The sequence below is a fragment of the Streptomyces sp. WMMB 322 genome (assembly GCF_900090145.1).
Lineage (GTDB): Bacteria > Actinomycetota > Actinomycetes > Streptomycetales > Streptomycetaceae > Streptomyces.
Window position 1 is genome coordinate 1 of record NZ_FMHI01000013.1, and the last position, 113,074, is coordinate 113,074.

Annotated in this window: 96 protein-coding genes and 1 pseudogene (1 of these 97 cut by a window edge); 50 read left to right on the forward strand and 47 right to left on the reverse strand. The window is 71.7% G+C overall.

The features are described from left to right. Nucleotides 1-100: 100 nt before the first annotated feature. Together H180DRAFT_RS19790 and H180DRAFT_RS19795 are read left to right on the forward strand one after the other, a co-directional pair. On the forward strand, nt 101-1,261 hold the full coding sequence (locus H180DRAFT_RS19790) for an acyl-CoA dehydrogenase family protein (protein WP_055487444.1): 1,161 nt from the start codon (nt 101-103) through the stop codon (nt 1,259-1,261). Nucleotides 1,262-1,350: 89 nt separating this feature from the next. Beyond that, nucleotides 1,351-2,157 carry an SAM-dependent methyltransferase gene (locus H180DRAFT_RS19795; RefSeq protein WP_055487445.1) on the forward strand — a complete coding sequence of 269 codons (807 nt, stop codon included), beginning with the start codon at nt 1,351-1,353 and terminating at the stop codon, nt 2,155-2,157. A 75-nt stretch (nt 2,158-2,232) separates the two neighbouring features. Here the strand turns inward: H180DRAFT_RS19795 and H180DRAFT_RS30530 are convergent, their stop codons facing one another. Beyond that, nucleotides 2,233-2,547: a hypothetical protein gene (locus H180DRAFT_RS30530; protein WP_055487446.1), complete on the reverse strand. Its 315-nt coding sequence runs from the start codon at nt 2,545-2,547 to the stop codon at nt 2,233-2,235. A gap of 10 nt (nt 2,548-2,557) precedes the next feature. On the opposite strand from H180DRAFT_RS30530, the gene H180DRAFT_RS30535 reads away from it, so the two are divergent. Further along, nucleotides 2,558-3,055 carry a VanZ family protein gene (locus tag H180DRAFT_RS30535; RefSeq protein WP_254666098.1) on the forward strand — a complete coding sequence of 166 codons (498 nt, stop codon included), beginning with the start codon at nt 2,558-2,560 and terminating at the stop codon, nt 3,053-3,055. On the opposite strand, the gene H180DRAFT_RS19810 is transcribed toward H180DRAFT_RS30535, so the two are convergent. Together H180DRAFT_RS19810 and H180DRAFT_RS19815 are read right to left on the reverse strand one after the other, a co-directional pair. Continuing rightward, complete coding sequence (locus tag H180DRAFT_RS19810) at nt 3,024-3,659, reverse strand: DUF4230 domain-containing protein (RefSeq protein WP_254666099.1); 636 nt, start codon at nt 3,657-3,659, stop codon at nt 3,024-3,026. The genes H180DRAFT_RS30535 and H180DRAFT_RS19810 overlap by 32 nt on opposite strands. Nucleotides 3,660-3,864: 205 nt before the next feature. Then, a complete protein-coding gene (locus tag H180DRAFT_RS19815; protein ID WP_055487447.1) occupies nt 3,865-5,145 on the reverse strand; it encodes an FAD-binding protein in 1,281 nt (426 codons plus the stop codon). 356 nt (nt 5,146-5,501) lie between these two features. On the opposite strand from H180DRAFT_RS19815, the gene H180DRAFT_RS19820 reads away from it, so the two are divergent. Continuing rightward, nucleotides 5,502-6,404 (forward strand): helix-turn-helix domain-containing protein, encoded by a 903-nt coding sequence (locus tag H180DRAFT_RS19820; protein ID WP_055487448.1) that lies wholly within the window; start codon nt 5,502-5,504, stop codon nt 6,402-6,404. Between the two features lie 35 nt (nt 6,405-6,439). Here H180DRAFT_RS19820 and H180DRAFT_RS19825 read toward each other — a convergent pair whose 3' ends face one another. Beyond that, nucleotides 6,440-7,564, reverse strand: coding sequence for an MBL fold metallo-hydrolase (locus H180DRAFT_RS19825; protein ID WP_055487557.1), 1,125 nt, complete (start codon nt 7,562-7,564; stop codon nt 6,440-6,442). 216 nt (nt 7,565-7,780) lie between these two features. Here H180DRAFT_RS19825 and H180DRAFT_RS19830 point away from each other — a divergent pair, with 216 nt between their 5' ends. The 3 genes from H180DRAFT_RS19830 (at nt 7,781) to H180DRAFT_RS19840 (ending at nt 10,609) form a co-directional block, all read left to right on the forward strand. Beyond that, nucleotides 7,781-8,362 (forward strand): TIGR03086 family metal-binding protein, encoded by a 582-nt coding sequence (locus H180DRAFT_RS19830; RefSeq protein WP_055487558.1) that lies wholly within the window; start codon nt 7,781-7,783, stop codon nt 8,360-8,362. Between the two features lie 277 nt (nt 8,363-8,639). Next, a complete protein-coding gene (locus H180DRAFT_RS19835; protein WP_055487449.1) occupies nt 8,640-8,909 on the forward strand; it encodes a family 1 glycosylhydrolase in 270 nt (89 codons plus the stop codon). A gap of 47 nt (nt 8,910-8,956) precedes the next feature. After that, nucleotides 8,957-10,609, forward strand: a complete 1,653-nt coding sequence (locus tag H180DRAFT_RS19840; RefSeq protein WP_055487450.1) for an FGGY-family carbohydrate kinase — start codon at nt 8,957-8,959, stop codon at nt 10,607-10,609. A gap of 383 nt (nt 10,610-10,992) precedes the next feature. Here H180DRAFT_RS19840 and H180DRAFT_RS19845 read toward each other — a convergent pair whose 3' ends face one another. The 5 genes from H180DRAFT_RS19845 to H180DRAFT_RS19865 all read right to left on the reverse strand — a co-directional run bounded on the left by H180DRAFT_RS19845 (nt 10,993) and on the right by H180DRAFT_RS19865 (nt 16,862). Next, the gene (locus H180DRAFT_RS19845) at nt 10,993-11,289 is read right to left on the reverse strand and encodes a hypothetical protein (protein WP_055487451.1); all 297 of its coding nucleotides are present in this window, start codon (nt 11,287-11,289) and stop codon (nt 10,993-10,995) included. Nucleotides 11,290-11,373: 84 nt separating this feature from the next. Further along, nucleotides 11,374-13,242 carry a GMC family oxidoreductase gene (locus H180DRAFT_RS19850; RefSeq protein ID WP_055487452.1) on the reverse strand — a complete coding sequence of 623 codons (1,869 nt, stop codon included), beginning with the start codon at nt 13,240-13,242 and terminating at the stop codon, nt 11,374-11,376. After that, complete coding sequence (locus H180DRAFT_RS19855; RefSeq protein ID WP_254666088.1) at nt 13,239-14,606, reverse strand: hypothetical protein; 1,368 nt, start codon at nt 14,604-14,606, stop codon at nt 13,239-13,241. The genes H180DRAFT_RS19850 and H180DRAFT_RS19855 overlap by 4 nt, the downstream gene beginning before the upstream one ends. A gap of 32 nt (nt 14,607-14,638) precedes the next feature. Then, nucleotides 14,639-15,331 (reverse strand): FadR/GntR family transcriptional regulator, encoded by a 693-nt coding sequence (locus H180DRAFT_RS19860; RefSeq protein WP_055487453.1) that lies wholly within the window; start codon nt 15,329-15,331, stop codon nt 14,639-14,641. A gap of 376 nt (nt 15,332-15,707) precedes the next feature. Next, a complete protein-coding gene (locus H180DRAFT_RS19865; RefSeq protein ID WP_055487454.1) occupies nt 15,708-16,862 on the reverse strand; it encodes an AAA family ATPase in 1,155 nt (384 codons plus the stop codon). Nucleotides 16,863-17,111: 249 nt separating this feature from the next. Between H180DRAFT_RS19865 and H180DRAFT_RS19870 the strand changes: the two genes are divergently transcribed. Then, nucleotides 17,112-17,480, forward strand: coding sequence for an MmcQ/YjbR family DNA-binding protein (locus H180DRAFT_RS19870; protein ID WP_055487455.1), 369 nt, complete (start codon nt 17,112-17,114; stop codon nt 17,478-17,480). 63 nt (nt 17,481-17,543) lie between these two features. Here the strand turns inward: H180DRAFT_RS19870 and H180DRAFT_RS19875 are convergent, their stop codons facing one another. Further along, nucleotides 17,544-17,924, reverse strand: coding sequence for a hypothetical protein (locus tag H180DRAFT_RS19875; protein WP_055487456.1), 381 nt, complete (start codon nt 17,922-17,924; stop codon nt 17,544-17,546). A 12-nt stretch (nt 17,925-17,936) separates the two neighbouring features. Between H180DRAFT_RS19875 and H180DRAFT_RS29910 the strand changes: the two genes are divergently transcribed. Beyond that, on the forward strand, nt 17,937-18,080 hold the full coding sequence (locus tag H180DRAFT_RS29910; protein ID WP_159033589.1) for a hypothetical protein: 144 nt from the start codon (nt 17,937-17,939) through the stop codon (nt 18,078-18,080). A 159-nt stretch (nt 18,081-18,239) separates the two neighbouring features. Here H180DRAFT_RS29910 and H180DRAFT_RS19880 read toward each other — a convergent pair whose 3' ends face one another. Beyond that, nucleotides 18,240-20,396 carry an OmpL47-type beta-barrel domain-containing protein gene (locus H180DRAFT_RS19880; protein WP_254666100.1) on the reverse strand — a complete coding sequence of 719 codons (2,157 nt, stop codon included), beginning with the start codon at nt 20,394-20,396 and terminating at the stop codon, nt 18,240-18,242. 89 nt (nt 20,397-20,485) lie between these two features. Further along, entirely contained in the window at nt 20,486-23,017 is a 2,532-nt protein-coding gene (locus tag H180DRAFT_RS19885; protein ID WP_079100252.1) for a ThuA domain-containing protein, read from the reverse strand. A 223-nt stretch (nt 23,018-23,240) separates the two neighbouring features. Here H180DRAFT_RS19885 and H180DRAFT_RS19890 point away from each other — a divergent pair, with 223 nt between their 5' ends. The 4 genes from H180DRAFT_RS19890 to H180DRAFT_RS19905 all read left to right on the forward strand — a co-directional run bounded on the left by H180DRAFT_RS19890 (nt 23,241) and on the right by H180DRAFT_RS19905 (nt 28,340). After that, a complete protein-coding gene (locus tag H180DRAFT_RS19890) occupies nt 23,241-24,227 on the forward strand; it encodes a multicopper oxidase domain-containing protein (protein ID WP_055487458.1) in 987 nt (328 codons plus the stop codon). A gap of 190 nt (nt 24,228-24,417) precedes the next feature. Then, nucleotides 24,418-24,621 (forward strand): cold-shock protein, encoded by a 204-nt coding sequence (locus tag H180DRAFT_RS19895; protein WP_055487459.1) that lies wholly within the window; start codon nt 24,418-24,420, stop codon nt 24,619-24,621. Between the two features lie 346 nt (nt 24,622-24,967). Beyond that, a complete protein-coding gene (locus tag H180DRAFT_RS19900) occupies nt 24,968-26,227 on the forward strand; it encodes an ATP-grasp domain-containing protein (protein WP_055487561.1) in 1,260 nt (419 codons plus the stop codon). A 73-nt stretch (nt 26,228-26,300) separates the two neighbouring features. Continuing rightward, on the forward strand, nt 26,301-28,340 hold the full coding sequence (locus H180DRAFT_RS19905) for a CocE/NonD family hydrolase (RefSeq protein WP_055487460.1): 2,040 nt from the start codon (nt 26,301-26,303) through the stop codon (nt 28,338-28,340). Between the two features lie 6 nt (nt 28,341-28,346). Here the strand turns inward: H180DRAFT_RS19905 and H180DRAFT_RS19910 are convergent, their stop codons facing one another. Further along, on the reverse strand, nt 28,347-29,870 hold the full coding sequence (locus H180DRAFT_RS19910) for a hypothetical protein (protein ID WP_107097706.1): 1,524 nt from the start codon (nt 29,868-29,870) through the stop codon (nt 28,347-28,349). Nucleotides 29,871-30,015: 145 nt separating this feature from the next. On the opposite strand from H180DRAFT_RS19910, the gene H180DRAFT_RS19915 reads away from it, so the two are divergent. Next, the gene (locus H180DRAFT_RS19915; RefSeq protein ID WP_074466885.1) at nt 30,016-30,924 is read left to right on the forward strand and encodes a 2-dehydropantoate 2-reductase; all 909 of its coding nucleotides are present in this window, start codon (nt 30,016-30,018) and stop codon (nt 30,922-30,924) included. A gap of 118 nt (nt 30,925-31,042) precedes the next feature. Here the strand turns inward: H180DRAFT_RS19915 and H180DRAFT_RS19920 are convergent, their stop codons facing one another. Continuing rightward, on the reverse strand, nt 31,043-31,444 hold the full coding sequence (locus tag H180DRAFT_RS19920; protein ID WP_055487462.1) for an RNA-binding S4 domain-containing protein: 402 nt from the start codon (nt 31,442-31,444) through the stop codon (nt 31,043-31,045). A 208-nt stretch (nt 31,445-31,652) separates the two neighbouring features. After that, on the reverse strand, nt 31,653-32,009 hold the full coding sequence (locus tag H180DRAFT_RS19925; protein ID WP_055487563.1) for a PRC-barrel domain-containing protein: 357 nt from the start codon (nt 32,007-32,009) through the stop codon (nt 31,653-31,655). A 308-nt stretch (nt 32,010-32,317) separates the two neighbouring features. Between H180DRAFT_RS19925 and H180DRAFT_RS19930 the strand changes: the two genes are divergently transcribed. From H180DRAFT_RS19930 to paaK, 3 genes are all read left to right on the forward strand, one after another. Further along, complete coding sequence (locus H180DRAFT_RS19930) at nt 32,318-33,076, forward strand: haloacid dehalogenase type II (RefSeq protein WP_074466886.1); 759 nt, start codon at nt 32,318-32,320, stop codon at nt 33,074-33,076. A 160-nt stretch (nt 33,077-33,236) separates the two neighbouring features. Continuing rightward, on the forward strand, nt 33,237-33,656 hold the full coding sequence (paaI, locus tag H180DRAFT_RS19935; protein ID WP_055487565.1) for a hydroxyphenylacetyl-CoA thioesterase PaaI: 420 nt from the start codon (nt 33,237-33,239) through the stop codon (nt 33,654-33,656). Beyond that, nucleotides 33,653-35,005 carry a phenylacetate--CoA ligase PaaK gene (paaK, locus tag H180DRAFT_RS19940; protein ID WP_254666089.1) on the forward strand — a complete coding sequence of 451 codons (1,353 nt, stop codon included), beginning with the start codon at nt 33,653-33,655 and terminating at the stop codon, nt 35,003-35,005. Before paaI ends, paaK begins: the two co-directional genes overlap by 4 nt. An 18-nt stretch (nt 35,006-35,023) precedes the next feature. Here paaK and H180DRAFT_RS19945 read toward each other — a convergent pair whose 3' ends face one another. From H180DRAFT_RS19945 to H180DRAFT_RS19965, 5 genes are all read right to left on the reverse strand, one after another. Continuing rightward, nucleotides 35,024-35,857, reverse strand: coding sequence for an SDR family oxidoreductase (locus H180DRAFT_RS19945; RefSeq protein ID WP_055487463.1), 834 nt, complete (start codon nt 35,855-35,857; stop codon nt 35,024-35,026). 210 nt (nt 35,858-36,067) lie between these two features. Beyond that, nucleotides 36,068-36,763, reverse strand: coding sequence for a methylated-DNA--[protein]-cysteine S-methyltransferase (locus H180DRAFT_RS19950; RefSeq protein WP_254666090.1), 696 nt, complete (start codon nt 36,761-36,763; stop codon nt 36,068-36,070). Next, nucleotides 36,760-37,278, reverse strand: a complete 519-nt coding sequence (locus H180DRAFT_RS19955) for an RNA polymerase sigma factor (protein ID WP_055487464.1) — start codon at nt 37,276-37,278, stop codon at nt 36,760-36,762. The genes H180DRAFT_RS19950 and H180DRAFT_RS19955 overlap by 4 nt, the downstream gene beginning before the upstream one ends. Nucleotides 37,279-37,342: 64 nt before the next feature. Then, nucleotides 37,343-37,894, reverse strand: a complete 552-nt coding sequence (locus H180DRAFT_RS19960; protein WP_074466887.1) for a methylated-DNA--[protein]-cysteine S-methyltransferase — start codon at nt 37,892-37,894, stop codon at nt 37,343-37,345. 165 nt (nt 37,895-38,059) lie between these two features. Further along, a complete protein-coding gene (locus H180DRAFT_RS19965; RefSeq protein WP_079100253.1) occupies nt 38,060-38,791 on the reverse strand; it encodes a DNA polymerase ligase N-terminal domain-containing protein in 732 nt (243 codons plus the stop codon). A gap of 195 nt (nt 38,792-38,986) precedes the next feature. On the opposite strand from H180DRAFT_RS19965, the gene H180DRAFT_RS19970 reads away from it, so the two are divergent. From H180DRAFT_RS19970 to H180DRAFT_RS19985, 4 genes are all read left to right on the forward strand, one after another. After that, entirely contained in the window at nt 38,987-39,811 is an 825-nt protein-coding gene (locus H180DRAFT_RS19970; RefSeq protein WP_055487465.1) for an LLM class F420-dependent oxidoreductase, read from the forward strand. Nucleotides 39,812-39,824: 13 nt separating this feature from the next. Continuing rightward, on the forward strand, nt 39,825-40,256 hold the full coding sequence (locus H180DRAFT_RS19975) for a TIGR03668 family PPOX class F420-dependent oxidoreductase (protein WP_055487466.1): 432 nt from the start codon (nt 39,825-39,827) through the stop codon (nt 40,254-40,256). A gap of 77 nt (nt 40,257-40,333) precedes the next feature. Continuing rightward, nucleotides 40,334-41,248 (forward strand): PTS sugar transporter subunit IIAB, encoded by a 915-nt coding sequence (locus H180DRAFT_RS19980; protein ID WP_055487467.1) that lies wholly within the window; start codon nt 40,334-40,336, stop codon nt 41,246-41,248. A 26-nt stretch (nt 41,249-41,274) separates the two neighbouring features. Next, nucleotides 41,275-42,876: a PTS ascorbate transporter subunit IIC gene (locus tag H180DRAFT_RS19985; protein WP_055487468.1), complete on the forward strand. Its 1,602-nt coding sequence runs from the start codon at nt 41,275-41,277 to the stop codon at nt 42,874-42,876. Nucleotides 42,877-43,053: 177 nt separating this feature from the next. Here the strand turns inward: H180DRAFT_RS19985 and H180DRAFT_RS19990 are convergent, their stop codons facing one another. Further along, nucleotides 43,054-43,605: a hypothetical protein gene (locus tag H180DRAFT_RS19990; protein WP_254666091.1), complete on the reverse strand. Its 552-nt coding sequence runs from the start codon at nt 43,603-43,605 to the stop codon at nt 43,054-43,056. Between the two features lie 407 nt (nt 43,606-44,012). Here H180DRAFT_RS19990 and H180DRAFT_RS19995 point away from each other — a divergent pair, with 407 nt between their 5' ends. After that, nucleotides 44,013-44,960, forward strand: coding sequence for an SDR family NAD(P)-dependent oxidoreductase (locus tag H180DRAFT_RS19995; RefSeq protein ID WP_055487469.1), 948 nt, complete (start codon nt 44,013-44,015; stop codon nt 44,958-44,960). A gap of 274 nt (nt 44,961-45,234) precedes the next feature. Further along, nucleotides 45,235-45,828 (forward strand): NlpC/P60 family protein, encoded by a 594-nt coding sequence (locus H180DRAFT_RS20000; RefSeq protein ID WP_055487470.1) that lies wholly within the window; start codon nt 45,235-45,237, stop codon nt 45,826-45,828. A gap of 114 nt (nt 45,829-45,942) precedes the next feature. On the opposite strand, the gene H180DRAFT_RS20005 is transcribed toward H180DRAFT_RS20000, so the two are convergent. The 4 genes from H180DRAFT_RS20005 to H180DRAFT_RS20020 form a co-directional block, all read right to left on the reverse strand. Continuing rightward, nucleotides 45,943-46,842, reverse strand: coding sequence for a carbohydrate ABC transporter permease (locus H180DRAFT_RS20005; RefSeq protein WP_175437802.1), 900 nt, complete (start codon nt 46,840-46,842; stop codon nt 45,943-45,945). Further along, on the reverse strand, nt 46,829-48,019 hold the full coding sequence (locus H180DRAFT_RS20010) for a carbohydrate ABC transporter permease (protein ID WP_254666092.1): 1,191 nt from the start codon (nt 48,017-48,019) through the stop codon (nt 46,829-46,831). The genes H180DRAFT_RS20005 and H180DRAFT_RS20010 overlap by 14 nt, the downstream gene beginning before the upstream one ends. 6 nt (nt 48,020-48,025) lie before the next feature. Beyond that, nucleotides 48,026-49,273 carry a sugar ABC transporter substrate-binding protein gene (locus H180DRAFT_RS20015; protein WP_079100255.1) on the reverse strand — a complete coding sequence of 416 codons (1,248 nt, stop codon included), beginning with the start codon at nt 49,271-49,273 and terminating at the stop codon, nt 48,026-48,028. 74 nt (nt 49,274-49,347) lie between these two features. Continuing rightward, on the reverse strand, nt 49,348-50,442 hold the full coding sequence (locus tag H180DRAFT_RS20020) for a LacI family DNA-binding transcriptional regulator (RefSeq protein ID WP_079100256.1): 1,095 nt from the start codon (nt 50,440-50,442) through the stop codon (nt 49,348-49,350). A gap of 128 nt (nt 50,443-50,570) precedes the next feature. On the opposite strand from H180DRAFT_RS20020, the gene H180DRAFT_RS20025 reads away from it, so the two are divergent. Then, on the forward strand, nt 50,571-52,709 hold the full coding sequence (locus H180DRAFT_RS20025) for an amylo-alpha-1,6-glucosidase (protein WP_055487472.1): 2,139 nt from the start codon (nt 50,571-50,573) through the stop codon (nt 52,707-52,709). 110 nt (nt 52,710-52,819) lie between these two features. Further along, entirely contained in the window at nt 52,820-53,041 is a 222-nt protein-coding gene (locus H180DRAFT_RS20030; RefSeq protein ID WP_055487473.1) for a hypothetical protein, read from the forward strand. A 100-nt stretch (nt 53,042-53,141) separates the two neighbouring features. On the opposite strand, the gene H180DRAFT_RS20035 is transcribed toward H180DRAFT_RS20030, so the two are convergent. Next, entirely contained in the window at nt 53,142-54,050 is a 909-nt protein-coding gene (locus tag H180DRAFT_RS20035; RefSeq protein ID WP_055487474.1) for a shikimate dehydrogenase, read from the reverse strand. After that, nucleotides 54,047-54,550: a type II 3-dehydroquinate dehydratase gene (gene aroQ, locus H180DRAFT_RS20040; RefSeq protein WP_055487475.1), complete on the reverse strand. Its 504-nt coding sequence runs from the start codon at nt 54,548-54,550 to the stop codon at nt 54,047-54,049. The genes H180DRAFT_RS20035 and aroQ overlap by 4 nt, the downstream gene beginning before the upstream one ends. A gap of 138 nt (nt 54,551-54,688) precedes the next feature. On the opposite strand from aroQ, the gene H180DRAFT_RS20045 reads away from it, so the two are divergent. Together H180DRAFT_RS20045 and H180DRAFT_RS20050 are read left to right on the forward strand one after the other, a co-directional pair. After that, nucleotides 54,689-55,351, forward strand: a complete 663-nt coding sequence (locus H180DRAFT_RS20045; RefSeq protein ID WP_055487476.1) for a TetR/AcrR family transcriptional regulator — start codon at nt 54,689-54,691, stop codon at nt 55,349-55,351. A gap of 135 nt (nt 55,352-55,486) precedes the next feature. Beyond that, entirely contained in the window at nt 55,487-56,860 is a 1,374-nt protein-coding gene (locus tag H180DRAFT_RS20050) for an MFS transporter (RefSeq protein ID WP_055487477.1), read from the forward strand. A gap of 134 nt (nt 56,861-56,994) precedes the next feature. On the opposite strand, the gene H180DRAFT_RS20055 is transcribed toward H180DRAFT_RS20050, so the two are convergent. Both H180DRAFT_RS20055 and H180DRAFT_RS20060 read right to left on the reverse strand, forming a co-directional pair. Then, nucleotides 56,995-57,708, reverse strand: coding sequence for a response regulator (locus tag H180DRAFT_RS20055; RefSeq protein WP_055487478.1), 714 nt, complete (start codon nt 57,706-57,708; stop codon nt 56,995-56,997). 1 nt (nt 57,709) lies between these two features. Next, nucleotides 57,710-62,212 (reverse strand): hybrid sensor histidine kinase/response regulator, encoded by a 4,503-nt coding sequence (locus H180DRAFT_RS20060; protein ID WP_079100257.1) that lies wholly within the window; start codon nt 62,210-62,212, stop codon nt 57,710-57,712. 170 nt (nt 62,213-62,382) lie between these two features. Here H180DRAFT_RS20060 and H180DRAFT_RS20065 point away from each other — a divergent pair, with 170 nt between their 5' ends. Next, entirely contained in the window at nt 62,383-64,116 is a 1,734-nt protein-coding gene (locus H180DRAFT_RS20065) for a SpoIIE family protein phosphatase (RefSeq protein WP_079100266.1), read from the forward strand. Nucleotides 64,117-64,228: 112 nt separating this feature from the next. On the opposite strand, the gene H180DRAFT_RS20070 is transcribed toward H180DRAFT_RS20065, so the two are convergent. Beyond that, a complete protein-coding gene (locus tag H180DRAFT_RS20070; RefSeq protein WP_055487480.1) occupies nt 64,229-65,068 on the reverse strand; it encodes a helix-turn-helix transcriptional regulator in 840 nt (279 codons plus the stop codon). Between the two features lie 111 nt (nt 65,069-65,179). Between H180DRAFT_RS20070 and H180DRAFT_RS20075 the strand changes: the two genes are divergently transcribed. Beyond that, nucleotides 65,180-66,826, forward strand: coding sequence for an AMP-binding protein (locus H180DRAFT_RS20075; RefSeq protein ID WP_254666093.1), 1,647 nt, complete (start codon nt 65,180-65,182; stop codon nt 66,824-66,826). A 97-nt stretch (nt 66,827-66,923) separates the two neighbouring features. Here the strand turns inward: H180DRAFT_RS20075 and H180DRAFT_RS20080 are convergent, their stop codons facing one another. Continuing rightward, nucleotides 66,924-68,120 (reverse strand): amidase, encoded by a 1,197-nt coding sequence (locus H180DRAFT_RS20080; RefSeq protein WP_055487482.1) that lies wholly within the window; start codon nt 68,118-68,120, stop codon nt 66,924-66,926. A gap of 131 nt (nt 68,121-68,251) precedes the next feature. Next, on the reverse strand, nt 68,252-69,082 hold the full coding sequence (locus H180DRAFT_RS20085; protein WP_055487483.1) for an IclR family transcriptional regulator: 831 nt from the start codon (nt 69,080-69,082) through the stop codon (nt 68,252-68,254). Between the two features lie 257 nt (nt 69,083-69,339). On the opposite strand from H180DRAFT_RS20085, the gene H180DRAFT_RS20090 reads away from it, so the two are divergent. From H180DRAFT_RS20090 to H180DRAFT_RS20110, 5 genes are all read left to right on the forward strand, one after another. After that, nucleotides 69,340-70,896, forward strand: a complete 1,557-nt coding sequence (locus H180DRAFT_RS20090; protein ID WP_055487484.1) for a mannitol dehydrogenase family protein — start codon at nt 69,340-69,342, stop codon at nt 70,894-70,896. Between the two features lie 247 nt (nt 70,897-71,143). After that, nucleotides 71,144-72,310, forward strand: coding sequence for an L-idonate 5-dehydrogenase (locus H180DRAFT_RS20095; protein ID WP_074466888.1), 1,167 nt, complete (start codon nt 71,144-71,146; stop codon nt 72,308-72,310). Next, a complete protein-coding gene (locus tag H180DRAFT_RS20100) occupies nt 72,307-73,560 on the forward strand; it encodes an alpha-hydroxy acid oxidase (protein WP_055487485.1) in 1,254 nt (417 codons plus the stop codon). Before H180DRAFT_RS20095 ends, H180DRAFT_RS20100 begins: the two co-directional genes overlap by 4 nt. Nucleotides 73,561-73,705: 145 nt before the next feature. Next, nucleotides 73,706-74,437, forward strand: a complete 732-nt coding sequence (locus H180DRAFT_RS20105; RefSeq protein WP_055487486.1) for a creatininase family protein — start codon at nt 73,706-73,708, stop codon at nt 74,435-74,437. Further along, on the forward strand, nt 74,434-75,342 hold the full coding sequence (locus H180DRAFT_RS20110) for a RibD family protein (RefSeq protein ID WP_055487487.1): 909 nt from the start codon (nt 74,434-74,436) through the stop codon (nt 75,340-75,342). Before H180DRAFT_RS20105 ends, H180DRAFT_RS20110 begins: the two co-directional genes overlap by 4 nt. 105 nt (nt 75,343-75,447) lie before the next feature. Here the strand turns inward: H180DRAFT_RS20110 and H180DRAFT_RS20115 are convergent. The 5 genes and pseudogenes from H180DRAFT_RS20115 to H180DRAFT_RS20135 form a co-directional block, all read right to left on the reverse strand. Beyond that, nucleotides 75,448-76,269: pseudogene (locus tag H180DRAFT_RS20115) on the reverse strand (lysylphosphatidylglycerol synthase transmembrane domain-containing protein); the annotation flags it as partial. Next, nucleotides 76,266-77,129 (reverse strand): class I SAM-dependent methyltransferase, encoded by an 864-nt coding sequence (locus H180DRAFT_RS20120; RefSeq protein ID WP_055487488.1) that lies wholly within the window; start codon nt 77,127-77,129, stop codon nt 76,266-76,268. The gene H180DRAFT_RS20120 and the pseudogene H180DRAFT_RS20115, both read right to left, overlap by 4 nt. A gap of 11 nt (nt 77,130-77,140) precedes the next feature. Beyond that, the gene (locus H180DRAFT_RS20125) at nt 77,141-78,196 is read right to left on the reverse strand and encodes a glycosyltransferase family 4 protein (protein WP_079100259.1); all 1,056 of its coding nucleotides are present in this window, start codon (nt 78,194-78,196) and stop codon (nt 77,141-77,143) included. A 41-nt stretch (nt 78,197-78,237) separates the two neighbouring features. Continuing rightward, nucleotides 78,238-78,636, reverse strand: coding sequence for a 6-pyruvoyl trahydropterin synthase family protein (locus H180DRAFT_RS20130; protein ID WP_055487490.1), 399 nt, complete (start codon nt 78,634-78,636; stop codon nt 78,238-78,240). An 82-nt stretch (nt 78,637-78,718) separates the two neighbouring features. Continuing rightward, the gene (locus tag H180DRAFT_RS20135; protein ID WP_055487491.1) at nt 78,719-79,735 is read right to left on the reverse strand and encodes a zinc-dependent alcohol dehydrogenase; all 1,017 of its coding nucleotides are present in this window, start codon (nt 79,733-79,735) and stop codon (nt 78,719-78,721) included. Nucleotides 79,736-79,842: 107 nt separating this feature from the next. Between H180DRAFT_RS20135 and H180DRAFT_RS20140 the strand changes: the two genes are divergently transcribed. Both H180DRAFT_RS20140 and ribA read left to right on the forward strand, forming a co-directional pair. Next, complete coding sequence (locus tag H180DRAFT_RS20140) at nt 79,843-80,634, forward strand: CDP-alcohol phosphatidyltransferase family protein (protein ID WP_055487492.1); 792 nt, start codon at nt 79,843-79,845, stop codon at nt 80,632-80,634. Nucleotides 80,635-80,775: 141 nt separating this feature from the next. After that, on the forward strand, nt 80,776-81,432 hold the full coding sequence (ribA, locus tag H180DRAFT_RS20145) for a GTP cyclohydrolase II (protein WP_055487493.1): 657 nt from the start codon (nt 80,776-80,778) through the stop codon (nt 81,430-81,432). 773 nt (nt 81,433-82,205) lie between these two features. Here the strand turns inward: ribA and H180DRAFT_RS20150 are convergent. Further along, nucleotides 82,206-82,892, reverse strand: a complete 687-nt coding sequence (locus H180DRAFT_RS20150; protein WP_254666094.1) for a histone deacetylase — start codon at nt 82,890-82,892, stop codon at nt 82,206-82,208. A 278-nt stretch (nt 82,893-83,170) separates the two neighbouring features. On the opposite strand from H180DRAFT_RS20150, the gene H180DRAFT_RS20155 reads away from it, so the two are divergent. Continuing rightward, nucleotides 83,171-84,025 (forward strand): SAM-dependent methyltransferase, encoded by an 855-nt coding sequence (locus tag H180DRAFT_RS20155; protein WP_055487494.1) that lies wholly within the window; start codon nt 83,171-83,173, stop codon nt 84,023-84,025. Between the two features lie 194 nt (nt 84,026-84,219). Here H180DRAFT_RS20155 and H180DRAFT_RS20160 read toward each other — a convergent pair whose 3' ends face one another. Continuing rightward, nucleotides 84,220-84,654, reverse strand: a complete 435-nt coding sequence (locus H180DRAFT_RS20160; RefSeq protein WP_055487495.1) for a subtilase-type protease inhibitor — start codon at nt 84,652-84,654, stop codon at nt 84,220-84,222. 814 nt (nt 84,655-85,468) lie between these two features. On the opposite strand from H180DRAFT_RS20160, the gene H180DRAFT_RS20165 reads away from it, so the two are divergent. Beyond that, entirely contained in the window at nt 85,469-86,479 is a 1,011-nt protein-coding gene (locus tag H180DRAFT_RS20165) for an RICIN domain-containing protein (RefSeq protein WP_055487496.1), read from the forward strand. 180 nt (nt 86,480-86,659) lie between these two features. Here the strand turns inward: H180DRAFT_RS20165 and H180DRAFT_RS20170 are convergent, their stop codons facing one another. Further along, entirely contained in the window at nt 86,660-87,883 is a 1,224-nt protein-coding gene (locus tag H180DRAFT_RS20170) for an MFS transporter (protein WP_055487497.1), read from the reverse strand. A 214-nt stretch (nt 87,884-88,097) separates the two neighbouring features. On the opposite strand from H180DRAFT_RS20170, the gene H180DRAFT_RS30540 reads away from it, so the two are divergent. From H180DRAFT_RS30540 to H180DRAFT_RS20185, 3 genes are all read left to right on the forward strand, one after another. Continuing rightward, entirely contained in the window at nt 88,098-90,749 is a 2,652-nt protein-coding gene (locus H180DRAFT_RS30540; protein WP_254666095.1) for a glycosyltransferase, read from the forward strand. Next, on the forward strand, nt 90,749-92,212 hold the full coding sequence (locus tag H180DRAFT_RS20180) for a radical SAM protein (protein ID WP_055487498.1): 1,464 nt from the start codon (nt 90,749-90,751) through the stop codon (nt 92,210-92,212). Before H180DRAFT_RS30540 ends, H180DRAFT_RS20180 begins: the two co-directional genes overlap by 1 nt. Before the next feature lie 307 nt (nt 92,213-92,519). Next, on the forward strand, nt 92,520-93,533 hold the full coding sequence (locus tag H180DRAFT_RS20185) for a helix-turn-helix domain-containing protein (protein WP_055487499.1): 1,014 nt from the start codon (nt 92,520-92,522) through the stop codon (nt 93,531-93,533). A gap of 47 nt (nt 93,534-93,580) precedes the next feature. Here H180DRAFT_RS20185 and H180DRAFT_RS20190 read toward each other — a convergent pair whose 3' ends face one another. From H180DRAFT_RS20190 to H180DRAFT_RS20200, 3 genes are all read right to left on the reverse strand, one after another. Further along, nucleotides 93,581-94,624: a pirin family protein gene (locus H180DRAFT_RS20190; protein WP_055487500.1), complete on the reverse strand. Its 1,044-nt coding sequence runs from the start codon at nt 94,622-94,624 to the stop codon at nt 93,581-93,583. Nucleotides 94,625-94,819: 195 nt separating this feature from the next. After that, nucleotides 94,820-96,016 (reverse strand): GDSL-type esterase/lipase family protein, encoded by a 1,197-nt coding sequence (locus H180DRAFT_RS20195; RefSeq protein WP_055487574.1) that lies wholly within the window; start codon nt 96,014-96,016, stop codon nt 94,820-94,822. Nucleotides 96,017-96,135: 119 nt separating this feature from the next. Then, on the reverse strand, nt 96,136-96,705 hold the full coding sequence (locus tag H180DRAFT_RS20200) for a TetR/AcrR family transcriptional regulator (RefSeq protein ID WP_055487501.1): 570 nt from the start codon (nt 96,703-96,705) through the stop codon (nt 96,136-96,138). A gap of 550 nt (nt 96,706-97,255) precedes the next feature. Here H180DRAFT_RS20200 and H180DRAFT_RS20205 point away from each other — a divergent pair. The 4 genes from H180DRAFT_RS20205 to H180DRAFT_RS20220 all read left to right on the forward strand — a co-directional run bounded on the left by H180DRAFT_RS20205 (nt 97,256) and on the right by H180DRAFT_RS20220 (nt 100,874). Continuing rightward, nucleotides 97,256-98,008 (forward strand): GNAT family N-acetyltransferase, encoded by a 753-nt coding sequence (locus H180DRAFT_RS20205; protein ID WP_055487502.1) that lies wholly within the window; start codon nt 97,256-97,258, stop codon nt 98,006-98,008. After that, the gene (locus H180DRAFT_RS20210; RefSeq protein WP_107097709.1) at nt 98,005-98,907 is read left to right on the forward strand and encodes a lysophospholipid acyltransferase family protein; all 903 of its coding nucleotides are present in this window, start codon (nt 98,005-98,007) and stop codon (nt 98,905-98,907) included. Before H180DRAFT_RS20205 ends, H180DRAFT_RS20210 begins: the two co-directional genes overlap by 4 nt. A gap of 318 nt (nt 98,908-99,225) precedes the next feature. Further along, nucleotides 99,226-99,828 (forward strand): TetR/AcrR family transcriptional regulator, encoded by a 603-nt coding sequence (locus tag H180DRAFT_RS20215; RefSeq protein WP_159033590.1) that lies wholly within the window; start codon nt 99,226-99,228, stop codon nt 99,826-99,828. A gap of 95 nt (nt 99,829-99,923) precedes the next feature. Beyond that, complete coding sequence (locus H180DRAFT_RS20220) at nt 99,924-100,874, forward strand: hypothetical protein (RefSeq protein WP_055487504.1); 951 nt, start codon at nt 99,924-99,926, stop codon at nt 100,872-100,874. Between the two features lie 176 nt (nt 100,875-101,050). Here the strand turns inward: H180DRAFT_RS20220 and H180DRAFT_RS20225 are convergent, their stop codons facing one another. From H180DRAFT_RS20225 to H180DRAFT_RS20235, 3 genes are read right to left on the reverse strand one after another with little or no spacing between them, the layout of a single operon-like run. Next, nucleotides 101,051-103,201, reverse strand: coding sequence for a xanthine dehydrogenase family protein molybdopterin-binding subunit (locus H180DRAFT_RS20225; RefSeq protein WP_055487505.1), 2,151 nt, complete (start codon nt 103,199-103,201; stop codon nt 101,051-101,053). Next, the gene (locus H180DRAFT_RS20230; protein WP_055487506.1) at nt 103,198-104,187 is read right to left on the reverse strand and encodes an FAD binding domain-containing protein; all 990 of its coding nucleotides are present in this window, start codon (nt 104,185-104,187) and stop codon (nt 103,198-103,200) included. Before H180DRAFT_RS20230 ends, H180DRAFT_RS20225 begins: the two co-directional genes overlap by 4 nt. Next, complete coding sequence (locus H180DRAFT_RS20235; RefSeq protein WP_055487507.1) at nt 104,184-104,753, reverse strand: 2Fe-2S iron-sulfur cluster-binding protein; 570 nt, start codon at nt 104,751-104,753, stop codon at nt 104,184-104,186. The genes H180DRAFT_RS20230 and H180DRAFT_RS20235 overlap by 4 nt, the downstream gene beginning before the upstream one ends. A gap of 262 nt (nt 104,754-105,015) precedes the next feature. Here H180DRAFT_RS20235 and H180DRAFT_RS20240 point away from each other — a divergent pair, with 262 nt between their 5' ends. The 4 genes from H180DRAFT_RS20240 to H180DRAFT_RS20255 all read left to right on the forward strand — a co-directional run bounded on the left by H180DRAFT_RS20240 (nt 105,016) and on the right by H180DRAFT_RS20255 (nt 109,987). Continuing rightward, nucleotides 105,016-105,597: a TetR/AcrR family transcriptional regulator gene (locus H180DRAFT_RS20240; protein WP_055487508.1), complete on the forward strand. Its 582-nt coding sequence runs from the start codon at nt 105,016-105,018 to the stop codon at nt 105,595-105,597. Between the two features lie 425 nt (nt 105,598-106,022). Then, a complete protein-coding gene (locus tag H180DRAFT_RS20245; protein WP_055487509.1) occupies nt 106,023-107,942 on the forward strand; it encodes a LamG domain-containing protein in 1,920 nt (639 codons plus the stop codon). Between the two features lie 303 nt (nt 107,943-108,245). Continuing rightward, on the forward strand, nt 108,246-108,620 hold the full coding sequence (locus H180DRAFT_RS20250; protein WP_055487510.1) for a PadR family transcriptional regulator: 375 nt from the start codon (nt 108,246-108,248) through the stop codon (nt 108,618-108,620). Next, a complete protein-coding gene (locus tag H180DRAFT_RS20255) occupies nt 108,617-109,987 on the forward strand; it encodes a permease prefix domain 1-containing protein (protein ID WP_055487511.1) in 1,371 nt (456 codons plus the stop codon). Before H180DRAFT_RS20250 ends, H180DRAFT_RS20255 begins: the two co-directional genes overlap by 4 nt. A 124-nt stretch (nt 109,988-110,111) precedes the next feature. On the opposite strand, the gene H180DRAFT_RS20260 is transcribed toward H180DRAFT_RS20255, so the two are convergent. Continuing rightward, nucleotides 110,112-112,238, reverse strand: coding sequence for a beta-glucosidase family protein (locus tag H180DRAFT_RS20260; protein ID WP_055487512.1), 2,127 nt, complete (start codon nt 112,236-112,238; stop codon nt 110,112-110,114). Nucleotides 112,239-112,477: 239 nt separating this feature from the next. Here H180DRAFT_RS20260 and H180DRAFT_RS20265 point away from each other — a divergent pair, with 239 nt between their 5' ends. Then, on the forward strand, nt 112,478-113,074 hold the 5' portion of the coding sequence (locus H180DRAFT_RS20265) for an NAD(P)/FAD-dependent oxidoreductase (protein ID WP_055487513.1). The gene runs 1,041 nt beyond the window's last position; 597 of the gene's 1,638 nt are visible here — the first part of the coding sequence; the start codon lies at nt 112,478-112,480; its stop codon lies beyond the right edge, outside the window.

Below are 113,074 nucleotides of genomic sequence, written 5' to 3' on the forward strand. Positions count from 1 at the left end.
CGGAGGACCGGGCGGCCATTCTCCTGGAGCCATCAGCGGCAACAACCCATCAGCCACACCCGGTCCTCCCGGACCGGCCGACATTCTTAGGGAACTCCCCATGACGAGCCGGGACTTCGGCCTCACCGAGACGCAGCGTGACATCAGGGCGATGGCGGCGGACTTCGCCGACCGCGAGATCGCACCGCATGCCCGCGAATGGGACCGCGCCGAGCGCGTCGATCCGGCCGTCCCCAAGCGCCTGGGCGAACTCGGCTTCCTCGGACTGACGATTCCCGAGCGCTACGGCGGCGTCGAGGCCGACGTGCTCTCCTACGTCCTGGCGACCGAGGAGCTGGGACGCGGCGACTCGTCGGTAAGGGGCATCGTCTCGGTCTCCCTCGGCCTGGTGACGAAGACGATCGCCGCGCACGGCACCGAGGCCCAGTGCGAGGAGTGGATACCGCGGCTGGTCAGCGGTGAGGCCCTGGGCTGCTTCGCGCTGACCGAGCCGGGAACCGGTTCCGACGCCGGATCGCTGACCACACGGGCCACGCCCGACGGCGGCGACTGGATCATCGACGGCGGCAAGATGTTCATCACCAACGGCACCGTCGCCGACGTCGCGCTGACCTTCGCCCGCACCAGCGAGAGAGGCGTCACCGCGTTCCTCGTGCCCACGGCCAGTGACGGTCTGACCGCCACGGAGATCCACGGCAAGCTCGGGCTGCGCGGCCAGGCGACGGCCGAGCTCTCCTTCGAGGGCGTACGGGTCGCGGACTCGGCGCGTCTGGGGCCCGTCGACCGCGGCCTGGGCATCGCGCTCGGCGCGCTCTCCCGCGGCCGCATCTCGGTGGCCGCCGGAGCCGTCGGCCTGGCCCAGGCGGCACTCGACGCCGCCGTCGGATATACGGCGCAGCGCGAGCAGTTCGGCAGGAGCGTGGCCTCGTTCCAGCTGGTGCAGGAGCTGCTGGCGGACTCCGAGGTGGACATACGGGCGTCCCGGCTGCTCACGCACCAGGTGGCGAGGATGGCCGACGCGGGCGTGCCGCCGAAGGAGTACGCGACGGACGCGTCCGTCGCCAAATACCACGCGAGCGAGGCCGCCGTGCGGGTCAGCAACAATTGCCTGCAGACCTTCGGGGGTTACGGCTTCATAGACGAGTACCCCGTCGGCAAGTACCTGCGGGACGCGCGGGTTCTCACGCTCTACGAAGGCACCAGCCAGGTCCAGAAGCTGATCATCGGCCGGAGTCTGACAGGTGTGAACGCGATGACGTGAGACGCGAGTTGCGGCCGGTTCGATAGCTGTCGGGGAGAGCCATCGATGAGAAGGTGTGTCGCCGGCGACCGCGCGCGTAGGGGAGAGCAGTGACCGAGAAGGACGAGATCGACACCAGCAGGCCGCACCCGGCCCGCGTCTACGACTACTGGCTGAACGGCAAGAGCCACTACGAGGCGGACGTCGCCGCCGGCGACCGGGTCGTGGACGTGTGGCCCGGGGTGCTGCTCGGCGCCCGGCTCAACCGCGAGTTCATGCACCGGGCCACCCGCTGGCTCGCGCGGGAGGCGGGCATACGGCAGTTTCTCGACATCGGCTCGGGAATACCGACCGAACCCAACCTCCATCAGGTCGCCCAGGCGGTGGCGCCCGAAACCCGGGTCGTCTACGTCGACAACGACCCGATCGTGCTCCGGTACGCACAGGGACTGCTGAGCGGCACCGCCGAGGGCCGCACCGCCTATGTGCATGCCGACTTCACCGAACCCGAGGCCATCCTCGAGGCCCCCGGACTGCGGGAGACCCTCGACCTCGGCCGTCCCGTCGCGCTGTCGCTGATCGCACTGCTGCACTTCATCACCGACGAGCGGGGCGCGTACGACATCGTCCGCAAGCTGATGGACGCACTGCCGTCCGGCAGTCACCTGGTCGTCTCGCACGCCACCGCGGACTTCGACCCGGATCTGCTCACGCGTGTCGCCGAGGCCTACCAGTCGTCCGTCGCGGAGGGCCAGATCCGCTCCAGCTCCGAGGTGAACCGCTTCTTCGAAGGGCTCGAACTCGTCGAGCCGGGCGTGGTCGTCGCCCACCGGTGGCGCCCCGACGACGGCGAGTCCCAGCCGGACATCACCGACGCGGAGTTCCCCGTCTACGGAGGGGTCGCGCGAAAGCCCTGATTGCGCGGGCCGCGCGGCCGGAACGCGGCGGCGCATGCTTCGCCCTGCCGGGGGTAACTGCTGGCCAGACAGTACCTAGGCCCTCCGGGGGTGCAAGCAGATGGAGAATTTCCTGACTGAGATGAGGAGAAAGGCGAAGTCGTCCGCGAAGGGGAACGGCGGCGGCACTGCGACGAAGAAGACGTCCGGGAAGGCGCCTGGGAGGGCGGCGAGCGGAACGAAAAGCACAGCGAAGAAGACATCGAAAAGCGCCACGAAGCCGAAGAGCACGACGAAGCCGAAAAGTACGTCGAAGCGGTCGTCGGCCGCAGGTCCGAAGAAGAAGACCTCGAAGAGCGCCCCCAGGAAGGCGCCCGCCCGCAAGGCGACCGCCGGCGGGAATGCGCTCACCCAGCACCAGCTGCACGTGGCGTGGCGCGTGCTGATCCTGGCGGTCGCGTTCGTGGCGATGGTCGGCTTCGCGGTCGTGCTCTCGAAGCTGACGCTGGGCCCTTCGGCCGCGTCCGAGTCGCTCACGCACAACAACCTGCGTCCCGGTGACTCGATCCGCAACTACCTCACGCAGCCCGCTCTGCGCGACACCCTCAAGCAGCTCGGCGGGAACATCGTGCTCGGCATGCCCTTCGGTGCGCTCCTGCCGGCCCTGGTGCCCCGCACCCGCGGCCTCCTGCGCGTGATGCTCGCGACGGCCGTGGTCATGCTGGCGGTGGAGCTGGTGCAGGGAGCCCTCATCCAGGGCCGCGCCTTCGACATCGACGACGTCATCCTCAACAGCAGCGGTGCCGTGATCGGTTACCTGATCATCGGGCGCCGCCTCGGACGCGCGGTGCATCCGCGGCGGCCCCACTGGTGGCACCGGTTCACCGTCAGCGGCCGCGCTTCCCGCGGTCGTCCGTGAACTGGACCGAGACCTTCTCGTAGCCCAGCGAGACCAGCAGTTCCCGCAGCATGTTCCGGGTGTTCTTCTCGGCCCGGTCGGTGAGGTCGCTCTTCTTGGCGGCCTGACCGATGTGGCGCACGGCGAGCTTGTGCACCTCGCGCTCGTCGTTCGGGTTGTCGGAGAAGACGTCGGCGAGCCTGTCGAGCAGACCGCGCTGCTTCGTCACCGCGTAGGAACGCTCGGCGTCCAGCGCGGGCTTCTCCAGGCGGGCGTGGGGGAGCTTCACCGTGGCTTCCGTACGGTCGCGGCTGACCTTCACCTGGTCCTCGCCGACGTCCCCCAGGTCGACGAAGGCGCCGACCTCGCCCTTGCCGACGAAGAGGGTGCGGTTGCCGCGCACCGCGTCCGGCAGGAACTTCGCGTCCTTGTCCAGATCGACGACGACCTGGAAGCTGCCGGACGCCGCCTCGTAACGGCTCATGTCCTGAATGGACTTGAGCAGCACGGGCCCGGTGCGGTCCTTGGTCTCGGTCCCGAACGGATTCGTCGCCTTCGGCAGGAGGTTCAGCACTCCCGCGAGCAGCAGGAGCAGGAGAAGAAGGACCAACGCCATGAAGAGCATGACCCACCACGACGGACTCCTGCGGGCATCGCCTGAACGCTGCACGGATGACATATGACCGTCCCTTCGGACAACCGCTGGACGCACGGACACCCTCCGGTTGCCCCCGCTTCCGCCGGTTCATGGTCGCTGCTGCACGGGGCCCGCCCGCAGTACCGGTCGACGGGCAGCCGCGGCCACCCCTCAGCCCGGCGTCAGCCCGGCGTCAGCCCAGTGCGAAGACCCTGTCCACGAAGTCGTTCGCGAAGACGCGCTCCGGATCCCGCTCCAGCACCAGCCGCCGGAAGTCGCCGGCCCGTTCGTACAACGCCGCGATCCGCTCCGGCTCCATGGCGGTCAGCTTGCCCCAGTGCGGCCGGGCCCCGAGCGGCAGCAGCTTCTCCTCGACGGCCGCGACCACCGGCAGCACCGCCTCCGTGTCCTTGACCCAGGTGAAGTGGAAGGCGACGCAGTCACGCTCCCATGCAGGGCTCAGCCACAGGTCGTCCGCGGCCACCGTGCGCATCTCGGAGATCTGCAGCACCGGGGCGACCCGGTCCCCGAGCGCGCGCAGCGCGGCCAGCGCCTCCTGCGCGGCGGCGCGGGGCAGCAGCAGCTCCGACTGGAGCTCTTCGCCGTTGCTGGGCGTGAAGTCGGGCCGGAAGTGCGGCAGCCGCTCGAACCAGGGGCCCGGCACGCCCAGTTGCTCGGTGCAGTGCGTCGCGGGGATCCCGGGGATCGGGTGGTGTGCGGCGTCCGCCGGGGTCCGACCCTCCCAGCCCGGGGGCCGCACGCCACCGTCGCGTTCCGTCGTGCGGCGCTTGACCCACACCCGCGCGCGACCGCTGCGGTAGTCGGTGAACGCGCTGACGCTGTAGGCGCATCCGAAGATCTCGTCGAATCGCGCGGCCAGCTCGGCGAGAGGCACGCCCGTGTAGATGTGCTGGGAGACCTCGAAGGACGGCTCCACGCGGAGCGTCAGCCGGGTGACGATGCCCAGCGCGCCCAGAGCGACGACCGCGCCGGGGAAGCGCCGCGGTTCGTCCTGCCGGCTCAGCAGCGACAGTTCACCGTCCGGGCCGACGATCTCGATTGATGTCACCGCCGCCGCAAGGCATTTCTCCGAGTCGCCCGAGCCGTGGGTCGCGGTCGCGCAGCAACCCGCGACCGAAATGTGCGGCAGCGAGGCGAGGTTGGCGAGGGCGTGACCGGCCTCGTGCAGGATGCCGGCGACTTCCCCGTACCGCATTCCGGCGCCGACGGTGACGGTCGAGGACGCCTCGTCGATCTCGACGGCGGGCGGCAGGCCGTCGAGCCGCACGAGGTCGCCGGAGGTGTCCGCGACGCGGTTGAAGGAGTGGCCGCTGCCCAGTGCCCGCACGCGCCGGGAGGAGGCGACGAGGTGCTGCAACTCCTCCACGGACTGCGGGCGACGGACCCGGCGGGCGGTGAAGACGGTGTTGCCCGCCCAGTTGGTTGCGGGGCTGCCGGACGCGGGAGTGGGCACGCGGGGCTCCAGGGTCGAGGGCCGTTGTCGTCGGGTTCCGGCCGCGCGGGGGCGTCAACACGCCTGCGCGTGACCGGAATCGGCTGGTTGCGGGGAGTGCCTCCCCTGAGGGAATATTTTCGGCCTTCGGGATTGGCCGATCCACGCCACACCACGTACATTCCTTCCCTCGTGCAACTTGCGCAACAGTCCCGCTGCGGGTGACTTCGTGGCGGGGACTGGACAGGGGCATGTGCGGGAATGAGGACGGACAGTGCCGTGGAAACGTACCCCTCGCGCAGCGCGAGGAGGAGACCAGAGCGGACACATGCTCGCCATGGCGAGACCCATGCGTCCACAGCCCGGGGAGCTGAGGCATGCGCATCACTGAGATTCAGGGCGGCGTGCCCGACCGCCGCATCCCGGACCGGCCACCGGGGCCGGCCGTGCCCCGGCTGGTGCTGGGGGAGCGGCTGCGGAAACTGCGGGAGGCCCAGTACATCTCCCGCAAGGAGGCCGGGGAGGCCATCAAGGCCTCAGACGTGAGCATCGCCCAACTGGAGCGTGGCCGCTGCGGTTTCCAGGAGCGGGACGTGACCGACCTGCTCACCATCTACGGAATCACCGACGAGACGGAACACGCCACCCTGCGGGCCCTGGCGGCGCAGACGAACTCCCCGGGCTGGTGGCACGCCTACCGGGACGTCGTGCCCGACTGGTTCCAGACCTTCCTCGGACTGGAACAGGCGGCGGGCGTCATCCGCACCTACGAGGTCCAGTTCGTCCCCGGCCTGCTCCAGACACCCGAGTACGCACGCGCCGTCATCGAACTCGGGCACCAGGGCGCCCCCGAGCCGCAGATCGCGCGCCGCGTCGAACTGCGCATGCTGCGCCAGCGCATCCTCCACAGCACCCGGCCCCCGCATCTGTGGGCCGTCCTCGACGAAGCCGCGCTGCGCCGCGGCGTCGGCGGCACCGAGACGATGCGCGGTCAGCTGGAACACCTCATCGCCGCATGCGAACTCCCGCACGTCACCGTCCACATCATGCCGTTCGCAGCCGGCGGGCACGCGGCCGCAGGCGGACCCGTGACGCTGCTGCGGCTCCCGGAGCGCGAGCTGCCCGACGTCATCTACCTGGAACAGCTCATCGGCGCCACCTACCCGGCGGAGCCGAACGAGGTCGACCACTACCGCCACGTCATCGACCGCCTGGTGACCGACGCGGCACCGGCACGCCGGACCCGCGCCTTCCTGCTCGGCCTCCTCGACGAACTCTGAGACGCCACGGCGCGACGAGCGGGCGGCACGGCCCCTCAGGACCGCCCGAGCTGCGCCCCCATCGGCCCCGACGCCGCGGTGCGCCGCTCGCCCGCGACGCCCCGCCACCAGGCGGCGGTCGGCAGCACGGGCGCGGACGGTTCGAAGCCGGCGCCCGGCACCGGCAGCGCCGCCCGCACACCGGCCCGCTCCGCGGCGGCCAGCAGCCGCTCGCCGGGCTCCGCCCAGGGGTGCGGGGCGAGGTTGAACGTGCCCCAGTGGATCGGCAGCAACGCCCCCGCGTCGCCGGTGAGATCGAGATGGGCGCGCAGCCCTTCCTCGGGCGTCATGTGGATGTCGGGCCAGAACTCGCTGTACGCGCCGATCTGGATCATCGTCGCGTCGAACGGCCCGTGCTGCTCGCCGATCGCGGCGAAGCCGGGGAAATAACCCGTGTCGCCGCTGTGGAAGATCCGGTGCCCGGGGCCCGTCACACTCCAGGACGCCCACAGGGTGCGCTGCTGGTTGCGCAGGCCCCGGCCGCAGAAGTGACGGGCGGGGGTGGCCGTCAGCCGCAGCCCGGCGATCTCCGTGGACTCCTCCCAGTCCAGCTCGGTGAACCGCTCCGGCGGCACGCCCCACCGCTCCAGGTGCGCGCCGACGCCGAGGGGCACGGCGAACGGCACGCCGCTCGCGATGAGCCGGCGGATGGTGGGCAGGTCGAGATGGTCGTAGTGGTCGTGCGAGACGACGACGGCGTCGAGCCGGCCCAGCGCGGCAAGCGGCACGGGAGCCGGGTGCACCCGCTTCGGCCCGATGAACGGGAACGGCGAGCAGCGTTCGCCCCACACCGGGTCGAACAGCACACGCCTTCCGTCGATCTCCGCGAGCACCGTGGCGTGCCCGAGCCACGTCAGCCGCAGCCCGGAGGCGGGCGGCGAGGTCAGGTCGGGACGGGAGAGCGGGACGGGGCCGGTGGGTCTGCGTCCCTCGCGGCTGAAGAGGGCCCGCAGCATCTCACGCCGGCTGCGCACGGCTCTGGGCGTCCGTCCCGCGGGCATGGGGTTGCGGAACGCACCGGCCTGCCTGTCGTAGTTCGGCGACCGCTCGATGCGGGCCAGCCGCTCGCCCGAGGGCTCCGCCCCGAAGGAGAGGGGATTGAAGCCGAGCACGCCGCTCATGGAGTCTCCCGTTCTGCCGATGTCAGCCGCCGTGTGTGCCACCACAACGCCGGTCCTCGTCCGGTTTGTTCCACCGGCGATGAGTTCCCCGGCGCCGCCCGGTCATGACTTCGGCCGGCGGATGAACCGCCGGCCCCCACGGACACCCGGGGCTCCGCGTCCCGGGGCGGGACCGGGGCCCGACGGCCCGGAGGAAGAGGTGCGCAGGTGACGACGATGCTCGATCTGGGACCGCAGACGCGCGAGGTGAAGGCACTGCTCGACGGAGTCGGCGACGACCGGCTCGCGGCGCCCACTCCGTGCGAGGACTACTCCGTGGCGGACCTGCTGAGCCACCTGCTAGGGCTGAGCGTGGCCTTCACCGACGCCGCGGCGAAGAAGCTCGGCGAGGCGACCGGCCAGGACCCCGGCGACGGCCTGCCGCCGCTGCCGGAGGACTGGCGCAGCCGGCTGCCCGCCTCCCTCGACGGACTCGCCGCCGCCTGGCGCAGCGAGTCCGCCTGGGAGGGGGAGACCCAGGCCGGCGGCGTCACCCTGCCCGGCGCCCTCGCCGGAGTGGTCGCACTCAACGAAGTGCTCCTGCACGGCTGGGACCTGGCGCGTGCCACGGGGCAGGACTACCACGGCGACCCGGAGAGTCTGAAGGCGTCGATCGGCATGCTCTCGCAGGCGGAGTCCCAGGAGATGCGGGGAACGATCTTCGGGCCGGTCGTCGAGGTGCCCCGCCATGCGCCCCTCCTGGACCGCGCCGTCGCTCTGAGCGGCCGCCGCCCGGACTGGAGCCCGGCTGCTCGTTGACGCTGCGCCGAGCGGGACGGCGTCGTTCCTACCAGGGCATCCGGCGTCCCGTCACCCTGGAGACGTGCGGGCCGCTGCGGCTGGTGTCCGCGGCGGTGGACGCGGTGCGTCGACGAGGCGGGCGCGGCGGGTGCCGAGGGCCGGATACGTGCCGAGGTGACGCTGGAGGCGGCGGCCGGAGCGCACGGTGTGCTGCACGCCGCCGTCCGGGACCGGGACGGCTCACTCGTCGCCGGGGTCCGGCTGATGATCACCGAGAACGGCGGCGTCTTGGGCGGTGGACGCGGGCGCCGACGGTGCCGTGCACGACGAGCGGCGCATCGGCTTCCTCCGCTCCCATCTCGCCGCCGTGCACCGCGCGTTGGAGGCCGGTGCTCCCGTCGAGGGCTACTACCACTGGTCTCTCGTCGACAACTTCGAATGGGCCATGGGCCACCGGCCGCGCCCCGGACTCGTCCACCTCGACCGGAATACGCAGCGCCGCACCGTCAAGGACAGCGGCCACTGGTACGCGCGCGTCGCACGCACCGGCACGCTCTCGCCCTGACCCGTGGAGAGCGGACCGGCGACGGGTATGGACCGGGAGGAGGTGACATGACAAGCCAATCGAGGCCCCGCAACGGAACCGCCCCCCACCCCGGCGCCGGCACACCGCTCCTCGCCGGCATCGACATCGGCAGCACCCACTGCAAGGCATTGATCTGCACCCCCGACGGCACCGTGCTGGCGCGCGCGCACCGTGCCACACCCCGCAACCCCGATCAACGCTCCCACGACGCCGACGAGTTGATCGGAACCGCACTCGACGCGCTCACCGACTGCGTACGAGCCGCGGGCCGCGCGCCCCACACCGTCGGACTGACCGGCATGGCCGAGACCGGCGTACCGCTCGACCGGCACGGGGCACCTCTCGGCCCCGTCCTCGCGTGGAACGACCCCGCGCCCGCCCCGCACGCCGAGACGCTGCGCCGCAGATGCGGCGCAGCGGAACTGCACGCACGCACCGGAGTGCTGCCCAGCGCCAAGGTCCCCCTTGCCCGCTGGTGCTGGCTGCGCGAACACCACCCGGAAGTGCTGAACCGCATGCGGCAGTGGGCGGGCGCCGCCGACCTCGTGGCGCGCGCACTGACCGGACGCGTCGGCACCGACGCGACGTTCGCCCAGCGCAGCATGGCCTGGGAGCCGGGAACCGACGGCGCCGCACTGGGCCGGTGGAGCCCGGAACTCCTCGACGAGGCCGGACTCACCCCCGCACACATGCCGCACGTCCATCCTCCGGGCCGCCCCGTCGGCCCCGTCACCAGGGCCGCCGCACGCCGCCTGGGACTGCGCGCCGGCACGCACGTCGTCGTCGCCGGGCACGACCACCTCGTCGGCGCGTGGGTCGCGGGCGCACGCCGCGCGGGTCTGGCCGCCGACTCCATGGGTACCGCCGAAGCGGTGCTCACCGTCTCCGCCGAACCTCCGGACCGGGCCGCCGCGGCGGCCGAAGGCATGTCGTGGGGGCGGCACGCGGACGGCGAACACTGGATCACCCTTGCGGGAATGGCGAGTTCGGGCGCGCTCGTCGAGTGGTTCTGCGACCGCTTCCTTCACGGGACCGGAGCGGAGACGGAGCCGGCAGCGAGCGCCGGACCGGCCGCCCGCTACGCGGAGTTCGCCCGCCTCGTCGAACGCTGCGGCCACCGCGTGAACGGTCACGGGCCGGCTCTGCCCAGCGGCATCACCGTCGAGCCCTACCTCCAGGGCCGCAGCGCGCCGCACCCCGATCCGGCCGCACGCCTCGCCGTGCACGGCATGGCCGCCCGCCACGGCCCCGCCGACCTCGCGCTCGCCCTGCTGGAGGGGGCCGCGTACCAGGCCCGCTGGATGGCCGACGTACAGGCCGAGTTGACCGGGGCTCAGCCGCACGCCGTCACACTCCTCGGCGGTTCCACACGCCAGCCCACCTGGACGGCACTGAAGGCCGCCGTCACCCCGTGGACCACCCGGATCTGCACCGAACCGGAGGCGCCGGCCCTGGGAGCGGCAGCCTGGGGCGGCGCCGCCATCGGCACCGACCCGGCCTCCATCCGTCCCGCGGCCACCGCCGTACGGGCCGACGGCCAGGCGGCGGCGGCTCACCGCGACGCCTACCGGGACCGGTTCCTGCCCCGGGTCACGCGGCGGAACGCAGGTCCCGGGCAGCCCGGGCTGCCGCACGCACAGCCGGAGGAGCGGCACGAACAGCAAGCCGCAGAGACCTGAGGGGAGGCAGACCCGCAGGCGAACGCGTGCCCCCGGGGCACTGCGCCCTGCAGCCCCCGACCCGCACCCGACCACCGTCCCCGTCCCAGCCCTTGCCCCCCACCCCACCCCGATCCGGTCCCCGACCCGGACGAGGAAAGGCAACGCGCCCATGAGTGCCACCACGCAGGCCCGGCGGCTCGCCGCCGGGCGCGACGTGCTGGTGCGACGTACTGGTGCTCGCGCAGGCTTCGACGGCCGCCGCCGTCGGCCCGCTCGCCGCGGAGGGGACCGGCATCCCGCTGCTCACCCCCCGCAGCGGCACCGCTCAACTCGCCGCCGTCGCCTGGTGTTTTGGCCCCCGGGGCGCCCGGTCGTCCGCACCCCCGGGGTTCCGCCGGTCCTCAGCCGCCGCAGTTGAGATCCGTCTGGAGCATGTGGCCCAGCGGTTGGCCGGTGTCGGCGCGGGAGACGTGCCAGAGGCGGGACGGGCCTGCGGCGGCGACCTTCTCGCCGGCCCGCATGGTGCCGACGACCTTGCTGTCGGTGTTGTCAGCCGCGTAGCGAGGCGCGTTGTCGTGCACCACCTCGCAGATCGCTCCCGCCCGTGCGGTGCCGCCGCCGGCCGAGGGGATGACGACGGCGGCGACTGCGAGCGCGCAGGGTGCGGCGAGACGAACCGCCAGTTTCCGTTTCTTCATCCTTCTCCCCGTATCGGTACCGCGCAGCGCACATCTTCACCCTATGGTGCCAACTCCCCGCCACGGTAGGCACGTTCGGGGTAATTAGGCACGCTGTGCCACGCTGGCCGCCGCCTCGCTGACGGCCAGGGCCGTGGCCATGATCGTCAGCTGCGGGTTCACCTCCGGGCAGCTGGGCAGCGCGGAACCGTCCGCGATCAGCACTCCCTGCACGCCGCGCAGCCGTCCCTCGGTGTCTGCCGGAGCGGTCTGCGGATCGGCGCCCAGTGCCACCGTCCCCGTCGGGTGGAAGGCTGAAAGATGCAGTTGTCCGGCCGACAACCCCCGCAGCGTTTCCCGCAGTTCGTCCTGCGAGTATGCCTTCGGCGCGGCGGGAATGCCCGTGAGGACCTCCTGCGCCCCCGCGGCGAAGAGGATCCTGCCCATGGCCTCGACCGCCCGCATGAGCCGCTCCCCGTCACGGCGTGCCAGGTCGTAGCGCAGCAGCGTACGGCGGGCTCCCAGGACGCGGCCGGAGGGCAGATCCGCGATCATGGCGCCCAGCGTGGCGAGGGACTCGGCCCCGTCCAGCTCCCGGCGCAGTGCGCGCCCCACCCCGGGAAGCACGAACGAGCCCATGCCGGGCGGCCCGGCGGTCGCCTCGATGAGGATGCCGTCGCTGTGAAGTTCCTCCACGCCGACGCTCTGCAGCACGCCCCGCCACGCGGTGACGGGCTCCTGGAAACGCCCCGCCACGCTCGCAGCCGGATGGATCGCCAGGTTGCGGCCGAGCCGCGGGTGGCCGCCCAGTCCCGAGCGGCGCAGCAGCGGCGGCGAGTGAAGGGCTCCCGCCGCGACCACGACGAGCGGGCTGAGGATCTCCAACTCGCTGCCGTCCGGGCGGCGTACCAGGACGCCGCACGCCCGCGGTCCGCCCGGCCGGTCCTTCTCCACGAGGAGGCGCTGCACATACGCGCCGGTGACGATCCGGGCGCCGGCGGCACACGCGTCGGGCAGCACCGACAGCTGCACGCTCTGCTTCGCGCCCGTGGGGCAGCCCACGACGCACTGGCAGGAGCCCTTGCAGCCGGTCGCGTTGCGGCGCAGCGGTGCCGCCTGCCAGCCGAGCCGCTCGGCGCCGAGCAGCGCGGTGCGGGCGTTGCGGCCCAGGACGTCCAGGGGCGCGGTGGCGACCTGGAGGGTGCGTTCGACCTCGTCGAGGCATTCGCCGAAGGAGTCCGCGTCGGCGAGGCCCAGCCCGAACTCGTCGCGCCAGCGGGTGAGCACATGGTCCGGAGTGCGGTAGCAGGTACCGGAGTTGACGACGGTGGTGCCGCCGACGGCGCGCCCCACGGGCAGCACCACCGGCGGGTTGCCGAGGGCGACGGTGCCGCCACCGTCCCGGTAGAGCTCCCCGAACCGGTCGAGCGGCGTGCGCCGCCCGAACTCGGCGGTGGTGTGCCGGCGCCCCTCCTCCAGCACGAGGACACGCATGCCCGCCCGGGCCAGCGTGCGGGCCGCGACGGCGCCTCCCGCGCCGGAACCGACGACCACGGCGTCGGCGGTCGACCTGTCGGGCCACTCCGCCGACGGCACACAGTCCAGCGGCGGATCCTGCGGCGCGGACACCGGCGGGGGAGCGGGCTCCTCGTGGATCATGCGCTCCGTGCCGGCCGCGAGCATCACCGGCACCTTCACCGCGTCCAGCACCGGCAGCAGCGACCTGCGGGACGCCAGCGAGGCCAGCACCGTCTCCCGCGCGTGCGGGGCCAGTCCGCGCAGGCGGCGGCCGGTGCGGACCACGGCGTAGGCGTCGACGGCGGCGGCCGCCGCCCGGACCCCGGCACGTGCGGGCGCGGGCATCGTGCCGAGCACGGAGCCGAGACGTCCGGGTACGGCACCCGGCCACGTCTTGCTGCCGTCGTCGGCGAGCAGGGCGGCGACGAGGCCGGCGAGAGGTTCCTGACCGCTCATCGGTCACCCACCTCCGCGTGCGCCGTGCCGTCCAGGCTCCACTCCGCCTCGGTGCGCCACCGTCCCCTCCAGCGTTCCAGGACGATCCGCGCGTCCGCCGTCTCGCTGTTGCGGCACACGGCGCCGCTTCCGTCGGGGTCGGTGTAGTCGAGGGCGAGGGTGCGCTCCTCGGGCTGTGTGACCTCCACGCGGATGCGGCGCAGGCCGGCGCGGCCCGTGACCGTCCAGGTCGGCAGCGAGAGACGGGCCTTGAAGCGGCCCAGGCCCGCCCAGCCGACCGCGGTGCGCTCCGCCCGCCGCGGCCACGTGCGGCCGTCCTTGCGCAGCCGCAGGAACACCAGCGGCGGCAGCCGCCGCAGCCCGGGACGCATCGACGTCGCGGCGACGATCTCCAGCACGTCGCCGCCGCCGAGCCCCGCGTGCAGCCACGCCCAGCGGCGCGCGTTGCCGTGCCCGTAGATGCGGGCGGTCGCCCCGGGTGCGCCGTCGAGTTCCAGCTCGCCGCCGTCGTAGGCGAACGTCCCCGTGTACGACGCGCGGGGGGCCGGCACGATCTGCGCCGCGGGAAGCAGCGGGCGGCGCCAGGACCAGCGCGGGAAGGTGAACAGCGGCTCGTCCTGCGGGTGTTCGGCCAGGTCCCAGCTGAACGGGCCCGCCTCACCGCGCAGCCGCCCCGGGCCGGCCTCGATGCCCTCCGAAGCGAAGCCGCGCGCCCCGGGCTGCGACTTCCACGGCTGCGGGCCGAACCGGGCGTGCTCGACGGGGCCTTCGCCGTCGGCGGGGAAGCGGGCGACCCAGCCGTGGGCGTACGCGTCCGATCCGTCGGACGGGGCGACGAGTTCGTGGTGCAGCCACAGACCGCTGCGGGTGGCGGGGTCGGTGACGGTCGTGTACCAGACCTCCGTCCGTCCCGCCGATCCGTCCCAGCGCGGCGCGAGCTGGGCCGCTGCGTCCTCGCGGCGCGGGAAGCGGAAGCCGGCCAGGAAGGGAAGCAGCTGCGTGCTCAGGGGGAAGCGCAGCGTTCCCTTCCCGGCCTCCTCACCGTCCTCGAAGAGGGAGAACGGCAGGACTGTCATCGACTTCACGGGCCGGGCCGGGGAGATGGACTTCCAGCCGTCGAGGGAGTAACGGCGGCCCTCGGCCGTGAAGCCGATGCGGTAGCGGATGCGGCGCCGGGCGAGCGGCGATATCTCCATCGTGCCCGTCGCCTGCGCGTCGTCGGCCCGGCCGGCGATGCGGACCCGTCCGGTCACCGCACCGTCGGTCGTGCGGTGCGGGAGCAGCACCTCGCCCGACCGTACGGTCAGGTCAAGGCGCATCGCCCGCGTCTCGCTCTCCCCGGCCAGACGGACGAAACCGGTCATGACCTCCGAGAATGTCGTGCCCCGGCCGCCCATCAGGCGATCCCGAGACCGTCGAGCATGATGCGCTCCGTGGCGGCGAGGTACGCGTCCGCCGCCTCGCGCGCGGCCTTCGCGTCGCCCGCACTGACCGCCGAGACCACGGGTTCCAGCCGGCCGTGCGCCACCTCGGGGTCCAGGAACGGGCCGACGAGGTGTGTGCGCATCGGCAGGTAGGCGTTGAAGAGGGTGTTGGTCAGCAGCGTGTAGACCCTGTTGCCGGTGGCGCGGGCGAGCGCGCGGTGCACCTCGACGTCCGCGAGCTGCACCTCGCCGCCGCCCTCGGCGCTCCGGACCGCTGCCAGCAGCCGGCGCAGTTCCTCCCGCTGCGCCGCGGTGGCCTTCGTCGCCGCCCGCTCGGCGATCAACGCGCCGATGCTGCGCCGCACTTCGAAGATCTCACCCAGCCAGTCGGGACTGTGCCGCACCAGCATCGGGAGCAGGTCGGCCCCGCCGAGACGGACGAAGTCCCGTACCCGGGTGCCCACTCCGTGACGGGTCTCCAGCAGACCGGACTGCACGAGGCGGCCGAAAGCGTGTTTGAGGGTGGTCCGCGTGACGCCGTAGCCGTCGGCCAGTTCGCGCTCGGGGGGCAGGTAACTCCCCGCGGGATGGGATCCGGTGAGGATCTCCTCGCGGAGTTTGTTCTCCAGTACGTCGACGATCGTCTCTCGGGGCAGAGTCTCCACGCCCGGCACCTTCCTCAGTGACTCAGTGGATGAGCCACTGAATCACGTACCGTCCCGCCCGGCAAGAGCCCTGCGGAACGAGGTGTTGCCGGACGACCCGAGCGCGGCGTCGTCAAGGCGACTCAGCGATCCGCGGCTGCGGCCCCCTCGCCGGCCCCGCCCCGCACCCTAGGAGCCCGATGTGGCCGAACTGCCCCCACGAGCTGCTGATCACGACCCGCAGCGTCCGCAAGCGGCTGGACCTGGAGCGGCCCGTCGACCCCCGCCCTCGTGCGCGGATGCCCGGAGACGGCCCTGCAGGCGCCCGGCGGATCCGGTGCACAGCGGTGGCACCGGCTGGTCCCCTGGGGAATCCGCGCCCGGGGACGCGAGCCCGTCAGCGCTTGGGCCAGTGCCACGCCGGCTGGTCCAGAAGTCCTTCGCGCCCGGCCACCCGGGTCCGGCCGTACTCGTCCTTGACCAGCTCCATCGAGTTCACGTCGAGCCGGTGACGCACCGGGCCGCGCTCCAGCTGCGCAACCAGCTCCGACGCGTGGGTGACCACCACGACCTGCGTGTCCTGAGCGGCTGCGACGATCAACTCCGCCAGCGGCGAGAGCAGTTCGGGGTGGAGGCTGGCCTCCGGTTCGTTCAGGACGAGTAGCGCCGGAGGCCGCGGCGTGAGAAGCGCGGCCGTCCACAGCAGATAGCGCAGCGTGCCGTCGGACAGTTCGGCGGCGGTGAGGGGGCGCAGCATTCCCGGCTGATGCAGCTCCACTTCGAAGCGGCCGCCCCGGCTTGCGACGGTGAGCCGGCTGCCGGGGAACGCGGCGTCCACGGCTTCCTTCAGCCGCTTGCGGTCGCCGGTCTCGTGGATGGTGCGCAGAGCCGCCGCAAGGTCCACGCCGTCATGCGCGAGCACGGGCGTGCGGGTGCCGATCTGTGCGGAACGGGCCGGTGCCTGCGCGTCGGTGCGCACGTGGTCGTAGAACCGCCAGGACCTGATGCGCTCCCGCAGCCTCAGCAGGTCGGGTGCGAGCTGCGGGTCGGCGAACTCGCTCAGCATGCTGTCGTACGGGCGCAGTTCGCCCGCCGAGCGATGCCAGTCACCGGCCGCAGTGCGCGTCCGCACGGCGGGGCCCTTCCGCTCCGAGAGCACCGCGGCGGGGCGCAGCACCGGCCCCGCCCAGGTGCATTCGACCTTGATCTCCGGATCGAGGTCGAACAGTGAATCGGCCGGGACCGGATGCCCGAAGTCGACCGCATAGCCGAACTCGTCCCCGGCGAAGCCGAGTCGCAGCCCCACCGGTCCGCTTCTGCCCGCGCCCTGCGCCGGATTCTCCGAACCGGCCCACAGCGTGGAGCGCAGCCCGCCCTCGCGGGCGAGCGCCGCGACCGCTCCTCCCCGTGCGGCGTCGGCGAGCAGCCGCAGGGCCCGGTACAGGCTGGACTTCCCTGTGCCGTTCGCGCCCGTGACGACGTTCAGCCGCTCCAGCGGCACGACGAGGCTGCTCAGCGACCGGTAGTTCTCGACGGCAAGGGTGGTGATCATGCGGGGCTTCTCCGTGCGCTTCGGCTCGTGGGTGCCTTCAGTGTGGGGGGAGGGTCCGACACCCGCCTCCGTCGCGCGGCACCGGAAGCTTTACGGGCCGGTCCGCCTGACCGGCCTCTGCCGTGCGCGGGAGTGGCCGGCTTGCGGGCGGTCGGCCACCGCCGCGCCCGGGGCGCTGCCGGCACCGCCGTTGACGCGGACGAGCCCGCCGTGAGGGGGCGTACCCGCAGACAGCCGTAGATTGGTGCCATGCCCGACTCGGAGGATGTCCGCCGCATCGCGCTGTCGCTTCCTCAGACGGCGGAGAAGGAGGCGTGGAACATGCCCACGTTCCGCGTCGCCGGGAAGATGTTCGTCACGGTCCCCGACGACGAGACGTCCTTCGCCGTGCGCTGCCCCAGGTACGAGCGGAGCGAACTGATCGCGGCGGAGCCGGAGAAGTTCTGGGTGCCGCCGCACGAGGCGGGAACCCCATGGGTCCGTGTGCGGATCGCCGCTCTGGACGACCTCGGCGAAATGCGCGACATCCTCGTCGACTCCTGGAGGCAGGCAGCTCCGGCCCGGCTGCTCGACGCCTTCGGCGACGGTGATGCCGAAGGGGGCCCGCCCGCCCGCTGAGCCCCGGCGCTCCGGGTACGTGGAACCAGGGTGGCGCCGTGGGCCGTTGGGGTCCCGGCCGGTTCAGGATTCTGCCGACCGGGGGTCCTCTCCCGGCGTCCGGGACGTGCCCGGGCCGGTGACGTGCCCGTCGGGATCACGGGGCCGGCTGCCGCGGCCGAAGAAGAGGTAGCCGCACGTGATGGACGCCGTGATGACGATCATCCACGGAATGTAGTCGGGTGCCCTGTTCAGCACCGTGTGCCAGAGACCGTCGCCGAGCGGCGGCCTGCCGGCGATGTCGCCCGCGGTCATCAGGAGCGCCCCGCTGACGGCGAGGCCGCCGAATATCGTGGTGAGCCTGCCCCGGCCGGGTCTCCTCGCCTCACGTCCGCCCAACTGCATCACGGCGCTGAACGCCGCGGCGTAGAGGACGAAGGCGGCGATGATCAGCGCGGTGTACAAGGAGACTCCGGGGTGACGTGGACGGCGGGGACTTCGGCGACGGCGGTGCGGGCAGCGCCCGGTGCCGGTGCCGGCGCGGCAGCCGACGCGGTCCTCGAATCGGCCGTCGACGTGGCGGCGGGGCCGGGCAGCGGGGGCGTCACGCCGGCAGCGTAGTCCGGGCTCGGGACCGGCACGGGCCGCTTGATGAAACACGACAAGCCGGCGCGGAGGGGCGCCGCCGACGCGGGGGAAGGCGGCCGGGCGACGCGAAGAGGCCCCGCCGCTTTACGGCGGGACCTCTTCATCCGGGCGCGTTCGTCCCCGGTGACCGCGTCAGAGTTCCTTGATCCGCACGTCCCGGTAGGAGATCACGTCCGTGACGCCGTGAACCTGGAGGCCGATGTAGCCCGAGGCGTACCGGCGCCCGTCAGTGCCGGGGTCGTCGTCGCGGGGAGGCTCGAAGACCTGGCCGCCGTCGTTGTCGAACTCGTTGATGAGTTCTCCGTTCCGGTAGACCGAATAGTGCTGGCCCACGACCTTGATCTCGTAGTCGTTCCAGGTGCCCTTCGGGGTGACGCCCGCACCGGCCAGTCCCACGCGGTCGAAGCCGTAGACGGAGCCGGTCTTGTACATGTCGCCGTCGGGCCGGTCGAGGATCTGCAGCTCGTGCCCGAACTTGATGGCGACCCACTCGGGCCGTGACTCCTCCGGGTTGTCGTGGACGTACGGGAAGCGGGCGAAGACACCGGCGTTGGCGTTGCCGTCACCGGGGGCGTCGTCGCGGAACTGCAGCTTCAGCGAATAGTCGGCGTACTTCCGCTTCGGGTACCACAGCATGCCCATGCCCTCGGTCTCGGTGCTGCTGGTCATGCTGCCGTCGCCGCCCAGGGAGAACGCGCCGCCGCCGACGTGCTGCCACCGCGCGAAGGACTCCTCCGTCCCGTCGAACAGCTTCTTGTAGCCCGTCTGCTGACCTGGGGTGCCGATGCCGGACTTTTTCGCGGCCTTGTTGATCAGCTTGTGCTCCCGCGCGTCGAGCACGTTGTCCTTGAGCAGCGCGTCGGTGACCTCCGAGACGTGCTTGAGGAACAGGGCCTGCGAGGACCAGTCCTTCTCGTCCTCGATCAGTTCGCCGACGGTGCAGCGCTGCCGCGTCATCCGGTTCGGGACGCCGGTGTCGATGTCACCGACGAAGACGGTCTCCCGCTCGTCGTACTCGGGGCAGTCGGGCGCGGGGACACCGCCGCCCGGCACGACGTCGAAGGACTCGGCGACGGCCTGCGAGGTGTTGCCCGCCTTGTCGGTCGCCCGGTGCGCGACGCTGTGATGGCCGGTTCGGTCCACCACGACCGGCTCTGTGTAGGCGAGGAACGGGCCGCCGTCGAGGGAGTATTCGACCTTCTCCACTCCCGATCCCTCATCCGTTGCGGTGAGGGTCACCGTGGCCTTGCCGAGATAGTGGCCGTCGGAGTTGGTCCTTCCCTCGGTCCTGGCCGTGGTCCGCGGCGCAGTCGTGTCCTCCTCGGGCTGCTCGACGACGGTGAACTCGACGGACTTGGCCGCGGCGGCGTTGCCCGCCTTGTCCGTCGCCTTGTAGCGGACGGTGTGGGAGCCCGGCTCGTGCACCATCACGGGTGCCGAGTAGGGCTGGAACTCCCCGTCGTCCAGGGCGTATTCGACGGTGTTGACCCCCGACCCCGCGTCGGACGCGGTCACGGTGACGGTGGCCGAGCCCACGTACGCGCCGTCGGCGTCCTGTTCGCCGTCGACCGTCGCGGAGGTCTCCGGCGCAGTGGTGTCGTCCGTCGGCGGTGCGACGACGGTGAACTCCACCGACTTCTCCTCCGCGACGTTGCCCTCCTTGTCGGCGGCTCTGTAGCGGAAGGTGTGCGTACCGGTCTCGTGCACCATCACCGGCCCGGTGTAGGCCTGGTGGCCGCCGTCGCCGAGGGCGTACTCGACGGTCGCGACGCCGCTTCCGCTGTCGGATGCGTTCACGGTGACGGTGGCCATGCCCACGTACGCGCCGTCCGCGTTCTTGTCGCCCTCGACCTTTGCGGAGGTCTCCGGCGGTGTCGTGTCCCCGCCCCCGCCGCCGTCGGTGACGACGAGGGTTCCCTGCATCTGCCCGTGGCCGGGAATGGTGCAGTGGTACTTGTACGTCCCGGGGGTCAGGACGACTTCGACGGAGTGCTTGCCGCCCTGCGCGTCCGAGGGGTTGGCGAGGATGTTGACGTTCACGTCGTCGTTGTAGTCGGGGTCGCCGGTGACGAACGTCAGCGTGTGCGGCATGGACGTGGTGTTGCCCGTCGCCTCGCTGTTCTCGAACTCGATGGTCGCCGGCCCCGCGACCGCCGTCTCGGGCGCCGAGGTGTATCGGGTGATGTCGTCGCCCGCGGTCCACCTCAGCAGCTGTGCGGCCGCCGTGCCGGAGCCGCCTGGCGCCGGCTGCTGCCCGTACGCCGGTGCCGAGGTCAGGCCCAGCACCATCAGCAGCGCCGCGAACAGTGCCGTCACCGCGGTGCCGAGGGCCCGCCGCCGGCGGGCCGCCGGCGTCCGGCGTGTGCGTGCGGACGGGATCATCGTGACGCCCCCTTCGTGCTGTTGCCGACGACGTCGCCGGCGGCGGGAGTGGCCTTGCCGCCCTGGTAAGTGACGTGCCACAAAGCCGACTTGTCGTCGGAGGTGAAGAAGCCCCGTCCGTAGTCGAGGACGTAGAGCGAGCCGTCCGGGGCGAACTTCCAGTCCATGAGATTGCGGATGCCGCCCTCACCGACCGGGATGATCCTGCGAAGGCTCTCGGCGTGCACCGGCAGGGCCCCGGGCTCGTCGCCGTCGGGCATCACCACCGCGTGCCGGGGCTGTTCGGCGTCGTAGAAGTCGCCGACGAACCACTTGCCGTCCCAGTAGGCCGGCCATTTGCCCTTGGACGCGACGGACTTGTCGAAGCGGTAGACCGGGCCGTTCATGGTGGCCTGGCCGCCGCCCTTGAGCCACGGCAGCAGCAGCTTCTGCTCGTCCTTCTTGTAGCTGGGCACGCCGTTCTCGTCACGCGGATAGTCCGGGGCCCCGCCCTGCGGCGAGTACCAGATGTTGTTGGGCTGCGCGGGCGGGATGTTCACCAGCCCGTCGTTGTTGGGGGACTCGTTCTTCAGGTGGTCGCAGTCGTACCAGCCCAGCGGCTTGTCCGGGTCGGGCAGATTGCGGTCCCGGTAGGGCTGCTTGTTGCCCATGCAGTACGGCCATCCGTGGTTGCCTGCCTGCGTGATGCGGGCGAAGGTGTCGTACTTGGCGGGGCCCCACGTGGTGCTGGGTTCGCCGGCGTCCGGTCCGACCCAGCCGGCGTAGAGGACGTCGGTCTCGGGGTCGACGGAGATGCGGGCCGGGTTGCGCACGCCCATCACATAGATCTCGCCCCGGGTCTTGCCGCCGCCCTCGTCGGTCTCCTCGCCGGTGAAGAGGTTCCCTTCGGGGAGGGTGTAGGTGCCGTCGTCCTCGGGGTGGATGCGCAGGATCTTGCCGTTGAGGTTGTTGGTGTTGCCCGCGGTGCGGCGGGCGTCGGCGAACGAGACGCCCTTGAAGGAGGGTTCGGGGTTGTTGCCCGAGTAACCGTCGCTGAAGCGTGAGGAGTTGTTGTCACCTGTGGCGATGTAGAGGTTGCGCTTGGAGTCGAAGGCCATGCCGCCGCCCGCGTGACAGCAACTGTGCACCTGCACGGGCCACTTGAGCAGCACCTTCTCCGAGGACTCGTCCAGCTTCCCGCTCTTCGCGTCCACGGTGAAGCGGGAGACGCGGCGCTCGGCCATGTGCTTGTCCCGGTCCAGCTGCGAGTGCGGCGTGTAGTGCAGGTACAGCCGGCCGTTGTCGGCGAAGTCCGGGTCGAGCGCGATACCCAGCAGGCCCTCCTCGACCTTGACGAGTTCGTCGCCGCCGCCCTTGTTGCCGAACACGGTGAGCGACCCGACCAGGGAGACCTTCTTCGTCTCCGGGTCGTAGACGTGGACCGTGCCCTGGCCCTTGCCGATCTGCGGGTCGTCCCAGTCGGTCACCACGGGCGCGTCTCCGTCGCCGCCGCCCCGCCCGATGTAGAAGACGCGGCCGTCGTCCGCCGTGGCCAGGCCGTGAGGCTCACCGATCTGGTCGGACTCGCCGGGCTTGTTCGGGGAAGTGACCCGCTCCGCCTTGTAGTTGGAGGCGATGGTGGCCTGGCAGTCGGCCCTTGCCAGCCGCGTCGTCCACAGCAGCGCACCACGCAGATGCGTGCGGAAGTCGGCCTCCTGGAAGCTGTCGGCCGTGCCGCCCATGCCGGTGTAGAAGGAACGTCCGCCGTCGTAGTCGCGGCACCAGGAGACGGGGTGGTCCCAGCCCATCGCGCCCTGGCCGGGGTCGTAGCTGCGCTCGCGCACGCGTGCGACGGTGTGCACCGAACCGCTGGGATTCTCCTTCCAGTTGAGCCACTTGTCGGGGCGCTTCCACTCCAGGGGAAGGTCCCTGGCCGCCGGGTTGCGGCGGTCGCCGACCTCCACCGTGGCGCGCTGCACCTTCGCGGTCTGGTCCGCAGCGGGGCGTGCGCCCACCAGACCGGCGAACCAGTCGGAGTACGGCTCCGCCTTCGCAGCGCCGTGGATGCCGAGGAAGCCGCCGCCGGCCTCCATGTAGCTCTCCAGGCCCGCTTCCTGCGCGGGATCGAGGACGTCACCGCCGCCGGTGAGGAAGACGACGGCGTTGTACTTGCCGAGCTTCTCGGAGGTGAACACCGAGGGGTCCGCCGTCGCGGTGATCCTGAAGCGCTGTGCGGCCGGGCCGCTGCGGCCGATCTGCTCGATGGCCTCGATGCCGGCGTCGACAGTGGGCGGCTCCTCTCCGGCGGAGCCGTGGAAGACCAGCACGCGCACGTCCTCCCCGCCCGGCGGGGAGGGGAGTCGGAGCTTCGCGTCGGGCGGGTCCGGCGGCGTGCCCGCCAGGGCCGGGGAGCCGCCCAGCAGGGCGGCCGAGACCGCTCCGGCGAGCAGCGCCGCGAGCCGCCCGCGCCGGGAGAAGCGCCGGAACGCCGGGCGTGACCTGCGCAACCCTCTCAACTGCGAGGGCTTTTGGTGCGGTTCGAGCCGCATGACTGATCCACCCCTCTTAAGTCACAGAAACGCGGAAGAAGTTAGACCTCTTTCGGTGGAACGCCAATAGCTATGACCGCGATTCAACGAACTTTGTCCTGGATATGGATAAACGAGGCCGACGGCGCTACGGTCCTTGTCGGCTTCACTCCAATGTCCAGGCGCGCAGGGGCAGTTCAGGCACGCAGGCAGTGGCGGCCCTCCGGCCGCCGAAGGGAGACCGATGTCCGAGACGTCCGGCAGCAGCCTCGCCCGTCGCAGCTTCAGCAGACGGCTTCTCGCCACTTCCGCGGCGGCGGCGCTCGGCCCCGCGGTCCTCGCGCCGCCCGCGTCCGCCTCGGCGCCCTCCGCCGCACCCTCCGCCGCGGCGGGCGTCCGGCGCGCGGGGCCCGGCGGCGAGGTGCGCCACATGAAGCTCTACGCACAGAAGCTGGCGGACGATCAGATCGGCTACGGCCTGGAGAAGGGCAAGGCGACGGTCCCCGGCCCGCTCATCGAACTGACCGAAGGGGACACGCTCCACATCGAGTTCGAGAACACCACCGACACCACGGTCAGCCTCCACCCGCACGGCGTCGACTACGACCGGGCCAACGACGGCACCAAGATGAACGACAGCGTCGTCGAACCGGGCGGAACGCGCACCTACACCTGGCGCACCCACGCCCCGGGCAAGCGCAAGGACGGCACCTACCGCCCCGGCAGCGCGGGCTACTGGCACTACCACGACCACATCGTCGGCACCGAGCACGGCACCGGCGGCATCCGCGCCGGCCTCTACGGCCCGCTCGTCGTGCGCAGGGAAGGCGACATCCTGCCCGAGAAGCAGATCACCATCGTCTTCAACGACATGACGATCAACAACCAGGCCAAGGGGCCCGACTTCAAGATGACCGTGGGTGACCGGGTCGAGATCATCATGATCACGCACGGTGAGTACTACCACACGTTCCATGTGCACGGGCACCGCTGGGCCGACAACCGGACGGGCCTGCTGGAGGGGCCCGGCGACCCCAGCCGGATCATCGACAACAAGATCACCGGCCCGGCCGACTCGTTCGGATTCCAGATCGTCGCGGGCGAGGAAGCGGGCGCCGGCGCATGGATGTACCACTGCCACGTGCAGAGCCATTCGGACATGGGGATGGCCGGGCTGCTGCTCGTGGCCAAGCCGGACGGGACGGTGCCGGGCCACGACGGCCACCACTGACCACCCGGCGCCCCCGGGACCTGAGGTGTGCTAGGTTGCAGAAGTTGCAGTTTTGGTACCCATTACGTGTGCGCCTGACGGTTGTGACCTCAGGCGCATTTTTGTTTTCCGGTGTTTCTGGATGGGGTCAGGGCGGCGACGGTACCCCGCGAGGTGCGGGGCACCAGATTTGCCTCAGAAGGAGATCGGCATGGCATCCGGCACCGTGAAGTGGTTCAACTCCGAGAAGGGCTTCGGCTTCATCGAGCAGGAGGGCGGCGGCAACGACGTTTTCGCCCACTACTCGAACATCAACAGCCAGGGCTACCGTGAGCTCCACGAGGGCCAGAAGGTGACCTTCGACGTCACCCAGGGCCAGAAGGGCCCGCAGGCGGAGAACATCACCCCGGCCTGATCGCGGCTTCGCCCACGGGGCCCGTACCTGCTCGCAGGTGCGGGCCCCGTGGCATGTCCGCGGCCCCGCCGGTCCTCCCCGTGCCCGGCTGCCCGGTGCCCGCCAACTCCGGCCGGTGCAGCGCAGGTCCGTCCGGTCCGGGGCGGGCCGACGCACTGGTCCGCAGCCGGCGCGGGCGTGCCCGCCGCCGGGCACCGGTGCTGTGAGCAGGGCGGGGAAGCGGCATGGAGATCAGGATCACGTCTGCGGTCGATTGGACGCAGGGGCCACGGGTACCTCGGCCACTCCACACGGAAGGACGAGGAGGAGAAAAGACGTGAGCCGGAAGAACATTTTCGTCCTGGGGATGGACGACGCGAACCACGAGGTCCTGCGCCAGGTGCCGCATGCCGAGGAGTACGCGTTCCACCCCCTTCTGGAGCCCGGCGAGCTCCAGGAGGGCGAGGTGTCCGTGCCGGACCTGCTGGCGAAGGCCCGCAAGACGCTCGGGGACTTCGACGGCGGCGTGGACGCGATCGTCGGCTACTGGGACTTCCCCGTCAGCACGCTCGTGGCGCTCCTCAACCGTGAGTACGGACTCCGCGGAACCAGCCTGGAGTCCATCGTCAAGTGCGAGCACAAGTACTGGAGCCGGCTGGAGCAGCAGAAGGTCATCAGCGAGCACCCCCGCTTCGGCCTGGTCGACCTCGACGAGGAGAACCCGGGCCTTCCGGAGCACATGCGCTTCCCGGTGTGGCTCAAGCCCGTCAAGTCCTACTCCTCCGAGCTCGCCTTCGGCGTGAAGAACGAGGAGGAGTTCGCGAAGGCCGTGGAGGAGATCCGCAACGGCATCTCACGCATCGGGCGGCCCTTCGAGTACATCCTCGAACAGATCGAGCTGCCGCGGGAGATCGCCGAGGCCGGCGGCCAGGCCTGCCTGGCCGAGGAGTCGCTCACCGGCGTGCAGTGCGCCGTCGAAGGCTACGTCCGCGACGGCGAGATCACCGTCTACGGAGCCCTGGACTCGATCGACTACCCGGACAGCTCCAGCTTCCTGCGCCACCAGTACCCCTCGCAGATGCCCGAGCCCGTCCAGCGCAGGCTCAAGGACGTCACGAAGCGTGTCATCTGGCAGATAGGCATGAACAACGCGACGTTCAGCATCGAGTTCTTCTACGACGCGCAGAAGGACGAGATCAATCTGCTGGAGATCAACCCGCGGCACTCCCAGTCCCACGCAGAGCTCTTCGAATACGTCGACGGCGTGCCCAACCACGACTGCATGCTCAGCCTGGCCCTCGGCCGGGAGCCCAGCCTCCTGCCCGGGCACGGCACTTACGCCGTCGCCGCGAAGTGGTACCACCGCTGGTTCACCGACGGCGTGGTGCGGCGCGTCCCCACCCAGGAGGAGATCGCCGAGGTCGAGCGCGAGATCCCCGGCGTGAAGATCGACGTGGTGCCCGAGCAGAACGAACTGCTCTCCGACGCTCCCGAACAGGACAGCTACAGCTACGAACTCGCGCACGTCTTCGTCGGTGCCGACAGCGAGGCGGAGATGGTCGACAAGTACAACCGCTGCCTCGCGGCGCTGCCCTTCCGCGTCGAGGAACCGGCGGACGCAAAGTGACCGGCGGCCGGACACACGTGAGTGGAAGCCCGGCACCCATGAGCCGTCCGCCGTTCAGGGAAGGAGCGCGGGCATGCGTTTCGTGAGCAACCTGCCGCACAAGACCGAGGAAGTGGAGCACCTGTGGATCCCGGTCTCCGACGGCACGCGCCTGGCCGCCCGCATCTGGCGGCCGGCCACCGCGGAGGAGGACCCGGTGCCCGCGGTCCTGGAGTACATCCCGTACCGCAAGCGTGATCTGACGGCCGTCCGCGACTCGATGCACCATCCGTACATCGCCGGTCACGGCTACGCCTGCGTACGCGTCGACGTGCGCGGCACCGGCGAGTCCGAGGGCGTCCTGGAGGACGAGTACCTGGAGCTGGAGCAGACGGACGCCGAGGACGTCCTGGAATGGATCGCCGCGCAGCCCTGGTGCGACGGCAGCACCGGCATGATGGGCATCTCCTGGGGGGCCTTCAGCGCCCTCCAGGTCGCCGCGCGCCGTCCGCCGAGCCTGCGCGCCCTCGTCATCGCGTCCTTCACGGACGACCGCTACGCCGACGACATGCACTACATGGGCGGCTGCCTGCTCTCCGACAACCTGGCGGAGGCCGGCACCATGTTCGCTCACGCCACCTGCCCGCCGGACCCGGCGCTGGTCGGTGAGCGCTGGCGCGAGATGTGGCGGGAACGCCTGGAGAACACCCGGCCCTGGGCACTGGAGTGGCTGCGCCACCAGCGCCGGGACGACTACTGGCGGCACGCCTCGGTGTCGGAGAACTACGAGGACGTGCAGTGCCCGGTGCTCGCCTCCAGCGGGTGGGCCGACGGCTACTCGAACGCGGTCACCCGGCTCCTTGGCAACCTCGACGTCCCCCGCAAGGGCCTCATCGGGCCCTGGTCGCACAAGTTCCCGCACCTGGGGGAGCCCGGCCCGGCCATCGGGTACCTCCAGGAGGTCGTGCGCTGGTGGGACCACTGGCTCAAGGGCGTCGACAACGGCGTCATGGACGGCCCCATGCTCCGTACGTGGATGCAGGAGAGCGTCCCGCCCTCCACCTCCTACGAGGAGCGGCCGGGCCGCTGGGTCGGCGAGCCGGGCTGGCCCTCCCCGGAGATCAGCCCCGTGGTGTACCCGCTGCGCAGGCACCGCGTCGGCGAGCCGGGCGAGCGCGTCGAGGATGAGGAGCTGACGGTCCGCTCCCCGCTGTCCGTCGGCCAGTTCGCCGGGAAGTGGGCCTCCTACAACGCGCCTCCGGACCTGCCCTACGACCAGCGCGAGGAGGACGGCGGGTCGCTCGTCTTCGACACCGACGCCCTCACCGAACGCGTCGAGATCCTCGGATCGCCGACCGTGGAGATCGAGTTCTCGGTCAGCGAGCCCGTGGCGATGGTGGCGGCCCGGATCTCGGACGTCGCACCGGAAGGACCCGCGACCCGCGTCACCTACGGGCTGCTCAACCTCACCCGCAGGGGCGGCGAGGGCGAGGTCGTCGCCTCCGAACCCGAGCCGCTCGAACCGGGGCGGCGCTACCGGGCCGTGATCGAGCTCAACGGTGTCGGGGCGGCGTTCCCGCCGGGCCACCGCATCCGCCTGTCCCTCTCCACGTCGTACTGGCCGCTGGCCTGGCCGCCGCCGAGGCCGGTGACGCTGAGCGTGTACGCGGGCGGCAGCACCCTCACCCTGCCGGTGCGTCCGCCCACCGACGAGGGCGAGATGCGCACCCGGGCCTTCGAGGACCCGGAGGGCACTCCGCCGCTGGAGACCACCCAGACCGGCACCGTCGACTCACGCTGGGAGGTCCACCGCGACCTGGTGAACTACGAGTCGGCGCTCGAGATCGTCAAGGACGCCGGGACGCTGCACTTCGAGGACATCGACCTCGACGTGAGCCGCCGGGCGTACGAGCGTTACTCCTCCGTGGCCGACGACTTCGGTTCGGTGCGGGGCGAGTCCGCGTGGACGATGACGTTCCGGCGTGACCGGTGGAGGGTCCGCACGGAGACCCGCACGGTGCTGCGCTCGACGGAGACGGAGTTCCTGCTGGACGCGACGCTCGACGGCTACGAGGGCGAGGAGCGGGTCTTCTCCCGCACCTGGAACGAACGGGTGCCCCGTGATCATCTCTAGGGCCCGCTAGCGCTGTGCCGCCCGCCCGCCGTGCGGTGTCACATAGACGCGGTAGCCGGGCAGTCTGTGCAGCTCCCGGGATGGCCAGTCCCGGGCCCAGCTGGGCGGCGGGCGGTGGTTCCGGGTGGTCACGGCCATCGGTTCGTTCCGCAGGGCCAGCCGCCGCAGGCCCTCGTCGGTGATGTTCACGTCGTGGCCGTCGGACTGGCGCGAGGTGCACCCCGCGTAGTGGGCCATCGGCACGGCCAGCGGCCCCGTGACCGTGCACGGGGCCCGCAGGCCGAGCCGGTGCATCGTCTGTGCGGCTTCCGTCAGGCGGCCCGTCATCGTGTAGTTGCGTTCCAGCACGGAGCCCAGCACCTGGTACTGCACCCCGAAATGGGCGCCCAGCAGCAGCGCCGGCACGAGGATCAGCAGCAGCGGGCGCCGTCCGTTCGGGCCCTGTGAGAAGGCCCGCCGCACGCACTCGGCGACGGGGAGCGCGAGCAGCGCGTAGGACGGCAGCAGGAAACGGGGCGCGGCGTACCCCATGAGGAAGAGGTAGGGCAGGGCGAGAACCACGGCCGTCACCGTGGCCAGCACGGCCGTGTCCTTCCTGCCCGCGCGCACGGCCGCTGCGATGCCGGCGCCTGCGAGCAGCGGCAGCGCGAACCACCACAGCGCGGTCTGCGGCTCCTCCCACGCCATGTCGCACGGGCGGCACAGCATCCGGCCCTGAAGGGCCCGCACGTGATCGCCGATCGCGATGTTCCAGCCCATCCCGCCCTGGATCTCGCTTCCCCTGTGCAGCCGGGCGAGGAGGCCGCCGTACGACGTGAACGCCTCGACGATCCAGGGCGCGGCCCCCGCCAGCGCGCCTGCGGCGAGCGCCGCGAACATCACCGGGCGCCGCCAGTCGCGAACCGCCAGTGCGGCTGCGCCGAGTGCCAGCACCAGCCAGGCGGCGTCGGGCGGACGCATCAGCGAGACCACGCCGACGGAGACTGCGAGCCCGGCGAGGACGCGGCGGTCCTCCTCGCCGCGTGCGTAGCGCAGGAAGAATCCGGCGGCCGCGAGGGAGCCGAAGGCGCACCACAGGTTCGGCATGGCCTGCGGACCGTAGTAGAGGGAGATCCACAGCCCGGCGAAGAGTGCGCCTCCCCAGGTGAGCACCGGAAGCGGCAGCAGCCGTCGCCACACCCACAGCGCGACGAGCAGCGCCGCGCCGGACAGCACCGCGAGGCAGATGCGCAGGACGGTCGTGGACGAGGTGAAGGAGACGATGGGCGCCACCAGATAGGAGATGCCGCGGGCGCGGGGAGCGCTGAAGTAGGCGGCGGGGTCCGGCCTGTCGACCTGGCTGACGTAGACCGACTCGTCCCATCCGAGTCCCGTGCCCGGCAGCACGAGCAGGATCTGCAGCAGGGTGTAGAGCGCCGAGACCGCCCCGAGACGCAGTAGCGGCCGGCCGGAGGCGCCCGACCCGTAGTCGGGGAGCCGTCTGAGGCGGTCGGTGACCGGTGTGCTCGGAGCTGCAGGCAGCACGTACATGGCCGAACCTCGTCCCGCTTGTGAAACCTGTGAAACCGGCTGAAGATCTGTGGGCGAGCTCTATGCGTAACACCCGTTATGTCGGTTTCGTGGTAATGGCGGCCCCGGCCAGGTCGCTCACCGGCGGGCGCATACGATCGCCCGCATGAGCTCTTCAGTACCGTCCGCACGCATAGCCGTGATCGGCGGCGGCGCCGTCGGCGGCCTCACCGCTGCTTTCGCCCGGGAGGCAGGGCACGACGTCACTCTCTGCCTGCGGAGCCCGCTCGACGAGCTCACGGTGAGCACGGAGGGTGAAGTGCTGCGCCCCGCGCTGCGCTTCGTCACAGCACCGGAGGAAGTGGCGCCTCACGACTGGGTGTTGCTGACCACCAAGGCTCAGGACACCGAGGGCGCCGCGGGCTGGCTGCGCGCCCTGTGCGGGCCGGGGACGGTCGTCGCCGTCATCCAGAACGGCATCGACCACGCCGAGCGCGTCGCGCCGCTGCTGCCGGACGGCGCCGAGGCCATGCCGACGCTCGCCTTCATGGCCGTCGAGCGCGTCGCGCCCGGCCGGATCGTGCACCACTTCTCCAGCGAACTGCACGTCCCCGACGGCCCGTCGGGCGAGCGTTTCGAGGCGCTGCTCGCAGGCAGCCGCCTAACGGTCCGCACCGTGGCGGACTTCCGCACCGCGTCCTGGCGCAAGCTGTTCACCAACGTCGCCGCCAACCCGCTGACCGCGCTCCTCAAGCAGCGCATGCACATACTCCAGGACCCGGAGATGCTCCGGCAGGCCGAGGAGATCCTTCTCGAAGCGCTCGCCGTCGCGCAGGCGGAGGGCGCGCTGGTGGACGAGACGGACGTACGCAGGGCGCTGCGAGGGAACCTCGCGGTGGGACCCGAGGGCGGGACCTCCACCTTCTACGACCGGCTCGCGGGGCGCCCCCTGGAGCACGAACACCTCACCGGCGCCGTGGTGCGCGGCGCCGACCGCCACGGGCTCGCAGTGCCGCGCAACCGGCTGCTGCTGACGATGCTGCGTGCCGCGGACCGCGAACTGCGCGAGGCCTGAAGGGGGGCCACGCCCCGGGATGCGCCGGTCGCCGGCGGGCGGTCACCGACGGGCGGTCACGGGCGCCGTGCGGGCCGGCCGGAGGGCAGTACCGGGACGGGCCGGGCAGTCCGGCGGCTCACGAGGTGCCGCCGCGCGGACCGCCGTCCATCCCGCGCAGCCGCTCCATCTCGCGGCGGTCGCGCTTCGTCGGGCGCCCCGCTCCGCGGTCCCGGCGCCCGGCCGGGGCGACCGCCTCACGCGGCGGCGGGGGCGGGCTGTGATCGGAGTAGCACTCCACGGCGACAGGCGCACCGACCCGCTTGCGGATGATGCGTGAGACCACCACCACCCGTTCACGCCCCGCGTTGCGCACCCGCACCCGGTCGCCCGGGCGCAGCGGATGGGCGGGCTTGACGCGTTCGCCGTTCACGCGGACATGGCCCGCCCGGCAGGCGGACGCGGCCGCCGAGCGGGTCTTGGTGAGCCGTACCGACCAGATCCACACATCGACCCGCACGGTCCCTGCGTCTGCAGCCATGGTCCCGACTCTAGTGCCGCGACCGGCAGGGCCGGCCCGTCAGGGAGCCGCAGCCGGTGCGCGTGATCGCAAGGCGGCCGGAAGTCCTCCTGGCGGACCTGCCGGGGCTTGCGGCCGACACCGCGCGGGGCACCCCGGGCCGGAGGCCGGGGGAGTGCGTGCCGGGTGTCGCGACGGGGGGCGAACCTGCCGGGAGGGGGCACCGGGGTCAGCGGCGTGCGAGCCGGCGCTCGCCGGATGCGCCCGTCTCGTACTCCAGCTCGTAGTGCTCGAAGACGGCGGCCTCGTCCTCCGCCGGCAGCTCGCCGTCCGTCTCGATCGAGGGGGCGGAGCGCACGGCGTTCTTGTCGTAGGCGACCCGTACGTACTCCGGGCCCACCGTCGCCCCGGTCAGCGGCACGAAGACCAGCCTGCGCCGCGTGGGCATCCCCGTGGTGAGGGTGGCGAAGAAGGGCTGATCGGTGCGGGTGTCGACGTAGACGGCCTCGAGCTTGCCGATCTTGCTGCCACCGGGGTCGACCACGTCACGGTCCCGCCACTCGCGGATGTCTCCTGCCTCGAACATCTCCCGCATCCCTTCGCGCCATCGGCCGGCCGGCTCGTCCGCGTGCCGGTCCGTGACCCAAGCGTGCCGTATGAGGCCGGTTTCGCCGCGGTGGCTCTCCGCCCGGAAGGCGCAGGTCGCGTCGCTGCCCGCGAGTCCGTGCTTGCTTCGCGTTCGCGACGAACCCGTCACGCCGGGCGAGTTGGTCCCGTCCTGAAAGGCCCGGCTCCGCCGCAGACGCACCGGGAGGTCCGACCGGCGCGTGCCCGTCACACACGATTCACCCGTGGCGCCCCGCAGTTGGCGGGCCTGCGGGTATCTTGCGGAACATGCCCCCGGAACAATCCGAGCCCCACGAGCCGGACTCGGTCCCCCCGCCGCCGTCCGGCCATCAGCTCAAGGCGATCGTCTTCGACGTCAACGAGACGCTCAGCGACATGACGCCGCTGCAGGAGCGCTTCGAAGAGGTCGGCGCTCCCGCGGGCCTCATGCGGACGTGGTTCGCAGGGGTGCTGCGTGACGGCTTCGCGCTGGCGGCCGCGGGCGCATACGCGGACTTCGCCGACATCGCCCGGGACGGACTGCGCGCGCTGCTCGCCGAGTTGGACGCCCGCGGCCCCGACGAGGCCGACGAGGCGGCCCGGCACATCCTCGACGGCATGGACCGGCTCCCGGTGCATCCCGACGTCCCGGCCGGCGTCCACGCGCTGCGCCGAGCGGGCTTCCGGCTGGTGACGATGACCAACGGTTCGCCGGAAATGACCGACGGGCTGCTCAAACGCGCCGGAGTGCGCGACCAGTTCGACGCGCTGCTGAGCGTGAGCGGCCCGCGCTGCTGGAAGCCGGCGCCCGACGCGTACCGGTACGCAGTGCGCAGGGCGGGCGTGCGGCCGGGCGAGGCGCTGCTCGTCGCGGTGCATCCGTGGGACGTCGACGGGGCGCAGCGCGCCGGGCTCGCCGGTGCCTGGCTGCGGCGCGGCGCCGTCCACTACCCGGAGACGATGTCGCGGCCCAAGTGGGCGGCCGAGGACCTGGAGGAGCTCGCCGCGTCGCTGGCGGAACGGGCAGGCGGCCAGGGCCAGAGTTAGCCGGCGACGCCTCAGCGAAGCCTCCCCCCGCCGCGTCCGCCGGCCCACGGCCGTGCGGGGCCAGGCCCTTGACAGCCGGTCGGCGATGCTGGATTACTGGACCGCGCCTCGATGTGACCGAATGGTCGGTCGGCGGAACGAGTACGAGAGCGTGGAACGCATGACGCAAGCCATGAGCGACGGGGCGGCGCACGCGATGTTCGCCGCGGACCAGGCCTCACGGGGCCTCGGGATCACGCTGATGGAGGCCGCGGACGGCGCCGCGAAGCTGCGCATGACGGTGACCGCGTCCATGGTCAACGGGCACGGCATCGCACACGGCGGCTACATCTTCCTCCTCGCCGACACGGCCTTCGCCTGTGCCTGCAACAGCCACGGTCCGGTCACCGTGGCCTCCGGCGCCGACATCTCCTTCGTCCGGCCGGCCAGGGAAGGCGATACGCTCACGGCGCTCGCCGAGGAGCGCACCACATACGGCCGCAGCGGGATCTACGACGTGAGCGTCCTGCGCGACGGCGAGGTCATAGCCGAATTCCGCGGCCGCAGCCGCACCGTTGGGCGCGTGGAGGACCCCCGATGACGACGAGCCAGATGCCGGCTTCCGGCCGCACACCGCGCGCACCCGGCGAGGCGCTGCCCGCGCGGCTGCTCGACGCCGGCGAGCGGATGGGCGCCGACGAACTGCGCGAGTACCAACTGACCCGGCTCCAGCGGACCTTGCGCACCGCCTACAACGAAGTCGAGCTCTACAGAAGGAAGTTCGACGCCGCCGGCGTGCGTCCTGAGGACTGCCGCAGCCTGGAGGACCTCGCCCGCTTTCCGTTCACCACCAAGGCCGATCTGCGGGAGACGTACCCGTTCGGGATGTTCGCCGTGCCCATGGCGGACGTGCGCCGCATTCACGCCTCCAGCGGCACCACCGGGCGTCCCACCGTGGTGGGTTACACCGAGAACGACATCTCGATGTGGGCGGACATGGTCGCCCGGTCGATCCGTGCGGCGGGCGGCCGGCCCGGCCACAAGGTCCATGTCGCCTACGGATACGGCCTGTTCACCGGAGGGCTCGGCGCGCACTACGGAGCGGAACGCGCCGGCTGCACCGTCATCCCCGTCTCCGGGGGCATGACCGCCCGGCAGGTGCAGCTCATCCAGGACTTCGAACCCGAGATCATCATGGTCACCCCGTCCTACATGCTCACGCTGCTGGACGAGTTCGAGCGCCAGGGCGTCGATCCGCGCAGCACCTCGCTCAGGACGGGCATCTTCGGCGCCGAGCCGTGGACGGAGGAGATGCGCGCCGAGATCGAGGAGCGCCTGGGCATCCACGCCGTCGACATATACGGCCTGTCCGAGGTGATCGGCCCCGGCGTCGCGCAGGAGTGCGTGGAGACCAAGGACGGACTGCACATCTGGGAGGACCAGTTCTTCCCGGAGATCGTCGACCCCGTCACCGACGTGCTCCAAGGAGCCGGCGAGGAAGGGGAGTTGGTCTTCACCTCCCTCAACAAGGAGGCCATGCCGGTCATCCGCTACCGCACCCGGGACCTGACCCGGCTGCTGCCCGGCACCGCACGCCCCGCCTTCCGCCGCATGGAGAAGGTCACCCGTCGCTGCGACGACATGATCATTCTCCGCGGCGTCAACATCTTCCCCAGCCAGGTCGAGGAGATCCTGCTGCGCACCGAGGGGCTCGCACCGCACTTCCAGCTGCGGCTGAGCACCCGCGGACGCCTCGACCACATGACGGTGCGCGTCGAGTCCCGGCCCGGAACGGCGCCGGAACGGTGCGAGGAGGCGGCGCGGTCCGTCGCCAGGGCAGTCAAGGACGGGATCGGGCTGAGCGTCGACGTCGAGACCGTCGAGCCGGAGACACTGGAGCGCTCGGTCGGCAAGATCCGCCGCGTCGTCGACGAACGCTCACGGGGCTGAGCGGACGGGCCCGAAGGCTCACGGTGTGCCTTCGCCGGCGCCGAGGTCGCTGGTCGTGAACTGCGGGTTGGCGATGAGGAATCCGCCGTCGACGGGATACGACTGCCCCGTGGCGTAGGCCGCGGCGTCGGAGGCCAGCCACGCGACGAGGGAGGCGATCTCGCGCGGGTCGCCCGGGCGGGCCACCGGCAGCGCCGCGCGGTGCACGGTGTGCACGTCGGCGCCTTCCAGGCCGGACATGCGGGTGGCGATCAGTCCCGGGGCGACGGCGTTCACCGTGACTCCGTGCTCGGCGAGTTCCAGAGCCATCGACTTCGTCAGCCCGCCCAGACCGTGCTTGGCGGTGTTGTACGCGGCCGACGACGGCAGAGGGGTGTGCTCGTGCACCGAGGTGATGTTGATGATGCGGCCGCCCCTTCCCTGACCGATCATGCGGCGGGCGGCCCGCTGGCTCAGCAGGAACGGCCCCTCCAGGTCCACCTGCATCACATGGCGGAAGTCCTCGAAGGCCATCTCGGTGAAGGGAGCGGCCCGGTTGTCCCCGGCGGCGTTGACGAGCACGTCCAAACCGCCCAGGGCGTCCGCGAATTCGTCGATCACGGACTCCGGTCCGGGCAGCCGCGTCAGGTCCAGGTGGCGCACCTGAGCACTCCGCCCGTGGCCGCGCACCTCCTCGGCCGTGCGCTGCGCGTCCGCCTCGTCCGCGAACCAGGTGACGCCGATGTCGAAGCCGTCCCGCGCCAGTGCCAGGGCCGTGGCCCTGCCGATGCCGGACTCCGACCCGGTGACGACGGCGACCTTGGCGGCGGGCCCGCCCTGCCCGTGCGGGCTGCCGGTGCGCTCCTGAACCATGGTGATGCTGCTCCTCGGGTGTGCGGGGGCGCGGGTGCGACTCCGGCGTCGTGGCCGGTGGTTCAAGGGTGCCCACTGACCCGGCGGTGAGCCATCGGCACGCCGTCCGGGGCACTCGGCGGACACCGCGGAAGCGAACCCGGGATGAGATTCACGGAAGCGGGGAACGGAACGCCCGCCCGGCCCGGCGCCTGCGGAGCACAGGCGCCGTCAGGCCGCCGCCTCCAGACGCAGCAGCGTCGACTTGGCCTCCGGCCCGCCGGCGTAGCCGCCCGCGGAACCGTCCGAACGGACCACCCGGTGACAGGGGATGACGACCGGCAGCGGATTGGTCGCGCACGCGGTGCCGACGGCGCGGACCGCCCGCGGGCTGCCCGCCGCGGCCGCCACCTGTGCGTAGCTCTCGGTGCGGCCGTAGCCGATGCCTGGCAGATGCGTGATCACCTCACGCCGGAATCCCTTCGTCAGCCGCAGGTCCAGGGCGAGTTCGAAGCGGGTGCGCCGCCCGTCGAAGTACTCCTCGATCTGCCGCACGGCCTGCGCCAGGCGGCCGGGCGCCCGCAGCACACGCGGGCTCACCCGCTCGGCGAGGTCCGCCAGCGCGGCGTCGTGGCCCTGCACGTCGTACGCGACGCGGATCAGGCCCTCCTCCGTGGCGGCGAGCAGCAGGGAACCGACGGGGGTCTCCATGGTGCTGTAGGCGACGTCCAGGAGCCGGTCGCGCTCCGCGCGGTCCACCAGACGGGAGTGGAGGCGCTCCTGGGCCGCCGCTCCGGCGTCGACCGCGTCGCCGAGCATTCGGACGAGGCCGCCGTCGCCGGGGGCGGCGGTGCCGGAGGTGCCGGACGCGGTGGACGCGTCGAGTGCGCCAGTCGTGCCCGGCGCCGGGTCCGCGGGAGTCGTCATCGCTTCTCGCCTCTCTCCTCCGTACGGCGTGAACAGCTTCTGCGCAGGGATTTGATGCCGTCGGCCGCGGCCCTGCGTGCCGCATCGGTGCTGCCGCCGGTGATGGCGGCGATCTCCCGGTAGGGCAGACCGGCCAGATAGTGGTACGCGACCGCGGCGCGCTGGCGCTGCGGCAGCGCCTTCAGCGCGTCCCACAACTCCGTCTCGCGCTCCCACTCCTGCACCTCGTCCGCGCCCCCGGTCGCGGAAGCCGTCCCGGGCTCGGGGACCTCTGCGACGGCGACGGGACGGCGTGAGCCGGCCCTCGCCACGTCGATGGCCTTGCGGTGGGCGATGGTGACCAGCCACGCCTCGACGCGGGCGTCCTCCGGCAGCCGCGGATACGCCTTCAGCGCCGCCAGGAACGTCTCCGACCAGGCGTCCTCCGCGTCCACCGGTCCGAGGACGGCCCGGCACACCCGCAGCACCATGGGCCCGTACTCGGTGACGATCTGCTCGAAAGGTCTCAAGGTCACTCTCACACCCCGTAGGCGGTTCGCGGCCCCGGCTCCTGCCGGGGGAGGCCGGGAGGGCAGGCCCTCAGAAGAGCCGCGCCGTCCGCGTGACCGACGCCGCCCCCTCCAGCTCCAGCAGCAGCCGTTTGCGCTCCAGGCCGCCCGCGTAACCCGTCAGGGCGCCGTCGGCACCGACGACGCGGTGGCAGGGCACGATCACCGAGAGCGGATTGCGGCCGTTGGCGGCACCGACGGCCTGTGCGAGCCTCCGGTCGCCCAGCTCACGGGCCAGCACACCGTACGAGCGCGTCTCGCCGTAGGGGATCTCCTTCAGCAGGCCCCACACCCGCTGCTGGAAGGGCTCTCCGCGCGGTGCGAGGGGAAGGTCGAAGCGCCGCCGTTCGCCCGCGAAGTACTCCTCGAGCTGCCGCAGCGCCTCGTCGAAGCCCTCCGCGTCGCGCCGTCCCAGCCGCTCGGGGGACGGGCCGCGCAGATGGTTCTCGAAGTAGACACCGGTCAGTGCCTCGCCGTCGGCGACGAGCGTGAGCGGACCCAGCGGCGAGCTGGCAACGGTGTGCCTGACGTTCCCCGTGCCGGTCGTGCCGCCCGCGTGCCCGGCGCGTGTCTGTGCTGTCATCGTCCCGCTCCCTTCCGTGCGTGGCCGATTCTTCCGGTCCACACGAGGAAGACGTCGCGGGAGCCCCGGACGTGAGACCGGGACGGCGGAAAATTCCCGTACCCGAGAATCTCGTGACCGGTCCGGGGCGCCGCCGCGGTCAGGCCCCCTCCGGCACCGGGCCGCTCAGGCGGTCCCTTCCTCCGCCGCCACCTGCTTCAGCGTGCGCCTGGTGCGCGCCGAGCGCGCCCGGAGCGGATCGGGGGTGCCGCCGTCGTGCGCCGCACGGGCGTCGGCCTCCTTCACCAGCAGCCACGCCTCACGGCCCTCGTCCCCGCCGCCGCGGAAGCGCGTGAGCGCGTAACCGCCGCGCAGCTTCCTGCCCTCCAGCCAGAACGTCGCGTGACCGTGCCGGAGGGCCTCCGCGAAGTTCTCCGAGAGCGGCCGGTAGGTGCCCTCGTCCCAGATGATGACGGTGCCCGCTCCGTACTCTCCGGTCGGGACGACACCCTCGAAGTCCCGGTACTCCAGCGGGTGATCCTCCGTCGGCATCGCCAGGCGCTTCTCGCGCGGGTCGGGCGAGGGGCCCTTCGGGACCGACCAGGACTTCAGCACTCCCTCCACCTCCAGGCGGAAGTCGAAATGCATGGTGCTCGCGTCGTGGATCTGCACGACGAAGCCGCCGCCGCCCCCCGACGGTTCGGTGCCGGCGCCGCGGGGTTCGCCCGTCGTGGCGAAGTGACGCTTCTCCCGGTAGCGCCTGAGCGGATCCGGCCCGCCGCTCGCGCCCCTCTTCCCGGCCTGCCCGCCCTTGCCCGCCGCCGTGCTCCCGCCGCCCCGCGCAGCGTTCTTCCCGGTACCGGAGCCCTTCGTCCTGGTCCTGGCGTCCTTCGTGCTCTTCCTGGGCTTCCCGCTCACCGCGGCTCCTTCCTGCGGACGGACACCGCGCACGGGTGCCCACCACGGCGGAAACAGGCCCGTTCGCGCCTCCGGGAAGATCGCCGCCGCCCGAAGCGCTGTTGTGAACGGCGTGATTGCGGGTACATCCGCCGTCCGAAGGAGTCACCGCACGCGCGCAGCACGAGCGACGCGAACGGAAGGGAAACAACCACCGTGAAATTCGGCGTATCGACCTTCATCACCGATCAGGGAATCGCCCCCGCCGCCCTCGGCCGCGCCGTCGAGGAACGCGGGTTCGACTCGCTGCTCATCGCCGAACACACCCACATCCCCGTGGAGCGCCGCTCGCCCTATCCCGGGGGCGGCGACCTGCCGGAGATCTACTACCGCACCCTCGACCCCTTCGTCGCGCTGAGCGCGGCGGCGGCGGTCACCGACCGGCTGCTGCTGGGCACCGGCATCGCGCTGATCGCGCAGCGGGACCCCATCATCACGGCGAAGGAAGTGGCGTCGCTGGACCTGGTCTCAGCGGGGCGGGCGGTCTTCGGCGTCGGCGTCGGCTGGAACCGCGAGGAGATGGAGAACCACGGGACCGACCCGTCGACTCGGGGCCGCCTCGCCGACGAGCGGCTGCGCGCGATCCGTGAGCTGTGGACGGCCGAAAAGGCCGAATTCCACGGCGAGTTCGTTGACTTCGACCCCGTGTGGTCGTATCCGAAGCCCGTGCAGAAGCCGCACCCGCCCGTCTACGTCGGCGGAGGGGAGGGCGCCTTCGACCGGATCGCCGCCCTGGGAGACGCGTGGCTCGCGAACCGCGTCTCGCCCGAGGAACTCGGCCCGCAGATCCAGCGGATGCGCGCGAAGGCCGGCCGGGAGGTCCCGGTGACGGTGTACGGCGCGGCTGACGACCCGGCGACGGTCGAGGGATACGCGAACGCGGGCGTGGAGCGGCTGCTGCTGTATCTGCCGACGCGTCCGGAAGGGGAGTCGCTCGAGGTGCTCGACCGGCTCGCGGCCCTCGCCGGACGATTCGGCTGAGGGGCCGCGCGGCATGCCGGACATGACGGGTGACGAGGCGCGCGAACGCTTCGCCCAGGCACGGTCGGCCGTCCTGGCCACCGCCGACGCGGGCGGGCGTCCGCACCTCGTCCCCGTCACCTTCGCCATGACGGGAGACGTCGTCGTCTTCGCCGTCGACCACAAGCCGAAGCGGTCCCACCGGCTGAAGCGCCTCGCCAACATCCGGTCCAATCCCGCCGTTTCACTCCTCGTCGATTCATACGGCGAGGACTGGGAGCGGCTGTGGTGGGCGCGGGCCGACGGCAAGGGGCGCGTCCTGCCGCCCGCCGGGGGTTCACCGGCGTCCTCCGCGTACGCGGAGCTGCTCGCGCAGAGGTACGTGCGCCAGTACGGGCCCGCACCGCCGCAGGGGCCGGTCGTGGAGATCGCCGTCGAACGCTGGACGGGCTGGCGGGCCCGCTGAAGCGGCCTCCCGGGAGGGGAGTTCCGTCTGCCGGACCCGCCGCTTCCCCAGTTCGGTGAACGTGCAACCATCCGCTCATGGCGACAGTGAGCGAACTCCTCCCCAGTGACGCCGTGCTGCTGGACGCCGAGGCGGAGGACTGGCGCGCGGCCGTGCGGCTCGCCGGCGAGCTGATGGCACGGACGGGGACAGGCACCGCCGACTACACCGCGGAGATGATCCGGAACGTCGAGGAGAACGGCCCGTACATCGTCATCGCACCCGGCTTCGCGCTCGCGCACGCCCGTCCGTCACCCGCGGTGCTGAGAACCGGGATGTCATGGGTGCGGCTCGCCGGACCCGTGGAGTTCGGGCACGAGTCCAACGACCCCGTGGAGCTGGTCGTCGGACTCGCCGCCGAGGACCAGGACGCCCACCGGGCAGCGCTGGCCGGGCTGGCGAGACTCCTGGCCGACCCGGCGACCGCGCGGGCCCTGAAGGAGGCCGCCACACCGGACGCGCTGCTGGCCGTGCTCGCCGGCCGGCCAGGTGATGCCGGCTCAGAGACCGGGACTTCCGAGAACGGCAGTTCCGAGACCGGCAGCTCCGAGGCCGGGAGTTCCGAGACCGGGAGTTCCGAGACCGGCAGCTCCGAGACCGGCAGCCGCGTGGGCGAGGAGGACGCGGGGGGCGCCGGCACGACGGCACGGCGGAGCGGCGCGGCCGGCGTGCACAAGATCCTCACGGTGTGCGGCAACGGGCTCGGCACGAGCCTGTTCCTGAAGAACACCCTGGAGCAGGTGCTCCAGCACTGGGGCTGGAGCACCCACGTGACCGTCGAGGCGACCGACACCGTCTCGGCGAAGGGCAAGGCGTCCGAGGCCGTCGCCGTCTTCACCTCACGCGAGATCGCCTCGGCCCTGGCGGGCATCAGCGTCCCCGTCCGGATCATCGAGGACTTCACCAGCACCGCCGAGGTCGACGGTGCTCTCCGCGACACCTACGACGTCTGACGACGGGAAGGGAGCAGGCGGCACCCATGGGCCCGCTCATCTCCACCGCTGAGTTCCTCGTGAACGAGATCCTCAGCCGGCCTCCGTTTCTGATCGGGCTGATCACGGCCACCGGCCTCATCGCGCTGCGGAAGCCCGCCGGGCAGGTCGTCGGAGGCGCCATCAAGGCGGCTCTCGGCTTCCTGCTGATCAGCGCCGGCGCCGGCCTCGTCGTCGACTCCCTCGCGCCGCTGGGGGAGATGATCCAGGGCTCGACCGGCGCGCACGGCGTCATCCCGACCAACGAGGCGATCGTCGGAATCGCGCAGGAACAGTTCGGTGCCCGCGTCGCCTGGCTGATGATCACCGGGTTCGCGCTGAGTCTGCTGCTGGCGCGCTTCACGCCGCTGCGCTACGTCTTCCTGACCGGCCATCACATTCTGTTCATGGCCACGCTGATCACGATGGTGCTGGCCACGGCCGGACTCACGTCGCCCGTGGTCGTCCTCGTCGGCGGCGTGCTGCTGGCCGTCATGCTCGTCTCCATGCCGGCCTTCGCGCACCCGTGGACGAAGCGCATCACCGGCAACAACAGCATCGCCATGGGGCACTTCGGCACCGCCGGCTACGTCACCGCGGGCGCGGCCGGTCAGCTCTTCGGGCGGCGCAGCCGCAGCACCGAGGAGATGAACCTGCCCGAGGGACTGCGCTTCCTGCGCGACTCGATGGTCGCCACCGCCCTGTCCATGCTGCTGATCTACGTCGTGATGGCGCTGGTCCACCTGGCGGGGGCGGGCGAGAAGGCCGCGTTCAAGGTGTTCGCGGCCGGCGGGGGAGAGGCGGCGAGCGACGTGGGCAACTATGTGATGAGCGCCGTCATGCAGGGTCTGCAGTTCGGCATCTCCGTCGCCGTCATCCTCTTCGGCGTCCGCACGATCCTCGGCGAACTCGTCCCCGCCTTCCAGGGGATCGCCTCGAAGGTCGTTCCCGGTGCGGTGCCCTCGCTGGACGCGCCGATGGTCTTCCCCTACGCGCAGAACGCCGTACTGATCGGGTTCGTCGCCAGCTTCACCGGGGGCCTCGCCTCGCTCGGACTGCTCACCGCCGTCTTCGGGCCCGCCTTCGGCCTCGCGCTCGTACTGCCGGGCCTCGTGCCGCACTTCTTCACCGGCGGCGCGGCCGGCGTCTACGGCAACGCGACGGGCGGACGCCGCGGAGCGGTCATCGGCGCCTTCCTCAACGGGGTGCTGATCACCTTCCTGCCCGCGCTGCTGCTGAAGGTGCTCGGCGCCTTCGGCGAGGAGAACACGACGTTCGGGGATGCGGACTTCGGGTGGTTCGGAACCCTCATCGGCAACGCCGCCAAGGCGGGCGAGGCCGCCGGCGTCGTGCTGATGCTGCTCATCGGTGGGCTCGTGCTGAGCGGTGCGGTGCTGGTGCAGAAACGGGTCGTCGAACGCGGCTGGGATCCCGGGGCCCGCCGCGACGCCCTGCTGCCGCCGCAGCAGGACGAGGGAGACGCGCCGGCGGCGGACGGAGCCGCCGGGAAGCTCCCGGCACAGTCCACGGGTACCGGCGCGGGCCACGCGAAGATCGCACCTCCCCGGGGCGCACCCGCCCCGCCGCCGCCCCCGGCGAAGCGGGAGTGACACCGCCGGAGAGCCGTCGCCGAAGGCGCGACGCGCCGGCGCGATGCGAGGGCCCAACGCGAGGGCCCAACGCGAGGGCCCAGCACGGCGGTTCGGCCCGTGCGGCGGCCCGGTGGTTGGACCGGGGTCACGGCCGCGACGGGTGAAGCGAATCCGCCGGTGGTCGCGGAGCGGCGTTCAGTACCGGGAGAGAACGTCCGCCGCTGCCCTGAGCCGCAGCTCCTCCAGGGTGGCGGACTGCTCCTGCGCCCGGTCGAGGAGCCGGCTCAGCTGCTCGTCGTCGAGGACGGATGACTGCGGGCCTCCCATCGCGCGCAGCGCCAGCCACATCAGCCGCTTCCCCTCGACCCCGAGGCGCAGGTTCTCCAGTTCGATGACGCTGCTGAGCGGGGCCCGCCGCACGAGGAAGCCGTTCGTCTTGGTTCTGCCCGCCTTCTCCAGCAGCCAGCCGGCGCCCATCTTGTACCGGCGCACCGGTACGCCCAGGTCCCGCATGATCAGCAGCAGTGTGGCCCGGTCCTGTGCGATCTCGTCGGCCAGGCGGACCAGCGTCGCTCCCGCGGCGGACATCGCGTGCTGCTTCGCCACGCGGCGCGCGAGTTCGCTCCCGAGGGTGGCCCCGAAGAGGTGGTCGTTGAGGTAGATCGCCAACGGCGCCCTCATCGGTGCGACTGCGGAGGCGGCACCGGTGCGGGCGTGGCCGGGGGCGCTGCGCGTCGTGTGTGCCATCGGGTGGCTCCCGTCGGGTCCGTGGAACGGGCGGGGAACGGGCTCCTTGCCCGGCCTCTGAGCGGCGTGCCCTGCGGGCACCTCCGGCCGGCCCTGACCGCCCCCGTCCCGGGGCGCACCGGCTCCACCAGGTTCGCACCGGGGGGAGCGCTGTCAATCCGCGGCCGCGCCGCTGCGGCGCCGCGTGGGCGTCGTCGGCACCGGATGGCACCGGCGGGCCGGTGCGTCCCGGCGCCGTGTGGCGACCGGACGGCGCTGATCCGTACAGGTGCGCCTTCGCCCGGCCGGCGGACAGGCCCGTTTGATGATCGGGGTGGGCTCCGGTGAAGTGGTTCCCGAGGAGGTTCCCGGCGTGCCGAAGGCTGCCGGGCCTCCCGTTCCGGACCGCCGCGCGAGACGGGAAGACCATGACCGACACCGCCCCAGTCAGCACTCCCTTCACCGCCGAATCCACCGCCGACGAGGTCGTCGCGGGCATCGACCTGAGCGGACGCCGGGCCGTCGTCACCGGCGGTGCCTCCGGCATCGGCGCGGAGACGGTCCGCACGCTGGCCGGTGCCGGGGCGCAGGTGACCCTCGCCGTGCGCGACGTGGAGGCGGGCCGGCGCGCGGCCGCGGAGATCGTCGCCGCCACCGGCAACGAACACGTCCGCGTCGCCCCGCTCGACCTGACCGACCGCAAGTCCGTCGCGGGGTTCCTGGCGGCGTGGGAGGGACCGCTGAACATTCTGGTGAACAACGCGGGAGTCATGGCCTCGCCCCTGGTGCGTACGCCGGAGGGCTGGGAGCTGCAGTTCGCCACGAACCACCTCGGTCACTTCGCGCTCACCGTGGGACTTCACCGGGCACTGGCGGAGGCGGGCGGTTCACGGGTGGTGTCGGTCACCTCCAGTTCGCATCTGGACTCGCCCGTGTGCTTCGAGGACATCCACTTCCGCAGCCGCGGATACGACCCGTGGGCCGCCTACGCGCAGTCCAAGACGGCCAACGCCCTCTTCGCGGTCGGTGCGTGGGAGCGCTGGGAGAGCGACGGCATCACCGTCAACTCCGCGATGCCGGGCGCCGTGCGCACACGTCTGCGGCGCCACGTCGGTGAGGGCGAGGAGGCCGAGCGGTCGCGGGCCCGCGCCGGCAGCGGGCCAGGGGGCTGGAAGACGCCCGGTCAGGGCGCGGCGACCAGCGTGCTCCTCGCGACGTCCTCACTGCTGGAAGGCGTCGGCGGCCGCTGCTTCGAGGACTGCAACCAGGCACCGGTCAGCGAACCCGGCTCAGCGCGGGGTGTCGCTCCCTTCGCGGTCGATCCGGAGGCGGCCGCGAGGCTGTGGCAGATCTCCGTCGAGACCCTGACGGTCTGAGGCCGAGAACCTGACGGTCTGAAAGGACGCCGGAAGCAGTCGCCCTGGGGCGCTCCCGGCGTCCCTTCGGCTCCACTGGGTCAACCTGCGGAACCTGCGGTGAATGTGTGTCAGTACAAGACGCACTCCTGCTCCGATGCCCGATTCCACTTGTGCTCATCGGGTGAACGTTCGTATGCGGGGGCGGTGTTCGTGAGGAGGACGGCACCAGGATGTGCGTGCTCCGGGCCGGTGGTCCGGAGCACGCACATCTCCCCCCACCCAAAGGAACACAATGTCTTTGACGTCCCTCAGCCGGAGGGCGCGAATATCGCTCGCCGCTGCGGCCGCCGGCAGCGCAGCCGTTCTGGGTTTCGCGGTCATGCCGTCGTCCGCGACGGCGACGCCCGCCGGGAAGCCCGCCGCGGCCGCCCAGAGCGAGAAGTCCGCCAAGGCCGATGCCGTCACACGTGCTCAGATGCTGGAGCGCGCGGCCACCTGGCTGACCGCCAACGGCGGCGCGCAGGTTCCCTACAGCCAGACCGAGGTGTGGTCGGACGGGTACCGGCAGGACTGCTCCGGCTACGTGTCGATGACGCTGGGGCTGTGGAAGTCCGGCCCCAACACCGTCGAACTGGCGGGCAACCGGGACCTGACGACGCCGATCGACCTCGGCGACCTCAAGCCCGGTGACCTGCTCATCGACGCCGACGGTTCCAACACCACGCGCCACGTGGTGATCTTCGAGAAGTGGACCGACGACTCGCACACGGCCTACTCGGCGTTCGAGCAGCGGGGCGGCCACGGCACGGACCACCGTGTCCTGGACTACGGCCTCGACTCCGGCAGCGAGTACAAGCCCTACCGTCCGAACAACCTGACGGACTGAGCCGCAAAGCGGCCCGTACAGCGGCCCGTTGACCACAGCACGGCGCTCCCGCCCCCGCACACGGGGACGGGAGCGCCGTGCGTCGCTCCGCGGTCCGGGCTCCGCGGTCCTCGGTCACTCCTTCACTGAACCGGCGTTCGCCCCGCGGATGAAGTGGCGCTGGAAGCAGAAGAAGAGCACCGCCACCGGAATCGTGGACAGCAGCGCCGCGCCCAGCTTGAGCGGATACTGCGTGCCGGCGCCCAGACTGCCGGAGACGAACCGCGCCAGACCGGTGGTGAGCGTCTCGTATTCGCTGGACTGCGTCGACACCAGGAAGTGCGTGAACTCGTTCCACGACCCCTGGAACGCGAGCAGGGTCACGGTGATCAGCGCGGGCTTCGACATCGGCAGCACCACGTACCAGAAGATCCGCCCGATGCCCGCGCCGTCGATCCGGGCGGCCTCCTCGACCTCCTTCGGTATGGACTCGAAGAACTGCTTCATGATGAAGATGCCGGCCGCGTCGAACAGCAGCGGCACGATCATCCCGGTGTAGGTGTCGAAGATTCCGAAGGTGTTGAGGACCAGGAACTTCGGGATGAGCAGCACGACCGGCGGCACTGCCATCACCGCGATGACGAAGCCGACGAGCAGCGCCCGGCCGCGGAAGTGCAGCCGTGCCAGGGCATATCCGGCCGCCGAGTCGATCAGGACGCGGCCCAGCGTGACGACCACGGTGACCAGGGTGCTGTTGCCAAGCCATCGCGGGAACGGCACACCCTTCCCCGAGTCGTCCGATCCCGTCAGCTGCTCGAAGACGCCGATCGTCGGGGCGTGCGGAATCAGCGACAGCGGGTTGGAGGCGGCCTCCGGGTCGGTCTTGAAGCTCGTTGCGAGCTGCACCAGGAACGGCAGCGCGTACAGCAGGGCGAAGGCGAGCAGCAGGGTGTAGCCGGCCAGCCGTGCGGGACGGGGGAAGCGGGCCAGTACCGGCCGTTCGTCGGTGGAGAGCGGCTTGTCAGCGGTGCGCACCGGGCGCCTCCTTCCCCTCGCCGGCGTCCGGCTGCTTCACGGCGGACGCGGCGATGCGCCGCGCCTCACGGCCCCCGCCGCGTTCGCGCAGCAGGAAACGCTGAACTCCCGTCATCAGCAGCACGATTCCCAGCAGGATGAACGAAATGGCGGCCCCCTGGCCGAACTCGGCGTTGTCGAACCCGTAGGAGTACGAGAGGAACGCGGGCGTGAGCGTGGTGTTGGCGGGCTCGCCCTGCCCCAGCACGTACACCTGGTCGAAGACCTGCCAGGTGGCGATGAGGCCGAGCGTCGTCACCAGGAACAGCACCGGACGGAGCGCGGGCAGCAGCACATGCCGCAGAACGTGCCGCCGCGCGGCTCCGTCCAGGGCCGCCGCCTCCTCCAGTTCGCGCGGGATGTTCTGCAGCGCGGCGAGGAAGATGAGCATGAACGTGCCCGAAGTCGTCCACACGGCAAGGAGGATGAGGGTGCACATGGCGACCGACGGCCCGGCCAGCCACTCCGAGAAGGGCAGCCCCATCATCCGGTGCTCGGCGAGGAAACCGCCCGGACGGCTGCCGTCGATGATGCCCAGCTTGTCCATCAGCACCCACAGGACCCCGCGCGAGTCCTGGAACCAGTTCGGGCCCTTGAGACCGATCCAGCCCAGCATCTGGTTCACCGCGCCGCTGCCCTGGAAGAGGAACAGGAAGACGGTGCACACCGCGATGGAGCTGGTGACGGACGGGAAGTAGAACGTCGTGCGCAGCATGCCCCGGCCGCGCAGCATCCGCTGGTTGACGATGATCGCCAGGGCGAGGGAGAGCGCGGTCTGCAGCGGAACGGTCAGCAGCACGTAGTACGCGTTGTTCCGCAGCGACGTGGCGAGCAGCGAGCGTGCGAGTCCGTCCTCGGCCAGCAGGCTGCGGTAGTTGTCCAGGCCCACGAAGTCGGCGTCCGGGGTGAACGGGTTGGACTGCCCGTTCCAGTTCAGGAGGCTGACCCACGCCGCCATCAGGATCGGCAGTGCCATGAAGAGGCCGAGGCCGACGACCATGGGGCTCACGAAGAACCAGCCCCACAGTCCTTCACGTCCGCGGGTCGTACGGGACCGGGAGCGCCCGGGCACTCCCGGGAGGCCGGGCCGCCGCCTGGCAGGCGGCGGCGCCGGGCGCTCGGTGACAGTGGTCGGCATGCGGGGTCAGTCGCCCTTCTTGATCGCCTGCTCGCCGTTGCGCTGCAGCGTGGAGAGGATGTCCGCGGGGGAGCCGGTGCGCAGCCCCTGCAGGTCGGCGTTGAACTGGTCGAGGACCTTGGTGAATCCGGGGACCGTCACCGGGCTCTGGGAGTAGGAGTTGCCCTCCACCCATCCCTTGGACTCCGGGTGCTCCTCGGCGAAGGTCTTCATGATGCTGTCGCGCGAGGGCATGACGCCGACCGCGTCGGAGGAGGCCAACTGCTCCTTTTTCGAGGTGAGATGGCGGATCATGTCGACGGCCGCCTCGTGGTGCGTGCTCTCCTTCGCCACGCCCCAGCAGTTGCTGAAGGCCAGGGTTGCCTTGCCCTCGGGGCCCGCCGGCAGCGGCAGCACCTTGTAGTCGACGTCGGGGAAGTCGGCCTTCATCGCGCCGGCCAGCCAGTTGCCCTCGATGATCATGGCTGCCTTGCCCTTGCCGAGCGCCTCACCGGCCCAGCCCGTGTCCACCTGCTTGGCGAACTTCATCGACCCGGACCGCAGCAGCTTCCGCGCGAAGCCCAGTCCCTCGGCGTTCTCCTTGCTGTCGGCGGTCATCTTCGACTCGTCGGAGTTGGTGATCCAGCCGCCGGCCTGCTTCATGAACACCCCGAGCCGCTGGTACTCGTTGGTGGTCACCAGGCCGGTGGTCTTGCCGGAAGTCAGCTTGTCGGCCGTCTTCTCCAGCTCGTCCCAGGTGGTGGGGTAGTCCTTGTCCGTCAGCCCGGCGTCCTTCCACTTCTCGGTGTTGATCACGAGACCGAGAGTGGAGGAGTCCTTGGGCAGGCAGACGAGCTTGCCGTCGTAGGTGAAGGCCTTGCGCAGCTCGGGGGAGAAGTCCTCCGCGTCGGGGATCTTGTCTCCGTAGGCGTACAGCGAGCCGCCCTTGGCGTAGTTCGCGAACTGGTCGGAGTTGACGTAGAAGGCGTCCGGCGGCCGGTTCCCCGCGAAGGCCTGTGCCAGCTGCTGGTCCATGTCCTTCGCGAGTTGCACGGTGACCTTGTGGCCGGTCTTCTTCGCCCACGCCGACGTCGCCGACTTCACGGCCTTGGTCTCGGCGTCACCGGAGGTGGCGATCAGGACGCGCAGCGACTGGTTCTTGCCGCTGTCCTGCTCGGGGCCGTCCTTGCTCTTGTCGAAACCGGACGAACACGCGGTCGTGGTGGCGGCCAGCACCGCACAGGCGGTGACTGCCACGGTGGAGCGACGGAACATGCGGGCCTCCTGGAGGAGTTGATGCGGAGATTCGAGGTGACGGTGCGATGGGGTTGCCGCCTTCGGCCGGGGATTCAGCCGGAGGCGGCACCGAGGCTTGCTCGTACGACGAGAGCGGGCGGCAGCAGCACACGCTCGGGAGGTTTCGACGGGTCGGACATGCGGGCCAGCAGCAGACGCATCGCCTCCCTGCCCACGTCGCCCAGCGGCTGCGCCACGCTGGCGAGGGCCGGGGAGAGGAGAGGTGCGACGGCGGAGTCGTCGAAGCCGACCACGGACACCTCGCGGCCGGGCACGCCCCCCGAGTCGGAGACGGCCCGGTAGCAGCCCAGCGCGAGTGTGTCGCTGGCGGCGACCACCGCCGTCACGCCGGCGTCGAGCAGCGGCTGGACGGCGCGGGCGGCGCAGCCGACGTCGTCCACGCTGTCCACGCGCTGCCCGGCCGGCAGGCCGTGAGCCTCAAGTGCGCGGCGCCAGCCCTCCGCGCGGTCGTCGCCGGAACCGGAACCGGGCGGCCAGCCGAGGAACCCGATGCGCCGGTGACCGTCGGCGACGAGCCGCTCGACGGCCGCCTCGGTGCCGGCGGCGCCGTCGACGTCGACCCAGTCGCCCACCTCCTGCTCGGACCACATCCGGCCGAAGGCGACGAACGGGATGCCGCGTTCCTCCAGCCAGACCTGGCGGGGGTCGCCGTGTGCGGTGTTGCTGAGCACGAACGCGTCGACGCCGTGCTCGCCCAGGAGCTCCTCGTAGGCGGCCAGTTCGCGCTCCCCGGACTCCGCGGCGAACAGGAGCAGCCGGTACCCGGCGGCGTCCGCCGTCTCGGACAGCGCGTGCAGGAACCGGTCGAGGACCATGTTGCCGGGGCCCGCCGGTGCTATCCCGAAGCCGATGAGCCTGCTCGCTCGCGTACGCAGTGAACGGGCCGCGCGGTGCGGGCGGTAGCCCATCTCGTCCACGGCGCGCCGCACGCGCTCCAGGGTCTCCGGCCGCAGGAGTTCCGGGGTGTTGAGCGCGTTGGAGACCGTCTGGGTGGAGACTCCGGCCCGCCGCGCGACCATCGCCATCGTGACCGAACCCGAGCCCGTACCGGAGTCCGAACCCGAGCCCGTGCCGGCACCCGAACTCTTACCCGGCTCGGGCGGCGTTGGAGCGGATCGTGACGGCATGAAGCGGTCTCCCGGGGGCGAAGGATGGCAAACATGGACGATCTACCGGGCGTAGAGGGCAATTTGGGCTCTTGACCTCTTTGCTATGGTCGGTTTTATCGATCCAATGGCTGAGAGGTTGCGCCCACGTGGAGACAACTGTCAAGACTCAGGACGGCACAGGTGCCCCGAGCACGTCCGCCCCGGCGGCGGAACTCCAGCCGTTCCTGCAAGACGCGTGCATCACCCTCCGCGCGCCGAGCATGGCGGTCTCCCGCCCTGACGGCCAGATCAGCGAAGGCTGCGACGGCTTCTACCACGGGGACCGCCGCGGCCTGTCGCTGCTGACCGTCCGCGCCGAGGACGTGCCGAACGCCCCCGTCAGCGGCGGACCCGACAGCGCGGAGATGGCCTCGTTCCGTACGGTGCTGCGCGGCCTGGCCGAGCACAGCCCCGATCCTGCGGTCACCCTGGAGCGCCGACGCGCCGTGGAACCGGGCGAGTTGGAAGAGACGATCACTCTCCACAACGCCGGCCTGACCGCCGTGCAGGTGCTGCTGACGCTGCGCGCCGGGAGCGACCTCGCCTCGATGGAGACCATCAAGTCCGGGCGGGGTGTGGCCGAAGTCACCCCCGTACGGGAGGAGGACGGACTCAGCTGGAGCGACGGCGAACTGACCTCGCGCCTGTCGTGCACGCCGGCGCCCGATGCCGTCGAACAGGCGCCCGCAGGGGCGGCCGAGCTGCGCTACAGCATCGAACTCGGCGCACGCGAGAGCTGGCAGGCCACCGTGCGCTGCGTCATCGACGACGAGAAGGGCGCGGCGTTCCTCCCCGCCACCGCACGTGCACGCGCCGACTTCGCCTCCGGTGCCGCTCTGACCACGGCAGACCGCGGGCTCGACCAGTGGTTCGCCCGGTCGTGCTCGGATCTGCGGTCGATGCTGCTCGCCGACCCGCTGGAGGAGAACGACACATTCCTCGCCGCCGGTGCCCCGTGGTTCCTCACCCTCTTCGGACGGGACTCGATCTGGGCGGCCCGCATGCTGCTCCCGCTGGGCACCGGGCTCGCCGCCGGTACGCTGCGGACCCTCGCACGCCGCCAGGGGGCCGTGAGCGACCCGGGGACCGAGGAGCAGCCCGGCAAGATCCTCCACGAAATACGCCGCGACGGGCTGGACTTCGGCAACGGCCTGTCCGTGCCGCCCTGCTACTACGGAACGGTCGACGCCACCCCGCTGTGGGTGACACTGCTGCACGACGCATGGCGCTGGGGCATGCCCGCCGAAGAGGTCGAACGCCTCCTGCCGCACGCCGAGTCGGCGCTGGTGTGGATGGACGAGCACGGTGACGCCGACGGCGACGGATTCCTGGAGTACGTCGACAGCACCGGGCGCGGACTGTCCAACCAGGGCTGGAAGGACTCCGGCGACTCCGTGCGCCACCGCGACGGCCGCCTCGCCGAACCGCCCGTCGCGCTCTGCGAGGTGCAGGCGTACGCACACGAAGCCGCCCTGGCCGCCGCCGAGTTGCTGCGGGCCTTCGGCCGTCCGGACGCCGACCGCTGGGAGGAGTGGGCGCAGCGGATGCGCGGCCGCTTCCGCGAGCGGTTCTGGGTCGAGGACGCCGACGGCCCCTACCCCGCCATCGCGCTCGGCAGCGACAAGCAGCCGCTGGACGCGCTGACCTCCAACATCGGCCACCTGCTGGGCACCGGCCTGCTGGACGCGGAGGAAAGCCGTCTCGTGGCCGCGCGCCTGGCCGGTCCGCACCTCGACTCGGGCTTCGGTCTGCGCACCCTCGCCGCCGACTCCGGCGGCTTCAGCCCCCTCGGCTACCACATCGGCACCGTGTGGCCGCACGACACCGCGATCGCCGTCCAGGGCCTGGTACGCGACGGCCACCACGCGGCCGCCGAGTCGCTGGCGGCCGGGCTGGTGAACGCGTCGGTCTCCTTCGACGGGCGGTTGCCGGAGCTCTTCGCCGGCTATGGCACGGACACCGACACCCGTCCCGTTCCCTACCCGGCGTCCTGCCGGCCGCAGGCGTGGGCCGCGACCTCGGCGGTTGCGGTGCTCCAGGCGGTGCTGGGACTCCAGGCCGATGCGCCCTCCGGCCGGCTCACGGTCCGTCCGCGAATGGCCGGCGGTTACGTGCCGCTGCGGGCACGCGGACTGCGGCTGGGGGAGCGGGAGTTCGAGGTCGCGGTCGACGCGGACGGCACGCCACGGGTGTCCGGCTTCGCGGACGGTGCGGTGACGGTGGAGGCCTCGGCGCCCGCGCCGTAGGCCCCGCGCCCCTGGGAGGACCGCGGGCCGGTAGCGGAAGGCTCCGGTCCTCTGGCGGGCGCCCGTCGTTTGCCGGACAATCGAGGCTCATCCGGACAACGGGGGTTCTGATGGCTTTCTTTCTGGTGGTCGACGCGGTGCTGCTGCTGATCATCGCCTCACTGGTGTGGATCCTGGTCCGCAGGAACCGGCGTCGCGACATCACGAGTGCCGATGGTCTGCGCATCGAGGCGGCCGCCGGCGTTGAGGCGCGGGAGGCCCGGCGCCGTGCCCGTGCCGGCCGCGACATGCACACCGGCTCCACCGCTCCGTACATGGGCGAGCGGCGGTAATGAACGGCCCCTGCCTGCCCGGCGCTTCGGTGCCCGGAATCGGGACAGGGGCCCGTGGCCGTCCGTCCCCGGGCCCGCGCGTCGGGACCGGGGCGGTGCCTCACAGGTGCACGCCGGGGGCCTCCGCCAGCTCCCGGAAGTCCGCGAGCATGCGCTCGCGTTCGGGTTCCAGGCCGGTGAACAGGCGCAGCGCGTCGGCCGCCTGGAAGACCGCCATGCCGCCGCCGTCCAGGACGCGGCAGCCCAGGGCGCGTGCCGCGCCGAGCAGTTCGGTCCGCAGCGGCCGGTAGACGACCTCCGCGACCCAGAGTCCGGGATGCAGCGCCTCGGCGGGAACGGGCAGGCCGGGGTGCGCCGCCATCCCGGTGGGAGTGGCGTGCACCAGACCGTCGGCGTGGGCCAACCGTGCGCCCAGGTCCTGGAGTCCGGCCACGCATGCCCGTCCGTCGCCGAAGTGCCGGGCCAGCGAACCCGCCAGGCCGGAGGCCCGGCCCGGCTCGGTGTCGACGACGGTGAGGCGCTGCGTGCCCAGCCCGAGCATGGCGTGGGCGACGGCGGCACCCGCCCCTCCGGCCCCGAGCAGGACCACGTCGTCGACGGTGGCGTCCGGCAGTCCGCGTGCGAAGGAGGAGGCGAAGCCGGTGACGTCCGTGTTGTGCCCCACGGACCGGCGGCCGTCGAAGACGACCGTGTTGACCGCGCCGAGCGCCTCCGCCTGCGGGGCGAGCGCGTCGAGATGCGGAATGACGGCCTGCTTGCAGGGGTGTGTGATGTTCAGCCCGTCGAAGCCGAGTTCGCGGGCCGCGCGTACGAGTTCGCCCGTCCGGCCGGGGGAGGCGTCCCCTGGGCCCGGCGCCCCGGGAGATGCCCCTGTTCCGTCGAGGTCGATGAGCCGGTACACGTAGCGCAGGCCCAGCCGCTCCGCTTCCCGCTCGTGCAGCGCGGGGCTGAGGGAGGGGCCGATGCCGGAGCCGATGAGGCCGACGAGGTATGTACGGCCGCCGCTCACCGCTTCTCCCGCACCAGCGTGGCCGCGTGGGCCAGCGCCAGGGCGTACCCGTGGGCGCCGGCGCCGCAGATCACGGTGTCGGCGACGGCGGAGATGTAGCTGTGGTGGCGGAACGCCTCCCGCTTGTGGATGTTGGAGAGATGCACCTCGACGACGGGAATAGGGGTATCTCCCGGGCCGCCGGGCCCAGGGGAAGCGACCGCGGCGAGCGCGTCGCGCAGTGCCACGGAGGTGTGGCTGTACCCCGCCGGGTTGATCACGATCGCGCGGTGCGCGGTGCGGGCCTCGTGGATCGCGTCGATGAGCACGCCCTCGTGGTTGCTCTGCCGGCAGTCCGCGCGCATTCCGTGCGCCGCGGCGGTCTCGCGGCACAGCTCCTCGATGCCGGCCAGCGTCTCCTTGCCGTAGATGCCGGGCTCGCGCAGGCCGAGCAGGTTGAGATTCGGGCCGTTCAGGACGAGCACGGGGATCTCGTCCGGGAGGTCGGCGGAGTGGGGCATCGGTCGCTTCCCATCAATGTACGAACTGGTTCGTTAGTGATATCAAGCCGGTGCCCCTGCTGTGAAGCCCGGCAGGACGGCGCGCTCCTCACTCGCCCTACAATCGCTGGACTGCAGTGACCCCCGCCGAGGAGCCGGATGACCACCGCGGAAGACCCGGCGCAGTCCGCCGGACGCGTACGTGACGCCGCCCGTACCCGGGCAGAGATCATGGACGCCGCCACCCAGGAGTTCGCCCGCGTCGGCTACGGGGGAGCCCGGGTCGACGAGATCGCCGCCCGTACGCGCACCACGAAGCGGATGATCTACTACTACTTCGGCGGCAAGGAGCAGCTGTTCACCGCCGTGCTGGAGCGCGCGTACTCGGTCATCCGCGAAGCCGAACAGCAGCTTGACGTCGAGCACCTGGACCCCGTCGCGGCCATCCGCCGCCTCGCCGCCGTCACGTTCGACCACCACGAGGCGCACCCGGACTTCATCAAGCTCGTCAGCATCGAAAACGTCTACGAGGCCGAGCACATCTCCGGCTCCGAGGAACTGCGCCGCCTCAGCTCGCCCGCGATCGACGTCATCCGGCGCATCCTGGACGCCGGACGGGCCCAGGGGGTCTTCACCGCCGACGTGGACGCGGTGGATCTGCACGCGATGATCAGCGCGTTCTGCTTCTTCCGCGTCGCCAACCGCCACACCTTCCGGGCTCTCTTCGAGCGCGACCTGCTGGACGAGAAGCGCCGCGAGCACTACCGGACGATGCTCGCCGACATGGTGATCGCGTATCTGACGACGGGCGAGAAGGGCTGAGCGCAGCCCCGGCGCGGAATCCCCGGTCCTGACCCCTTGACATGGGTGGAGTGCGGCCCCAGCATCCGTAGCCACCCGCTATTAACTATCTGGTGGGTTAATTAGAGCCGCGAGGGACGCCCGAAGGAGCACGCTGTGACCGCCGAGAACGAGTCCGGCTCTGCCGCCGCAACGGCACAGCCGCGTAAGGCCGCTGTCGCCGCAGCGGTCGGGAGCGCACTGGAGTACTACGACTTCTTCATCTACGGCAGCGCAGCCGCGCTGATCTTCCCGAAGATCTTCTTCGACGACTCGGACCCGGCGGACGCCACCCTGCTCTCCCTGGCCACCTTCGGTGTGGCCTACGCCGTCCGCCCGCTCGGTGCCCTGCTGCTCGGCCACGTCGGCGACCGCTTCGGGCGGAAGAAGATCATGCTGTTCACGCTGTTCCTGATGGGAGCGGCGACCTTCCTCATCGGCTGCCTGCCCACCCGGGCGCAGATCGGAGGGGCGGCGCCCGCCCTGCTGGTGCTGCTGCGCGTCATGCAGGGCATATCGGCCGCCGGGGAGCAGGCCGGCGCCAACTCGATGACCCTGGAACACGCGCCGCCGCACAGGCGCGGCTGGTTCACCAGCTTCACCCTCAACGGCACCCAGGCGGGGCAGCTCCTCGCGACGCTGGTGTTCATCCCCGTCGCGGCCCTCCCGGAGGAGCAGATGCTCACCTGGGGATGGCGCATACCGTTCCTCCTGAGCGCCGCTGTCGCCCTGGTCGGCTGGTTCATCCGGCGGACCCTGCACGAGACGCCCGTCTTCACACGCCAGGCCGAGGCCGGACAGGTCGCGAAGATGCCCCTGGCCGTCCTCCTGCGCGGGCACTGGCGAGCACTGCTGCGGGTCATCTGCGGTGCGCTGATCGCCTCCGTCAGCACGATCTTCACCGTCTGGGCGCTGTCGTACGCGACGAGCGACGCGGTCGGCATGGACAGCTCCGGAATGCTCTGGGTCGGCGCACTCGCCAACGCGGCCGCGCTGGCGGCGATCCCGCTGTGGGCGCGCGTGTCGGACAGGGTGGGGCGCAGGCCGGTCTTCCTCGCGGGAGCGCTGGGCAGCGCCGTGACGATGTTCCTGTACCTGTGGGCGATCTCCACCGGCAGCTACCCCCTCACACTGCTGAGCGGAGTCCTCGCCTTCGGAGTCGTCTACAGCGCCGCCAACGGAATCTGGCCCTCCTTCTACGGGGAGATGTTCCCGACGTCGGTGCGGCTGTCGGGCATGGCCGTCGGCACCCAGATCGGCTTCGCCGTCTCGGGCTTCGCGGTGACGTTCGCCGCCGGCATCGCCGGGCCGGAGGGAGACGGCTGGGCACGTGTCGCGCTGTTCACCGCAGCGCTCTGCGTGCCGCCCGCGCTCGCCGCGCTGACCGCACGGGAGACCGCCCATCTCCCCACCGAGGAACTCGGACTGCCCGCGGGCGTGAGCACCGAGACGCCGGCCGATGTGCCTCCTCGCGCGGCGGAACGGGCCTGACGGGCCCGACGGGCAGAGCAGGAAAGCAAGGACACAGCGCAGGAAGGACACAGCGCTGGAAGGACGCAGCGCAGCAACGCGCAGAGCCGGAGGACAGGTGCGGCCGTGCGGGATCCCTCCCGTGCGGCTGCACCTCAAGCGGCGTTCCCGTTCACCGACCCCAGCCGGCGCACGGACTTCTCCAGCTCCGCGATGCGGTCGGCGAATTCGGACGACGCGGCGTTCTCGCCGTCCCTGAGCAGCATCTCGATCTGCACGAGCATCTCCGTGATGTGCGCGAGCTGCTCGGCTGCGCTTCTGCCGGCTCCCGTCTCCTCCGGCCGGCCGGAGTCCGGCCGGGTTCCCTCCGGCGGTCCTTCTGCGGCCGCGGCACTCCGGCCGCCGGCGCGGGGCGCGTGCTCGGCGACCAGGAGACGCCGCAGTTGTTCGGCCTGGACTGCGAGCTGACGGTTCTTGCGGTCCAGGTCGAGGAAGACGTTGACCTTCGTGCGCAGTACCCACGGGTCGATGGGCTTGGAGAGGAAGTCGGCGGCGCCCAGCGAGTATCCGCGGTAGGCGTAGTCCGCGTCCACGTCGGTGCCGGTCAGGAGGATGATCGGCACGTCCTTCGTCTGGTCCAGACGCTTGATGTTGCCCGCGGTCTCGAACCCGTCCATCCCCGGCATGAGCACGTCGAGCAGCACCACGGCGAAGTCCTGGCGCAGCATGGCCTTCAGGGCGTCCTCACCGGAGCGCGCCGTCACCAACTGCTGGTCCAGCGGGCCGAGTACGGCCTCCAGCGCGACCAGGTTCTCCTCCATGTCGTCCACGATCAGGATGCTGGACCGGTCGGGCACCGCGGCACTCATGTCATCCGCCCCGCGGTTCGGTGCCGGTGCCGTCCCCGCGGGAACCGATGTGGCGCTCCCGGGCGCCGGTGCCGTCCGGCGAGGTGCCGTTCGGCTCCGCGGCCCGGTCCGTGGATTCCTCGGGGGATTCGTGTGCCGGTCCGGACCCGTCCGGATCCGGCGCCGTCCCCGGCGCCGCCCGGGGCGGTGCGGCCGGGGCGGTCTCGCCCCCGCCCGGCGGCCGGGTTCCGTGGCCCTGCTTGAGCAGGTCGTAGATGGACTGCAGCAGTTCGTCGAGGTCCACGGGCTTGGCGACGTAGAGGTCGGCACCCGCGTCGAGCGCCTTCTTGCTGTCGCCGGACATGGCCTTCGCGGTGAGCGCGATGACGGGCAGGCCCGCGAGGCGGGGTGTGTGCCGGATCCTCTGGATCGCCTCGTAGCCGTTCATCTCCGGCATCATGATGTCCATCAGGACGACCGACACCTCGGGCGAACGGTCCAGCACGTCCAGGCCTTCGCGGCCGTTCTCGGCGTACTTCACGGAGATCCCCACGCGGCCCAGCACATGGGTGAGGGCGAAGACGTTGCGGATGTCGTCGTCGACGATGAGCACGTTGGTCCCCGCCAGCACCTGGCCGCGCTCCCCGCCCAGCCACTGCTTGAGCTGAGTCGTCTCCGGCCAGGTCTCCTCATGGCCCTTGTCCGCCGTCCGCGGTTCGGTGGCCGACGGACGCTCGGGCCCCACGGTCTCCACACGCGGTGACTCGGAGGCCGGTTCGGTCGGCTCTGGCCATGCCGCCGGAGTCGGCGGTGCGGGTGCCTCGCCCGCCTCCCGCGGCCTTGCCGGCTCGGCCCTTCCCGGCCGTTCCGGTTCCGCGGGTCGGGTGGGCTGCGCGGTCTCCGGCTCCGCTGCCGTCGCGCCACCGGCCGGGCCGAGCGGCTCCGGCTCGGGCAGTGCGGCCGGCGGAGGGGCCGATGCGACCGCTGTGCCGCCCTCGAACTCGCGGCTGCCGAGACCCTCGGGCGCCGTCACGCGTTCCGGAGGGGCCATGGGTGCGCTGCCCGGGTAGACCGACGGGATGAAGAGGGTGAAGCGCGAGCCCACGCCCTCCTGGCTCTCGACGTCGATCCGTCCGCCGAGCAGCCCCGCGATCTCCCGGCTGATCGACAGCCCGAGGCCGGTCCCGCCGTACCGGCGGCTCGTGGTGCCGTCGGACTGCTGGAACGCCTCGAAGATCACGGACAGCTTCTCCGGCGGGATTCCGCTTCCGGTGTCCTTGACGGAGAAGGCGAGTACGGACTCGGCGTCGCGGAGGGTCGCCTCGTCGAATTCCATGTCCGTGGCGCGTTCCACGCGCAGTTCGATGCCCCCGGAGGAGGTGAACTTCACGGCGTTGGACAGGAGGTTGCGCAGCACCTGCTGGATGCGCTGCTCGTCGGAGTACAGCTCGCGCGGCACGTTCTCGCCGACCGCGATCTCGAACGCCAGCCCGCGGTCTATCGTCATCGGCCGGAACGTCGCGTGCACGTAGTCCAGCAGCTTCGTCAGCGGCAGCGAACGCGGCCGCACGTCCATCCGCCCTGCCTCCACCTTCGACAGGTCGAGGATGTCGTTGATGAGCTGGAGCAGGTCCGATCCCGAGCGGTAGATCGTGGTGGCGAAGTCCACCTCCTGGTCGGAGAGCCTGCCGTCGGGGTTGTCGGCGAGCAGCCGCGCCAGGATGAGCAGCGAGTTCAGCGGGGTGCGCAGCTCGTGCGACATGTTCGCCAGGAATTCGGACTTGTACTGGGACGACGTCGCGAGCAGTGCCGCCTTGTCCTCGAGTTCGGCGTTGGTGCGCTGCAGTTCGTCCGACCGCTGACGCAGCTCCTTGGTCAGCCGCTGCGACTCGGAGAGCAGCACCTCCGTGCGGGCGTTGGCCAGGATCGTGTTGATCGAGACGCCGATGGTGTGCACGAACTGGTCGATGAAGGTCAGGTAGATCTCGTTGAACTTGCTGAACGAGGCGACCTCGATCACACCGAGTGCCCTGTCCTCGAAGAGGATCGGCAGGATGAGGATGTTCGCCGCGGGCGCCGAGCCCAGTCCCGACTCCACCCTCACGTAGTCCGGCGGGGCGTCCTCGATGAGGATGCGCTTCTTCTCGGCGACCGCCTGCGATATCAGCCCGCGCAGCGGGGAGTCGGGCCCGCCCGGGTCCTCCCTGCCGCTGGTGCCGTAGCCGGCGATGTACTCCAGCTCCTCGCCCGGCTTCCCTCCGGAGCCGACCAGGAAGAACGCGCCGGCCTGGGCGTTCACCAGCGGCGTCAGCTCCCGCAGGATCAGGTCGGCGACCTCGACGAGGTCCCGCTGTCCCTGCATCAGACCGGCGATACGGGTCAGGTTCGACTCCAGCCAGTCCTTGGTGCGGGTGGTCTCGCGCAGGTTGGCGACCATGACGTTGACGTTGTCCTTGAGTTCCGCCACCTCGCCGCGGGCGTCCACCTGGATGGAGCGGGACATGTCGCCCTGGGTGACGGCGCTTGCGACCTCGGCGATCGCACGGACCTGCGTGGTGAGGTTCAGGGCGAGCTCGTTGACGCTCGTCGTCAGTCCCTTCCAGGTGCCGTAGACGCCCTCGACGCGTGCCTGGCCCCCCAGCTGGCCCTCGCTGCCGACCTCGCGGGCGACGCGGGTGACCTCCGAGGAGAAGGAGGAGAGGGTGTCGACCATCGTGTTGAGGGTGGTCTTCAGCTCCAGGAACTCCCCGCGTGCGTCGACGTCGATCTTCTTGGAGAGGTCTCCGTTGGCGACCGCCGTTGCGACCTGCGCGATGTTGCGGACCTGCGACGTCAGGTTCGTGGTCATGAAGTTGACGTTGTCGGTGAGGTCCTTCCACACGCCGGAGACACCGTGAACCTGGGCGCGGCCGCCGAGGTTGCCCTCGGTGCCGACCTCGCGGGCGACGCGGGTGACCTCGTCCGAGAACGCACGCAGCTGGTGGACCATCGTGTTGACGGTGTCCTTCAGCTCCAGGATCTCGCCGCGTGCGTCGACGTCGATCTTCTTGGAGAGGTCTCCGTTGGCGACCGCGGTGGTCACCTGGGCGATGCTGCGCACCTGCGACGTCAGGTTCAGCGCCATGGAGTTGACGCTGTCGGTGAGGTCCTTCCACACGCCGGAGACGTCCCTGACCTGAGCCTGCCTGCCCAGGTTTCCTTCGGTGCCGACCTCGCGGGCGACGCGTGTGACCTCGTCGGCGAAGTCCGAGAGCTGGTCGACCATCGTGTTGAGGGTGGTCTTCAGCTGGAGGATCTCGCCCTTCGCGTCGACGGTGATCTTCTGGCTGAGGTCGCCCTGCGCCACAGCGGTGGCGACCTGGGCGATGCTGCGTACCTGCGAGGTCAGGTTGGAGGCCATGAGGTTGACGTTGTCCGTCAGGCCCCGCCACACGCCGGAAACGCCCCGCACCTCGGCCTGTCCGCCGAGGTTTCCTTCGGTGCCGACCTCGCGGGCGACGCGGGTGACCTCGTCGGCGAAGGCGGAGAGCTGGTCGACCGTGGTGTTCACGGTGCTCATCAGCTGGAGGATCTCGCCCTTCGCGTCGACGGTGATCTTCTGGCTGAGGTCGCCCTGCGCGACGGCCGTGGAGACCTGGGCGATGTTGCGCACCTGCGAGGTCAGGTTGGAGGCCATGAGGTTGACGTTGTCCGTCAGGCCGCGCCACACGCCGGACAGGCCCCGCACCTCGGCCTGTCCGCCGAGGTTTCCTTCGGTGCCGACCTCGCGGGCGACGCGGGTGACCTCGTCGGCGAAGGCGGAGAGCTGGTCGACCATGGTGTTCACGGTGAGCTTCAGCTCCAGCAGCTCACCCGAGGTCTCGACCATGACCTTCTGCGTCAGGTCGCCGCGTGCGACCGCCGTCGTCACGCCGGCGATGTCGCGCACCTGCCCGGTGAGCCGCTCCGCCATGTCGTTGATGGCCTCGGTCACGCGGCGCCAGTCGCCCGACAGATCCCCGACGTCCGCACGGCCGCCGAGGTTTCCTTCGGTGCCGACCTCGCGGGCGACCCTGGTGACCTCGCCGGTGAACATGGAGAGCTGGTCGACGAGCCGGTTCAGGCCGCTGTCCAGCCGCCCGAGGTCGCCGTGCCTGCCGTTGTGCCGCTCCATGTGCTGCGTGAGATCGCCGTCGGCGATCGCTTCCAGCACTCTGGTCGCCTTCGTCACCGGTGTACCCAGAGCCTCGATCAGCTGGTTCGTCTCGTCGACGTTGGTGGCCCATGAGCCCGGACCCGGGCTTGCCGAGACCCGCTCGTCGAGGTGGCCCTCCTTCGCGACGGCCCGGCGTACGCGCCTGAGTTCCGTGGCCAGGTGTTCGTTCCGCGTGACTATCTGGTTGAAGACCCCCGCCACCTCGCCCAGAACTCCTTCGCTCTCGGGCGCCGCACGCGCCGAGAAGTCGCCGTCGTTAAGAGACCTCATCGCTCCCAGCAGGTGGCGCAGGTCCGCCTCACGTATCGGCTGGCCCTGGGGGTCGTCCATGGCATCCCATCCCAAGCGTCCTGGATGTGTAGCTTTATCCTATTGTAGAGGCTTTATTGCAGAGACACCCGAGTCAGGAGTGGCCTGTGCGACTGCCGTCCGTCGGCCTGAGCGATCCCGAGTCGCGCAGAGCCCTGCCAACAGGCCAGCTCGCACCGTCGACGGCTCGCATGCTCGTGCGTTCGGAGATCGAGAAGTGGGCACGAGCGAGCGTGACCCCGGGGTCGGTGACCGAGCGGCTGGCCGAGGATGCGGAGCTCCTCGTCAGCGAGCTCGTGAGCAATGCGCTCGTGCACGCCGGAACCCGGATCGAGGTCGCCTGCGGCGTCGAGACCGAGCCGCCCGGGCCGGACGATCCCACCGGGGCGAGCGGCCCCGTGGAGATCACGGCGGTGCTGGTCGAGGTGATGGACAGACAGCCCACCGGCCGGGTCACCGGGGAGACCGCGGCAGGACGCGGAGGCCGGGGCCTCGGGCTCCAGATCGTGGGGGCCCTGGCCCAGTCTTGGGGGGTGACCTACCGGCGCACCGAGAAGGTCGTGTGGTTCCGCCTGGCCGTCTCCGAGATGGTCGGCAAGCCGTCCGGATCCCTCAGCGAGGCGATGCACCGCGAGCTGGAGGCCGCGGAGATCTTCTCCTCGTCCGGGCGGGCCGACCGCCGTCGCACCGCGGAGTGGGCCGACCGCGGCGGTGCGTTCCTGGCCGAGGCGAGCGAGCTGCTCTCGGGGCAGCTGGACGAGGACATGGTCGCCGCGCTGGCCGGACAGCTCCTCGTGCCGCGGCTGGCCGACTGGTGCGCCGTGTGGCTGACCGACGAGACCGGCGGGATGCGCCTGTCCCGCGTGTGGGACGTCGACGAGCGCAAGGTCGACGCGCTGCGCTACGCCCTGGAGGCGGAACCGCCGCCCGCCGGTCTGCGCACCGTGGGCATCCCCTGGCCCTGGCCGGCGAGCATGGACGAGTCGGGGAGGGGCGGTTCGGCGCTGGCGTTCTCCCTCGTCGCGGGCGGCGCCTGTCTGGGCTCGCTGGTGATCGGCAGGTCAGGGCCGACCGAGATGACCGACTCCGTGGCACGGACGGTCGAGGACGTCGCGCGCCGCGTGGCCCAGGCCGTGATCACCGCCCGCCAGTACGCGCGCCAGACCAGCATCAGCCGGGCGCTTCAGCGCAGACAGCTGCCCCCGTCGCTGGCCAGCCTGCCCGGGGTGGAGACGGCGATCGTCTACGAGCCGCACGCCATGGGCCAGACCGTCGGCGGCGACTTCTACGACCTCTTTCCCATGGGCGACAACCGATGGTCCTTCCTGCTCGGCGATGTGCAGGGCAAGGACCCCGAGGCGATGTCCGTGACCGGGCTGACCAGGCATCTCGTGCGGCTGCTCGCGCGGGAGGGCCACGGTGTGGAGTCCGTGCTCGGCAGGCTCAACGCCGCCATGGCCGAGGAGGGAGCCGAGGCCGTGGCCGTGGGGGGCGAGAGCGCGCAGCCGCGCTTCCTCAGCCTCGTCTACGGGGAACTGGAGCCGGACATGGAGAGAGGCGGGGCGCACTGCTCCGTCGCCAGTGCCGGACATCCGGCGCCGCTGAAGCTGTCCGAGGACGGCGTGACGCCCGTGGTGGAGTCGCAGATCCTGCTGGGCATCGACGAGGGCACCGAGTTCTCGGCCTACGGCTTCGATCTGAGGCCGGGGGAGACGCTGCTGTGCGTCACCGACGGCGTCACCGAACGGCGCAGCGGGCAGCGGCAGTTGGACGACGACGACGGCCTCGCGCAGATCCTGGCCACCTGCGGAGGCATGGGGGCGATGGCGGTGGCCGAGCGGGTGCGCCAGGCCGCGCACGACTTCGGGACGGAACCTGTCGAGGACGATCTGGCGATCCTCGTGCTGCACGCCGTGCGCGGCTGAACGGCCCGGCCGCGGCAGGCCGGGAGGTGGCCGGACGGCCCGCCGACGCCTCGGCCTCGCCGATGGGCGGTCACGCACCGGCCACCCCGGGGCGGCTGCCTCGGAACCGGCGTCAGGGGATGATGCCCCAGCGGCGCGCGGCCACCACCGTCTCCATCCGCGTGTGCGTGCCCAGCTTCCGCATGGCGGAGCGGAGATAGGCCTTCACGGTCTCCGGCTTCAGCCCGGTCCGTGCGGCCACCGCGGCGTTCGTCCCGCCCCCGGCGACGCAGGAGACCACGTCCACTTCCCGGGGGGTGAGCGAGACCTCCTCCTCCGCGCCCTTCCCGGACCCCTGCGGTCCGCACGCCGTCGCCAGCCGGCCGCAGGCGCCGAGCAGTTCCCGCCGGAGCTCGCCCTCCGGCAACCGCTGGGCGAGAGTGCGCAGTTCGGCGTGCGCCTCGCGCACCTCCTCCCAGGCGCGGGGGTCCTCGACGGGAGCCTGTTGCGCCTGCGTCAGCCGCTGCGCCTCCTCGCGGACGGCGAGGGTCTGCTCCAGCTCCCGTACGGCGTCGGCGGCGGTGTCCAGGGCGCGGTCGCCGAGCGCGAGCGACTCACGCAGCGCCGCGTACACCACACCGCGCACACGGCGGCGCACAACCACGGGCACCGCCAGCACCGAACGCAGCCCCTCCGCGGCCACGGCGGCGTCGTACTCGTGGCTGATCACACGCGAGGAGCGGTAGTCGGTGACGGAGGCGGGCCTGGCCAGTGCGACGGCCTTGCCGCCCAGCCCGTTGCCCGGCGCGATCGCCAGGCCGCGCAGGGCCTGCGTGGTGGTGCCGGTCATCTCGGTGATGCGGAACCCGCGTCCCTCGCCGGTCATGCCCGCGAAGGCCACGGGGATCTCCGTGGTGCGCCGCAGTCTGGACAGCGCCGCCCGTATCGCGCCCGATTCGGCCGGATCCGTCATCGCAGTCCCCTCTCGCGTTCCCCGCACGACGTCACCCCCGTTCGGGGGTGGTGAGGCGCAGATCACTCACACACGATGCTAAGGCGATGGCTCAAGGACGAGGAGGTCCCGGTGAACGCAGAATCCACGGCGCTCTCGTACGCGAGCGGGACCGCCAGCACGCCGCTGCTCGGTGAGACGATCGGCAGCAACCTCGACCGGAACGCTGCCGCGTACCCCGACCGTGAGGTCCTCGTCGACGTCGGTGAGGGCAGGCGTTGGACGTACGCGCAGTTCGTCGCCGATGTCGACCAGCTCGCGCGAGGGCTGCTGGCGCGCGGCATCGGCAAGGGCGACCGGGTGGGCATCTGGGCCGTCAACTGCCCGGAGTGGCTGCTGATCCAGTACGCGACGGCGCGCATCGGTGCCGTGATGGTCAACATCAACCCGGCGTACCGTACACATGAACTGGCCTATGTACTGCGTCAGTCGGGGGTGCGCCTGCTTGTCGCGTCCACCGAGTACAAGACCAGCGACTACCGCGCCATGGCACGTGATGTGGCCCGCGAATGCCCGCAGTTGCTGGAGACCGTCCACATCGGCACCCCCTACTGGGAAGTGCTCTTCAACGCCGGCAAAGAGATCACCGAGGATCAACTGCATGCCGCGGAAGCGAAGTTGAGCTGTGACGACCCGGTGAACATCCAGTACACGTCGGGGACGACGGGCTTCCCGAAAGGTGCGACCCTCTCGCACCACAACATCCTCAACAACGGTTACTTCGTCGGCGAGTTGCTGGGCTACACCGAGCAGGACAGGGTGTGCCTGCCGGTGCCCTTCTACCACTGCTTCGGCATGGTGATGGGCAACCTCGCCGCCACCAGCCACGGTGCCTGCGTCGTCATCCCCGCCCCCAGCTTCGAGCCGGCCGCCACGCTGCAGGCGGTGCAGGAGGAGCGGTGCACCTCCCTGTACGGGGTGCCCACGATGTTCATCGCCGAGCTCGGACTGCCCGATTTCGCGGCCTACGACCTCGGCTCGCTCCGTACCGGGATCATGGCCGGCTCGCCGTGCCCCGTCGAGGTCATGAAGCGGGTCGTCGCCGAGATGCACATGGAGGAGGTGGCGATCTGCTACGGCATGACCGAGACGTCACCGGTCTCCACCCAGACGCGCACCGACGACGACGTGGAGCGGCGCACGGAGACCGTCGGGCGGGTCCTCCCGCACCTGGAGGTGAAGGTCGTCGACCCGGACACCGGCGTGACGCTTCCGCGCGGCGAGCCGGGCGAGCTGTGCACCCGCGGTTACTCGGTGATGCTCGGGTACTGGGAGGACCGGGAGCAGACCGATCAGGTCATCGACCCGAGCCGCTGGATGCACACCGGCGACCTCGCGGTGATGCGCGAGGACGGGTACGTGGCCATCACGGGACGCATCAAGGACATGATCATCCGTGGCGGGGAGAACATCTACCCGCGCGAGATCGAGGAGTTCCTCTACACCCACCCAAAGGTCTCCGACGTGCAGGTGGTCGGCGTGCCCGACGAACGGTTCGGCGAGGAGATCCTGGCCTGCGTCATCCCGAACGAGGCCGGCGACCCGCCCTCACGGGAGGAGATCGCCGCGTTCTGCGAGGGCCGGCTGGCGCACTACAAGATCCCGCGCTACTTGCGCGTCATGACGGAGTTCCCCATGACGGTCAGCGGCAAGGTGCGCAAGGTCGAACTGCGCCGGGAGGCCATGGACGGCGCGGAAGCGGTGCCCCTGACGCCGTAGGCCCGGGCACCGGCGTCACCGCGGGGTCCGCCCCCGCGTGCCCGGCCGTGGTGCGGAAGGCCGCCGGGCGGTGCGCCGCACCGGGCCGCTCACCGGATCACCGGCGGCTCTCGGCGACCGCGAGGTCCAGCAGCGCCCGGTCGCTGCCGGGGCGCGCGATCAGGCAGAGCCCGACGGGCAGCCCCCCGGCCGTCATGCGGGGAAGCACCAGGGACGGCAGTCCGGCCCCCGACGCCAGACAGGTGAGCTGAAGGGCGGCGCTCCTTACCGCGTCGCGCTCCTCCGTGCCCGAATCCCTCATGGGGGCCGGACCGGGCGCCGCAGGCAGCGCCAGCACCGTCCCGGGGGAGAGGGCCGCACGCAGCGCGCGGGCCGTCGTCCTCACGGCCTCGCGTGCCCGTGCCGCGCGTTCCCTGCCGATCCCGGACGCCCAGGAGAAGCGGCGCGCCACCTCCGGACCCAGCGAGCCGGGGTGCGCGGCGACCCACTCCCCGTCGCTCTCCCACACCTGCACGGCCTGGGCGACGGAGAAGTCGGTCGCACGCTCCTCCGGGTCACCGCCGAAGGCCCACTCCTGCCTGCCCAGTCCGAGCCGGACCGCCAGCCCTGCGGCGGCCGACGCGTACGCCTCGCGCACCCGCGGCTCGGCCGGGGCGGCGAGGTCGGGCGAGACGAGCAGGGTGCGGAAGGGGCCCGGGTCCTGCGCCCCGTCCGGTGCGGGCAGCAGCACGTCGCCGACCCGGGCGAGCGTCGAGGCGTCGTGTGCGAGCCAGGCGACGGTGTCGAAGTCGGGGGCAAGCGGCAGCATTCCCGTGACGGGAACGGCGCCGTGGGTGGGGCGCATGCCGTACAGGCCGCAGTAGGAGGACGGTACGCGGATCGAACCGGCGGTGTCGGTGCCGAGCCCGGCGTCCGCCTCGCGGAGTGCGACGGCGGCGGCCGGGCCGCTGGAGGAACCGCCCGGAATGCGGTCGGGAGCCTGGGGGTTGGGAGGGGTGCCGTAGTGGGGGTTGGTGCCGTCGAGGCTGTAGGTCAGCTCGTCGGTCTGGGCGATGCCGGTGATCTCGGCACCGGCGTCTAGGAGCGCGCCGACGGCCCATGCGTGCGTGGTCTCCGGTCCCGCTTCGTCGAGGAAGTCGGGATTGCCCGCGCCGACGCGCTGCCCGGCGATCGCGTAGACGTCCTTCACCGCGAGGCGGAGGCCGTTCAGCGGCCCGCTGCCCGACGGGGCGAGGAGCGGGGCGCCGCGCTCCCGCCACACGGCCTTCTCCGTATTCGTCTCGGACGGGGTCATGGGGGGCCTCCGCAAGCAGCCGGATCGGTGGTCACAGCCCGCCCGTGGGAACCGGGCCGGGTTGCGATGTGTACCCGCTCCAGGGGGCCGCCGGACACATCGTTCCCCTGTCGGGACTCAGCTGTCGGGACTCAGCTGCCGAAGAGCGGCTCCAGCCGGTGCGCCGTCCGCGTCAGCGCTCCGCGCAGCGCCAGCACCTCCTCGCGTGCCACCACGAAGGTCACCGTCGAGATGCTGACGGCGCCGGCCACCTGCCGGCCCGTGGTGTGCAGGGGGACGGCGATGCACCGCACGTTGGCCTCGTTCTCCTCCTCGTCCAGTGCGAAGCCCCCCTCCCGCACGCGCGCGAGCTCCTCGTCCAGGGCGGCCCGCGTGGTGATCGTGGCGTCGGTGCGGCGTCCGAGGCCCGCGCGCCCGACCAGCGCGTCCAGCGCCCCGGCGTCCAGGCCGGACAGGATGCACTTCCCGATCGCCGTGGAGTGCAGCGGCTGGTACATGCCCACCCGTGAGGCCATTGCGAACGGCTGGTCCCCCTCGACCTTGTGCGTGTAGATGATGCGGTCGCCGCTGCGCACCCCCACATGGACGGTCTGGCGTACCTCTTTCTGGAGCTCGACGATCACTCGCTCGATGCTGTCGCGGCTTCCCGAACCGGTGATGGCGGCGCCCAGGGCGCGCACGGCGGGACCGATGCTGTAGTTGCCGCCCTCGTGGGCGACGGCCCACCCCTCTCCGGTGAGCACACGCAGCAACCTGTGCGCGGTCGGTTTCGACAGGCCCGCGGAGGCGGCGAGGGCGGCGAGCGGGACGGGGGCCTGGGCCGAGCAGAGCGCGTCGATCAGCCGGAGCAGCCGTCGCGGGGCGGCCCCGTCGCCCGAGGGGGCCTGCCCGCCGGAGGCAGGACGTGGGAAGTCCCCGCCGCTGACAGGGGAGTCGGACGAAGCCGGGCCGGCAGAAGGCATTGACACCACCAGGGACTCTCCATAGGTTGCGGCAGGATTCTAGATCACGGAATCCCATTCCGGGAGCCGGAATTTGCGATGCGGCAGAGGTCGAGGAGGGGCATGACCGCGCAGGAGGAGGTACGACACCTCCCGCACGTCGCCGCCGGACACGTCCGGGCCGGGCACGTCCGGGCCGGGCGCGTCCGGGCCGGACACGGGAGGGACGCCGGCGGCCGAACCGGCCGGTCACCGAAGTCCCCGGCGGGGGAGGGCTCTTGAGCGCACAGGGCGGTGCGCCCCGCATCCTGCACCTGGGCCTGGGCAACTTCCACCGTGCCCACCAGGCGCTGTGCACGGAGGACGCCGGGCTCTCCGGGCAACGCTGGGAGATCACCGGCGTCGCCGGCAGCAGCCGCAACGTCGTCGAGGCACTGCACCGTCAGCGGATGCGCTACAGCGTGGTCACGCTCGGCCCCGAGCAGACCTCCGTACGCCAAGTGGCAAGCGTCACCGACGCGTTCGTCGCCGCGGACGAACCGCACCGGGTGACGCGGGAGGTCGCCGATCCGCGCACCCGCGTCGTGTCGCTGACGGTCACCGAGAAGGGGTACGACATCAGTCCCCTCACCCGTCGTCTCGACCTGGACGCGCCTGGGATCCGCGGAGACCTCGACGGGGGAGCCGCGCCCCGCAGCACGATCGGGCGGCTCGCCGCCGGACTGCTGCGCCGCGCACGCGAGTCCGGCGCTCCGGTGACGCTGCTCAGCTGCGACAACGTCACAGCCAACGGCACCACCCTGGCGGGGCTGCTGCGCGACTTCGCCGCCGCCCTGCCGCTCCAGGACGGGGCCGAACTCCTCGGCTACCTCGACGAGTCGGTGACCTGCCCGGACACCATGGTGGACCGCATCGTACCCGCGACGACGGACGTCCACAGACGCCTGGCCGCCGAAGCGGGCCACCACGACGAGGTTCCGGTGCCCGCCGAGCCGTTCTGGATGTGGGTGATGCGCGACCGCTTCGCCGCCGGACGGCCCGCCTGGGACAGCGCCGGTGCGGTCATGACGGACCGTGTGCACGACTACGAGACGGTCAAGGTGCGGCTGCTGAACGGCAGCCACTCGCTCCTGGCCTACCTGGGACTGCTGACCGGCCGCTCCCTCATCGCCGACGCCGCCGTCGACCCGGCGATCGCCCGTGCGGTGCGCCTGCTCGGCGACGAGTACGAGCCCACGCTCACGCTTCCCGACGGCTTCGATGTGGCCGCCTACCGCGAGCAGTTGGGCGAGCGGTTCGCGAACCGCCGGCTGGCACACCGCACCACGCAGGTCGGCGCCGACGGGTCGCTGAAGCTCGCCCAGCGTGTGCCCGGCGCCGCCCTGTGGCACCTGGAACGTGGCCGGGTTCCGGCCGCGCTCGCCCTGACCGTCGCCGCATGGCTGCGCTGCACCGCGTACCCGGAGCAGCTGGACGCCGGGCGTACCGGAGTGCCGGTGGACCCGAACGGCGAGCGGATACGAGCACTGGCCGGGCGGACCGGCCTCGCCGGCGGCAGCGCACAGCGCGCCCGGAGCCTGGCGCGGGCGTCCCTGTGCGACCAGGCGGTACTGGGCCGGCACATCGCAGAACAGGGCGAGTTCGTGGACCGGGTCGCCGAACTGCTGGCCCTCGTGGAGACCGGGGGACCGGCCGCGGCCCTCGGCGCGGTGTGCGGCGGCGGCCCGCCTCCGGGGGCGCCCGCACCGCCGGCCCCGGCTGCGCATGCGACACCGGCGGGCGCGACGTCGCCGGGAGGGGACACCGGGCGAGGTCGGGGTACGCAGAGCCCGTAGACGGCAGAGGACGGTCGGCAGGCAGTACCGGCAGGCAGGCAGTACCGGCAGTCAGGCCGTACTTGCGAAGCAGCCGGTCCCGCCCGGCACCGGCACCGGCACCGGCAGCGGGCAGGCGGAGCCGGCGCACGGAGCAGGGGCCGCGGTCGGCGCGGGCCATGGACGGCAGGGGCGGTCGCGGACGGGGGAGCAGGACCCACGCGGAGGGGATGCGGCGAAGCCGCGCAGGACGGAGCGAAGGAGGGGTGTGGTGCGGACGGTGGTCGTGCACGGTGCGGGCGACCTGCGGGTCGAGGACCGTCCCGCTCCCGTTCCGCAGCCGGGCGAGGTGCTGGTGGCGATGACGCACGGCGGCATCTGCGGCTCGGACCTGCACTACTACCGCGAGGGCGCGGTGGGCGCCTTCGCGGTGCGTGAGCCGCTCGCCCTCGGCCACGAAGTCGTGGGACGCGTCGCCGAGGACCCGGCGGGGCGGCTCCGCCCCGGGACTCCCGTGGCCGTCCACCCCGGCACCTGTTGCGGGAGGTGCCAGGAGTGCCGCGAGGGTCATCCCCAAGTCTGCCGCGAGACACGGTACTTGGGGTCCGCGGCCGCATTCCCCCACACGCAGGGCGGCTTCGCCGGGCAACTGGCCGTCCCGTCCGGCCGGCTCTATGTCCTGCCGGCGCAACTGCCCCTCTCCAGAGCCGTACTGGCGGAACCCCTCGCTGTGGCGTTGCACGCCCTTCGCCGGGCGGGCGATCTCGCCGGTGCCCGCGTCCTCGTCAACGGCGCCGGCCCGATCGGGGCGCTGACGGCGGGAGCCGCCGCGGACCGGGGCGCCGAGGAGGTGTGGGCGTGCGACATCCGCGAACCGCAGCTGCGCATCGCCGAGCGTGCCGGGGCCTCCACCACAGTCCTGGCGGGCCGGGACACGCTCCCCGCCGAGCACTTCGACGTCGTCGTCGAGGCGTCGGGTGCCCCCTCCGCGCCCGCTGCCGTGATGGGCGCGATCCGCAGACGGGGCGTGATGGTCCAGCTGGGTTCCGCGCCCGCGGGGTCGGTCAGGATCCCCTTCGGTCCCGTCGTCGCGAAGGAGATCGAAGTGCGCGGCACCTTCCGCTTCGAGCACGAACTCGGCACCGCCCTGGCCATGCTCGCCGCCTCCGGCCGTGCGGAGGCGGTCATCACCCGCACCTTCCCGCTGCGTGACGCGGTCGAGGCCATGGAGACCGCCGCCGATCCGGCCGTGCCGGGCAAGGTGGTCCTGCTGCTCGACGACGAGGACACCACGGCGGGCTCCGCCCGCGGCGGCATCGAGGACGCGTGCAGTTCACAGACAGCCGCGGCATCCGCCGCGGGCGGCAACAGCACCACCGGCAACAGCACCACCGGCAACAGCACCACCGGCACCACACGGAGAGCAGCCACATGACCCGACTCGAACGGCGACTCCCGCGCCCCAAGGACCTGGCGCCCCTGCTGAAGCTGAAGACCCGGCACCGCGGTGCCGTGGAGCGCAGGCTCGCCGGCGCCCACACCATCTGGGACCTGCGGCGCATCGCGAAGCGCCGCACCCCGGCGGGCCCGTTCGACTACACCGACGGCGCCGCCGACGGCGAAGTCGGGGTGCGCCGGGCCCGGGAGGCCTTCGAGGACCTGGAGTTCAGGCCGGGAGTGCTGCGCAACGTCGAGAGCGCGGACACCTCCACGACGGTGCTCGGCGGACGCTCCCGGCTGCCCTTCGGCCTGGCGCCCACCGGCTTCACGCGCATGATGCACTCCGCGGGCGAGAGGGCCGTCGTCGCGGCGGCCGGGCGGGCGGGGATCCCGTACGCGCTGTCGACGGTGGGCACCACCTCGATCGAGCAGGTCGCCGAGACGGCGCCGTCGGCCCGCAAGTGGTTCCAGCTCTACCTGTGGCGGGACCGCGACCTCTCGCGCGAACTCGTGGCGAACGCCAGGGCAGCGGGCTACGAGGCGCTCATCGTCACCGTCGACGTGCCCGTCAACGGCAACCGTGTCCGCGACCTGCGCAACGGCATGACGATCCCGCCCCAGCTGACGCTCCGGACGTTCCTCGACGCCTCGTACCGGTGGGAGTGGTGGCTGAACTTCCTGACCACCGAGCCCTACACCTTCGCCTTCGACAAGGACGGCCACGGCGCCCTGACCGAGCTGGTCGGCAAGCTCTACGACCCGACCGTCACCTTCGACGACCTGGACTGGATACGGGAGGTGTGGGACGGCCCGATCCTCGTGAAGGGCATCCAGACCGTGCGTGACGCCGAGACCGTCATGGCGCACGGCGCGGACGGCGTGATCGTCTCCAACCACGGCGGCCGCCAGCTCGACCGGGCGCCCGTCCCGCTGCACCTGCTGCCCGGCATCGCCGAGGCGGTGGGGGAGCGGGGCACCGTCATGCTGGACACGGGGATCATGAACGGCGGCGACATCGTGGCGGCGCTGGCCCTGGGAGCGGACTTCGCGCTCGTCGGCCGCGCCTATCTCTACGGCCTCATGGCCGGAGGCGAAGCGGGAGTGGCCCATGCCATCGGCATCCTGTCCGCCGAGATCGAGCGCACCATGAAGCTGCTCGGTGTCACAAGCGTCTCCGAACTCGGTCCGCAGCACGTGCGGTTGATGACCAGGCGCGTCCCGGTCGTACCCGACCGGACGGGCTGAGCGGCAGCCACCGCAGCGGCCCGCCACCCGGACTGGTGGCTGTGCGGATTCTGTGGAAGCGTGATCGCGGCGCACGACCAGCCGTCGCGCGCCGCTCCCGGGCGGCGCCGCGCCCGGCGCACCGCACCGGAGGAAACGACCACCCATGGACACCCCCGCCCACGCCGTCCGCGTGCTCCCGACGGAGACCACCGGCGACGCGGCCGACCGCAAGGCCACGGTGGCTGTTCTGCCCGTCGGCAGCCATGAACAGCACGGGCCGTATCTGCCCCTGTCGACGGACACGCTCATCGCCTGCTCCGTGGCCGAACGCGTCGCCGCCGCATACCCGGTGCAGCCGCTTCCGCCGCTGACGGTCTCCTGCTCGCAGGAGCACTCGAGCTGGCCGGGCACCGTCAGCATCACGGCCGGCACCCTCGGCGCCGTCGTACGCGACATCGCGCATTCGCTGCGGCGCTCGGGCGTGCCCGGCCTGGTGCTGGTGAACGGCCACGGCGGCAACTACGTGCTGCGCAACATCGTTCAGGAGGCCACCGCCGAGGGGCACCGCATGGCGCTCTTCCCCGTCGCCGCGGACTGGGAGGAGGCCTCCGCCGAGGCCGGCATCGAGACCCCCGCGCGCAGCGACATGCACGCCGGTGAACTGGAGACGTCGATCCTGCTGCACACCCGGCCCGACTGCGTGCGCGAGGGATACGAGAAGGCGGACCTGATCAGCGACGACCGCAGGCACCTGCACACACTCGGGCTCGGCCCCTACACCGCCTCCGGCGTGGTCGGCAGGCCCTCCCTCGCCACGGAACGCAAGGGCGACGCGGTGCTCACGGCACTCACCGCCGCCTTCGCCGGTCATCTGCGCGTCCTGGAGTCGCGGTGACGGCGGCGGACCGGCCCGCGCGGGCCCGGTCCCAGGCGCACATGTCCCGCGACGGCGGCGACGGCGGTGCCGTGCTGGGAGCCGAAGAGGCATGGAAGAAGCTGCTGGCCGTACGCACGGCCCGGGAGGCCGAGCGGGCGGGGCTCCTGCGGAGCGACGACGGAGCATGGCGCTGGCGCCTGCCCGCCTCGTGCGAGGCCGGCACCCTCGCATCGCTCTACACGCCGCTCTGCCTGGGCGGTTCGGCCTTCGCCTTCGCCCAGCTCGGCCAGAGCGTCGACGGCTTCATCGCCACACGCACCGGCCACTCGAACTACGTCACCGGGGAGGAGGACCGTCTCCATCTGCACCGGCTGCGGGCCCTGTGCGACGCGGTCCTCGTCGGGGCGGGGACCACGATCGCCGACGACCCGCAGCTGACGGTGCGTGCCTGCGCCGGCGCCAACCCCGTGCGCGTGGTCCTCGACCCGCGCGGCAGAGCGGGCCAGGAGAGCCCGGGGGCGCGGGTCTTCACCGACGGACAGGCGCGGACGCTGCGGCTCGTCGGCGCGGGCGCCGGCTCCGCCGCGGCCGGGCGGGGGGACGAGGAGGTCCTCGAACTCCCTTGCGGCGAGGCGGGGTTCGAGCCGCGGCTAGTACTGGAGACCCTTGCCCGCCGCGGCCTTGGCCGGATACTTGTCGAGGGTGGCGGCGCGACGGTGTCCGGGTTCCTCCGGGCGGAAGTGCTGCACCGGCTGTACGTCACGGTCGCGCCGGTTCTCCTCGGAGACGGCGTACCCGGGCTCCGCTTCCCAGGGCCCGTACGGATGGGGGAGGCCCTGCGGCCCCGGACCCGTGCCTTCCCCCTCGGCGCGGACATGCTCTTCGAACTCGACCTCCTGGACCTCCTCGACGGCACGGCGTGAACGCCGGGCCGCGACGAGGCGGCAGGCCAGCACGCCGGCCCCCGGCAGGCTGGACAGCAGCGCCAGCGCCCCGTACACCACCGCCGAGGCCAGGCCCTGGGCCGCGCCCAGGCCTGCCGCGCCGAACGCCAGCGCACACATGCCTTCGCGGGGGCCCCACCCGCCGACGTTGACGGGCAGTGCCATCACCAGCAGTGCCATCAGCAGCGGCGTCACCAGAGCGGTGAGCGGCGCGGAGGACCCGGCCACCCGCGCCGAGGCGAGGAAGAGCCCCAGGTGCCCGGCCAGGGCGAGGACGGACAGGGCCAGCACGCCCGGCCAGCTCGCGCGGGCGAACAGCGCCGTCCTCGCGTCGGCGAGGAAGACCCCGAGGTCGCGCCGCCACTTCGCGGCGCGCCCGCCCCGTCCCGCGAGGAACGCCCCGCCGACGGCCGCCACCACGCCCACCGCGAGAGCGGCCGTGGCGAGCGGCAGTTCGAGGGCGTCCAGCACCGGAAGGGGCGGGGTCGCCGCCACCAGCACCACGACCCCCGCCGCCACGATGACGGCCTGTCCCGCTGTGCGCTCCAGTATCACCGCGCGCACGCCCCGCCCGACGTCGCCGGCCTCGCGGCCGTTGCGGACGGCGCGGTGCACATCGCCCAGTACGCCCGAGGGCAGCGTCGCGTTGAGGAACAGCGCCTGGTAGTAGTCGGCCACGGCAGTGCGCAGCGGCAGGCTGATCCCGAGGCGGCCCGCCACGAGGCGCCACCGCCACGCGCTGAAGACGGTCGCGGGGACGCTGAGGACGAAGGTGATCAGGACGGCCTGTGCGTCGATGCGGTCAAGGGCCTCCAGCAGCGCGGAGGTTCCCAGGCGGTGGACGACCACACCGAGGATGATCAGTGCTACGGGGGCGCGCAGACGGCGCCAGAGAGTGCCCTTCATGTCGCGGCGGTCCCGGCCGGGTTCGCGGGCAGCGCCAGCAGATCACTGTGGTGGACCACGGCCCGCAGCGCACCCGCCTCGCACGCGTCGAGTCTGCGCCGCATGTACTCCTCGCTGGAGGCCTCCAGCGACGGTTCCTGCGCGCACGCCGCCGCGACCCAGCCCAGCAGCCACTGCGCGGTCAGCCCGCTGTCGTCGGGGCCGAGCCGCCACGGGCTGGAGTGCGTGAGCACGGTGGCGCCGTTGCGCTCGAAGGCGGCCGTCGCCGCTTCGACGGCGTCCGGTCCGAGCAGCCGGCGCCCGCCGTCGGTGCGGCGCTGATGGGCGTCGAAGGCCGCGGCGAACTCCTTGTCCAGGGGATCGGACGGCTCGATCTCCACGTGCCCTTCCACGGACAGGGCCAGCAGCACCGCGCAGCCGGCCGATGCGCAGCTCGCCGCCAGCGACTCCAGTTCGTCGGCGGTCAGCAGGTCCAGCAGGGCCGAAGCCGTCACCAGCGAGGTGCCGGCCAGGTCGTCGCCGGTGAGCCGTGTGATGTCCCGCTGCTGCGGCACCACTTCGAGCGGGCTGCCGTCCGCGGCCTCCCGAGGCATCCGCGCGGCGATGTTCTCCAGCAGGGCCGGGTCGCGGTCGTGCATGAACCAGCGCTGCGGCCCGTTCAGCCGGGAGGCGAGCCAGCGGCCCATCGAACCCGTGCCGCACCCCAGGTCGTGGACTGTCAGCAGACCGCCCGGCGCGGTGGTCTGCGCGAGGAAGTCGCGCAGGGGACCGAGGAGTTGCTCGGAGCGGGCGCGGGTGTCCGCGCCCTCGCGCAGCGCGAGCCACTCGGGGGCGTAGCGGGGCGAGCCGACAGTGTTCAAGCGCCACTCCGTTATTCGAGCCGAAGGCGCTCCAGCACCCTGGCCAGCTGACGAGAGCTTTCGGCCCAACCTTGCAGCTTGGCGCGTCGCCCGCGGGCGGATGTTGTCAGATGCGAACGAATTCCTGGATCTTCCAGCCATCCACGGAGTGCAGCGGTTAGAGCTGCGGAATCGCGCGGGGGGACCAGAATGCCGGGAACGCTCCCGTCGGGTGCGGTGCCGACGGTGAGGGGAACAGCACCCGCCTCGGTGGCGAGCACCGGGATGCCACGGGCCAGCGCCTCGGTGAGCACCATGCCGTAGGTCTCCGTGTGGGACGCGAGCACGAAGAGGTCCGCGGAGTCGTAGGCGGCGGCGAGTTCACCGCCCTGCCGCGGACCTGTCAGCTGCACCCGCCCCGTCAGCCGGTTGGCGGCGATGCGGCGGCGAACCTCCGCGACGAACCCGGGGGCGCGGTCCAGCGGGCCGGTCAGCTCGCAGGTCCAGGGAAGGCCGCGGACGCCCCCGAGCGCGTCGACCAGCAGATCCTGGCCCTTGCGCGGCGTGAGTGCCGCGACGCACAGCAGCCGCGGGGCGCCGTCCGTGCCGCGCGCGAGCGGTGCCGGGTCGGTGCCGGGCAGTACGGAGTGGACGCGTGCCGCCTCCAGCCCGTGCCGGGCGGCGACCTCGCGCGCCGCCCAGTCGCTGGTCACGACGACGGCGGCCGCGGCGTGCAGGGTCCGCCGCTCCAGGTGCTCGAGTTCCGCCGCCTCCGAGGGGCCGAGGCCCGTCTCGTCCGCGAGTGGCAGGTGCACCAGCACCGCAAGGCGCAGCCTGCCCGCATGCGGCACGACCACGTCGGGGACGCCGCAGGCGACCAGCCCGTCGATCAGTGCGACCGCCCCGTCGGGCAACTCCGCCAGCAGAGCGCCGAGTTCGTCACGCGCCGCCCTGCCGGGCCGCGGCCACGTCCCCCCGACGACCCGCTGGTGCACGGGCGTTCCCGCCGCCACCAGCTCCCGGCAGATGCGCAGGTCGTAGTTGTTGCCGCCGCTGACGGACCGCGGATCGCCGACGTCCCCGGGCATCACCACATGGACGGGCCGTGCGGACGGGCCGCCCTCGGCGCTCAAAGCGAACGCTCGTAGCTCGCCCACGCGACATGCGACTCGTGCAGCGTCACGACGAGCCCCTCCAGGCCGCGGGCGCCCTCACCCAGCGCCCCCGCCTCGATCCTCCCGGCGATCCGGTCGGCGACGACCCTGGCCAGCATCTCCGTCGAGGTGTTGACGCCGGCGAAGTCGGGTTCCTCGTCGAGGTTGCGGTAGTTGAGGTCCGCGAGGACGGAGCCGAGTTCCTGCGTGGCCGCGCCGATGTCCACGACGATGCCGTCGGAGTCGAGTTCGGAGCGCCGGAACGTGGCGTCGACGACGAACGTGGCACCGTGCAGGCGCTGTGCCGGGCCGAAGACGTCACCACGGAAGCTGTGGGCGATCATCATGTGGTCACGAACGGTGATGCTGTACATCGGCTCACTTTCCTGTACGTGCCTGTGCGTCCCCGTACGTGCGTGTACGGGCGGTTCCTGGTGTCCGGTCCGCGGATTGAGTTCAGCCGGCCCGCGTCCGGCCGGAGTCGGTGCCGTCGTAGGTGATGAGGTGGCACAGGGTCGGCAGCCGCCCGTCCGCGATGCGCGGCATCACCTCGGGCAGTTCGGCGAACCGGGATTCGCCGGTGACAAGCGCCTCCAGCGCGGGATCGGCGAGGAGATCCAGCGCGAGTGCCATCCGGTCGGCGAACGTGCGGCGGGCGCGGCGCGCCGGCGGCAGCGCGCCCACCTGGCTGCTGCGCAGCGCGAGCCGGCGCGAGTGGAAGGCCTCTCCCAGCGGGATGCTGATGCGGCGGTCGCCGTACCAGCTGAGTTCGATGATCTCCCCGTCCGGTGCGAGCAGTTCGAGGGACCGGGTCAGCCCCTCCTGGGTTGCGCTGGCGTGCACGACGATGTCGCACTCCCCGGTGGCTTCCGCGGGCAGGGCGAAGGGGACGCCGAGCGCTTCGGCGACGGCTTCCCGTCCGGGATCGGCGTCGATCAGCTCCACGCGTGCGGCGGGGAACCGGGAGATGACGGAGGCCACGCAGGAGCCCACCATTCCCGCACCGACGACGGCGATCCGGTCGCCCAGCGAAGGAGCGGCGTCCCACACGGCGTTCACCGCCGTCTCCACGGTTCCGGCGAGCACCGCACGTCTCGCGGGCACCGGCTCCGGTACGGGCGTCACGGCGTCCGCCGGTACCACGTACCGCGTCTGGTGGGGGTAGAGGCAGAAGACCGTGCGGCCCGCCAACCCGGGGTCCGCGTCCGCTCCGCACTCTTCGACGACGCCGACGTTGAGGTACCCGTACTTCACCGGCCCGGGGAACTCGCCCTCCTGGAAGGGCGCCCGCATCACCCCGTACTGGCTCTCCGGCACCCGGCCGTCGAAGACGAGGGTCTCCGTTCCGCGGCTGACGCCCGAATAGAGCGTGCGGACGAGGACTTCGGCGGGCCCGGGCGGGTCCAGGGTCACGGTACGGATCTCACCCGAACCAGGGGAGCGCAGCCAGTACGCGTGGGCGGTGCGCTCCATCTGTGTGTCCTCCGGGTATGGCGACAACTGCTAAGCCTTCACATCTCAGAGGCCACTCGTACCATAATCAGCCCCCTTCGACTCCGCCATATGCTCCTGGAGGCGTGATGGGCAACCAGCACAGGCAGGACGACCGGGCCACTGACCAGCTGAAATTGCAGATTTCGATCGGAATGGCCGGGCAGTTGGTGCTCCTGGGAGTGCTGTGGGGCGTGAGCGGACTCGGCCCGGTGGGCTGGGTCGTCGGAACGGCGTGCGGCGCGACCGTCTGCTTCATCCTGCTGCGTTCGGGAAAGGATTCGCTGGGGCCGGCGGACCTGGTGACGCTGAGCAGGGCGGCCCTGGCCGGAGGGACTGCCGCGCTCGTGGCGGACCAGGGACGCGAGGCCTCCATGGTGGTCGTCGCGGTTATCGCCAGTGCGGCGCTCGTACTCGACGCGGTGGACGGGCAGGTGGCCCGGCGCACGGGGACGGCCTCCCCGCTCGGAGCGCGCTTCGACATGGAGGTCGACGCGTTCCTGATACTCGTACTCAGCGTCTACGTCGGCCTGTTCGTGGGCATGTGGGTGCTGGCCATCGGTGCCATCCGGTACGCCTTCCTCGCCGCACAGCGGGTACTGCCGTGGCTGCGCGGTCCGTTGCCGCCGAGCCGGGCCCGCAAAACGGTCGCAGCACTCCAGGGCATCGCACTGGTTGTGGCCGGATCCGGACTGGTGCCCGGACCGGTTGCGGTATTCGTGGCAGGCGGCGCGCTGTCGGCTCTGGTGTGGTCCTTCGGGCGGGACATCGCCTGGCTGTGGCATGTGCGCACGCTGCCCGTCATCGCCGAAGGCGCCCTCGAACTCGCCGTGGCACCGCGGGGCGGAGGCTCTCCCGCGACTGGCGGGAACGGAGGCTGATCCGGCGCGATGGAAGGCGAAATGCCCGGTAAGGCACACACTCCCCTCGGCTCTCTGCAATCAATTCCACCTGCACGCAACCCGGTTGTGGATTCTTCTAAAAAAACCGATGGGCAGGTGAACGGCGGGTATGCTCGGCGCATGGCGTACCAGGAACTCTCCGTGAACGGCTCCCCGCGGCAAACCGCCGCTGTCGAGAGGGTGGTGGAGGCCCGGCTGCCGACGGTCCATGGAGAATTCCGAGCCATCGGATACATGGACCGCCGTACCAACCAGGAGCAAGTCGCGCTCGTGCACGGCGACATTGCGCCGCACGGCGCACTCACCCGCGTGCATTCGGAGTGCCTGACCGGCGAGGTGTTCGGGTCGAACCACTGCGAGTGCGGAGACCAGCTGGGCACGGCGATGCGGATGATGGTCGCGGACGGTTCCGGCATCCTCGTCTACATCCAGGGCCACGAGGGCCGGGGAATCGGTCTGCTGGCGAAGCTGAAAGCCATGCACCTTCAGCAGGCCGAGGGGCTCGACACGGTCGAAGCCAATCTCGCCCTCGGTCTTCCGGTCGATGACCGCGATTACACAATCGCCGTCGAAATCCTCAACGATCTGGGCGTGGAGTCCGTACGTCTCCTGTCGAACAATCCCAGAAAGCGGGACGCCCTCGAGGCAAACGGCATAACAATCGCCGAGCGCATACCCCTGCTTATTCCGCCGAACAAGGAAAACCACCGCTATCTGCTGGCCAAGCGGAAGCGCCTCGACCACAGCCTGCCCCACCTCGACGGTCTGCTCGGCTGATTCCGTCACACACCTCACCGCATGTGCCCGGCTGCCGCCTCATGTCTCAATTGCCATGGGGCGGCAGTGAATTGCTGGCCGCGTCGCACCCTTCGCATCACCCGACAGCCGGCCTCTTCCCGACCGTGGAGCGTGCCTCGGGGGAGCGCGTCCCGGGTGCGCAGCCGTCCGCTCCGGGGCTGCACGGCGCAAGCCCGCAACGGGGGGCCGTGGCCTGGTGCCGTCAACTCCGCAGCAGGTGACGGGGCATGGCCCGGCCGTCGGAGCGCGTGGCTTCATGGGATCCCGTTCCGGGCGGCCTTGCGGTGACTGCGGGGCCCGTGCGCGGACCGCTCGCCGTCACCGCGATGACAACGCCCCGCGACGTCGGTGCGTGCAGGCGTTCCGCCCCGCACCGGTGACCCGCGAACCGAGCAATGGCATTGCGAATCGCAGGACCCGCTGAAACTTTGACTGCCGCAAAACCATGAACGCGTTCTCCCCGGGACGGAAAAGAAATGCCCGGCGAGGCTGCGCGGACAACGGGCACGCTGCGACAAGAACCGGCCAGTCGGCAGCAGCGGCGGCGAGGCGCAGCCGCCCATCGGTCACCGGAACGTATGCGCCATGATCCGGGCCCCTCAACTTCCGGCCGGTTTGCGGCAGTTCCCGGCAGTTTTCGTGGCGATTGCGGTCCCGCCCGGCGGAGCACCCGTCCGCCGCAGGTCCACGCTCGTCCGGGAAGCATCGCCATCGCCCGTCGACGACCGCGGCCGGTCTCCCGAGGCAGGCGGTCAGCTCCGTACGACGTCGTCCGGCGCCGAGTCCAGGAGCCGGGCGACAGCCTCCCGGCTCCAGTGCCCCTCCGCCCCCCGGCGCGTGGCGAGGTATCCGGCGATGCGGTCGGACGACCAGCCGTGCGACTCGGCCAGTCCGGACGCCAGATGCCGGAGATAGGCACCGGCCGGCGGATTCCCCTCGACGCTCTCGCGTCGCCAGGGGGCGGTGAACGTCAGAACGGGACGGTCGTCGATGACGCCCGCACACACCAGCGTCTCGTACCGCCCCGGGCCCATCTCGTCCCTGCCGCAGGAGAGGACCTCCCGCAGATCCAGGTCCGTGCCGGGCTCGCGGCGCATCTCCTGCGCCGCGATGTCGGAGAACTGCCCGGCCGTGACGAGCCAGGCACGGGCGGCGGTGCGTCCCTCGCCGGCGGGGTCGTAGAACGCCGAACCCCCCGTCCACACCGGCGACTCGAGCGCGAAGTACAGCTCGCCCGGAAGCATGACGGGCAACGCGCGCTCCGGGGGCCGCGGGTCACGGCAGCCGGGCTGCGCCCGGAGTCCACCCTCGGGTCTGCCGCCGCGCAGGTAGCAACCGAGCCGGGTGAGGTGCATGTTGGAGCCGAAGGCCGCATACCAGACGTGCCTCGGAGCGGTGAACTCGCGCCGTGGCGGGGGCAGCCGGCGAGGGGTGGTCACTGGGATCTCTCTCCGTGCCGGGTCAGCCGGAACGAACGGGGGAAGGCCGACGGGTGCCTACCCGGCCGGGCGGCACGGCGAACAGTGTCGCTGATCACGCCGGCGGGGCAGCGGGCGCCCGGCGGTTGTGGCCGGCACGGCCGCCACCGCGTGCGCACACCCTGGGCACCCGCTCGGGGCGACTCTTCCCCCTCTCCGTGAGGCGCCCACGCGGGGGCCCGACGTGACTAGTATCACGGGGAGTTGGACGCACCACAGAGCGTGACCGAGGAGCCGCGATGGAAGAGACGCCCCCGTGGATGCACACGGAGCCGCAGCCTCCGGTGGATCTGCAGGTGGACCGGCCGCACGGCGCGCGTGTCTACGACTATCTCCTCGGAGGCAAGACCAACTACGCGGCGGACCGTGAGCAGGCGGAGAAGATCCTCGAGAGCATCCCCTCGGCGGTGGCGAGCGCCAAGGAGAACCGGGCGTTCATACACCGGGCGGCGCGTCACCTCGTCCGGGAGGAGGGCATCCGCCAGTTCCTGGACATCGGCACCGGAATCCCCACCTCGCCCAACCTGCACGAGGTCGCCCAGTCCCTCGACCCTTCGGCGCGCGTCGTCTACGCGGACAACGACCCGATCGTGCTGACCCACTGCCGTGCCCTGCACAGCAGTTCGCCGGAAGGCGCCACCGCCTGTCTCCAGGCCGACGCGACCGAACCGGAGCGCATCCTCGCGTCACCGGAACTGCACGGCACCCTCGATCTGCAGCAGCCCGTCGCGATCACGCTGGGCCTGCTGCTGCACTGGCTGCCCGACGGCTACGACGCGTACGGCATGGTGCGCACGCTGCTCGATGCGGTGCCCGAGGGAAGCGCGCTGGTGATCACGCACGTCACCAAGGACTTCGACGAGCGGGCCGGAAGGATAGAGGAGGACTTCAAGGGCACCGGGTCCTCGGTCCGCACCCGCACGAAGGAAGAGGCCGAGCGCTTCTTCGACGGCCTGGAGTTCGTCGACCCCGGCCTGAGCGCCCCGCAGCACTGGCGTCCCGGCCCGGTCCGGATCGAAGCCGGCGACCGGGGCGTGCTGAACGGGACCACCATCCCCATCTGGGCCGGCGTCGCCCTCAAGCCCGCTGCCTGAACCCGGCCCGGCCCGGCCCCGCGGACCGGGCACGGACCGCACTCCGGCCGGGGCCCGTGGCCGGGCCCCGGCAGGCCTGGCGGTGCGAGGGTGACCGCAAGGGTGAACTCCCTTTCACCGCACCGCAGCTGAGGTCCGATCAGACGGCGGCGGCCGCCATCGGATCCGCCCGGCCCGATCCCCGGTTTCGCGGATCAGAAGTCGAAGAGGCTCCCGCCCGCCTTCTGCGTGCACGAGTTGGCGAAGGTGTGCTGCCAGGCCACCCGCTGTCCCTTCCACACGCCGTCCGCGGTGACGACGACCGGGTCCCAGATCCTCGTGCACATCCCGGGAGTACCCGACGCCACGAGCTCCTGGAACCGGCCGCCCACGGCGTTCACGTCGGCGCAGGCCCGGGCGGCCACGGGGTGGCTGCCGCCGGGCTTCGGAGCGCAGTTCAGCACCACGGCACGCTGGACGGCGGCGTTCGCCGCGTCCGGGCCCTTGCCGATGGTCAGGACGAGCGCCGACGGTGCGTAGACGCTGTCCGCGCCGACGGAGTCCGCGTGCGCGACACCGCCTCCGAGGCCTGCGAGGCAACCAGCCGCGACCGCCGCCGCCGTCCCCAGAACCTTGACGCTGAACCGCATATCGAACACTCCTCGTGTTGAGATCCCGTATATCGGACGGACAGGACTCTGACGCAAGCCGGGCGAGAATGCACATCGGTCGATCACTTTCAGTCGACCGATGAGCTGCGGAGTGTGACCGGAGCGGCATAGGTCCAGGTCGACGCGAATATCCGGGACTCCCGCCTGTGTCCGTCATGTAGGGCAAATCGGTTGTCGTTCAACCGGAAACTTGTTCCTGAGCTGCGGAGATGTCGCCCCGGGTGCTTGCCGGTCGTCCCATCTCGGCCGGAAAGCACCGCTGCCGGGCGGTCTTTAGTGACGCGGCCGGGCCGGAGGGGACGCTTCCGCCGGTGCCGGTGCCGGTGCCGGCGCGGGGTGCGGGTGCGGGAGTGGGCCGCGACTCGCGGGCGGCCGCGGCCACCCGCAACACAAGGCTGCTCGCGCGGACATGGAAGGACATGCCGTACAAAGCCTCGATGCGAAAAGCGAGTTCACCGTCCGGGAATTCGCGGGAATTCGCCGGACCGTCCCCTCGCGTTCGGGACGGTTTCTTCCGTGAAGAGCTTTCACGCGCCCGCCGATTCCCTGTTGACTGGATGCGGGCGGGCAACCCGCGCCCTGCGGCCGCACATCCCCGGGGACGTCACGAACTGAGTCCCGGCCTTCCGTGCGCCGGCGGTGTACGGAATATCCGTGTGCGCGGAGCGAACGTGATGCTCCGGTGTCCCGGCCGCCGCGACCGTCGCGTCCCGAAATGTGCGGGCGGGCTGCCGGATTCGGAAAGAGCACGGCCACTCCTTCCTTTCAGCCCGGACCCGACCGAGAGGACGCGATGACCGGTTCCCGTGACGAACGGCAGCAGGACGACTTCGGCCCCGAGGAGACCGCCCGCCCTGCGTCCGGCTCGAAGGGCATGTCTGCCGCATTGCAGGATCAGGAAGACCAGCAGCGTGCGGAGAACGGGGAGGAGCGGACCTCGACGACGGCGGCGGAGAACGACGAGGACGAAGTCAGCCGTGTCGTCACCACGGTCAACCCCACGATCGTGCCCGCGGGTTCGCGCAGCCCGGCACCTGCGACCCGGCCGGGCGGCCGGGTACGGGCGGCCGTGCTCGCCGCCGTCGCCGCCCTGGCCCTCGTCGGGCTGTCGACCGGCGGGTATCTCCTCTACGGCGGCGACGACCGCGGCGAGATATCCGGCTCGGGCCCCGGAGCCGCCCCCGAGTGGCAGGGCGGGCAGGAGAACGACGCGCCCGGCTACGCCCCGTCCCCGGAGGAGTCGACGCCGGGCAGCGACAAGGACGGCAAGCCGGGCAGGAGCAAGTCCCCGGGCGGCGGTTCGCACGACGGCTCCCCCGGTGACGGGGACAAGGACCGGCCGCCCCGGGAAGGTGACGGCAAGCCCCCGCCCGGCGGGGACGGACCGCCCGGCGGTTCCGGAGGCGGCAACGGCTCCGGCGGGACGGTGCAGATCCGGAACCACAACTCGGACCAGTGCATCAACGTCCCCGACGGCCAGGCCCGCGACGGCATGTTCCTGGAGATCCGCACCTGCTCGGGCGCTCCCTCGATGCGGTGGAGGTTCGCGGACGACGGCTCGGTGCGGGCCCTGGGTCTGTGCATGGACGTCGCCAACGGGTCGTCCGAGAACGGAACCGTGATCCAACTCGCCCACTGCAGTGGGAATCCGGCGCAGCAGTTCCGTCTCAGCGAGGGCAGCGATCTGGTCAACCCGCAGGCGGACAAGTGCGTGGCGGTGCGGGACGGAGACGTCCGCAGCGGCCAGCACCTCCAGCTGTGGGACTGCTCGGGCGACGACAGCCAGAAGTGGAGCCCGATCTGAGAGCGTGCGGCACGGAGTCCGGAACCGGCTGACGCTCGTGGCAAGGCCCCGGGTCGTCCATGTGCGCGCCCCGGGTCCACGGCGACGGCGGCCGCGCCGGAGCCGGCGGGTGACGGGCTGCGCCCGCAACGCGGAGAGCCCTGCTCGCGCGGCCGCGCCGGAGCCGGCGGGCGACGGGGGTCAAGCCGGCCCGTCGCCGCCCCGGGTCGCCTTCTGCAGTTGCGGTGCCGTTCGCTCCGGACCTCCGGAACGCGGGCCTCCCCGCTCCCGCGCCGCGAGGGCCGCCGGCGTGATCAGTGCGGCCAGCAGGCCCACGAGTCCCATCGAGACGGTGAGATCCGTCAGTGAGGCGATGCCGCCGACCAGCGGGGGCCCGCCGAGCAGTCCCGCATAGGCGATCGTCGTGACGAAGCCCAGCTCACGCTCGCCGCCGCTGCCGTCCTCGCGGCGGCCCGCCTCACCTGCGAGCGCCATCGCCGTGGGGAAGCAGAACGCCAGGCCCGCGCCTGCGAGCGCGAACCCGGCGTAGGCCACGGCACCGGCGGGGACCACCGCCCCGGCCGTCAGTCCGAAGGCCGCGACGAGTCCGCTGCCCGCGAGCACGCGGTGCGGTCCGAACCGCTTCTCCACGCGTTCCCCGACGAGCCTGGTCGCGGCCATCGTCACGGAGAACACCGAGAAGGCCGTCGCCGCGACGGATTCCGTGACGGCACGCTCGCGCACCAGGAAGAGCGCGGACCACTCGGCGCACACGCCTTCGGCCACAGCTGCGCACAGCGCCACGGCGGCGAGCAGCCACAGCCGCCCGCGGACGACGACGCCGCGGAAGCTGCCCCCGGTCCGCTGATGCGGCTCCGGCCGTTCGCCTGGCAGCGCGCGCCCGGTGACGAGCAGCACCGGCAGACCCACGGCGGCCACCACGCAGAAGTGCCAGACGGGCGGCACCGTCAGCGCGGCGGCGAGCGCGGCGCTCAGGGACCCGAGGAGTCCGCCCGCGCTGAACCCCGCGTGGAAGAACGGCATCAGCGCCCGGTCCGTCTCCCGGACGACGGCGACGGCGGCGACGTTCATCGCCACGTCGACGGTGCCCATCAGGCCGCCGAGGGCGGCCAGCGCCAGGCCGAGCGTGAGCGGCGATCCGGTCATGCCCACCAGCGGCAGCACCAGACAGGCAGACGTCAGCGCCGCCGCGATGACGAACCGTGCGCCCCGGGCGGCGCAGGCGCGCGCCGCGAGCGGCGCGGTGACGATCATGGCGATGCCGGGGCCGAGGAGCGCGAGGCCGAGGCCGCCGGGCTGCGCGTCCACCTGAGCGGCGAGGGCCGGGACGCGGGCTGCCCAGGCGCCGTAGAGGCCGCCGTTGACGACGAACACCACAGCCACAGCGGCGCGGTGGGAGACCACGCGATTCCTCCTCCGTCGGTGACGAGTCTTCAGGCGGCGGGCGGTCAGGTTATTGGCATCCGCGTTCCAACGCCTGGAAAACGATCGAATCCTGGTCTTCTCCCGCTCCCGCGAAGGGTAGTTGCCCGTCGGGGCGCGCATTCCGCCGTGAGTTCCCAGGCAGTTGCGGCGTACCCGGGCAGAGCGGCACACAACGGCAGGAGTACGCGAGTCCATGACCGTGTTGTGGGGAATATCGTTCGACGCCACTCCGATCTCCGGCGTGGTGGTGGAATTCGTCAAGACCGCGCGGCACTTCCGGGAACAGGGCTACCGGGTGCATCTCGATCTCGGTTACGACATCAAAGCGGACAAGAACGCGTTCTTCCGGCCCTACAGAGACGAAGCGGCGCAGCTTCCGCACTGGATACGCCTCGACCGGATCGAAGGTCTCCGGGAAATCCCCGGTTACGACCAGCAGTTCGTCTCCGACGTTCTGCGCGAGCGCGTCCAGGAAAACGCCGGCGAACATCTGCTGCCGCGGGTGGACGCCGCTGCCGAAGCGATCAGCGAGAGGATCGTGGAGACCTGGGAGGGCCTCGGCGTCTCCGCCGTGCTGGTGGAGAACGGGACGCTGCCCGAGAACATCACGTACACCATGGCGCTCCGCTCGGCCATCGAACGCTACGGGCTGCGCCACAGGCTGGGCCGTTTCGTCCTGTGGCGTGACCACGACCTGATGTGGCAGAGCGAACCAGGCATCGCCAAGTACGGCACGTTTCCCTACCCCGGCACCGTCGCGCCCGTGAACTCGCCGTACATCCGCTACATCGCGCTGCACGAGGAGGCGCTCAGGAGAACGCTCGAATGGGTGCCGGGCCTGGAGAACATCGACGTCCTGCCCAACACCTTCACACACGTCCCGGCCGTGCCCGGCCACACGCAGGCAGCCCGGGACGGCCGACGGGCCGACTTCCGCCGCGACTTCGGGATTCCCGCGGACGCGCCGCTGATCGCCCGCTTCACCAGGATCATCCCGCAGAAGCGGATCGACCGGGACGTGCACCTGGTGGCCCGGCTCGCGGACCGCGCCGACGTCCACCTCTTCATCGCGGGCGACACGGGTGAGTCCCCGGAAGAGCACGCGCGGCTCGTGCGCCTCGCCGACTCGCTCGGCGTCGGCGACCGCGTCGTCTTCGGCGGACCGCTCGCGCCCCACGAGGCCGACATCGCTGCGGCACGCGCCGACGGCTACTCGGTGCGCGACCTGCTCGCGCACGCCGATCTGGCCTCGTTCCTGACCTCCTACGACTACGAGAGCTACGGGAACCCGATCGGTGAGGCGATCGCGTCGCGCGTCCCGTTTCTGACCACCCGCTACCAGCTCTACGACACGGTGTACGGCGACAAGGGGTTCCGCGCGCCCGTCATGGAGCTGACCGACGGCGACCTGCCCACGCCGGCCTTCGTGGACAGCGTGGCCGAGCTGATCCTGGACGAAAGGAAGCGCGAGGAGATGGCGGACTTCAACCACACGCTCGGCAAGCAGCACTTCGGCGCTGACCGTGCCGGCGAAGTCGTCGGTGAGCTCACACTGCCCCCCATGGGGGAGCGGACCAGGATGAGCGTCGTACTCCCCGTCTACAACGAGGCGGAGAACCTGCCGGCGGTGCTCGACTCCCTGTGGGGGCAGCGCGGTCCGCACGGCCCGCTGGACAAGTCCCTGTACGAGGTCGTGCTGGTGGACAACAACTCCACCGACGAGACGGTGCGCATCGCACGCCGCTTCGCCGCCGAGCATCCCGAACTGGCCCTGCACGTCATTCCCGAGCCCGAACAGGGCGTCGCCTGCGCACGCAGGACCGGCATGGACTTCGCGTCGCGGCGCAGCGCCCGGCGCGAGGCGACCGACGGGGAGCAGCGCTTCTACCTCGTCTCCGCCGACGCCGACTGCCGTGTCGACGCGCGGTGGCTGTGGGAGCTGCTGACGGCGATGGACTCGGGCAAGGCCGCCATCGGCGTGTGCGACTACTACTACGAGCCCGAGCACTTCGCCGGGAGGCCCCGGCTGTGGGACGCCATCCAGCGCACGCTGCGCTGCCGCGCCGTGACGTTCGCCCTCTTCGGCGGGTTCCCCGACGGCAAGGGCTTCGCCGTCGACCGCGACGCGTACGAGAAGGTCGGAGGCGTCGAGATCTTCTACCAGCTCCAGAACGGAAAGTTCGTCAACCACCTCTCGGACGACTGGGACTTCGGGATTCTCGTGCGCGGCTCGGGGGAGGACATCACCTACGTCCCGGCCTCACGGGTGGAGATCAACCCCCGCCGGGTCAACCACGCAATCGACGAGGTGATCACCGGACGCGCCTACGGTTCGGACGGGATCATCGTGATGCGCGACATCCGTGTGCAGGAACCCGCGGAGGGGGCCAAAGGCGGAGCTCCCGCCGCCGACCTGACGGAGGAACAGGCCCAGCAGGCATGGGAGTTCTCCATCAAGGACTTCACGCCGAAGAACACCGTCCTGCCCGTGCTGCTCACTCCGTCCCTCCTCGACGACCGCGCCGTCATCGACTTCTTCGGCCCGTCGCTCGCCGAACGGCTCGGGAGGCGCATCGCCGAGATCAAGGACGAGATGCGGGTCGTCGACTTCACGCCCATCCACTCGTACAAGACGCCGTCCTACCGGCTGTACTTCGAGTTCGCCGACGAGATTTTCGCCCGGCTGCGCGCCACCGTCGGCGAGGACATCGGCCACCCGCCGCCGCTTCCGGAATGCTTCCGGGACGTACCGCCGGAACGGTTCACGGAGTTCGTGAAGTACTTCTGCGAGGACCGCGAATCCGGCGAGGCGCACAACTACTTCGGGAACGGAGGTGTCTTCTGATGCAGATCGGACACAGGCAGACCTACGAGGACTCCGTCGCCTCGCTGCGGCAGACCGACCCGGGACACCCCGTGCCGTCGGTGGTGGAGACGCTCGCCGCCCCCGAGAACAGGCATCTGCTGGAGTACGTGACCGAGGACCCCTTCGGCGCGCACGTCTTCCCCGGCAACCTCCCGGACCACACGCCGGCGGACTTCCTCGCCGACCTCGACGAGCAGCTCGCCGGCACGGCGCCGATCCACCTGTGGTCCTACATCCCCACCTGCGCCTACCGGTGCCGCTTCTGCCAGTACCCCGTGGTGCTCGTCAAGGGAGCGCCGGAGGTCGCCGACAGCAAGGCCCGGCAGTGGGTCGACTGGAACATCCGTGAGGCGCGGCTGTGGCTGCGTGAGGTGCCGAACCTGGCGTCGGCACCGATCGGGGAGTTCAACGTCTTCGGCGGCACCCCCTCCCTGCTGCCGCCGGACGCCATCCGCGCCCTGCTCGACTTCTACAAGGAGAACTTCAACTTCACGCCGGAGACGGCGATCCGCTTCGAGGGCGATCCCAGCACCTTCACACCCGAGAAGCTGGAACTGCTCGCCGGGCTCGGCTGCACGAAACTGAGCAGCGGCGTGCAGTCCTTCGACGACCCGGTGCTGGAGCAGTGCGGCCGGGAGCACACCGCGCAGATGTGCGTGGACTTCATACGCAACGCCCAGCGCACCGGCTTCGACTGGACCAGCATCGACCTGATGTACGGGCTGCTCGACCAGACCGTCGACAGCGTGCGCCGGGACCTCGACATCGTCGTCGAGAACGAACTGACCGCGGTCGTCTGCACGAAGCTCCATCTGAAGTCCTACAGCGACACCAGGACCGGAGTGGCCGGGGTGCAGCCCGCCGCCTGGCAACTGCCCGACTACCGCGCCAGGTTGGTCGACAACGGCCACCGGTGGCCGACTCTCGGCGAGCAGTACCAGATGCGCGAGCTGCTCACCGAGGGCCTCGAGAGCGGCGGCTACCGCGAGCAGCCCACCATGTACTTCGCGCAGAACGGCAAGGGCCCGGAGAAGTGGAAGGCCATCATGGTCGACCAGGACAAGCAGGAGGCCGAGGTCGCCATCGGCCTGGGCGGCAGCTCCAGCTGCCGCACCTCGGAAGCGATCACCGACGTGAACTGGAAGCGCTACTCCGAGGCGGTCGAGGCGGGCCGGGTCCCGCTGGGGTCGGTGACCCGCTTCAGCGAGGAGGCGCAGGAGGCCAGGGCGGTCAAGATGGCCCTCTCCACGCTGAGCCCCCTCAGTGACCGGCTGCACAGGCAGCGCTTTCCAGGGGCCTCCCTGTTCGAGGAGCCCTGGCACGGCCGGTTCCGTTCCCTGGAGGAGCGCGGCCTGGCCGTGATGGACCGCGAGGCCGAGGAGGTACGGCTGACGACTGACGGAAAGGTCCTGGTGGAGGCGGTCATCAACTCCGAGTTCTGACGGCGGCCGCGGCACACCGGATTCCCTGACGCGGTACCGACGCGGTACCGGTGGCCGTATGAGGGCGCCCGCTCCGGGCCTCACGCCTTCCCGGAGCCATGTGCACATGCGCGGTCCGGCAACGTCCAGCCCCGTGCACGCAGCGGTGATTCCGGTGACGTACAGCCGTATTCGCCGGTCACGTGGCTGCCCGGGAGGTCCCGGGAGGCAGGCGCCGCGGCCTCTCAGCGGGAAGCGGGTGAGGAGTAGGGTTCGAAGCAGGGGGTGTGCACACACTGCGGGACCGACCCTCGTTGCGAGAGAGCTGATGAATGCCGTCACACGAGATCCGGACCTCGAGCGCCACGCGCTGAGACGGACGGTGTTCGAGACCACCGACTTCGATGCCGGGCGCTCCTTCATCATCAGCACCTACCGCACCAGCCTCCGCCTGAAGAGGGGAAGCGAACGGGACCAGTCCGTCAAGCACGCGCGTCACGACTTCGGCGACTTCTGCGTGGACGAGCTCAGCCTGCCCATGGAAGCCGGGTACGACATCGAACCGCTCGGGAGCCTCACGGTCGTCCAGCCGATCGCCGGCTGGGTGGACCACCGCTGGGAGGAGAGCAGCGAGAACACGGGGCCCGGCGACGTCGCCGTCATCTCGCCGCCGCACCGGCCCTTCAGTGTCACCCTGCACAACCTCGCCTCCGGGACCGTCGTCCTGCACCAGCCCCTGCTGATGCGGGCCGCGGGTTTCCCCGAGGACGAGCCGGACAGCTCACTCCGCTTCTCCGGCACACAGCCGGCCTCCACGGAGCTCGCAGGCGGGTGGCGCCACGCGGTCAGCTGCGTACGCCAGGTCCTCAGCGCTCGTCCCGAGGTGCTGGGCGAACCGCTCGTGGTCGGCAATCTGGCCCGCGGCCTCGCGACGACCGCACTGGAGACCTTTCCCAACACCGGTGGCCCCGAGCCGACTTCGGCGGACGGCGGCGACGCCACGGCCGCTGCCGTTTCGAGGGCCGTGGCCTTCATCGAGGAGAACGCGCACACCGACATCAGCCTCGCCGACATCGCCGCCGCGGCCCGGGTCACCCCCCGCTCACTACGGATCGCCTTCGCCCGCCATCACAGGAGCAGCATCTTCGGCTGCGTGCGCAGCGTGCGCCTTGAGCGCGCGCATTTCGACCTGCTCGCTGTCCACGCAGACATACCGGGCGCCCCGGACGGTGAAACCGTGGCGGCAGTCGGTGCGCGCTGGGGATTCGCCAATCCGGCCGATTTCGCCGCCTCCTACCACCATGCGTACGGCGTGAGCCCTGAGGAGATCCTCCCGGCCTGAGGCCCGCCGCGGCGCCGCGATTCCGGCACCGCAGCGGTTCCGCACGGTCAGCGGACCTCAGCCTCAACGGCTCCGTCCCCGTCCCCGTCCCCGTCCTCGTCCAGCGGGGCGTCGGTCGCGGTGCGGTGCGGCACCGGCTGGGGTGCGGTGGTGCCGAGGCGGCCGTTCTGGAAGTCCTCGACCGCCTGGAGGATCTCCGCCTTGGTGTTCATCACGAACGGCCCGTAGCGGGCGATCGGCTCGCGGATCGGCAGCCCGCCCAGGAGCAGCACCTCCCAGCCCGTACGGCTGCCGTTGTAGTCCTGGCCCTCGGAGGCCCGCAGAGTGAGCGCCTCGCCGGGGCCGAGCACGGCAAGCTGACCCTCTTCCAGCGGCCGCCGCTCCGTTCCGACGGTGCCACGGCCGGCCAGCACGTAGACCAGGGCGTTGAACTCCTGCGGCCAGGGCACGCCCAGCTTCGCTCCCGGGCTGACCGTGGCGTGGACGTACGTGATGGGGGTCCTGGTCATGCCGGGGCCGCGGTGTCCGGCGAGGTCGCCCGCGATGACACGCAGCAGGCTCCCGCCGTCGTCGCTGGAGAGCAGGACGGTCTGCCCGGCGGTGATGTCCTGGTACTGGGCGGGCGTCCACTTCAGCGACCTGGGCAGATTGACCCACAGCTGGATTCCGTGGAACAGGCCGCCCTTCGCGACGAAGTCCTGCGGGGGCAGCTCCGAGTGCAGCACGCCCGCCCCCGCGGTCATCCACTGGGTGGCGCCCTCGGTGATCAGGCCCCCGCCGCCGGTGGAGTCGGTGTGCTCGAAGGCGCCGTCGAGCATGTAGGTGACCGTCTCGAAGCCGCGGTGCGGGTGCCAGGGTGCGCCCTTGGCCTCGCCGGGTCCGTACTCGACCGCGCCGAGGTGGTCCAGAAGCAGGAAGGGGTCGGCCACCGCGAGATCCATTCCGGGGAACGGCCTGCGTACCTCGAAACCCTCCCCTTCCATCTGGCGGCGGGCGGTCACGGTCTTGGTGACCTCTCGCCACCGGAGGCCCGCACCTGCGGGGGAGGGGACGCGCGGCAGCGTGAGGGTGTCCGCGGTGACGGCCGGCATGGTGACCTCCTGAGTGAGGGGAAGCAGTGCACCCCGGTCAATGAAGTTCAGTTTTCAATTATTCCTGGTTCCTGGCCGCCTCCTGCCGCCTCTTTCCGGCCTGGCGCGAACGCTCTGCATCGGGCGCGCACCCGCCCGCGGTGAAGCTGCCCGCCGGCCCGCCGCAGGGCACGGCGGGGAATCCGACCGCCGTCTTCAGGAACTGCGGTCCGCGAAAGGGCCGTTGGCGCTGAACGCAAGTCCGGCGAAGCGCTCGCCGATGCGGCGGTGCGTCGCGGCGTCCGGGTGCAGTCCGTCGGGCAGCGGCAGCTCGGCGAAGTCCGCCTCACCGTAGAGGTCCGGGCCGTCGAGGTGGTGCAGGTTCTCGTCCTGCGCCGCCCGCTGCTCCACGATCCGTGCCAGCTCCTCCCGCACGACCTTGAGGGTGAGCTTCCCGCTCGCCGCTTCCGCCGGGTCGCCGGTGGCCCGGAAACGCAACTGCCCGGTGGCGAACGAGGCCGGGTCCGGGGCGCTGGGGCCGGGGACGTCCTCGTGAATGGGGCAGTGGATCGGGGAGACCACCAGCAGCGGCGTGGTGGGGTGGCCCTCGCGGACCGTGTCGAGGAACCCGTGGACCGAGGAGGTGAGGGCGCGCAGCCGCATCAGGTCGGCGTTGACCAGGTTGATGCCGATCTTGACGCTGATCAGGTCGGCCGGGGTGTCGCGCAGCGCGCGGGCGGTGAACGGGTCCAGCAGGGCGCTTCCGCCCAGACCGAGGTTGACCAGTTCCACTCCGCCGAGGGCGGCCGCGAGCGCGGGCCAGGTGGCCGTGGGGTTCGCGGCGTTGGAGCCCTGGCTGATCGAACTGCCGTGGTGCAGCCACACTCTGCGGCCTGTGCCGGGCACCGGCTCGACAGGGGCGTCGGTGCGCAGAGCGAGGAGTTCGGCGGACTCGTTGTGCGGCAGCCAGATCTCGACGTCCTTCTCGGCGCCGGGCAGGCCGCTCCAGCGGGCGGTGCCGGGCGTGCCCGGCCGCGTCTCGGCGGTTCCGGCGGTCATGTCGATCGTCATGGTGTTGCCGCCGGCCACGCTGGCCTGGCCCGCGAGGCGGCCGTCGACGACCAGGTCGTAGACGCCGTCGGGGCGGGGCGGGGCGCCCGCGTAGACGCGCTTGGTGGGCAGCGCGTCCAGCTCGACGGTGGTGGCGCGGGTGCGGAAGACCAGCCGCACGCCCGAGGGCTGAGCCTCGGCCATGGCGAGCTGTCCGTCGGTGCTCTGGGCGCGGGCACGCGCGGGCAGCCTGTGCGGCAGGACGCCGTGCGCGGTCTGCTCCAGTTCGAGCGCGCCGCGCACCAGGTCCGCGGTTATCGGCGTCGTGACGGTTGCGGTGGTCGGGTTGTGTTCGCAGTTCATCGCCTCGGCCTGTTGCTGGGAAGTCTGGATGGGACTGGGGGACCGGACCGGGCGGGGGTCCGGCGTGGGACGGGCCGCCTCGCGCATACAGATCACGGCGTGCGCTGCGGCGCGGGGCTTCAGGGCGAGGCCGCGCCCCGCAGCAGTGCATCGAGTCGGTCCAGGAGCCACGACCAGGTCTCCTGTGTGCCGACGGGGGTGTGGCTGAAGCCTCCGGCCGACTCCAGGCTGATGTAGCCGTGGAAGATGCTGCCCAGCAGCCGCACGGCGTGCGTCTGGTCCGGCTCGCTCAGGTCGTAGCCGCGCAGGATCGCCCGCGTCATCTGTGCGTGCTTGACCCCCGCGCTCGCCGCCGCCGTCTCCGGGTCGAGCCGCAGCTGTGCGGCGGCATAGCGGCCGGGATGCTCCCGGGCGTAGTCGCGGTAGGCGTCCGCGAAGGCGGCCAGGGCGTCCTTGCCGGCCCGGCCTGCCAGGGCTGCGGCCGCACGGTCGGCGAGTTCCTCCAGTGCGAGCAGGGCGATCCTGGTTCTCAGGTCCTCGGAGCTCTTCACGTGCGAGTACAGGCTCGCCGCCTTGACGTCGAACCGCCTGGCGAGTGCGGAGACGGTCACGTGGTCGAAGCCGGCCTCGTCCGCCATCTCCGCTCCCGCCCGGACCAGCCGTTCCGCGTTCAGTCCCGCGCGTGCCATGTTCTCTCCGCCCAATGTGCCTGAAGTGCCTAGGCTAAAACCTACACCATTTAGCATTGAGATCGGTTCGGCGACCACACCACACGCAGCGACCACACGCACGAACACACACGCGGCCTCGCGGATACTTCCGTGGCCGCCCCGCCGCCGGTCGGCACGCGGGCGCACAGGCGGCGCCGGCGTGAGCGGACCTGCGGTGGCGCCAAGAACCCCGACCGTCCGCGGACGAAGTCGAGCCTGCGGGCCGCACGCGACGAACACCGTCACGAGCGCCACGTCCCGTCCCCCCGGTCACCGACTCCCGCCCGGCAACCGGCAGTTCACCGGGGGCGCGGGGCCGCGACCCGGGGCAGGACGCACGAGACCCTGCTCCCCGGGGCCTCAGGGCCGGACGCGCTCGGCACCCACACGACGCGGAAGGGCCGCCGAGCGGTAACTCGGCGGCCCCGTGCGGAACACGAGCAACCGGTTGCATACGGAGGAACCCTCGCGGAGATCGCTGGCAACGGTCCGCGTGGGTGCCGCAGCAGCCCACCTAGGGAGATCACCCATGTCCACCGCACCCAGCGTAACGACCGGCACCGGGGCGTACACCACCTCCATCGCGGGATCGACGGAGGAGATACGCGCTGCCCAGCGACTCCGCCACCGGGTCTTCGCCGTGGAGAACGGCGCACGGCTGCGCTCGCCGCTGCCCGGGCACGACGTGGACCCGTTCGACGAAGCGGCGGATCACCTCATCGTCACCTCGCAGGACGGCGGTGAAGTCGTCGGCACGTACCGTCTCACGCCGCCCGGCCGGACCGAACGCCTCTACTCCGAGGCCGAGTTCGACCTGCGCGCCCTTCCCGTCGACGTCACGTCGGCGATGGTGGAGGCCGGCCGGGCCTGCGTGCACCCCGACCACCGCTCGGGTGCGGTGATCAACGCCATGTGGGGCGGACTCGCCCGCTACATGCTGCTGTCCGGACACCGCTATCTGGCCGGCTGCGGGTCGGTGCCGCTGGGCGACGGCGGGCAGGCTGCCGCCGACGCCTGGTTGCTGGGTACCACCAGGCACGCCGCCCCGGACGGCTTGCGGGTGCACCCGCACGACCCGTGGTCCCCGCGGCAGCAGTTGACGGCCGCGCCGGACCACTCCTCGCTGCCGGCGCTGCTGCGCGGCTATCTGCGGCTCGGCGCGTGGGTGTGCGGAGCGCCCGCCCACGACAGGGACTTCGGGGTCGCCGACTTCTTCGTCCTGCTCGACATGGAGCGGTTGAACGACCGCTACCGCCGCTACTTCCTGGGCCGGAGCCGGTGAACCCCTGGGCAATCGCCTCCCCCTGCTCGCTGCGGTGCCTCACGCTGCCCACGGGGAACGACCCGGCAGGGGCGCGCTCCGGCACGGTGTCCGCAGCGTCCGTGCTGCGGCGGTATGCGTCGCTCGCCGCCACTCTCGGCAGCGCGCTGGCAGCCGGGACGCGCATCGCGGAGCCGGCCGTGCTTCAGCGGCAGGCCCGCTCGGTGCTCGCCGCACTCGGAATCGGCCTGGAGGCGACGGGGCCGCTGCGGGTGCCGGGCACGGCCACCGGCACGTTGATCGTCGCGAATCACGTGTCCTGGCTCGACGTCGTCGCAGTGCTGGCGCTCGAGCCCGTGCCGCTGATCGCCAAGCAGGAGGTCGCAGGCTGGCCGGTCGTCGGTCCGCTGGCCCGCAGGACGGGAAGCCGTTTCATCGACCGTGATGCCCCACGCGAACTGCCCCGTTTCGTGGACGAGTTGACCGCGTACCTGCGTGACGGCGGCTCGGTGGCGGTCTTTCCCCAGGCGACCACATGGTGCACCGCGCCCGGAGGACCGTTCCGGCGTGCGACGTTCCAGGCGGCAGTGGGGGCGGCCGCGCCGGTGCGGCCCACCGCCGTCGACTACGCACAGGGCGGCACGCGGAGCGTTGCGGCGGCCTACGTCGGCGGAGACACCCTCGCGTCGTCCCTCCACCGGGTCGCCGCCACCGGCGCGCTCTCGCTGCGTCTCCGTCCGTGCCGGCCGCTGTGGCCCCACGGCCACGACCGGCGTTCACTCGCCGCGGCGGCGCACGCGGCCGTGTCCGACGCCGTCGGCGTCCCGGCAGGCGTGCCACGTACCGGGGTGCCCCCGGCGCAGCCGACGGAAGCGCGGCCGGACGCCGCCGCGTCCCCGCATGCACGAGCACCCGCATGAGCCCACGCCCCGTGCCGGGCACCGGACCCGGGGGCCGGGGGACTCGGAGGGGCCAGGTCCTGGTGGCCGCAGCCCGCCACCTCGCCCAGCACGGCGGCGAGTTCAGGGGGACGGGAGAACATCGGCCGGTGGCCGGTGGGCAGATGGTGCATGCCCGTCTCCGCCGTCACCTCGATGACCGGATTCCCGAGCGGCGGACCGACGGCACGGCCGGAGGGCCGCTGCACGTACGGCCGACCGGGTTGACACCATCGGGGCCCCGCAGAAGAATGACACGTCATTCCGGTCGGATCAGGGGCGAGGGACCAGGTGGGCGCTGTGGCTCAGGGAGTGGTCGACAAGCGGGAGGTCATCCTCCGTGCCGCAGGCAAGGTGATCGCGGAGCGTGGGTACCACGCGACCGGGATCGCCGACATCGCCCGCGAACTGGGTGCCGGACACGGCACGTTCTACCGCTACTTCAAGAACAAGGAGGACATCGCCCGCAGTCTCGTCCTCCGGGCGCTCGGGCAGATGCAGGAGGCGATCGCGGACGAGGAGCCGCAAGCCGCCCGCACGCTGGCGGAGTACCGGGAACAGGTGCGGCGCATCGGTGACAAGCTCTTCGACCTTGTCGCGGCAGAACCCGATCTGGCCAGGGTGCTGTTCTACGACGCCGCGGCCATAGCCCGTACCGATCCGGGACTCCTCGGTGCTGCCGTGGAGAACGCCGGTGCGTACACGGCGGCGTTCATCCGCAACGGGCAGACGAGAGGCTTTGTGCGCCGGGAACTGGACCCGCAGGTGGTCGGTCTGGCCGTGAACGGCATGATCCTGGCCGGCTGTGTCCAGCTGCTGCATGTCCGCAACGCCGAGGAGATGCGCACCTCCTGGATCCGGACGGTTGAGGCGCTCATGTTCGACGGGCTCGGAGGCAACTGAGGCCGGCAGCCCGCCGGGCCGGGGTGAAACAGCCCCGGCCCGTTTCTTTGCCCAACGAACGGAATGACGTGTCATTCCGAAAGGGGATTCAGCACATGGTGCAAGTCGATGTCTTCTGGGCCTACGGGATCGGAGCGGGCTTCGGGACCGCCGCGGCCTTTCACCTCCGCAACTCCGGCGCCACCGGGCCGGCCGGACGGAGCGGTCCGCAGCGGCCGAGCCCCTGGCTGCTCGCCACCGCCCTCTACTGCGGCATGCTGTTCGCACCGAGCGGGATATGGCTGCTGTGGAGTTTCCCGGACTGGGAGACGATGCAAGTCGCTGACGGGCACGGGGCGTTGCCCGGCTGGCTGGTGGCACTGTTCGCGCTGACGAACGTCAGTCAGGGGCTGCTGGGGTACGAAGTGGCCCGCCGCCTCATCGTCCGCGGGCGGGTGTACGCGGCGTTCCTGCAGACCGGTGCCGGCTACCTCGGGATGTTCCTCATCCTCGTCCACGGCTGGGACGGGCGGGGCTACCAGCGCTTCTTCTCGCCGGGACGGGAGGAATTCGCCGAGTGGCCCGAGAGTCACGGCCCCGGAGAGCTGCTCTCGCGCGCCGGTGACTGGGCGGGGTCGCCCGTCGGCCTGACGCTGGCCGGCATGGGTGTGGTTCTGCTGCCGGTGCTGTTCTGGCTGCTGGTCACGGCGATCCGCAGCGGGCAGCGGGAGGCGGGTGCCCCGGTCAACAGCGCGTCCCGCATCGTCGGTACGTTCCTGCTCGCCGTCTTCGGGCTCGCCCTGGGCTCCGCCGTCCTGACGAGCGTGCTCGTCCACCAGCTCGGCTGGTGGGCCGGAACGCCGGTCGCGGCACTCGTCGTGTGGGGCCTGGTCCTGCGGCGTGAGACGGGTGCGGCCCACCGGGTCTTCGGTCTGCTGGGTCTGCCGGACGCCCCGAAGTCCCGCGGGCCCGAGAACCGGGAGCACCCGGGAGGCCGCGCCCGCCCCGCCGCGGAAGCACCCGCCGCAGCACCGCGGGACGCGTCCGACGGAGCGGTGACCGCCTGACACCGTGAGCAGCGCCTGCGGGGTCTCCGGATCCGGAGACCCCGCAGGCGCCGGCCCGGCCCGTGTCCGGTCCCCCGGCCCGCCGGGTGCCGCAACTGCCGGTGCCTGCCGGGCGGTTCCGCGGCCCGGCCGGCACCATCACCTTCCCGCTGCCCCGCATCCGGAGCGGTCGCCGCTCACGGCGCGGCCGGCGCGTCCCCCGCCCCGGCCGGGGCCGTCAGGACGCGATCCGGCCGGATCGGCAGGTTCCGGTGCCGCACGCCCGTCGCGTGCCACACCGCGTTGGCGACCGCCGCGGCGGCACCCACGATGCCGATCTCGCCGATGCCCTTGATGCCGACGGGGTCGTCCGGCTCGGGGTCGTCCACCCAGTCCGCCTCGATGCGCGGCACGTCGGCGTTCGCGGCGACGTGGTAGCCCGCGAAGTCGGCGCCGACGGTGCCTCCGGACGCCCGGTCCCGGAACGCCTCCTCGTGCAGGGCCATGGAGATGCCCCACGTCATCCCGCCGAGGAACTGGCTGCGCGCCGTCAGCGGGTTGACGATCCGGCCCGCCGCGAAGATGCCGAGCATGCGCCGCACTCGTACCTCGCCGGTGGCCGGGTCCACGGCGACCTCCGCGAACTGCGCACCGAACGAGTGCCGTTCGGTCTCGGCGAGCGCCCCGATCGCCTCGGAGGAGTCCGAGCGGGCCGTGATTCCCTCCGGCGGAATGCTGCCGCCCAGGGCCAGTTGCTCCCGCAGGTCGCGCGCGGCGATCGTCACCGCCCACGCCCACGAGCGGGTGCCCATCGAACCGCCGGCGATCATCGCCTGCCCGAAGTCGCTGTCCCCGATGCGGACGCGCACCTGATCGGGCGTCACCGCGAGTTCCTCGGCGGCGACGAGGGTCAGGGCGGTCCGCGCGCCGGTTCCGATGTCCGCCGCCGTGATCCGGACGGTGAACGTGCCGTCCGCCTCGGCGGTCACCGCCGCCGTGGACGGCACGGCCCGCGCGGGGAAGGAAGCGGCGGCAGTGCCGGTCCCCAGCAGCAGGCGCCCCCCTTCGCGGCGCACGCCGGGACGCGGGTCCCGGTCCTCCCAGCCGAACCTGCGGGCGCCCTCCTGGAAGCAGGCCATCACGCGGCGGCTGCTGAACGGCAGCCCGGAGACGGGACCGGTCGTGGGGTCGTTGCGGGCGCGCAGCTCGATCGGGTCGATGCCGCACTTCTCGGCGAGTTCGTCGAGCGCCGCCTCCAGCGCGAACGAACCCGGTGCCTCACCCGGGGCCCGCATGAACGTGGGGCTCGGCACGTTGAGCCGCACGATCCGGTTCGCGGTGTGGTGGGCGCCGGCGTCGTACATCACCCGCCCGACACCGGCGCTGCCCTCGACGAACTCGTGCACGGTCGAGGTGAGGCTGAGCGACTCGTGCTGCAGGGCCCGCAGCCGCCCGTCGGGGCCGGCTCCGAGCCGGACCCGCTGCGCCGTGGGACTCCTGTAGCCGATCAGGGAGAACATCTGCCGGCGGGTCAGCACGACCCGGACCGGACGCTGGAGGACCGTCGCCGCCATCACGGCGGCCACCTGGTGCGCACGTACGCCCTTGGAACCGAAGGCGCCGCCGACGTGTTCCGAGCGGACCCGCACGGAGGCCGGGTCCAGCGAGAACAGCTGAGCCAGTTCGTTCACGATCCACGTGCTGCCCTGGTTGGAGTCGACGACCTCCAGGCGGCCGTCCTCCCAGCGGGCTGCCGCCGCGTGCGGCTCCATCGGGTTGTGGTGCTCCTCCGGCGTCGTGTACTCCTCGTCCACGACGACGGCGGACGAGGCGAGTTCGGCCTCCAGGTCGCCCTTCTCCTCCACCGCCTTGCCCATGCCGTCGTGCGCGTACGCGTCGGGCCGTCCGGCGGCGAAATCGATGTCGTGCGTCTCTTCCTCGTACCGCACCACCAGCGCCTCGGCGGCCTCCCTCGCCTGCTCCGAGGTCTCGGCGACGACGAGCGCCACCGGCCAGCCCCTGTGCGGCACGCGGTCGTTCTGGAAGACGGCGATGGTCGGGTCCGGAGCCCCCAGCATGCCGACGTAGTCGGTGTTCACATGCGGGGCGTTCCCGTGGTGCAGGACCGCGAGCACGCCCGGCATGGCGAGGACCGGCCCGGTCTCGACCGAGGTGATGCGGCCCCGGGCGACGGTGGACAACACCAGCCAGCCGTGCGCGAGTTCGGCGAAGGGGATGTCGCCGGCGTAGCGGGCGGCTCCGGTGACCTTCTCCAGGCCCTCCACGCGGGTGTGCGGAGCACCGTGGGAACTCTTCACCGGGGTGGTTCCGGTCGTGGCGGTGGTCATGTGGCCTCCTCGCAGAGTTCGGTCAGCACGGACACCACAAGGTTGCGGATCAAGGTCACCTTGTATCCGTTGTGCGGCAGCGCCTCGGCGGCCGCGAGTTCGGCGTCCGCGGCGGCGGCGAAGGTCTCGGCAGTGGCCGGAGCCCCGGTCAGCACCTGCTCGGCCGCGCGGGCCCGCCACGGCCGGGAGGCGACGGCACCGAAGGCCAGGCGCGCCCCGTGCACGGCTCCGTCCCGCACTTCGAGTGCGGCGGCCACGGAACCGATCGCGAACGCGTACGAGGCGCGCTCACGGACCTTGCGGTAGCGCGAGTTGGCGGCGAGCCGCGCGGGGGGCAGGGTGACGCCCGTGATCAGCGCTCCGGAAGGCAGCGAGGTCTCCAGGTGCGGGGTCTCGCCCACCGGCAGGTAGAAGTCGGTCAGGGGCAACCGGCCCGGCCCGTCCGCCGTTTCGTATGTCACGACGGCGTCGAAGGCGGCCAGCGCGACGCCCATGTCCGAGGGGTGCACCGCCACGCAGTGGGCGGATGCTCCCAGGATCGCGTGGTTGTGGTGCTCGCCCTCGACGGCGGGGCAGCCGCTGCCGGGGACGCGCTTGTTGCACGGCTGTGAGACGTCGGCGAAGTAGCCGCAGCGGGTGCGCTGGAGCAGGTTCCCGCCGACCGTGGCCATGTTGCGCAGCTGGCCGGAGGCCCCCGCGAGCACGGCCTGCGCCAACGCCGGGTAGTTCTCCCGGACTTCGGGGTGTGCGGCCAGGTCGCTGTTGGTGACGGTCGCGCCGATGTGCAGGCCGCCGTCCGCGGTCCGCTCGATCTCCCCGAGCGGAAGCCGTGTGACGTCGAGAAGTCGGCCGGGCCGCTCGACGCCGGTCTTCATCAGGTCGACGAGATTCGTTCCGCCTCCGAGGCAGCGCGTCTCCGGGTCCGCGGCGAGCTGGGCGACCGCGCCGGGCACGTCGAGAACGCGCTGGTATCCGAATTCCCTCATGCCGTGGCTCCGTTCCCGGCGCGTGCGTCTTCGCCCGCCTCGGTCCCGGCCGCGGCCGCCTGCGCGACGGCCTCGACGATCTGCACGTATGCGCCGCAGCGGCACAGGTTGCCGCTCATCCGCTCCCGGATCTCCTCGGCGGTCAGCGGCGGCGCTGCCGTTCTCACGTCGCCCGTGACGGCGCTCGGCCAGCCGGCCGCGTGCTCGTCGAGCATCGCGACGGCCGAGCAGATCTGTCCCGGCGTGCAGTAGCCGCACTGGTAGCCGTCGAGGTCCAGGAACGCCTGCTGCACCGGGTGCAGCCGGTCTCCGCCGGCAACGCCCTCGATGGTGGTGATCTGGCGTCCTTCGGCGGCCACGGCCAGCTGCAGGCAGGAGACGGCCCGCTGCCCGTCGAGCAGGACGGTGCAGGCGCCGCACTGCCCTTGGTCGCAGCCCTTCTTGGTGCCTGTCAGGTCGAGATGCTCGCGCAGCGCGTCGAGAAGGGTGGTGCGGTGGTCGACAAAGAGCGTGTGCTGCTCGCCGTTGATGTTCAGGGTGATGGCGCTGGACGTGGATTGGTCCATGCTCAGCCTCTTTCGCGTATCGGAGCGCGTCGGGAACCTCCGGCAGGCGAGGGAACGGGGACGCGGCCGTACGGACCGTGTGCAGCGACGGCGACTGCGGAAGAGTGCAGGAGAAGGAGGAGCGCCGACGGACCCTGTTCGCCGTTATGGTGGACCTGACCGGATAGTTGTCCGCTCCAGTCGAACGTAGTGGACAGTTGTCCGCATTGGCAAGGCCCTTTTGCAGGCCCGGGGTTGGGGCGCGACCCCGCGAGGAGGACGAGTGCGGCAGAGCAAGCAGACGCCTCTGCGCTCGGACGCGCGACGCAACCGCGAGCGCATCCTCGACGTGGCACTCGCCGAGCTGACGCGCTCCGCGAACGTGCCGCTCAGCGCCATCGCCAAGAAGGCCTGCGTCGGGCAGGGCACCTTCTACCGCAACTTCCCCAGCCGCGAAGCGCTCGTGCTGGAGGTCTACCGCCACGAGATGCAGCAAGTCGCCGATGCGGCGGCCCAGTTGCTCGACAAGTACGAACCCGACCGTGCGCTGCGGGAGTGGATGGACCGCCTCGCCCGGTTCGCCATGGCCAAGGCCGGCCTGGCGGACGCGATCCGTCAGGCGACCAGCGCACCCGGAAACGCGGAGAAACCGGGTCACGGCCCCGTGACGCGAGCCGCCGAACTCCTGCTCCGTGCCGGAGAGGAGGCCGGCACGATCCGCCCGGGAGTCACCGCGGAGGACTTCCTCCTCGCGATCGCCGGCCTGTGGCAGATCGATCCGCGGGGTGACTGGCAGCCACGGGCCGAGCGGCTCCTCGGCCTCGTCATGGACGGACTCCGGGCGGGAGCACCCGGCGAGCAGTGAGAGGCTGAGCGGGTCCGCGTGCGTGCCCGCCGCGCAGCGGCGACCGCCCAAGGGCCCTGTCCGGCGGGCGGGCGGCCGTGCTCCCGCGGGCCGGGGGAGGGGGGCGGCCGGAGCCGCCGGTCCGCGCGACCGGGGTCGCTGCCGCCCGTCCTCGCGGCCGGAGCCGCCGCGCGGACCGTCGCGGGCGCCGGGACGAACCGCCACCACTGGAGACCAACCACCTCACAGGTCCCACACACTTCGGCCCCAAGTGTGTTCCGGCTATGGCGTTCGGGGCTTGTTTGCGCTGGACTTGGTGACGACCACCCATGACATCGACTCGGCTCCGGCGCCGAGCACCGCGCGAAGCACCCGCCCCGTGACCCAGCCGCCCCGTGCCTTCGCGATCCGCCGGAGACACCGTGAACCTGGATCGGGGGAAACGGATGGACTGCGTACGCCTCTCCGACGCGGAGCTGCTGCGTCACATATGGGGAGGGGGCGAGAGTTCCCTTCCCGCGCTGCACGAGCTGGAGCGGCGCCACTTCCCCGCCGTGCGGGCCTTCGCAGCCCTCGGAGCCCTGAGCCCGCAGGCCGCCGACGAACTGGCGTACCAGGCATGGCAGGAGACGCTTCGGCAGCAGGCGGCGGGCAGCGTCAGCGGTGCGGTGCGTCCCGGCGCCCTCTCCTCGGTGCTGCACACGGCGTCCGCGTGGGCGCGGGGGAGTCAACGCGCGGCGCTCAACCCGCAGTTGGGCGCCTGGATGGAGGCCGGCGGTGCCTTGATGCCGGGGAGCACAGCCTCGGCGTGGTTCCACGCTCCCTCGCTTGTGGCACGCGCCTTCGCCGGTCTTCCCTGCCGCAGCCAGGCGGTCCTGTGGCACCGGGCGGTCGAGCGTGACGACGAGGCGCTGACCGGCAGGCTGACGGGTGCGGGCCCCGGCGAGGTGTCCGTGGCCACCGGCCGTGCGCAGGAGGAGCTGTACAACTCCTACGTCCAGGTCCTGCTGAACGGGATGCAGGACGAGTGCCGTCTCTACCACCGGCTGGTGCTGGCGTACGCGGACGCGAGGTCCACGAACATCGCCGCCGAGGTGACCCCGCACCTGCAGAGATGCACTCGCTGCTCCCGTGCCGTGGGCGACCTCGGGCGTCTGCGGCACGATCCCGGCGCGCTGCTGGCGCAGGCGCTGCTGCCGTGGGGCGGCCCGGAGTACGCGGCGCGGGTCGCACACCACGCCGGCACCCGGCCGGACCCCGCGCCGGCGGCGGGTGTCGCCCGCAACGCGGCGGTCGGCGCGCTGCCCGCCGGCAGCAGGACGCCGCAGGGCCTGGTGTCCGGCTCTCGCGGGGGGCGGTCCGCGGGCAGGGGCCGGCATGCGGCTGCCGAAGCGGGGGGAGCCGGTGCGGACGCCCGGGCGAAGAAGCGGCGTATCGACCTGGTCGTGCGGTGCACGGCCGTCGCCGGTGTCTGCGCAGTCGGCGCCGCCTTCGCCTTCGGCTTCGTCGGGGATTCCGAGCCGCGGGAGCCGCAGAGCAGGGAGCGTGCACCGGCGCCGCCCCTCAAGGCCTCGCCCTCGCCTTCCGGAACCCCGGGTCCGGCACGGGTGACGGCCACCGCGAAGGCCGCGTCGGAGGCCCCGGACAGGCCCACCTCGAAGCCCACGAGTTCCCGGCCCGCTCCGTCCGCCCCGGGGAAGGACCGGCCCTCCTCGCCGTCCGTCGGCGACCCGGCCGTGGAGTGGCTGTTCGACAAGGTCACCGCAGACGGCGTGACGCCCGACAGTTCGGACAACGACAAGGACGGCACGCTCTTCGGCGCCTCCCGTCCGAGACCCACGTCCGGGGGAGCGCTCGCGTTCGACGGACAGCAGTTCGTGGCGTCGAGCGGGCCCATGGTCGACACGAGCGGGAGCTTCACCGTCTCGGCGCAGGTCAGGCTCGACCGCACGGACATCTCGCAGACGGTGGTGAGCCAGGACTCCTCGAACGCGAGCGCCTTCATGCTCCGGTACGACGCGCAGGAGTCGGCCTGGGAGATGCGGATGCCGAAGCAGGACACCGGTGACGGGGAGTCCGACGCCGACTCGGCCCTCTCCGGGTCCGGGCCGGAGGCGGGCGAGCCGGCACACCTGACGGGTGTCTACGACGCCGCCGCCGGTGAGGTGCGCCTCTACGTCGACGGGCGTCTGGCGGGGACCGCCGGCCGGACGGAGAGCTTCGCGTCCAGCGGGAGCTTCGTCGTCGGCCGGGGGCTGTCGGGCAACGCGTTCTTCCAGGGGCTCGACGGGACGGTCGACGACGTACGGGCCTTCGGCAGGGCGCTCTCCTCGGCGGAGGCCGCAAAGCTGGCAAAGGACTCCTGACGGGCCGGCACCGCCTCCCCCTTCGCTGCCGCCTTCCCCTCCGCTCCCGCCTCCCCCTTCGCTCTCGCCTGCGCCTCCGCGGTGAGCCGCCCGGCCCCGGTGCCCCTTGATGCCCCTGCCCGGTGCGACGGACCGTCCCGGGCACCGGCGGCCGGGGTGACGCCGACCGCCGGTGAGCCGCGTGCCGCTCCGCTGCCGCCGCGAGGGCTGCGCCGTACCCGTGAACATCCGGGTCCTTGTGCCGAGTTGATACCTAGCTCTACTATGCATCAAGGTTCTAGGCATGGTTGCAAGGGGGTTCTCGTGAAAGTCACCAAGGATCTCGTCGCCGCCTCGGCGACACCGATGGTGCTGGGCATCCTGGCCGAGGGGGAGAGCTACGGCTACGCCATCCTCCGGCGCATCAACGACCTGTCCGGGGGAGAGCTGGACTGGACGGAGGGGCTGCTCTATCCGCTGCTGCACCGGCTCGAGCGGCTCGGGCACGTGGAGTCGAGCTGGCAGTCGCCCAGGGGGGAACGCCGCCGGAAGTACTACCGCATCACCGACAGCGGTCTCGCCGAACTCGCGGAGCAGCGCCGGCAGTGGGACACGGTCGTGGACGCGCTCAAGCAGGTCTGGCTCGCCACCGGCGGTCTGAAGCCGTCCCCGGCGACGCCGTTGGAGGGCCCGGCATGACGGCGCTGGAAGGCCGGGACGGCCTGGAGGCCCAGTTCGCCCAGTGGCGCCACTACGCGCAGCGCCGCCCGGAGCTGAGGCAGTCCGACGCCGACGAGCTCGAGGACCACCTGCGGGGCTCCGTCGACGAGCTCATCGCAGTGGGCCTGCGCGCGGACGAGGCGTTCCTGGTCGCGGTCAAACGCATGGGCGGACTGGACGAGCTCTCCCGCGAGTTCGCCCGGGAGCACTCCGAACGGCTGTGGAAGCAGCTGGTGCTGACCGGCGACGGCGACAAGGCGGCGGAGAACAGGTCGCGGCGCGACCTGTTCGCGATGGCCGTCTGCGTCGTGGGCGCGGCGGCGTCCGTCAAGCTGCCGACGCTGTTCGGGATGGGTCTCGAGCACGACGGCGGGTTCTACGGGCGCAACATCGCCCTGTTCGCGCTGCCCTGGCTGGCGGCCTTCCTGGCGTGGCGCCGCAGGGCCGCACCGGCACTGGCCGGAGCGCTGGTGGGGCTGTTCGCGCTGGGTGCCGTTGCGGCCAACGCCTATCCGCTGGCGGAGGATTCCCAGTCGGTGGTCCTGACCGCCATCCATTTGTCCATCGCCCTGTGGTTCGCGGTCGGACTGGCCTATGTCGCCGACGACCTGCGGTCGCCGCGGCGGCGAATGGACTTCGTACGGTTCACCGGCGAGTGGTTCGTCTACCTCTCCCTCATCGCCGCCGGCGGCGGGGTGCTGATCGGGATCACCGTCGGGACGTTCGAGGCGATCGGCATCGTCCCGGAGGACTTCATCGCCCAGTGGCTCGTCCCTTGCGGCGGCGTGTCGGCGGTCGTGGTGGCCGGGTGGCTCGTCGAGGCCAAGCAGAGCGTCGTGGAGAACATGGCTCCCGTGCTCGCGCGGCTGTTCACTCCGCTGTTCACCGCGGTGCTGCTGGCCTTCCTCGTCGCCTTCGGCGTGACCGGCGACGGCATCGACGTCGAGCGCGAGGCGCTGATCCTGTTCGACCTCGTGCTCGTGGTGGTGCTGGGCCTGCTTCTCTACTCGATCTCGGCCCGCGACCCGCTGAGCCCGGCCGGTCTGTTCGACAGGCTTCAACTCGCCCTTGTTGTCAGCGCGTTGCTCATCGACGTGCTGGTGATGGTGGAGATCACGGGACGTATCACCGAGTACGGCACCACCCCCAACAAGGCGGCGGCGCTCGGCGAGAACATCATCCTGCTGGCCAATCTCACCTGGTCGGCATGGCTGGCGCTCGGATTCGTCCGCCGGCGCACGCCGTTCGCGGCGCTCGAGGGCTGGCAGACGGGCTACCTGCCCGTGTACGCCGCGTGGGCCTGGATCGTGGCCCTGGTCTTCCCGCCGCTGTTCGGCTACATGTGAGGCCGCCGCAAGCCCCTCCGGGCGACGTCCCGTCATCCGGCGCGTCACCCGGCCCGCCCCCGGACAGCAACTCTCCCCGAGGCCGGGCCGGTTGACGCGCCCCGTCGCGGAGGACGCGGGGGCCTCAGTCCGTGACGCGGTACGCGGCGCTCAGCGGGAGTGCGCGTGAGGAGGAGCCGACCGCTATCCCGTACTCACCGCTGCGTACCCGGAACCCGTCGGAGTCCGTGTCCCAGTAGGAGAGCTGCTGCGGCTCCACGGACAGCCGCACCTTCCTGCTCTCACCGCTCTCCAGGCTCACCTTGCGGTAGCCGCCGAGCTCCCGGGGCGGGCTGTACGCCTCCGTGTGCGGCTTGCTGACGTAGACCTGCGGCGCCTCGGAGCCCGCGCGCTCCCCCGTGTTGGTGACCGTGAACGACACTTCCACCGGCTCGTCCGGGCCGCCGGAACTCCTCTCCAGCCGCAGGCCGGAGTAGGAGAAGCTGCTGTAGGACAGGCCGTGCCCGAAGGGGAAGAGCGGTTCCGTGCCGGTCCGGTCGTACCAGCGGTACCCGACGTCGACCCCCTCCGTGTAGTGCGCCGTGCCGTTCACGCCCGGGTACTGCGCCCTGGTGCTCGCCGGCACCTCGTCCTCCGCGGCCGGGAAGGTCTGGGGGAGCTTGCCGGAGGGGTTCACGTCCCCCCACAGCAGGCGCGCGGTGGCGGCGCCTCCGCGCGCACCCGGATACCAGGTCTCCAGGACGCTCTTCACCTGCGGCAGCCAGGGCATCAGCACGGGGCCGCCTGTCTGGAGCACCACGGTCGTCCGCGGGTTGGCCTCGGCCACCTTCGAGATCAGCTCGTCCTGGTTGCCGGGCAGCGACAACCCGGCGCGGTCGCTTCCCTCTTCCTCCTTGTCGTGGGCGAAGACGAGGGCCACGTCCGCGGCCTTCGCCGCCTTCGCCGCGGCCCTCACCGGTGTCCCGTCGTGATAGGTGACGCGGGCGGAGGAGCCGGCGCGCTTCCTGACCGCTTCGAGCGCCGTGTCCTCCGAGAGCGGGTCCACCTTGCTGCTGCCGCCGCCCTGCGCCGAGTCGGCGGCGGCGGAGCCGATGACGGCGATGTCCTCCGCGGAGCCCGCCAACGGGAGTCCCCCGTCGTTCTTGAGCAGGACGGCACCCTGCTCGGCCACCCGCTGCGCCGTGGCGTTCCCCGCGGTCTCGTCGAGCGGGGAGGTGGCGGTGCCGTCCCGCTCGAAGAAGCCGAACCTGAACAGGACGGTGAGTATTTCCCGCACACGCTGGTCGACGGCCTCCCGGGGGAGGACGCCCCGGTGCAGCGCGGCGCGCACGGTGAGGGAGTTGACGAGAACGGGCAGGGGCAGTTCGACGTTGAGGCCGGCGGCGAGGTCGGATGTGCGGTGGGTGGAGGGGTAGTCGGAGACCACGTACCCGTCGAAGCCGAACCGCGAGCGCAGCATCGTGCGCAGGGTGTGCGCATTGGAGCAGGCGTAGACGGAGTTGACGCGGTTGTACGAGCACATCGCGGCGCCCGGTCTGCCCTGCCGCACCGCGATGTCGAAGGGCTTGCCGTAGATCTCGTGCAGTGTGCGTTCGTCGATGTCGGCCGAGACCGACATGCGGTCGGTCTCCTGGTTGTTGGCCATGAAGTGCTTGACGGTGGCGATGACGCCCTGCGACTGGATGCCGCTGGTGTCGGCGCCCGCCATGGTGCCCGCGAGGTAGGGGTCCTCGCTGTAGTACTCGAAGTTGCGCCCGTTGACGGGGACCCGCTGGATGTTCGTGCCGGGCCCGAAGAGCTGCATCTGGCCCCGCGCGCGTGCCTCGCGTCCGACCGTCTGTCCGTACTGCCGTGCCACTTCGGTGTCGAAGCTGGCGGCCTGTGCGACGGGGGCGGGCAGGGCGGTGGCCGGCTGGCCGTTGCGGACCCCGGCGGGGCCGTCGGTCATCGTCACCCCGGGCACGCCCAGGCGCCTGATGGGCGCGATGTAGCCCGTGGTCGGCACGGGGGAGCCGAGGGTGCCGTGCAGCATGCGGATCTTCTCGTCCAGGGTCATCGCGTCGAGCAGCAGGCCGGCGCGGTCCTCGGGGCCGAGTGATCTGTCGGTCCACGGACGGTCCTCCTGCGTGCCCGGCGACGCGGCGTGCGCCGGGGTCGCGCCGGAGGGGAGCGGGCCCGGGCCCGGCACCGTCAGGGCGGCACAGAAGACGAGGGCGGTCGCGGTACGGACGAGGGGCCGAGGGGGTCTCATCACCCAGCACGTCCTTTCTGCCGCCTCGGCGGCCCGACGGTGACTGGCATGTACACGATCTGCTTTGGGTATCCCCATCCACGGCTCCGGGAATGCCGCAAGGGCCGGTCCGCGGCGGCCGTCCCGCCCCGCGGAAGCCGCGCCGGCCCCGGGGAACGGGAGAGACCCCGGCGTGAGCGGTCATCGGGCGTCGGGCGGCCGCCGGGCGCGACCCACCGGGCCGCACTAGCCTTGAGGGCGTGACGTGGCCGGTCGTTCTCGTCGTGGATCACGATCCGAGTTCGCTCCGTGTGCTGCTGGCCGACCTCACGCGACGGTTCGGCAGGGCGTTCACGGTGCGGGGCGCGGAGTCGGGGGAAGCTGCGCTCAGCACCGTCCGGGAGCTGTCACAGGCAGGGGAACCCCTCGCGCTGCTGCTCGTCGACGACGACTCGGCCGGGGTGCTCACGAAGGCGCGCGAGCTGTTCCCCAGTGCCAAGCGTGTGCTGCTCGTGGACCGCGACTACTCGTCGACAAGCCCTGCCGTCCAGGCGATCGCACTCGGCCGCGCCGACTACCACATCGTCCGGCCGTGGGCGGACGACGAGATGCTGTACCGCGCCATGAGCGAGTTCCTCTCCGCGTGGACGCGGGAGCAGGAACCCGCCTTCGAGCTGTTCCGCGTCGTCGCGGCCGAGGACGACAGCCGTATGCAGCAGGTGCGCGACGTGCTGGTCCGCTTCAACCTGCCCTTCGCGGTCTATCCCGCCGAGGGTGAGGCCGGGCAGCGGCTGATGAGGGAGGCCGGAGTCGACGCGTCGCAGCTGCCGGCGGTGATCCGCTACGACAACCGGGCG

Excerpts from the sequence above, each read along its gene's own strand:
- H180DRAFT_RS20125 (WP_079100259.1), bottom strand. The coding sequence starts at position 78,196 with ATGCCCGGGGACGTCGGCGATCCGCGGTCCGTCAGCGGCGGCAACAAC.
- H180DRAFT_RS20135 (WP_055487491.1), bottom strand. The coding sequence starts at position 79,735 with ATGGAGCGCACCGCCCACGCGTACTGGCTGCGCTCCCCTGGTTCGGGT.
- H180DRAFT_RS20140 (WP_055487492.1), top strand. The coding sequence starts at position 79,843 with ATGGGCAACCAGCACAGGCAGGACGACCGGGCCACTGACCAGCTGAAA.
- H180DRAFT_RS19870 (WP_055487455.1), top strand. The coding sequence starts at position 17,112 with ATGCCCGACTCGGAGGATGTCCGCCGCATCGCGCTGTCGCTTCCTCAG.
- H180DRAFT_RS20060 (WP_079100257.1), bottom strand. The coding sequence starts at position 62,212 with ATGGACGACCCCCAGGGCCAGCCGATACGTGAGGCGGACCTGCGCCAC.
- H180DRAFT_RS20070 (WP_055487480.1), bottom strand. The coding sequence starts at position 65,068 with ATGACGGATCCGGCCGAATCGGGCGCGATACGGGCGGCGCTGTCCAGA.
- H180DRAFT_RS19900 (WP_055487561.1), top strand. The coding sequence starts at position 24,968 with ATGGACGACGCGAACCACGAGGTCCTGCGCCAGGTGCCGCATGCCGAG.
- H180DRAFT_RS19905 (WP_055487460.1), top strand. The coding sequence starts at position 26,301 with ATGCGTTTCGTGAGCAACCTGCCGCACAAGACCGAGGAAGTGGAGCAC.
- H180DRAFT_RS20165 (WP_055487496.1), top strand. The coding sequence starts at position 85,469 with ATGACCGGTTCCCGTGACGAACGGCAGCAGGACGACTTCGGCCCCGAG.
- H180DRAFT_RS19890 (WP_055487458.1), top strand. The coding sequence starts at position 23,241 with ATGTCCGAGACGTCCGGCAGCAGCCTCGCCCGTCGCAGCTTCAGCAGA.
- H180DRAFT_RS20155 (WP_055487494.1), top strand. The coding sequence starts at position 83,171 with ATGGAAGAGACGCCCCCGTGGATGCACACGGAGCCGCAGCCTCCGGTG.
- H180DRAFT_RS20065 (WP_079100266.1), top strand. The coding sequence starts at position 62,383 with ATGCTCGTGCGTTCGGAGATCGAGAAGTGGGCACGAGCGAGCGTGACC.
- H180DRAFT_RS19925 (WP_055487563.1), bottom strand. The coding sequence starts at position 32,009 with ATGTTCGAGGCAGGAGACATCCGCGAGTGGCGGGACCGTGACGTGGTC.
- H180DRAFT_RS19840 (WP_055487450.1), top strand. The coding sequence starts at position 8,957 with ATGACAAGCCAATCGAGGCCCCGCAACGGAACCGCCCCCCACCCCGGC.
- H180DRAFT_RS20260 (WP_055487512.1), bottom strand. The coding sequence starts at position 112,238 with ATGAGACCCCCTCGGCCCCTCGTCCGTACCGCGACCGCCCTCGTCTTC.
- H180DRAFT_RS19895 (WP_055487459.1), top strand. The coding sequence starts at position 24,418 with ATGGCATCCGGCACCGTGAAGTGGTTCAACTCCGAGAAGGGCTTCGGC.
- H180DRAFT_RS19915 (WP_074466885.1), top strand. The coding sequence starts at position 30,016 with ATGAGCTCTTCAGTACCGTCCGCACGCATAGCCGTGATCGGCGGCGGC.
- H180DRAFT_RS20015 (WP_079100255.1), bottom strand. The coding sequence starts at position 49,273 with ATGTTCCGTCGCTCCACCGTGGCAGTCACCGCCTGTGCGGTGCTGGCC.
- H180DRAFT_RS20055 (WP_055487478.1), bottom strand. The coding sequence starts at position 57,708 with ATGAGTGCCGCGGTGCCCGACCGGTCCAGCATCCTGATCGTGGACGAC.
- H180DRAFT_RS19945 (WP_055487463.1), bottom strand. The coding sequence starts at position 35,857 with ATGGTTCAGGAGCGCACCGGCAGCCCGCACGGGCAGGGCGGGCCCGCC.
- H180DRAFT_RS20045 (WP_055487476.1), top strand. The coding sequence starts at position 54,689 with ATGACCACCGCGGAAGACCCGGCGCAGTCCGCCGGACGCGTACGTGAC.
- H180DRAFT_RS20000 (WP_055487470.1), top strand. The coding sequence starts at position 45,235 with ATGTCTTTGACGTCCCTCAGCCGGAGGGCGCGAATATCGCTCGCCGCT.
- H180DRAFT_RS20100 (WP_055487485.1), top strand. The coding sequence starts at position 72,307 with ATGACCCGACTCGAACGGCGACTCCCGCGCCCCAAGGACCTGGCGCCC.
- H180DRAFT_RS19855 (WP_254666088.1), bottom strand. The coding sequence starts at position 14,606 with ATGACCGGTTTCGTCCGTCTGGCCGGGGAGAGCGAGACGCGGGCGATG.
- H180DRAFT_RS20195 (WP_055487574.1), bottom strand. The coding sequence starts at position 96,016 with ATGAACTGCGAACACAACCCGACCACCGCAACCGTCACGACGCCGATA.
- H180DRAFT_RS20190 (WP_055487500.1), bottom strand. The coding sequence starts at position 94,624 with ATGCCGGCCGTCACCGCGGACACCCTCACGCTGCCGCGCGTCCCCTCC.
- H180DRAFT_RS30540 (WP_254666095.1), top strand. The coding sequence starts at position 88,098 with ATGACCGTGTTGTGGGGAATATCGTTCGACGCCACTCCGATCTCCGGC.
- H180DRAFT_RS20230 (WP_055487506.1), bottom strand. The coding sequence starts at position 104,187 with ATGAGGGAATTCGGATACCAGCGCGTTCTCGACGTGCCCGGCGCGGTC.
- H180DRAFT_RS19845 (WP_055487451.1), bottom strand. The coding sequence starts at position 11,289 with ATGAAGAAACGGAAACTGGCGGTTCGTCTCGCCGCACCCTGCGCGCTC.
- H180DRAFT_RS20200 (WP_055487501.1), bottom strand. The coding sequence starts at position 96,705 with ATGGCACGCGCGGGACTGAACGCGGAACGGCTGGTCCGGGCGGGAGCG.
- H180DRAFT_RS19820 (WP_055487448.1), top strand. The coding sequence starts at position 5,502 with ATGCGCATCACTGAGATTCAGGGCGGCGTGCCCGACCGCCGCATCCCG.
- paaI (WP_055487565.1), top strand. The coding sequence starts at position 33,237 with ATGACGCAAGCCATGAGCGACGGGGCGGCGCACGCGATGTTCGCCGCG.
- H180DRAFT_RS20225 (WP_055487505.1), bottom strand. The coding sequence starts at position 103,201 with ATGACCACCGCCACGACCGGAACCACCCCGGTGAAGAGTTCCCACGGT.
- H180DRAFT_RS19920 (WP_055487462.1), bottom strand. The coding sequence starts at position 31,444 with ATGGCTGCAGACGCAGGGACCGTGCGGGTCGATGTGTGGATCTGGTCG.
- H180DRAFT_RS19880 (WP_254666100.1), bottom strand. The coding sequence starts at position 20,396 with ATGGTGCTGGGCCTGACCTCGGCACCGGCGTACGGGCAGCAGCCGGCG.
- H180DRAFT_RS20020 (WP_079100256.1), bottom strand. The coding sequence starts at position 50,442 with ATGCCGTCACGATCCGCTCCAACGCCGCCCGAGCCGGGTAAGAGTTCG.
- H180DRAFT_RS19910 (WP_107097706.1), bottom strand. The coding sequence starts at position 29,870 with ATGTACGTGCTGCCTGCAGCTCCGAGCACACCGGTCACCGACCGCCTC.
- H180DRAFT_RS20220 (WP_055487504.1), top strand. The coding sequence starts at position 99,924 with ATGGTGCAAGTCGATGTCTTCTGGGCCTACGGGATCGGAGCGGGCTTC.
- H180DRAFT_RS20105 (WP_055487486.1), top strand. The coding sequence starts at position 73,706 with ATGGACACCCCCGCCCACGCCGTCCGCGTGCTCCCGACGGAGACCACC.
- H180DRAFT_RS20130 (WP_055487490.1), bottom strand. The coding sequence starts at position 78,636 with ATGTACAGCATCACCGTTCGTGACCACATGATGATCGCCCACAGCTTC.
- H180DRAFT_RS20205 (WP_055487502.1), top strand. The coding sequence starts at position 97,256 with ATGTCCACCGCACCCAGCGTAACGACCGGCACCGGGGCGTACACCACC.
- H180DRAFT_RS19995 (WP_055487469.1), top strand. The coding sequence starts at position 44,013 with ATGACCGACACCGCCCCAGTCAGCACTCCCTTCACCGCCGAATCCACC.
- H180DRAFT_RS19825 (WP_055487557.1), bottom strand. The coding sequence starts at position 7,564 with ATGAGCGGCGTGCTCGGCTTCAATCCCCTCTCCTTCGGGGCGGAGCCC.
- H180DRAFT_RS19980 (WP_055487467.1), top strand. The coding sequence starts at position 40,334 with ATGGCGACAGTGAGCGAACTCCTCCCCAGTGACGCCGTGCTGCTGGAC.
- H180DRAFT_RS19790 (WP_055487444.1), top strand. The coding sequence starts at position 101 with ATGACGAGCCGGGACTTCGGCCTCACCGAGACGCAGCGTGACATCAGG.
- H180DRAFT_RS19830 (WP_055487558.1), top strand. The coding sequence starts at position 7,781 with ATGCTCGATCTGGGACCGCAGACGCGCGAGGTGAAGGCACTGCTCGAC.
- H180DRAFT_RS20080 (WP_055487482.1), bottom strand. The coding sequence starts at position 68,120 with ATGACCCCGTCCGAGACGAATACGGAGAAGGCCGTGTGGCGGGAGCGC.
- H180DRAFT_RS20235 (WP_055487507.1), bottom strand. The coding sequence starts at position 104,753 with ATGGACCAATCCACGTCCAGCGCCATCACCCTGAACATCAACGGCGAG.
- H180DRAFT_RS19810 (WP_254666099.1), bottom strand. The coding sequence starts at position 3,659 with ATGCTCTTCATGGCGTTGGTCCTTCTTCTCCTGCTCCTGCTGCTCGCG.
- H180DRAFT_RS20085 (WP_055487483.1), bottom strand. The coding sequence starts at position 69,082 with ATGCCTTCTGCCGGCCCGGCTTCGTCCGACTCCCCTGTCAGCGGCGGG.
- H180DRAFT_RS19960 (WP_074466887.1), bottom strand. The coding sequence starts at position 37,894 with ATGACAGCACAGACACGCGCCGGGCACGCGGGCGGCACGACCGGCACG.
- H180DRAFT_RS20245 (WP_055487509.1), top strand. The coding sequence starts at position 106,023 with ATGGACTGCGTACGCCTCTCCGACGCGGAGCTGCTGCGTCACATATGG.
- H180DRAFT_RS20180 (WP_055487498.1), top strand. The coding sequence starts at position 90,749 with ATGCAGATCGGACACAGGCAGACCTACGAGGACTCCGTCGCCTCGCTG.
- H180DRAFT_RS19865 (WP_055487454.1), bottom strand. The coding sequence starts at position 16,862 with ATGATCACCACCCTTGCCGTCGAGAACTACCGGTCGCTGAGCAGCCTC.
- ribA (WP_055487493.1), top strand. The coding sequence starts at position 80,776 with ATGGCGTACCAGGAACTCTCCGTGAACGGCTCCCCGCGGCAAACCGCC.
- H180DRAFT_RS19975 (WP_055487466.1), top strand. The coding sequence starts at position 39,825 with ATGCCGGACATGACGGGTGACGAGGCGCGCGAACGCTTCGCCCAGGCA.
- H180DRAFT_RS19985 (WP_055487468.1), top strand. The coding sequence starts at position 41,275 with ATGGGCCCGCTCATCTCCACCGCTGAGTTCCTCGTGAACGAGATCCTC.
- paaK (WP_254666089.1), top strand. The coding sequence starts at position 33,653 with ATGACGACGAGCCAGATGCCGGCTTCCGGCCGCACACCGCGCGCACCC.
- H180DRAFT_RS20255 (WP_055487511.1), top strand. The coding sequence starts at position 108,617 with ATGACGGCGCTGGAAGGCCGGGACGGCCTGGAGGCCCAGTTCGCCCAG.
- H180DRAFT_RS20010 (WP_254666092.1), bottom strand. The coding sequence starts at position 48,019 with ATGCCGACCACTGTCACCGAGCGCCCGGCGCCGCCGCCTGCCAGGCGG.
- H180DRAFT_RS20185 (WP_055487499.1), top strand. The coding sequence starts at position 92,520 with ATGAATGCCGTCACACGAGATCCGGACCTCGAGCGCCACGCGCTGAGA.
- H180DRAFT_RS19850 (WP_055487452.1), bottom strand. The coding sequence starts at position 13,242 with ATGAGCGGTCAGGAACCTCTCGCCGGCCTCGTCGCCGCCCTGCTCGCC.
- H180DRAFT_RS20030 (WP_055487473.1), top strand. The coding sequence starts at position 52,820 with ATGGCTTTCTTTCTGGTGGTCGACGCGGTGCTGCTGCTGATCATCGCC.
- H180DRAFT_RS20160 (WP_055487495.1), bottom strand. The coding sequence starts at position 84,654 with ATGCGGTTCAGCGTCAAGGTTCTGGGGACGGCGGCGGCGGTCGCGGCT.
- aroQ (WP_055487475.1), bottom strand. The coding sequence starts at position 54,550 with ATGCCCCACTCCGCCGACCTCCCGGACGAGATCCCCGTGCTCGTCCTG.
- H180DRAFT_RS19930 (WP_074466886.1), top strand. The coding sequence starts at position 32,318 with ATGCCCCCGGAACAATCCGAGCCCCACGAGCCGGACTCGGTCCCCCCG.
- H180DRAFT_RS19950 (WP_254666090.1), bottom strand. The coding sequence starts at position 36,763 with ATGACGACTCCCGCGGACCCGGCGCCGGGCACGACTGGCGCACTCGAC.
- H180DRAFT_RS19885 (WP_079100252.1), bottom strand. The coding sequence starts at position 23,017 with ATGCGGCTCGAACCGCACCAAAAGCCCTCGCAGTTGAGAGGGTTGCGC.
- H180DRAFT_RS19990 (WP_254666091.1), bottom strand. The coding sequence starts at position 43,605 with ATGGCACACACGACGCGCAGCGCCCCCGGCCACGCCCGCACCGGTGCC.